The 115,343-nt window shown below is 40.4% G+C and carries 126 protein-coding genes, 2 pseudogenes and 2 other annotated features (1 of these 130 cut by a window edge); of the genes and pseudogenes, 100 read left to right on the top strand and 28 right to left on the bottom strand.

The window, feature by feature from the left end; all coding sequences use genetic code 11:
• Window positions 1-32 precede the first annotated feature (32 nt).
• The 8 genes from NST09_RS12520 (at window position 33) to NST09_RS12485 (ending at window position 6,851) form a co-directional block, all read left to right on the top strand.
• Window positions 33-452, top strand: a complete 420-nt coding sequence (locus NST09_RS12520) for an Rrf2 family transcriptional regulator (RefSeq protein WP_008342713.1) — start codon at window positions 33-35, stop codon at window positions 450-452.
• 18 nt (window positions 453-470) lie between these two features.
• On the top strand, window positions 471-1,613 hold the full coding sequence (locus tag NST09_RS12515) for a cysteine desulfurase family protein (RefSeq protein WP_008342711.1): 1,143 nt from the start codon (window positions 471-473) through the stop codon (window positions 1,611-1,613).
• A gap of 94 nt (window positions 1,614-1,707) precedes the next feature.
• Complete coding sequence (mnmA, locus tag NST09_RS12510; protein WP_008342709.1) at window positions 1,708-2,826, top strand: tRNA 2-thiouridine(34) synthase MnmA; 1,119 nt, start codon at window positions 1,708-1,710, stop codon at window positions 2,824-2,826.
• Window positions 2,827-2,887: 61 nt separating this feature from the next.
• Complete coding sequence (locus NST09_RS12505) at window positions 2,888-3,541, top strand: tetratricopeptide repeat protein (protein ID WP_045034108.1); 654 nt, start codon at window positions 2,888-2,890, stop codon at window positions 3,539-3,541.
• A gap of 19 nt (window positions 3,542-3,560) precedes the next feature.
• On the top strand, window positions 3,561-5,945 hold the full coding sequence (locus tag NST09_RS12500) for an ATP-dependent RecD-like DNA helicase (RefSeq protein WP_073413632.1): 2,385 nt from the start codon (window positions 3,561-3,563) through the stop codon (window positions 5,943-5,945).
• 90 nt (window positions 5,946-6,035) lie between these two features.
• Window positions 6,036-6,494, top strand: a complete 459-nt coding sequence (locus tag NST09_RS12495) for a PRC-barrel domain-containing protein (protein WP_008342703.1) — start codon at window positions 6,036-6,038, stop codon at window positions 6,492-6,494.
• 13 nt (window positions 6,495-6,507) lie between these two features.
• Window positions 6,508-6,699, top strand: a complete 192-nt coding sequence (locus NST09_RS12490; RefSeq protein ID WP_003216308.1) for a hypothetical protein — start codon at window positions 6,508-6,510, stop codon at window positions 6,697-6,699.
• Between the two features lie 20 nt (window positions 6,700-6,719).
• Window positions 6,720-6,851: a YrzQ family protein gene (locus tag NST09_RS12485; protein WP_008342695.1), complete on the top strand. Its 132-nt coding sequence runs from the start codon at window positions 6,720-6,722 to the stop codon at window positions 6,849-6,851.
• Window positions 6,852-6,889: 38 nt separating this feature from the next.
• On the opposite strand, the gene NST09_RS12480 is transcribed toward NST09_RS12485, so the two are convergent.
• From NST09_RS12480 to NST09_RS12465, 4 genes are all read right to left on the bottom strand, one after another.
• Window positions 6,890-7,540 (bottom strand): amino acid ABC transporter permease, encoded by a 651-nt coding sequence (locus NST09_RS12480; RefSeq protein ID WP_017367699.1) that lies wholly within the window; start codon window positions 7,538-7,540, stop codon window positions 6,890-6,892.
• A gap of 15 nt (window positions 7,541-7,555) precedes the next feature.
• The gene (locus tag NST09_RS12475; RefSeq protein ID WP_007501460.1) at window positions 7,556-8,209 is read right to left on the bottom strand and encodes an amino acid ABC transporter permease; all 654 of its coding nucleotides are present in this window, start codon (window positions 8,207-8,209) and stop codon (window positions 7,556-7,558) included.
• Window positions 8,210-8,289: 80 nt separating this feature from the next.
• Window positions 8,290-9,099 (bottom strand): transporter substrate-binding domain-containing protein, encoded by an 810-nt coding sequence (locus NST09_RS12470; protein ID WP_008342689.1) that lies wholly within the window; start codon window positions 9,097-9,099, stop codon window positions 8,290-8,292.
• Between the two features lie 14 nt (window positions 9,100-9,113).
• Complete coding sequence (locus NST09_RS12465) at window positions 9,114-9,842, bottom strand: amino acid ABC transporter ATP-binding protein (protein ID WP_007501456.1); 729 nt, start codon at window positions 9,840-9,842, stop codon at window positions 9,114-9,116.
• A 225-nt stretch (window positions 9,843-10,067) separates the two neighbouring features.
• On the opposite strand from NST09_RS12465, the gene NST09_RS12460 reads away from it, so the two are divergent.
• The 5 genes from NST09_RS12460 to NST09_RS12440 all read left to right on the top strand — a co-directional run bounded on the left by NST09_RS12460 (window position 10,068) and on the right by NST09_RS12440 (window position 15,174).
• The gene (locus NST09_RS12460) at window positions 10,068-11,132 is read left to right on the top strand and encodes an AI-2E family transporter (protein ID WP_048003312.1); all 1,065 of its coding nucleotides are present in this window, start codon (window positions 10,068-10,070) and stop codon (window positions 11,130-11,132) included.
• A 43-nt stretch (window positions 11,133-11,175) separates the two neighbouring features.
• Window positions 11,176-11,383, top strand: a binding site (T-box leader).
• A gap of 78 nt (window positions 11,384-11,461) precedes the next feature.
• Window positions 11,462-14,098 carry an alanine--tRNA ligase gene (alaS, locus tag NST09_RS12455; RefSeq protein WP_017367696.1) on the top strand — a complete coding sequence of 879 codons (2,637 nt, stop codon included), beginning with the start codon at window positions 11,462-11,464 and terminating at the stop codon, window positions 14,096-14,098.
• 89 nt (window positions 14,099-14,187) lie between these two features.
• Complete coding sequence (locus NST09_RS12450) at window positions 14,188-14,454, top strand: IreB family regulatory phosphoprotein (RefSeq protein WP_024718370.1); 267 nt, start codon at window positions 14,188-14,190, stop codon at window positions 14,452-14,454.
• Between the two features lie 3 nt (window positions 14,455-14,457).
• Entirely contained in the window at window positions 14,458-14,874 is a 417-nt protein-coding gene (gene ruvX, locus NST09_RS12445; RefSeq protein WP_003216519.1) for a Holliday junction resolvase RuvX, read from the top strand.
• A 15-nt stretch (window positions 14,875-14,889) separates the two neighbouring features.
• The gene (locus NST09_RS12440; protein ID WP_017358102.1) at window positions 14,890-15,174 is read left to right on the top strand and encodes a DUF1292 domain-containing protein; all 285 of its coding nucleotides are present in this window, start codon (window positions 14,890-14,892) and stop codon (window positions 15,172-15,174) included.
• 62 nt (window positions 15,175-15,236) lie between these two features.
• Here NST09_RS12440 and NST09_RS12435 read toward each other — a convergent pair whose 3' ends face one another.
• Window positions 15,237-16,325, bottom strand: coding sequence for a hypothetical protein (locus NST09_RS12435; RefSeq protein WP_116307223.1), 1,089 nt, complete (start codon window positions 16,323-16,325; stop codon window positions 15,237-15,239).
• Window positions 16,326-16,627: 302 nt separating this feature from the next.
• Here NST09_RS12435 and NST09_RS12430 point away from each other — a divergent pair, with 302 nt between their 5' ends.
• The 11 genes from NST09_RS12430 to NST09_RS12380 all read left to right on the top strand — a co-directional run bounded on the left by NST09_RS12430 (window position 16,628) and on the right by NST09_RS12380 (window position 28,465).
• On the top strand, window positions 16,628-17,194 hold the full coding sequence (locus tag NST09_RS12430; RefSeq protein WP_079920069.1) for a biotin transporter BioY: 567 nt from the start codon (window positions 16,628-16,630) through the stop codon (window positions 17,192-17,194).
• Window positions 17,194-18,651 carry an acyl-CoA synthetase gene (locus NST09_RS12425; protein WP_167764453.1) on the top strand — a complete coding sequence of 486 codons (1,458 nt, stop codon included), beginning with the start codon at window positions 17,194-17,196 and terminating at the stop codon, window positions 18,649-18,651. The genes NST09_RS12430 and NST09_RS12425 overlap by 1 nt, the downstream gene beginning before the upstream one ends.
• Window positions 18,639-19,727: an acetyl-CoA C-acyltransferase gene (locus NST09_RS12420; protein WP_210552101.1), complete on the top strand. Its 1,089-nt coding sequence runs from the start codon at window positions 18,639-18,641 to the stop codon at window positions 19,725-19,727. Before NST09_RS12425 ends, NST09_RS12420 begins: the two co-directional genes overlap by 13 nt.
• Before the next feature lie 73 nt (window positions 19,728-19,800).
• Window positions 19,801-20,883, top strand: coding sequence for an endolytic transglycosylase MltG (gene mltG / locus NST09_RS12415; protein ID WP_025207696.1), 1,083 nt, complete (start codon window positions 19,801-19,803; stop codon window positions 20,881-20,883).
• 213 nt (window positions 20,884-21,096) lie between these two features.
• Window positions 21,097-21,762, top strand: coding sequence for an O-methyltransferase (locus tag NST09_RS12410; protein WP_342493046.1), 666 nt, complete (start codon window positions 21,097-21,099; stop codon window positions 21,760-21,762).
• A complete protein-coding gene (locus NST09_RS12405) occupies window positions 21,759-22,688 on the top strand; it encodes a peptidase U32 family protein (protein WP_135226661.1) in 930 nt (309 codons plus the stop codon). The genes NST09_RS12410 and NST09_RS12405 overlap by 4 nt, the downstream gene beginning before the upstream one ends.
• 20 nt (window positions 22,689-22,708) lie before the next feature.
• A complete protein-coding gene (locus NST09_RS12400; RefSeq protein WP_017358097.1) occupies window positions 22,709-23,977 on the top strand; it encodes a U32 family peptidase in 1,269 nt (422 codons plus the stop codon).
• Window positions 23,978-23,984: 7 nt separating this feature from the next.
• Window positions 23,985-24,617, top strand: a complete 633-nt coding sequence (gene udk, locus NST09_RS12395) for a uridine kinase (protein WP_007501435.1) — start codon at window positions 23,985-23,987, stop codon at window positions 24,615-24,617.
• Window positions 24,618-25,465: 848 nt separating this feature from the next.
• Window positions 25,466-25,939, top strand: a complete 474-nt coding sequence (greA, locus tag NST09_RS12390; RefSeq protein ID WP_007501433.1) for a transcription elongation factor GreA — start codon at window positions 25,466-25,468, stop codon at window positions 25,937-25,939.
• A 50-nt stretch (window positions 25,940-25,989) separates the two neighbouring features.
• Entirely contained in the window at window positions 25,990-27,732 is a 1,743-nt protein-coding gene (locus NST09_RS12385) for a penicillin-binding protein 2 (protein WP_144716587.1), read from the top strand.
• 67 nt (window positions 27,733-27,799) lie between these two features.
• Window positions 27,800-28,465, top strand: coding sequence for a YrrS family protein (locus NST09_RS12380; RefSeq protein WP_017367687.1), 666 nt, complete (start codon window positions 27,800-27,802; stop codon window positions 28,463-28,465).
• 141 nt (window positions 28,466-28,606) lie between these two features.
• Here the strand turns inward: NST09_RS12380 and NST09_RS12375 are convergent, their stop codons facing one another.
• On the bottom strand, window positions 28,607-28,813 hold the full coding sequence (locus tag NST09_RS12375; protein WP_024718362.1) for a YrzA family protein: 207 nt from the start codon (window positions 28,811-28,813) through the stop codon (window positions 28,607-28,609).
• 187 nt (window positions 28,814-29,000) lie between these two features.
• Between NST09_RS12375 and NST09_RS12370 the strand changes: the two genes are divergently transcribed.
• The 7 genes from NST09_RS12370 (at window position 29,001) to NST09_RS12340 (ending at window position 33,675) form a co-directional block, all read left to right on the top strand.
• Entirely contained in the window at window positions 29,001-29,642 is a 642-nt protein-coding gene (locus tag NST09_RS12370; RefSeq protein ID WP_116307217.1) for a class I SAM-dependent methyltransferase, read from the top strand.
• A gap of 15 nt (window positions 29,643-29,657) precedes the next feature.
• A complete protein-coding gene (gene mtnN, locus NST09_RS12365; RefSeq protein WP_019743016.1) occupies window positions 29,658-30,353 on the top strand; it encodes a 5'-methylthioadenosine/S-adenosylhomocysteine nucleosidase in 696 nt (231 codons plus the stop codon).
• Window positions 30,354-30,399: 46 nt separating this feature from the next.
• Window positions 30,400-31,323, top strand: a complete 924-nt coding sequence (locus tag NST09_RS12360) for a cysteine synthase family protein (protein WP_052320849.1) — start codon at window positions 30,400-30,402, stop codon at window positions 31,321-31,323.
• A 1-nt stretch (window position 31,324) separates the two neighbouring features.
• The gene (locus tag NST09_RS12355) at window positions 31,325-32,473 is read left to right on the top strand and encodes a bifunctional cystathionine gamma-lyase/homocysteine desulfhydrase (RefSeq protein ID WP_281215541.1); all 1,149 of its coding nucleotides are present in this window, start codon (window positions 31,325-31,327) and stop codon (window positions 32,471-32,473) included.
• A gap of 72 nt (window positions 32,474-32,545) precedes the next feature.
• On the top strand, window positions 32,546-32,776 hold the full coding sequence (locus NST09_RS12350) for a YrhC family protein (protein WP_017358091.1): 231 nt from the start codon (window positions 32,546-32,548) through the stop codon (window positions 32,774-32,776).
• Between the two features lie 443 nt (window positions 32,777-33,219).
• The gene (locus NST09_RS12345) at window positions 33,220-33,354 is read left to right on the top strand and encodes a YrzI family small protein (RefSeq protein ID WP_008342648.1); all 135 of its coding nucleotides are present in this window, start codon (window positions 33,220-33,222) and stop codon (window positions 33,352-33,354) included.
• Between the two features lie 165 nt (window positions 33,355-33,519).
• Entirely contained in the window at window positions 33,520-33,675 is a 156-nt protein-coding gene (locus NST09_RS12340) for a hypothetical protein (RefSeq protein ID WP_223255651.1), read from the top strand.
• A gap of 43 nt (window positions 33,676-33,718) precedes the next feature.
• On the opposite strand, the pseudogene NST09_RS12335 reads toward NST09_RS12340, so the two are convergent.
• Window positions 33,719-33,793: pseudogene (locus tag NST09_RS12335) on the bottom strand (YjcZ family sporulation protein); the annotation flags it as partial.
• Between the two features lie 318 nt (window positions 33,794-34,111).
• Between NST09_RS12335 and NST09_RS12330 the strand changes: the two are divergent.
• Window positions 34,112-34,714: a methyltransferase domain-containing protein gene (locus tag NST09_RS12330; protein WP_017358090.1), complete on the top strand. Its 603-nt coding sequence runs from the start codon at window positions 34,112-34,114 to the stop codon at window positions 34,712-34,714.
• 428 nt (window positions 34,715-35,142) lie between these two features.
• The gene (gene fdhA / locus NST09_RS12325) at window positions 35,143-36,357 is read left to right on the top strand and encodes a formaldehyde dehydrogenase, glutathione-independent (protein WP_017358089.1); all 1,215 of its coding nucleotides are present in this window, start codon (window positions 35,143-35,145) and stop codon (window positions 36,355-36,357) included.
• A 98-nt stretch (window positions 36,358-36,455) separates the two neighbouring features.
• Here the strand turns inward: fdhA and NST09_RS12320 are convergent, their stop codons facing one another.
• Window positions 36,456-37,349, bottom strand: a complete 894-nt coding sequence (locus NST09_RS12320; protein ID WP_019743600.1) for a LysR family transcriptional regulator — start codon at window positions 37,347-37,349, stop codon at window positions 36,456-36,458.
• 130 nt (window positions 37,350-37,479) lie between these two features.
• Between NST09_RS12320 and NST09_RS12315 the strand changes: the two genes are divergently transcribed.
• The 5 genes from NST09_RS12315 to NST09_RS12295 all read left to right on the top strand — a co-directional run bounded on the left by NST09_RS12315 (window position 37,480) and on the right by NST09_RS12295 (window position 43,768).
• Complete coding sequence (locus NST09_RS12315) at window positions 37,480-38,922, top strand: alanine/glycine:cation symporter family protein (protein ID WP_056705387.1); 1,443 nt, start codon at window positions 37,480-37,482, stop codon at window positions 38,920-38,922.
• Window positions 38,919-40,076 (top strand): iron-containing alcohol dehydrogenase, encoded by a 1,158-nt coding sequence (locus NST09_RS12310; RefSeq protein WP_342493045.1) that lies wholly within the window; start codon window positions 38,919-38,921, stop codon window positions 40,074-40,076. Before NST09_RS12315 ends, NST09_RS12310 begins: the two co-directional genes overlap by 4 nt.
• 236 nt (window positions 40,077-40,312) lie before the next feature.
• Window positions 40,313-41,062 (top strand): glucose 1-dehydrogenase, encoded by a 750-nt coding sequence (locus NST09_RS12305; protein WP_017367675.1) that lies wholly within the window; start codon window positions 40,313-40,315, stop codon window positions 41,060-41,062.
• Between the two features lie 78 nt (window positions 41,063-41,140).
• Window positions 41,141-41,381: a binding site (T-box leader), on the top strand.
• A 55-nt stretch (window positions 41,382-41,436) separates the two neighbouring features.
• On the top strand, window positions 41,437-42,657 hold the full coding sequence (locus tag NST09_RS12300) for an MFS transporter (RefSeq protein ID WP_241511306.1): 1,221 nt from the start codon (window positions 41,437-41,439) through the stop codon (window positions 42,655-42,657).
• Window positions 42,658-42,727: 70 nt separating this feature from the next.
• The gene (locus NST09_RS12295; RefSeq protein WP_008342621.1) at window positions 42,728-43,768 is read left to right on the top strand and encodes a 2,3-butanediol dehydrogenase; all 1,041 of its coding nucleotides are present in this window, start codon (window positions 42,728-42,730) and stop codon (window positions 43,766-43,768) included.
• Window positions 43,769-43,807: 39 nt separating this feature from the next.
• Here NST09_RS12295 and NST09_RS12290 read toward each other — a convergent pair whose 3' ends face one another.
• Genes NST09_RS12290 through NST09_RS12275 form a run of 4 tightly spaced genes read right to left on the bottom strand, consistent with a single transcriptional unit; the run spans window position 43,808 to window position 46,874 of the window.
• Entirely contained in the window at window positions 43,808-44,521 is a 714-nt protein-coding gene (locus NST09_RS12290) for an amino acid ABC transporter permease (protein ID WP_098680689.1), read from the bottom strand.
• Between the two features lie 12 nt (window positions 44,522-44,533).
• On the bottom strand, window positions 44,534-45,232 hold the full coding sequence (locus tag NST09_RS12285; RefSeq protein WP_008342617.1) for an amino acid ABC transporter permease: 699 nt from the start codon (window positions 45,230-45,232) through the stop codon (window positions 44,534-44,536).
• Complete coding sequence (locus tag NST09_RS12280; protein WP_142155560.1) at window positions 45,229-46,089, bottom strand: amino acid ABC transporter substrate-binding protein; 861 nt, start codon at window positions 46,087-46,089, stop codon at window positions 45,229-45,231. The genes NST09_RS12285 and NST09_RS12280 overlap by 4 nt, the downstream gene beginning before the upstream one ends.
• Window positions 46,086-46,874 (bottom strand): amino acid ABC transporter ATP-binding protein, encoded by a 789-nt coding sequence (locus NST09_RS12275; protein WP_008342612.1) that lies wholly within the window; start codon window positions 46,872-46,874, stop codon window positions 46,086-46,088. Before NST09_RS12275 ends, NST09_RS12280 begins: the two co-directional genes overlap by 4 nt.
• 120 nt (window positions 46,875-46,994) lie before the next feature.
• Here NST09_RS12275 and NST09_RS12270 point away from each other — a divergent pair, with 120 nt between their 5' ends.
• From NST09_RS12270 to NST09_RS12170, 21 genes are all read left to right on the top strand, one after another.
• Window positions 46,995-48,164, top strand: a complete 1,170-nt coding sequence (locus NST09_RS12270; RefSeq protein WP_342493044.1) for an acyl-CoA dehydrogenase family protein — start codon at window positions 46,995-46,997, stop codon at window positions 48,162-48,164.
• Window positions 48,165-48,279: 115 nt separating this feature from the next.
• Window positions 48,280-49,068, top strand: coding sequence for a BPU family class D beta-lactamase (gene blaBPU / locus NST09_RS12265; protein ID WP_048003296.1), 789 nt, complete (start codon window positions 48,280-48,282; stop codon window positions 49,066-49,068).
• 170 nt (window positions 49,069-49,238) lie between these two features.
• On the top strand, window positions 49,239-56,243 hold the full coding sequence (locus tag NST09_RS12260; RefSeq protein WP_342493043.1) for a DNRLRE domain-containing protein: 7,005 nt from the start codon (window positions 49,239-49,241) through the stop codon (window positions 56,241-56,243).
• Between the two features lie 12 nt (window positions 56,244-56,255).
• Complete coding sequence (locus NST09_RS12255) at window positions 56,256-57,104, top strand: hypothetical protein (RefSeq protein ID WP_224558480.1); 849 nt, start codon at window positions 56,256-56,258, stop codon at window positions 57,102-57,104.
• Window positions 57,105-57,188: 84 nt separating this feature from the next.
• Window positions 57,189-57,647 (top strand): hypothetical protein, encoded by a 459-nt coding sequence (locus NST09_RS12250; RefSeq protein ID WP_342493042.1) that lies wholly within the window; start codon window positions 57,189-57,191, stop codon window positions 57,645-57,647.
• A gap of 156 nt (window positions 57,648-57,803) precedes the next feature.
• Window positions 57,804-58,529, top strand: coding sequence for a hypothetical protein (locus NST09_RS12245; protein WP_342493041.1), 726 nt, complete (start codon window positions 57,804-57,806; stop codon window positions 58,527-58,529).
• Window positions 58,504-59,262, top strand: coding sequence for an Imm26 family immunity protein (locus NST09_RS12240; RefSeq protein WP_342493040.1), 759 nt, complete (start codon window positions 58,504-58,506; stop codon window positions 59,260-59,262). The genes NST09_RS12245 and NST09_RS12240 overlap by 26 nt, the downstream gene beginning before the upstream one ends.
• 47 nt (window positions 59,263-59,309) lie before the next feature.
• On the top strand, window positions 59,310-59,552 hold the full coding sequence (locus NST09_RS12235) for a DNA-binding protein (RefSeq protein WP_035390920.1): 243 nt from the start codon (window positions 59,310-59,312) through the stop codon (window positions 59,550-59,552).
• Window positions 59,553-59,617: 65 nt separating this feature from the next.
• The gene (locus NST09_RS12230) at window positions 59,618-59,902 is read left to right on the top strand and encodes a DUF2750 domain-containing protein (protein ID WP_342493039.1); all 285 of its coding nucleotides are present in this window, start codon (window positions 59,618-59,620) and stop codon (window positions 59,900-59,902) included.
• A gap of 4 nt (window positions 59,903-59,906) precedes the next feature.
• Window positions 59,907-60,536, top strand: a complete 630-nt coding sequence (locus NST09_RS12225) for a hypothetical protein (RefSeq protein WP_342493038.1) — start codon at window positions 59,907-59,909, stop codon at window positions 60,534-60,536.
• A 56-nt stretch (window positions 60,537-60,592) separates the two neighbouring features.
• Window positions 60,593-61,210: a hypothetical protein gene (locus tag NST09_RS12220; protein ID WP_342493037.1), complete on the top strand. Its 618-nt coding sequence runs from the start codon at window positions 60,593-60,595 to the stop codon at window positions 61,208-61,210.
• A 1-nt stretch (window position 61,211) separates the two neighbouring features.
• Window positions 61,212-61,610 (top strand): hypothetical protein, encoded by a 399-nt coding sequence (locus tag NST09_RS12215; protein ID WP_342493036.1) that lies wholly within the window; start codon window positions 61,212-61,214, stop codon window positions 61,608-61,610.
• A gap of 59 nt (window positions 61,611-61,669) precedes the next feature.
• Window positions 61,670-62,017, top strand: a complete 348-nt coding sequence (locus NST09_RS12210) for a YxiJ family protein (protein WP_217815960.1) — start codon at window positions 61,670-61,672, stop codon at window positions 62,015-62,017.
• An 18-nt stretch (window positions 62,018-62,035) separates the two neighbouring features.
• A complete protein-coding gene (locus tag NST09_RS12205; RefSeq protein WP_217815959.1) occupies window positions 62,036-62,413 on the top strand; it encodes a hypothetical protein in 378 nt (125 codons plus the stop codon).
• Window positions 62,414-62,466: 53 nt separating this feature from the next.
• Window positions 62,467-63,336 carry an alpha/beta hydrolase gene (locus NST09_RS12200; RefSeq protein ID WP_342493035.1) on the top strand — a complete coding sequence of 290 codons (870 nt, stop codon included), beginning with the start codon at window positions 62,467-62,469 and terminating at the stop codon, window positions 63,334-63,336.
• 89 nt (window positions 63,337-63,425) lie between these two features.
• Window positions 63,426-63,764 (top strand): winged helix-turn-helix transcriptional regulator, encoded by a 339-nt coding sequence (locus tag NST09_RS12195; protein ID WP_034646559.1) that lies wholly within the window; start codon window positions 63,426-63,428, stop codon window positions 63,762-63,764.
• Between the two features lie 338 nt (window positions 63,765-64,102).
• Complete coding sequence (gene hxlA / locus NST09_RS12190; protein WP_017367666.1) at window positions 64,103-64,735, top strand: 3-hexulose-6-phosphate synthase; 633 nt, start codon at window positions 64,103-64,105, stop codon at window positions 64,733-64,735.
• The gene (gene hxlB / locus NST09_RS12185; protein WP_148780067.1) at window positions 64,732-65,289 is read left to right on the top strand and encodes a 6-phospho-3-hexuloisomerase; all 558 of its coding nucleotides are present in this window, start codon (window positions 64,732-64,734) and stop codon (window positions 65,287-65,289) included. Before hxlA ends, hxlB begins: the two co-directional genes overlap by 4 nt.
• Before the next feature lie 148 nt (window positions 65,290-65,437).
• Window positions 65,438-66,163: a DsbA family oxidoreductase gene (locus tag NST09_RS12180; protein WP_342493034.1), complete on the top strand. Its 726-nt coding sequence runs from the start codon at window positions 65,438-65,440 to the stop codon at window positions 66,161-66,163.
• Window positions 66,164-66,257: 94 nt separating this feature from the next.
• A complete protein-coding gene (locus tag NST09_RS12175) occupies window positions 66,258-66,713 on the top strand; it encodes a MarR family transcriptional regulator (RefSeq protein WP_202394234.1) in 456 nt (151 codons plus the stop codon).
• 10 nt (window positions 66,714-66,723) lie between these two features.
• Window positions 66,724-67,740, top strand: a complete 1,017-nt coding sequence (locus NST09_RS12170; protein ID WP_172793372.1) for a serine hydrolase — start codon at window positions 66,724-66,726, stop codon at window positions 67,738-67,740.
• Window positions 67,741-67,745: 5 nt separating this feature from the next.
• Here the strand turns inward: NST09_RS12170 and NST09_RS12165 are convergent, their stop codons facing one another.
• Window positions 67,746-68,858, bottom strand: coding sequence for a GntR family transcriptional regulator (locus NST09_RS12165; RefSeq protein WP_046344054.1), 1,113 nt, complete (start codon window positions 68,856-68,858; stop codon window positions 67,746-67,748).
• Between the two features lie 272 nt (window positions 68,859-69,130).
• Between NST09_RS12165 and NST09_RS12160 the strand changes: the two genes are divergently transcribed.
• The 4 genes from NST09_RS12160 (at window position 69,131) to NST09_RS12145 (ending at window position 74,317) form a co-directional block, all read left to right on the top strand.
• Window positions 69,131-70,756, top strand: a complete 1,626-nt coding sequence (locus NST09_RS12160) for an FGGY-family carbohydrate kinase (protein ID WP_060832454.1) — start codon at window positions 69,131-69,133, stop codon at window positions 70,754-70,756.
• Window positions 70,750-71,454: an L-ribulose-5-phosphate 4-epimerase gene (locus tag NST09_RS12155; RefSeq protein WP_017358058.1), complete on the top strand. Its 705-nt coding sequence runs from the start codon at window positions 70,750-70,752 to the stop codon at window positions 71,452-71,454. The genes NST09_RS12160 and NST09_RS12155 overlap by 7 nt, the downstream gene beginning before the upstream one ends.
• Before the next feature lie 17 nt (window positions 71,455-71,471).
• Entirely contained in the window at window positions 71,472-72,893 is a 1,422-nt protein-coding gene (gene araA, locus NST09_RS12150) for an L-arabinose isomerase (RefSeq protein WP_017367659.1), read from the top strand.
• Window positions 72,894-72,976: 83 nt separating this feature from the next.
• A complete protein-coding gene (locus NST09_RS12145) occupies window positions 72,977-74,317 on the top strand; it encodes a sugar porter family MFS transporter (protein WP_007501378.1) in 1,341 nt (446 codons plus the stop codon).
• Window positions 74,318-74,353: 36 nt separating this feature from the next.
• On the opposite strand, the gene NST09_RS12140 is transcribed toward NST09_RS12145, so the two are convergent.
• Complete coding sequence (locus tag NST09_RS12140) at window positions 74,354-74,575, bottom strand: hypothetical protein (protein WP_224558471.1); 222 nt, start codon at window positions 74,573-74,575, stop codon at window positions 74,354-74,356.
• A 27-nt stretch (window positions 74,576-74,602) separates the two neighbouring features.
• Entirely contained in the window at window positions 74,603-74,920 is a 318-nt protein-coding gene (locus NST09_RS12135) for a hypothetical protein (protein ID WP_048003119.1), read from the bottom strand.
• Window positions 74,921-75,106: 186 nt separating this feature from the next.
• Here NST09_RS12135 and NST09_RS12130 point away from each other — a divergent pair, with 186 nt between their 5' ends.
• Complete coding sequence (locus NST09_RS12130) at window positions 75,107-75,400, top strand: CotD family spore coat protein (protein ID WP_008342559.1); 294 nt, start codon at window positions 75,107-75,109, stop codon at window positions 75,398-75,400.
• A 52-nt stretch (window positions 75,401-75,452) separates the two neighbouring features.
• Here NST09_RS12130 and NST09_RS12125 read toward each other — a convergent pair whose 3' ends face one another.
• The 5 genes from NST09_RS12125 to NST09_RS12105 form a co-directional block, all read right to left on the bottom strand.
• Complete coding sequence (locus tag NST09_RS12125; RefSeq protein ID WP_060781212.1) at window positions 75,453-76,121, bottom strand: ABC transporter ATP-binding protein; 669 nt, start codon at window positions 76,119-76,121, stop codon at window positions 75,453-75,455.
• Window positions 76,114-76,659 (bottom strand): hypothetical protein, encoded by a 546-nt coding sequence (locus tag NST09_RS12120; protein ID WP_045034088.1) that lies wholly within the window; start codon window positions 76,657-76,659, stop codon window positions 76,114-76,116. The genes NST09_RS12125 and NST09_RS12120 overlap by 8 nt, the downstream gene beginning before the upstream one ends.
• A gap of 21 nt (window positions 76,660-76,680) precedes the next feature.
• Entirely contained in the window at window positions 76,681-77,181 is a 501-nt protein-coding gene (locus NST09_RS12115; protein ID WP_342493033.1) for a stage II sporulation protein M, read from the bottom strand.
• A gap of 1 nt (window position 77,182) precedes the next feature.
• Complete coding sequence (locus NST09_RS12110) at window positions 77,183-78,721, bottom strand: hypothetical protein (RefSeq protein WP_234915757.1); 1,539 nt, start codon at window positions 78,719-78,721, stop codon at window positions 77,183-77,185.
• Window positions 78,722-79,020: 299 nt separating this feature from the next.
• On the bottom strand, window positions 79,021-79,347 hold the full coding sequence (locus NST09_RS12105; RefSeq protein WP_017358050.1) for an uberolysin/carnocyclin family circular bacteriocin: 327 nt from the start codon (window positions 79,345-79,347) through the stop codon (window positions 79,021-79,023).
• Between the two features lie 336 nt (window positions 79,348-79,683).
• Between NST09_RS12105 and NST09_RS12100 the strand changes: the two genes are divergently transcribed.
• The 12 genes from NST09_RS12100 to NST09_RS12045 all read left to right on the top strand — a co-directional run bounded on the left by NST09_RS12100 (window position 79,684) and on the right by NST09_RS12045 (window position 88,646).
• Entirely contained in the window at window positions 79,684-80,238 is a 555-nt protein-coding gene (locus NST09_RS12100) for a GNAT family N-acetyltransferase (RefSeq protein WP_046344043.1), read from the top strand.
• On the top strand, window positions 80,192-80,746 hold the full coding sequence (locus tag NST09_RS12095) for a hypothetical protein (protein ID WP_025207660.1): 555 nt from the start codon (window positions 80,192-80,194) through the stop codon (window positions 80,744-80,746). The genes NST09_RS12100 and NST09_RS12095 overlap by 47 nt, the downstream gene beginning before the upstream one ends.
• Before the next feature lie 155 nt (window positions 80,747-80,901).
• On the top strand, window positions 80,902-82,314 hold the full coding sequence (locus NST09_RS12090; protein ID WP_342493032.1) for a polysaccharide deacetylase family protein: 1,413 nt from the start codon (window positions 80,902-80,904) through the stop codon (window positions 82,312-82,314).
• Window positions 82,315-82,416: 102 nt separating this feature from the next.
• Window positions 82,417-82,644 (top strand): hypothetical protein, encoded by a 228-nt coding sequence (locus tag NST09_RS12085; RefSeq protein ID WP_342493031.1) that lies wholly within the window; start codon window positions 82,417-82,419, stop codon window positions 82,642-82,644.
• Between the two features lie 227 nt (window positions 82,645-82,871).
• Entirely contained in the window at window positions 82,872-83,300 is a 429-nt protein-coding gene (locus tag NST09_RS12080; RefSeq protein WP_060832447.1) for an NUDIX hydrolase, read from the top strand.
• A gap of 20 nt (window positions 83,301-83,320) precedes the next feature.
• Window positions 83,321-83,731, top strand: a complete 411-nt coding sequence (locus NST09_RS12075; RefSeq protein ID WP_342493030.1) for an Imm1 family immunity protein — start codon at window positions 83,321-83,323, stop codon at window positions 83,729-83,731.
• A 30-nt stretch (window positions 83,732-83,761) separates the two neighbouring features.
• Complete coding sequence (locus NST09_RS12070) at window positions 83,762-84,034, top strand: DUF3986 family protein (protein WP_017358042.1); 273 nt, start codon at window positions 83,762-83,764, stop codon at window positions 84,032-84,034.
• 257 nt (window positions 84,035-84,291) lie between these two features.
• Window positions 84,292-85,128: a transketolase gene (locus NST09_RS12065; protein WP_017358041.1), complete on the top strand. Its 837-nt coding sequence runs from the start codon at window positions 84,292-84,294 to the stop codon at window positions 85,126-85,128.
• The gene (locus tag NST09_RS12060) at window positions 85,125-86,084 is read left to right on the top strand and encodes a transketolase C-terminal domain-containing protein (RefSeq protein ID WP_017358040.1); all 960 of its coding nucleotides are present in this window, start codon (window positions 85,125-85,127) and stop codon (window positions 86,082-86,084) included. Before NST09_RS12065 ends, NST09_RS12060 begins: the two co-directional genes overlap by 4 nt.
• Window positions 86,085-86,100: 16 nt before the next feature.
• A complete protein-coding gene (locus NST09_RS12055) occupies window positions 86,101-86,859 on the top strand; it encodes an SDR family NAD(P)-dependent oxidoreductase (protein WP_017358039.1) in 759 nt (252 codons plus the stop codon).
• A gap of 177 nt (window positions 86,860-87,036) precedes the next feature.
• Window positions 87,037-88,377: an MFS transporter gene (locus NST09_RS12050; RefSeq protein WP_056705293.1), complete on the top strand. Its 1,341-nt coding sequence runs from the start codon at window positions 87,037-87,039 to the stop codon at window positions 88,375-88,377.
• A gap of 128 nt (window positions 88,378-88,505) precedes the next feature.
• Entirely contained in the window at window positions 88,506-88,646 is a 141-nt protein-coding gene (locus NST09_RS12045) for a GapA-binding peptide SR1P (RefSeq protein ID WP_017358037.1), read from the top strand.
• Window positions 88,647-88,756: 110 nt separating this feature from the next.
• On the opposite strand, the gene NST09_RS12040 is transcribed toward NST09_RS12045, so the two are convergent.
• The 4 genes and pseudogenes from NST09_RS12040 to sigK all read right to left on the bottom strand — a co-directional run bounded on the left by NST09_RS12040 (window position 88,757) and on the right by sigK (window position 91,748).
• Window positions 88,757-89,458 carry a FadR/GntR family transcriptional regulator gene (locus NST09_RS12040; protein WP_135009315.1) on the bottom strand — a complete coding sequence of 234 codons (702 nt, stop codon included), beginning with the start codon at window positions 89,456-89,458 and terminating at the stop codon, window positions 88,757-88,759.
• Between the two features lie 230 nt (window positions 89,459-89,688).
• A pseudogene (locus tag NST09_RS12035) lies at window positions 89,689-89,842 on the bottom strand (RNA polymerase subunit sigma-70); the annotation flags it as partial.
• 27 nt (window positions 89,843-89,869) lie between these two features.
• Entirely contained in the window at window positions 89,870-90,529 is a 660-nt protein-coding gene (locus NST09_RS12030) for a hypothetical protein (protein WP_160757511.1), read from the bottom strand.
• Between the two features lie 490 nt (window positions 90,530-91,019).
• Window positions 91,020-91,748, bottom strand: a complete 729-nt coding sequence (gene sigK / locus NST09_RS12025) for an RNA polymerase sporulation sigma factor SigK (RefSeq protein WP_058014952.1) — start codon at window positions 91,746-91,748, stop codon at window positions 91,020-91,022.
• Window positions 91,749-91,979: 231 nt separating this feature from the next.
• Between sigK and NST09_RS12020 the strand changes: the two genes are divergently transcribed.
• The 4 genes from NST09_RS12020 to NST09_RS12005 all read left to right on the top strand — a co-directional run bounded on the left by NST09_RS12020 (window position 91,980) and on the right by NST09_RS12005 (window position 95,036).
• Window positions 91,980-93,101 carry a tetratricopeptide repeat protein gene (locus NST09_RS12020; RefSeq protein WP_144739914.1) on the top strand — a complete coding sequence of 374 codons (1,122 nt, stop codon included), beginning with the start codon at window positions 91,980-91,982 and terminating at the stop codon, window positions 93,099-93,101.
• Window positions 93,102-93,267: 166 nt separating this feature from the next.
• Window positions 93,268-94,008 (top strand): polysaccharide deacetylase family protein, encoded by a 741-nt coding sequence (locus NST09_RS12015; RefSeq protein ID WP_342493029.1) that lies wholly within the window; start codon window positions 93,268-93,270, stop codon window positions 94,006-94,008.
• A 71-nt stretch (window positions 94,009-94,079) separates the two neighbouring features.
• On the top strand, window positions 94,080-94,808 hold the full coding sequence (locus NST09_RS12010) for a GDSL-type esterase/lipase family protein (RefSeq protein WP_224558465.1): 729 nt from the start codon (window positions 94,080-94,082) through the stop codon (window positions 94,806-94,808).
• 78 nt (window positions 94,809-94,886) lie between these two features.
• Entirely contained in the window at window positions 94,887-95,036 is a 150-nt protein-coding gene (locus tag NST09_RS12005) for a hypothetical protein (RefSeq protein ID WP_003217499.1), read from the top strand.
• A 136-nt stretch (window positions 95,037-95,172) separates the two neighbouring features.
• Here NST09_RS12005 and NST09_RS12000 read toward each other — a convergent pair whose 3' ends face one another.
• A complete protein-coding gene (locus NST09_RS12000; protein WP_003217327.1) occupies window positions 95,173-95,313 on the bottom strand; it encodes a sporulation histidine kinase inhibitor Sda in 141 nt (46 codons plus the stop codon).
• Window positions 95,314-95,675: 362 nt separating this feature from the next.
• Between NST09_RS12000 and NST09_RS11995 the strand changes: the two genes are divergently transcribed.
• The 8 genes from NST09_RS11995 to NST09_RS11960 are packed head-to-tail and all read left to right on the top strand — an operon-like array spanning window position 95,676 to window position 100,693.
• The gene (locus tag NST09_RS11995) at window positions 95,676-96,197 is read left to right on the top strand and encodes a YqeG family HAD IIIA-type phosphatase (RefSeq protein WP_008356191.1); all 522 of its coding nucleotides are present in this window, start codon (window positions 95,676-95,678) and stop codon (window positions 96,195-96,197) included.
• Between the two features lie 2 nt (window positions 96,198-96,199).
• Window positions 96,200-97,300: a ribosome biogenesis GTPase YqeH gene (gene yqeH / locus NST09_RS11990; protein ID WP_007501357.1), complete on the top strand. Its 1,101-nt coding sequence runs from the start codon at window positions 96,200-96,202 to the stop codon at window positions 97,298-97,300.
• Window positions 97,301-97,321: 21 nt separating this feature from the next.
• Complete coding sequence (gene aroE / locus NST09_RS11985; protein ID WP_025207652.1) at window positions 97,322-98,164, top strand: shikimate dehydrogenase; 843 nt, start codon at window positions 97,322-97,324, stop codon at window positions 98,162-98,164.
• Complete coding sequence (yhbY, locus tag NST09_RS11980) at window positions 98,158-98,448, top strand: ribosome assembly RNA-binding protein YhbY (protein WP_008342507.1); 291 nt, start codon at window positions 98,158-98,160, stop codon at window positions 98,446-98,448. The genes aroE and yhbY overlap by 7 nt, the downstream gene beginning before the upstream one ends.
• 13 nt (window positions 98,449-98,461) lie before the next feature.
• On the top strand, window positions 98,462-99,031 hold the full coding sequence (locus NST09_RS11975) for a nicotinate-nucleotide adenylyltransferase (protein WP_025207651.1): 570 nt from the start codon (window positions 98,462-98,464) through the stop codon (window positions 99,029-99,031).
• Complete coding sequence (gene yqeK, locus NST09_RS11970; RefSeq protein ID WP_035702721.1) at window positions 99,021-99,584, top strand: bis(5'-nucleosyl)-tetraphosphatase (symmetrical) YqeK; 564 nt, start codon at window positions 99,021-99,023, stop codon at window positions 99,582-99,584. The genes NST09_RS11975 and yqeK overlap by 11 nt, the downstream gene beginning before the upstream one ends.
• Window positions 99,585-99,596: 12 nt before the next feature.
• Entirely contained in the window at window positions 99,597-99,953 is a 357-nt protein-coding gene (gene rsfS, locus NST09_RS11965) for a ribosome silencing factor (RefSeq protein ID WP_008342502.1), read from the top strand.
• Window positions 99,950-100,693 carry a class I SAM-dependent methyltransferase gene (locus NST09_RS11960; RefSeq protein ID WP_025207649.1) on the top strand — a complete coding sequence of 248 codons (744 nt, stop codon included), beginning with the start codon at window positions 99,950-99,952 and terminating at the stop codon, window positions 100,691-100,693. The genes rsfS and NST09_RS11960 overlap by 4 nt, the downstream gene beginning before the upstream one ends.
• Window positions 100,694-100,741: 48 nt before the next feature.
• On the opposite strand, the gene comER is transcribed toward NST09_RS11960, so the two are convergent.
• On the bottom strand, window positions 100,742-101,590 hold the full coding sequence (comER, locus tag NST09_RS11955; RefSeq protein WP_008342498.1) for a late competence protein ComER: 849 nt from the start codon (window positions 101,588-101,590) through the stop codon (window positions 100,742-100,744).
• Window positions 101,591-101,680: 90 nt separating this feature from the next.
• Between comER and NST09_RS11950 the strand changes: the two genes are divergently transcribed.
• The 3 genes from NST09_RS11950 (at window position 101,681) to NST09_RS11940 (ending at window position 105,265) form a co-directional block, all read left to right on the top strand.
• Entirely contained in the window at window positions 101,681-102,310 is a 630-nt protein-coding gene (locus tag NST09_RS11950; RefSeq protein WP_342493028.1) for a ComEA family DNA-binding protein, read from the top strand.
• A 65-nt stretch (window positions 102,311-102,375) separates the two neighbouring features.
• The gene (locus NST09_RS11945; RefSeq protein ID WP_050827436.1) at window positions 102,376-102,945 is read left to right on the top strand and encodes a ComE operon protein 2; all 570 of its coding nucleotides are present in this window, start codon (window positions 102,376-102,378) and stop codon (window positions 102,943-102,945) included.
• Window positions 102,938-105,265: a DNA internalization-related competence protein ComEC/Rec2 gene (locus tag NST09_RS11940; protein ID WP_342493552.1), complete on the top strand. Its 2,328-nt coding sequence runs from the start codon at window positions 102,938-102,940 to the stop codon at window positions 105,263-105,265. Before NST09_RS11945 ends, NST09_RS11940 begins: the two co-directional genes overlap by 8 nt.
• Before the next feature lie 39 nt (window positions 105,266-105,304).
• On the opposite strand, the gene NST09_RS11935 is transcribed toward NST09_RS11940, so the two are convergent.
• The gene (locus NST09_RS11935; RefSeq protein ID WP_008342491.1) at window positions 105,305-105,439 is read right to left on the bottom strand and encodes a YqzM family protein; all 135 of its coding nucleotides are present in this window, start codon (window positions 105,437-105,439) and stop codon (window positions 105,305-105,307) included.
• Window positions 105,440-105,677: 238 nt separating this feature from the next.
• On the opposite strand from NST09_RS11935, the gene holA reads away from it, so the two are divergent.
• Window positions 105,678-106,697, top strand: a complete 1,020-nt coding sequence (gene holA, locus NST09_RS11930) for a DNA polymerase III subunit delta (protein ID WP_017358025.1) — start codon at window positions 105,678-105,680, stop codon at window positions 106,695-106,697.
• 134 nt (window positions 106,698-106,831) lie between these two features.
• Here holA and rpsT read toward each other — a convergent pair whose 3' ends face one another.
• Complete coding sequence (rpsT, locus tag NST09_RS11925) at window positions 106,832-107,098, bottom strand: 30S ribosomal protein S20 (RefSeq protein ID WP_008342485.1); 267 nt, start codon at window positions 107,096-107,098, stop codon at window positions 106,832-106,834.
• Window positions 107,099-107,296: 198 nt separating this feature from the next.
• Between rpsT and gpr the strand changes: the two genes are divergently transcribed.
• The 8 genes from gpr to dnaK form a co-directional block, all read left to right on the top strand.
• The gene (gene gpr, locus NST09_RS11920; RefSeq protein WP_008342483.1) at window positions 107,297-108,412 is read left to right on the top strand and encodes a GPR endopeptidase; all 1,116 of its coding nucleotides are present in this window, start codon (window positions 107,297-107,299) and stop codon (window positions 108,410-108,412) included.
• Between the two features lie 66 nt (window positions 108,413-108,478).
• Window positions 108,479-109,687: a stage II sporulation protein P gene (locus NST09_RS11915; protein WP_008342481.1), complete on the top strand. Its 1,209-nt coding sequence runs from the start codon at window positions 108,479-108,481 to the stop codon at window positions 109,685-109,687.
• A gap of 13 nt (window positions 109,688-109,700) precedes the next feature.
• A complete protein-coding gene (locus tag NST09_RS11910; RefSeq protein ID WP_342493027.1) occupies window positions 109,701-110,033 on the top strand; it encodes a YqxA family protein in 333 nt (110 codons plus the stop codon).
• 165 nt (window positions 110,034-110,198) lie between these two features.
• Window positions 110,199-112,037 (top strand): translation elongation factor 4, encoded by a 1,839-nt coding sequence (lepA, locus tag NST09_RS11905; protein WP_008342476.1) that lies wholly within the window; start codon window positions 110,199-110,201, stop codon window positions 112,035-112,037.
• Between the two features lie 114 nt (window positions 112,038-112,151).
• On the top strand, window positions 112,152-113,291 hold the full coding sequence (gene hemW / locus NST09_RS11900) for a radical SAM family heme chaperone HemW (RefSeq protein WP_019743215.1): 1,140 nt from the start codon (window positions 112,152-112,154) through the stop codon (window positions 113,289-113,291).
• An 81-nt stretch (window positions 113,292-113,372) separates the two neighbouring features.
• Window positions 113,373-114,404, top strand: a complete 1,032-nt coding sequence (gene hrcA / locus NST09_RS11895) for a heat-inducible transcriptional repressor HrcA (RefSeq protein ID WP_008342473.1) — start codon at window positions 113,373-113,375, stop codon at window positions 114,402-114,404.
• Window positions 114,405-114,467: 63 nt separating this feature from the next.
• Window positions 114,468-115,025, top strand: coding sequence for a nucleotide exchange factor GrpE (gene grpE, locus NST09_RS11890; RefSeq protein ID WP_008342471.1), 558 nt, complete (start codon window positions 114,468-114,470; stop codon window positions 115,023-115,025).
• Between the two features lie 24 nt (window positions 115,026-115,049).
• On the top strand, window positions 115,050-115,343 hold the 5' portion of the coding sequence (dnaK, locus tag NST09_RS11885) for a molecular chaperone DnaK (protein WP_342493026.1). 1,545 nt of this gene lie beyond the right edge of the window; only the first 294 of its 1,839 coding nucleotides appear in the window; the start codon lies at window positions 115,050-115,052; the stop codon falls past the right edge of the window.

Below are 115,343 nucleotides of genomic sequence, written 5' to 3'. Positions count from 1 at the left end.
ACATAGAAATAGAAAACGCAGAGGTGTTTAACTTGAAAATTTCTACTAAAGGCAGATATGGTCTGACGATCATGATCGAATTAGCCAAAAAACATGGCGAAGGCCCTACATCATTAAAATCAATCGCTCAAAACAATGATTTGTCTGAGCATTATTTAGAGCAGCTTGTATCACCACTTCGCAATGCACGTCTTGTGAAAAGTATCCGTGGAGCGTATGGCGGCTATGTGCTTGCCCATGAGCCAAACGAGATTACAGCCGGTGATATTATTCGAGTATTAGAAGGACCTATTAGTCCTGTTGAAGTGATCGAAAACGAAGAGCCAGCAAAGCGTGCACTTTGGATTCGTATTCGTGATGCAGTAAAAGACGTACTAGACAATACAACTCTTGAAGACTTAGCAAGCTATAAAGATGATGAGGATCAAGAGGCGTATATGTTCTATATTTAGATCAGAGGTGTACCGGAAATGGAACGTATCTATTTAGATCATGCAGCCACAACGCCGATGGATCAGCGAATTGTGGACAAGATGATGCCTTACTTTACAGAGATATTTGGCAATCCCTCTAGTATTCATTCATATGGGCGCGAGGCAAGAAAGTGGCTCGATGAAGCAAGGGAAGTCATTGCAGGAGAATTACACTGTAAGCAGCAGGAGATCATCCTCACAAGCGGGGGAACAGAGGCAGACAACTTGGCCATTACAGGTGTTGCAATGGCAAGGCAGCATGAAGGAAAACATATCATCACAACAAAAACTGAGCATCATGCAGTGCTGCATACATGCGAACGCTTAGAGAAGCTTGGTTTTGATGTGACGTATTTAGATGTGGATCACACTGGATTGATTCATCTTGATCAATTAAAACAAGCACTAAGAGACGATACAATTCTGGTGACCATCATGTATGGCAATAACGAAACAGGTGTGATTCAGCCAATTAAAGAAATTGGTCAACTTTTACACGAACACACTGCTTATTTTCATACAGACGCTGTACAAGCATTTGGGACAATATCAATTGATGTCACAGAACTTCATATCGACCTCTTATCTGCGTCCGGTCATAAACTAAATGGCCCGATGGGAACAGGCTTTTTATACGTGAATGAGCGTGTAAAACTTTCTCCGCAGCTATTCGGAGGAGAACAAGAGAGAAAACGCCGTGCTGGTACTGAAAATGTGGCGGGAATCATTGGACTTGCAGAAGCAGTTCAATTAACAAAGCAAAATAGAAGAGAAAAAGCAGTGCATTATGGTAAGCTCAAAGAAGCGATGCTGCAAGTATTCGAAGAGGAATCACTCAATTTCTCTATCAATGGACATCCGAAAGAGACATTGCCGCATATTTTAAATGTCCACTTCCCGGGCGTTTCTATTGAATCGTTACTTGTGAACTTAGATATGGAAGGGATTGCTGTTTCAAGCGGGTCAGCATGTACGGCTGGATCTGTCCTTCCTTCGCACGTATTAAGCGCCATGTATGGTGAAGAAGCAAAAGAGCTGACATCCTCAGTCAGAATAAGCTTCGGTCTTGGAAATGAAGAGGAACATGTGAAGCAGGCGGCGCATAAGATAGCGGCTGTCGTGAAACGCCTAGCCAAATAAATGCTCCCTTTTGTTCGTGTGTGAAAAATGAAACAGCTAGGCACCTGAAGAACGAAACGCGCACGTTGTTTCATTGAAATTGGAGTTGATGAAGATGACAAAAAGACCTGAAGACACAAGAGTTGTGGTCGGTATGTCCGGAGGCGTCGATTCATCAGTTGCTGCGCTCATGTTAAAGGAGCAAGGCTATGATGTGATCGGCATATTTATGAAAAACTGGGATGACACAGATGAAAATGGTGTATGTACAGCAACGGAGGACTATGAGGATGTCATTCGTGTTTGTAACCAGATTGGAATCCCATATTATGCAGTGAATTTCGAGAAACAGTATTGGGACAAAGTGTTTCAATATTTTCTTGATGAATATAAAGCAGGCAGAACGCCGAATCCAGATGTCATGTGTAATAAAGAAATTAAGTTCAAAGCATTTCTTGAGCATGCATTGTCGCTTGGAGCGGATTATTTGGCAACAGGCCACTATGCCCGTGTCGACAGAACCGGCGATGAAGTGAAAATGCTAAGAGGTCTTGATACAAACAAAGACCAAACTTATTTCTTGAATCAGCTGACTCAAGAACAACTTGATAAAGTGTTGTTCCCAATCGGCGATTTAGAGAAAAAAAGAGTGCGTGAATTAGCGAAAGAAGCAGAGCTCGCAACAGCAACGAAAAAAGATTCTACGGGCATCTGCTTTATTGGGGAAAGAAACTTTAAAACGTTCCTTAGCCAATATTTGCCTGCACAGCCCGGTGTGATGCAGACAATGGACGGAGAAGTAAAAGGTGAACATGATGGACTCATGTATTACACGATCGGTCAACGCCAAGGACTTGGCATTGGCGGAAGCGGTGATCCGTGGTTCGTTGTTGGGAAGGACTTAGAGAAAAATATCTTATTTGTTGAACAAGGCTTCCACAATCCGCTTTTATACTCTGAAAGTATTTCAGCTGTTAACATCAGCTGGACTCGTCCTCATATTGTCGGCGAAAACGGTGAACTCACATGCACAGCAAAATTCCGATACCGTCAAGAAGACCATCATGTAAAAGTCAAAATGACAGGTGAGCAGGAAGCAATGGTGATCTTTGATGAACCCGTTCGTGCTGTCACTCCAGGACAAGCTGTTGTTTTTTATGATGGCGAAGAATGTCTTGGCGGCGGAACCATTGACGATGTCTTTAAAGATGGCCAAAAGCTGTCGTATGTGTAACATGTGTTAAAAACCTCAACGTCGCTGTTGAGGTTTTTTAATGAAAGGATGAAGAGAGCGAATGAATCATAACGAAATCGGTATTGAAGCTTTAAATCAAGGGAACATCGAACAGGCAGCTGAAGCTTTTACGAAAGCCATTGAAGAAAGCCCAAAGGACCCGGTTCCATATATTAACTTTGCGAATTTACTTTCAAGTGTTCATGAATTTGAACGTGCTTTGAACTTCTTTCAAAAAGCCATTGAACTTGATCATACAGCAGCTGCAGCCTATTACGGAGCAGGAAATGTCTATACGATGAAAGAAGACTTTATGAAAGCGAAAGACTATTTTGAGCAAGCGCTACAAGCTGGAATGGAAAACAGTGATTTGTTTTATATGTTAGGGCAGACACTGATGAAATTAGAGCAGCCGAAGCTTGCGATGCCTTATCTTCAGCGTGCAGTTGAGCTAAACGAAGAAGATAACGAAGCAAGATTTCAATTTGGTATGTGCTTAGCGAATGAACATCTGCTGGAGGAAGCGGTCGCAGTCTTTACTGAAGTGATTACGCGAGATTCGCAGCATGCAGACGCCTTTTATAATGCAGGCGTTGCGTATGCGTATTTAGAGAAAAAGGACGAAGCGCTTGAAATGCTAGGAAAAGCCATTGACGTGCAGCCTGATCATATGCTTGCATTGCATGCGCAAAAGCTAATTCAAGAGGCAGAATAACCGGAAGGAGGGAAGACCTGTGCAGGAACATCCAGATCAAATGAAGCTTGAAGACGAACCGTTTTTAAAAGGGACGGTTCAAGCCGTTATTTTCCATAATGAAAGTAATTTATACTCGGTGTTAAAAGTAAAAGTCATTGAAACATCAGAGAATTTAGAGGAAAAAACAGCATCTGTCACAGGCTACTTCCCAGCGCTTCATGAGGAGGAAACCTACACCTTCTATGGCAAGGTCACAAGTCATCCGAAGTTTGGCGAGCAGTTTCAAGCCACTCATTTTCAAAAGGAAGTCCCTACAACAAAACAAGGCATTATTCATTATCTTTCTAGTGACTTGTTTGAAGGGATTGGGAAAAAGACGGCGGAAGAAATCGTCGGCAAGCTTGGCAATCAGACGCTTCATCAAATTATGCGTGATCCGTCTGTTTTGTATGACGTCCCTCGCCTGTCAAAAAAGAAGGCAGATAAGCTGGCTGCCGCACTTCAGGAGCATCAAGGGCTTGAGCAAATCATGATCAGCCTGAATCAATATGGCTTTGGTCCTCAGCTTAGCATGAAAATTTACCAAGCGTACGAGAGTGAAACGTTGCAGAAAATTGAAGAAAACCCTTATCAGCTCGTCAAAGACGTAGAGGGGATTGGATTTATTAAAGCTGATGAACTCGGCGCTAGAACAGGGATATCTGGAAATGATCCAGAACGCATTCGTGCAGCCCTTTTGTATACCGTTGAGACAGCAAGCCTGCAGGACGGTCATACGTACATACAAACGAAAGATCTGATCGTCGAAACCCGTAAACTGCTGAATCAAACCGGCAATGACTACAAAGTGACTGAAATGGACGTTGCCAATCAGATCATTGCACTTGGTGAAGGGAAAGACATGATTATTGAAGATGAGCGCTGTTATCATCCGTCGCTCTTTTATGCGGAGCAAAGTGTGGCAAAACGCATTCAAAAAATTGTCGCTCAAACGGAATATGCAGATCAATTTCCTGAATCAGAATTTCTGCTTGCACTCGGTGAACTGGAGGAACGGCTTGGTGTCCAGTATGCACCAACCCAAAAAGAAGCCATTCAAAAGGCACTCATGTCTCCAATGCTGCTTTTAACAGGCGGACCGGGTACAGGGAAAACGACGGTCATTAAAGGGATTGTCGAGCTTTATAGCGATCTTCACGGCGTATCTCTTGACCCGGGTGATTATAAAAAAGATGAAGCATTTCCGTTCGTGCTTGCCGCACCAACTGGACGTGCTGCGAAACGAATGACAGAATCCACTGGGCTCCCTGCTGTGACCATTCACCGGCTGCTAGGCTGGAATGGATCAGAAGGCTTCTCACATGATGAAGACCAGCCGATTGAAGGAAAGCTTGTCATCATTGATGAATCGAGTATGCTGGATATTTGGCTGGCGAACCATTTGTTTAAGGCGATCCCAGATCATATTCAAGTCATTATGGTTGGAGACGAACATCAACTTCCATCTGTCGGGCCTGGTCAAGTGTTAAGAGACCTGCTTGCGTCACAAGCTATACCGGCAGTTACACTAACTGATATTTACCGGCAGGCAGACGGTTCAACAATTGTTGAGCTTGCGCATGATATGAAAAATGGTGTTTTGCCAAAGGATATTACTGCACGCTCGAAGGATCGATCCTTTATTCAATGCTCTAGTGACCAAATGAAAGAAGTCATCGAGAAAGTGGTCAGCAATGCTGCGCAAAAGGGTTATTCAGCAAAGGACATTCAAGTGCTTGCCCCGATGTATAAAGGAAAAGCAGGCATTAATGAACTGAATAAAATGCTTCAGCAAATTTTGAATCCTAAAAAGCCAAAAGGAAGAGAAATTCCTTTTGGTGATGTTGTCTACCGGACAGGTGATAAGGTACTTCAGCTTGTCAATCAGCCCGAGAATAACATTTTTAATGGAGATATTGGCGAAATTGTCTCGATCTTTTATGCGAAAGAAAACACGGAAAAAGAAGATATGGCGGTCATCTCCTTTGATGGAAATGAAATCACGTTTACGAAAAAAGATTTTCATCAATTTACACACGCTTATTGTTGCTCGATTCATAAATCCCAGGGCAGTGAATTCCCAATCGTGGTGCTGCCAGTCGTAAGAAGTTATTATCGAATGCTTCGAAGAAATTTGCTTTACACGGCCATTACACGAAGTAAAAAGTTTTTAATTTTGTGCGGTGAGGAATCAGCATTAGAGTGGGGCGTGAAAAATAATGAAGACTCCCTCAGACAAACGTCTTTAACCATGCGTCTTACTGAAACGGAAGAAATCATGGACGCTGAGCTAGCAGCCCTCCAAAAAGAACTTCCTTTCAGCGTACACGATGCCAATATTGGCATGGAGGGAATCACTCCGTTTGATTTTATGCAAGAGTAAATGGCTTCCTTCATGGAAGCCATTTCTTCGTATGAGTCATAGAGGAAACGCACACGATAAGACTGTTCCGAAAAGGTGGTTGATCACATTTTGAGAACATGTCGAGAGCTTGAAGGATTGACGATCTATACAGACGAGCTGTCTTATTCACTTGGGGCGATCAAAGATATTTGCTTTTTAGCCGGCGGCAGCTGCGGGGGATATGTTTTAGATGGGAAAAAGAAAGACTGTGCTTTCATTCCATTCTCAGCTGGCGACAAACTGACAGACAAAGGTCTATATGTGAGCTGCCAGAAGGGCATCGAGATAGATACCACCGCCCCATCCTTTTTCTTTTCGAAATTAAAAAAGAAAATGATCCGTACGCCAGATGGTGAAACATTAGGTGTTTTGGAAGATGTATACTTTTGCATGAATTCGGGCACAATCGTAGCATATGAACTCTCGGACGGCTTCTTTACAGAGCTATCAGGGATTCGAAAGCAGCTGCATGCTGCCGGAACCTTGATGGATGTTCAAAAGGAAGCACTTGTTCTAAACCGAACGTAAAGAGGTGCTGAATATGCTCATTTGCCCAAATTGCAAATGTAAAGACATCGGAAAAATTGGGGTCAATCAATATTATTGCTGGGGCTGTTTTATTGAATTGACACTGTCAAAAGGCAAAATATCTACTCACCAAGTGGAGGAAGACGGTACACTAAGCAGTTTAGACGACCTGTTTAGTGACGATGAACGTTCAATTCAACTATAAGTGTTAAGGGGGAATTTCGAATGGGCAAAATGACTTCTTCACTATTAACGCTTGGTGCAGGTGCACTCGCATATCACTTTGCAAGTCGATATGATATGCCATCTAAGCGGGATATGAAAAAGATGAGAAAACGAGTTATGCGAATGCTTTAAACAAAAAGGGACATCCACCATGAGCGGATGTCCTGTTTTTATGCCTGCCTGTACTCTAATCTCCGTGCAAGTAAGGACAAGCTGAAGTTAACAACAAAATACATCATGGCCGCCAAGAGGAAAATAGGAAGTAAATAAGATTGGCTTTGACCATTTAAAATCTGCGCGTGATGCAATAACTCTGGAAGGGCAATTACAACGGCAAGCGATGTATCTTTTAAAAGAGAAATAAATTGACTGACAATCGGCGGTACCATTCGGCGTAACGCCTGTGGCATGATAATCATTTTTAATGTTTGAATATACGTTAAACCAGAGGATCTGGCCGCCTCGATTTGTCCTTTATCAATTGATTTTAATCCGCTGCGAATGATTTCTGACAGCATAGCGGATTCAAACACGGTTAAAGCCGCAATGGCAGAGGCCGTGATGCTCAGCTTAATACCAATTTCAGGCAGGGCGAAATACGTAAAAAAGATGATCAGCAAAAGCGGTAGGTTCCGAACAGTTTCAACAATGACCGCAAGCACCTTTGATAAAATAGGGATTTGTGCGAACCTCAATGTGCCAACGACTAATCCGATGATAAAGCTTAAAATGATGGAGATAAAAGCCACTTTTAAGGTGACAGCAAATCCTTCAAGTAAAAAGGCGAGATGATCGGGCTGGTAGGCACCTATAAAATCCATTGTGTTTCCTCCTTTCTAGTGGCTTCGGGCTAATCTTTTTTCTAAATAACCAACGCCTAGACTAAGCGGAATGGTCAATAGAAGATAGAACATGGCAACAAAAATGTATACATCAAATGTCACAAACGTTCTCGAAGCGATAAGGTCTCCTTGGTACATCAGATCAAACCCTGCAATGACACCTAAAATAGACGAGTTTTTCACAAGGTTGATAAATTGATTCCCAAGTGGTGGAATGACAATTTTGATGGCCTGCGGCAGAATAATATATCGCATCGTTCCGCCATAGGACAGACCAGAAGCTCTAGCTGCCTCCATTTGTCCAAGCGGTACAGCTTGTATACCTGCACGAATGGCTTCAGCGATAAAAGCAGACGTATAAATGGAGAGGGCAATGGTTCCTGCTGTAAAGCCATCTGCCACAATGCCAAGTACCGGTAAACCAAAAAAGAACACAAAGGTGATCAATAATAACGGAATATTCCGAATAAATTCCACGTAAGCCGTCCCTAACCAGTTGAGCGGCCTTAGTGGCGCAATTCTCATAATGGCAATGAGTGTACCGATGAAAAAGCTTCCAATCAACGCAATGACACTTGCACCAATCGTATATTTAAACCCTTCTAAATAAAGATGGAAGTTCTCAGTTAAAATGGAAAACCGCAGCAATCAGTTCACTTCCTTCCTAATCAACAGAGGAGCCGGCAAGCGGCTCTCCTGAGGGTGTTGAGGTTGATCGAGTCAATTGATTATTCTTTGATCCATTTTTTATGAATCTTGTCATACTCTCCATTGTCTTTTAATGCCTTTAACGCTTTATTAATGGCTTCTGTCAATTCTTCATCGCCTTTTTTCACAGCGATGCCATAAGGCTCATCGGTAAATGTTCCACCAACGACTTCATAATTTGAATCTTCGTCTGCCATGCCAAATAAAATTGCATTATCAGTTGTCAGAACTTGCCCTTGATTTGATTTTAAGGCTGTAAAGGCTTCTTGGTAATTTTCAAATTCTAAAACGGATGCTTCTGGTGCCTTTTCGCGAATGTTTTGAGAAGAAGTGGACCCTTTCACTGCAAGCACCTTCGTACCTTTTTTAAGATCATCAATCGATTGAATGTCGCTGCCTTTTTTCACAAGCAGTGATTGTCCTGCTTCAAAGTATACGTCTGAGAAATTGACCTCTTTTTTACGCTCTTCTGTGATCGTCATTGTGGCAACAATGGCATGAATATCTCCTTTTTGCAGTAAAGGAATTCTTGTTTTAGATGTCACTTCTTTAAATTCTGCTTTTCCTTCATCACCGAGCATTTCTTTAGTGATCGCTTTTGCGATATCGATATCAAACCCTTCAATATCCCCGCTACTAGGATTTTTTAGACCAAATAAACGAGTATCGTTTTTCACACCGAAAACGATTTTTTTGTCTTTCTTAATGGCTTCTAATGAGCTGCCTTGTTTTGCATCGGTTGAGCCTTTCTCGGCAGAGCCGCAGGCAGCGAGAGCGATCATACAGCAAGTCATCAACAGTAATAGGCCAAAGCGTTTCATTTTTTTCATCAAATTCATTCCCCCTAGTGATTTAAAATACGGCTTAAAAAGAGCTGAGCGCGTTTCTCGCGCGGTTTTTCATAAAAGGCAGCTGGTGTAGATTCTTCAAGAATTCTTCCTTCATCAATAAACACAATACGGTCTGCGACTTCACGGGCAAAACCCATCTCGTGCGTGACAACGACCATTGTCATCCCTTCCCTAGCCAGCTGTTTCATCACATCTAGCACCTCACCGATCATCTCTGGATCAAGAGCTGATGTTGGTTCATCGAAAAGCATGACCTCAGGCTTCATTGCAAGTCCCCTTGCGATTGCCACACGCTGCTGTTGTCCTCCTGAGAGTCTAGAAGGGTAGGTGTCTGCTTTTTCAGGAATGCCAACTTTATTTAAATAAAATTCAGCTGTTTCCTTTGCTTCTTCTTTGCTCACTTTTTTAACCTTCATCGGCGCAAGCATAATGTTTTCAAGCACCGTCTTATGCGGATAAAGATGGAAGTGCTGAAACACCATCCCGATATTTTGCCTGATGAGATTGATGTTGGTTTTCGGATGCTGAACAGACACTTGATTGACAAGGACTTTTCCTTCATCAATGCTTTCAAGACGATTGATACACCTGAGCATCGTGCTTTTTCCAGATCCTGAAGGACCGATGATCACAACAACCTCACCTTTTTGAATATGTAGGTTAATGTCCTTAAGTACATGGAACTGGCCGTAATGCTTGTTGACTTCTTCGAATGTGATCATGAAGAACCTCCTCTTCTAATGATTGAGCTAAAGCGGATTCTAGCATAAATGAGGCGAAAATAAGAAAATAATGGAATATTTTCTAACGAGATTTTTACAGCAAACAGTGACTTTGGATGGAGCCGTATGTTTCATGTGTATTCATTTTTAACAAAGTTAGGACAAATTTTATTTACATGGATAATTGCAGAAGTTGGTTAAACAATAAGAAGAGAGGTGAAAAAGGTGAAGAAACGTCCGATCGAGTTTCTAATATATGCTGCAGGTGTACTGCTTGTCCTTGCGTCTTTACTCATTTTGGTTCAGCTCGACGAGTTATGGATGCCTATTTTTTTATTGCTCAAAGCGATTTTGATCCCGCTTCTTATCGCTATTTTTATTTCTTATCTTCTTTATCCAATTGTTGAAAGACTACATAAGCGAGGTTTGCCAAGGACGGTCAGTCTCTTATTGATATATGTGCTGTTTTTTGGCGGCATTGGTTTGGCTGTGTATAAAGGGGCACCGGTTTTAATCGCTCAGTTAAATGAATTGTCGGAGCAAATTCCCATGCTTGCCGAAACGTATAATGGTGCTTTATCACATGTTCATCGTCATACAAGCCACTGGCCTGATGGACTGCATGAACGGCTGGATCGTTTTATTGTCCAATCTGAGACGTATGCCGCAAATGGGGCAGAGCGGATGATTCTTAGCTGTAAAGTATTGCTTGATTACGCCTTAGTTGCTGCACTTATTCCTTTTCTTGTCTTTTATATGGTGAAAGATATGAACACGATGAAGCGGGCAGCATGGTATTTAACCCCGCCAAGCTTTCGAAAAAGGGGACATGCCTTTGTGAAAGCAGTGGATGACTCACTTGGGGATTATATTAGAGGGCAATTGCTTGTCTGTTCTTTAATTGGAGGTGCTGCTGCCATTGTTCTTTGGCTGTTTCATATTCCATATCCGCTTGTACTAGGTATGTTAATCGGTGCAACGAATGTCATTCCGTATTTTGGCCCGATTATTGGAGCGATCCCAGCTGTCTTTATCGCTTTTACCATCTCAGTGAAGTCAGTGATCATTGTGCTAATTACAGTAGCCGTGCTTCAATTTTTAGAAAGCAATGTACTGAGTCCGATCATTGTCGGGAGAAGCCTGCATATGCATCCTGTCGTGATCATGCTGGTGTTACTCGCTGGAGGGGAGCTGTTTGGCTTGATTGGAATGATTTTAGCCGTACCGTCCGCAGCCATTATGAGGGTCATTATTGTGCAATATATTCACATGAGACGAAGCGTTCATTGACAAGACGAGCCGAGTTGTCTATAATAATTTCGATTCATACATATTGAATTCAATGACGGACCCGAGTACGTTAAAAAGCTGTTGCAGAGAGAGGCTTTGTTTGCTGAGAAAAGCCTTATCAGACCTTTAACGGAAGCTAGTCCCGAGTGCAGATAAACACTGCCGCTCTCTTCCGGCGTTATCGGATGTGAAGGTGATAGACGCATATGTCTATAATCAGGGTGGTACCGCGAGAGCATCTCGTCCCTGTGTAAGTAGTTTTTTGCTTGCATAGGGCGGGATGTTTTTTCGTTTGTGTGAAGATTGAGAATAAAAAGGGAGGATTTATGATGAAAACTTTAACTTCAGCTCAAGTACGTCAAATGTTTTTAGATTTTTTTAAAGAAAAAGGACATGCTGTCGAACCGAGTGCGTCCCTCGTACCGCATGACGATCCAACACTTTTATGGATTAACAGCGGGGTGGCAACATTAAAGAAATACTTCGATGGCCGCGTCGTGCCTGAGAATCCACGTATTTGCAACGCACAAAAATCAATTCGTACAAATGACATTGAAAATGTAGGGAAAACAGCACGCCATCATACGTTTTTTGAAATGCTGGGCAACTTCTCTATTGGAGACTATTTCAAAGAAGAGGCAATCGAATGGGCTTGGGAATTCCTCACAAGTGACGAGTGGATTGGCTTTGATCCGAATCTGTTATCTGTAACGGTACATCCAGAGGATGAAGAAGCATATGTTCTTTGGAGAGATAAAATGGGTGTCCCTGAGGAACGAATTATTCGTCTAGAGGGCAACTTCTGGGATATTGGCGAGGGGCCAAGTGGTCCGAATACAGAAATTTTCTATGATCGCGGCGAAGCATATGGCAACGACATGAACGACCCTGAATTATATCCAGGCGGAGAAAATGAACGTTATCTAGAAGTATGGAATCTTGTTTTTTCTGAATTTAACCATAATCCAGATGGTACATATACACCGCTTCCGAAGAAAAACATTGATACAGGAATGGGTCTTGAGCGTATGGTCTCTGTGATTCAAAACGTACCGACGAACTTTGATACAGACCTGTTCATGCCGATTATTCGTGCAGTAGAAACGATTTCTGGAGAAAGCTATGGGGAGTCAAAAGAAAAAGACACAGCATTTAAAGTCATTGCTGACCATATTCGTACTGTTGCCTTTGCCGTCAGTGACGGAGCGCTTCCTTCTAATGAAGGCCGAGGTTATGTGTTAAGACGTTTGCTGCGCCGTGCTGTGCGTTATGCAAAAACGATCCATATCCACCGTCCATTCATGTATGATCTAGTTCCAGTTGTTGCGGAGATCATGAAGGATTTCTATCCAGATGTTCAAGCAAAAGAAGAATTTATTGCAAAAGTGATCAAAAATGAAGAAGAGCGTTTCCATGAGACACTGAATGAAGGGTTAGCCATTTTATCAGAAGTGATCAAAAAAGAACGAGACAATGGCAGCTCACAAATTTCCGGTAAAGATGTGTTTAAGCTTTATGACACATATGGATTCCCGGTCGAACTCACAGAAGAATATGCTGAAGATGAGAACATGACAGTCGATCGTGAAGGCTTCCAGCTAGAAATGGAGAAGCAGCGTGAACGTGCAAGAAATGCCAGACAAGATGTGGGCAGTATGCAGGTTCAAGGCGGGGCTTTAGGCGATATAAAAGCAGAAAGTACGTTTGTTGGCTACGAAAATTTAACTGCAGATGCTCGTATTATCGAATTGCTTCAAAACGGTGAAATTGTCACAGAAGCACACGAAGGGGAAACGGTGCAAATTTTATTAGATGAAACACCTTTCTATGCGGAAAGCGGCGGACAAGTGGCGGATAAAGGAACGTTAAAAAGTGCCGAAGCGATCATTGATATCAAAGATGTGAAAAAGGCGCCAAACGGCCAGCATGTCCACGAAGGAGTCGTCGTAAGTGGTACGGTTCAAAAAGGCATTGAAGTCACTGCAGAAGTCGAATCAGCGCTTCGAAAAGGCATTGTGAAAAATCACACAGCGACACATCTTTTGCACCAAGCGCTAAAAGATGTATTGGGCAGCCACGTTAACCAAGCGGGTTCACTTGTGAATGAAAACAGACTTCGCTTTGACTTTTCTCACTTTGGACAAGTAACAAAAGAAGAATTGTCACAAATTGAAAAAATCGTCAACGAAAAGATTTGGGAAGGCATTTCGGTTGCCATTGACCTGAAACCAATTGCTGAAGCAAAAGAAATGGGCGCAATGGCGCTGTTTGGCGAGAAGTATGGCGATATTGTCCGTGTTGTGCAAGTGGGTGATTACAGCATCGAGTTATGCGGAGGCTGTCACGTTCAAAACACTGCGGAGATCGGATTGTTTAAAATTGCATCTGAATCGGGTATTGGTGCTGGAACACGCCGTATTGAGGCTGTAACAGGTAAAGGTGCTTATGAAGAATTAAATGATCAGCTTGCGATTTTAGAAAAGGCAGCTAATGAACTGAAATCAAATACAAAAGATGTACCAAAACGCATCGCTTCCTTGCAGGCTGATTTAAAAGAAGTTCAAAGAGAAAACGAATCACTTCTTGCGAAATTAAGTCAAGCAGAAGCTGGCTCTATTTTGGAAAAAGTTATCGAAGTTGGCGGAGTGAACGTGTTAACTGAAAAAGTAAACGCCAAAGACATGAACCATTTAAGAACGATGGTTGATGAATTAAAAGCGAAATTAGGTTCAGCTGTCATCGTACTTGGTGCCGTTCAAAATGGAAAAGTCAACATTTCAGCCGGTGTGACAAAAGATGTCATTGAAAAAGGTCTTCATGCAGGAAAACTTGTGAAGCAGGCAGCTGAAATTTGCGGCGGAGGCGGAGGCGGACGCCCAGATATGGCACAAGCAGGCGGGAAACAGCCAGAAAAGCTTGAAGAAGCACTGGCAACTGTCGAAGAATCTGTCAAATCCGTTTTATAATCAGTCAATGTAGTGTAGAATAATGGTATTAGATGAGCGGTTAGAAAAAAGCTTGCTAGTAGAATGTTGGAAGAGAGGTGCAAGAAGCAGTGAGTTCATTTGATAAGACAATGAAGTTTAACTTCTCTGATGATTCAGCTGAAACCAATGTGAATGAAGTGCTCATAACAGTTTATGACGCACTCCAAGAAAAAGGATACAACCCGATCAATCAAATTGTCGGATACTTGCTGTCAGGCGACCCTGCTTATATTCCAAGACATCAGGATGCACGCAACCTAATTCGTAAACTAGAACGAGACGAATTAATTGAGGAATTGGTTAAATCGTACTTAGAGACACATAAAGAGGCGTAAAACATGAGAATTTTAGGCTTAGATTTAGGCACGAAAACCCTTGGTGTGGCAATCAGTGATGAAATGGGATGGACAGCTCAAGGGATTGAAACCATTAAAATTGATGAAGCAGGCGGAGACTTTGGTCTCAGCCGCCTGTCTGAGATCGTCTCGCAATATGGAACGGATAAAATTGTCCTTGGTTTTCCAAAAAATATGAACGGTACGGTCGGTCCAAGAGGCGAGGCCAGCCAATCATTTGCGAAAGTGTTAGAAAACACGTACAATGTTCCTGTTGTGCTTTGGGACGAGCGTCTGTCAACGATGGCAGCAGAAAAAATGCTCATCTCTGCAGATGTGAGCAGACAAAAGCGTAAAAAAGTCATTGATAAAATGGCGGCTGTTATGATCCTTCAAGGGTATTTAGACAGCTTAAATTAAAATGAGGTGAATCAAATGGAACACGGAGAAAAGCAAATTACAATCGTTGATGATAATGGAAATGAGCAGCTTTGCGAAGTACTATTTACTTTTGAAAGCGACCATTTTAACAAATCATATGTTCTTTACTACCCAATTTCTGAACAAGATAACGAAGAAATTGAAATTCATGCATCAAGCTTCACACCAAACGAAGACGGTGAAGATGGCGAATTAGAGCCAATTGAAACGGATGAAGAGTGGGACATGATTGAAGAAACGTTAAATACGTTCTTAGATCAAGAAGACGAAGAAGAATAGAACGAATAAAAGGCCTGTGAAGCAGATGAGAGTTATCTGCATGATCACAGGCCTTTTATTATTTATGGAAGCTTTGAAGTGATGGTTAACTTTTGATTATTTCGTTGTGCATTTTGAAAGTTAAGTAAATAAAGACCATGATCAAATGTTAAATGAAAATGATTTTCTTTCTTTAGTGAACCAATTTTTTTGATGGAATCGTTCTTCTTTTTAAGTATCGTGTAACCACTCTTTTTAGGTTCATCTGTTTCGACGAAAAATCGATTATGATCATCAATCACGATCGATCCGATATCCGAGTCAGTGTTCTTAATTAGTTTAGATTGTTTTGTGTTTATGTCATAAAAGATTAATTGGTTTTTATTGATTGTTCCTTCCGAGTCAGTAAAAGCCTTCTCGTAAACAAATTGATGATCGTTAATGAGTTGACTATTATTGATTAAACTTTGATTTAATGGGATTTTTTTAAGCGACTCAGTAGTCAGATTGTAAATGTATGCTTGCTGCTTTCCATTGTCTTTATTAAAAAAGAGAAGCTTATCATTGTGAACAGAGAGATGGGCGTTATTCATTGAGTCTAGTTTAAAGAGCTTTTTTGTCTGCTTTTTTTTGAGATCTTTCATATAAATATGAGTAGCATCCTTTTCTTCATCATGAGATATCCACACTGCACGATGACCTGTTAATTCAAGAGTGTCACTTAATGTCTCCGAAGTGTTATTCTTTTTGATCGACTCTATCTCTTGTGTGCTCAAATTCATGACGTAATAATTCATCTGTCCGCCTAATTCATCACTGTCAATCCAAACGACCCAGTCTTTATTAGCTTTTAAACCTTGAATGGAAGAACGCTCGAAAGTGGTTGTAAATAGTATGTTGCTTTTCTGTGTCTTTCTATTAAATTCAACTACTTTATTTGCCATCTTTGAAGGACTATGGTCATCTACACTTAAAAATAAACGATCTCCAATGGCTGAAACAGAGTTTGTCACAAGATAGTTGAGCATAGTTGTATGACCAAATTCTTTGTCCTCAATTTTAAACTCTATTTTATGATCTTCTGAAACGGTCTTTTTTTGACTACATCCGCCTAGATATAAAAGAGTTACTGAACCAATTAGTATCATTAAAATATAAAAGATTTTACGCAAAATGTGTTTCCTCCAGTATGTACTTTCACTAAGATATAGGTATTAATGAAATATATCCTTATCAAGAAAATAATAGCATTTAGTTAATCAGGAAATAAATAGATCTACAGTTAATTTAAGTTTAATTTAAAGACATGATGTTAATGCCGACATTCAATTTCAAGCCTAGAGGAATTAAAGTTTTATATTAAGTTAATTCTTTTTTACGTTCATTATGTCAACTTTAAATTATTTTAAGTTGACATAATGAACTGTACCTTATACTCTATTTTTAACAATGAATCGAGTGAGGGGTATGAAAATTGAAAATTCACGATATGATGCAAATGGCATTAATGACAGCAGTTATTGGGATGTTAGGATTGATTCCGCCTATTTTTCTTGCGTTTACACCTGTACCAATCACCTTACAAACCGCAGGTCTTTTGCTTGCTGGAGGGCTGTTAAAACCAAAGCAAGCGCTGATTAGTTTACTTCTGTTTCTTCTAATAGTGGCAGCAGGCGCACCTCTTTTATCTGGAGGGAGAGGCGGAATAGGGGTCTTTTTTGGGCCAAGCGGTGGTTTTTTACTTGCTTATCCAGTGGCTGCCTTTATGATCAGCCTGTGGCTGAACCGGCTGAAGAAAGTGACGGCCTTACGACTATTTTTGATCTATGCGGTATGCAGTATCGGGATATTATATATAAGCGGAATTCCCTTTCAAGCTGTGATGATGCATATAAAGATCACGCAAGCAGCTCTGTTCAGCGTCATTTATTTACCGGGTGATCTGATCAAAGCAGGGATATGTGCCGTCTTCACGGTGAAAATCATTCAAGCGATGTCATATCGAAAAAGGGACTTACATAGAGGGAGGCGAGCAGTTTGATGAGAATGACGGAAAGCTATGCAGCTCATGCAAAAGTGAAGCCAGGTCAGATGGCGATCATAGATGAAAAAGAGAAGATCACTTATGAAGATTGGCATGAGCGTGTGCAGTCATCTGCACAATGGTTAAAAGAAACGCCTCATCAGCAAAAAAGAGTCGCTTTTTTAGTATCAAATGGTGTTCCGTTTCTCCAACTATTTGCTGGCGCAGCTTCTGCAGGATGGACAGCGGTGCCTCTTGATCCGCGGTGGAGTGACAAGGAATGCGCAGAAAAGCTCTTATTAAGCGACGCGGACCTTGTCATTGTGGAAGATCGATATATCAAAAGGATTGAAAAGTACAAGCTGGACATGCCAGTGCTCTCTTTATCTGAATGGAAAGAAAGAATCAGCCTCAGCATAAACGTTCAATCGAACAAAGGTGAACCGGAGGAAGATCCTGCTTTTTATATGGGATTTACTTCAGGATCAACGGGATCGCCAAAAGCCTTTATAAGACGCCAGCAGTCATGGATCGAGAGCTTTCAAATGACAACATCCGTCTTTGGGATCACACATCAAGATCATGTACTGATTTTGGGCACACTTTTATCCTCTCATTTTTTATACGGCGCGATCAGCACACTTTATTTCGGGGGCACCGTGACATTGTTAGAAAAATTTGTGCCAGAGAAAGCAAAAAACATCTTAGAAAGAGGAGACATCACGGCTATTTATACGGTTCCGACCATGACAGAATCGTTACTGCAAATGGATGCTTTCGGAAAGAATCCGCTTCTTGTCCTGTCTTCTGGTGCAGATTGGGGAAACTCTTCAAAAAAACAGCTCGTCAACCGCTATCCTCACATCACATTTTTTGATTTTTATGGAACATCAGAATTGAGTTTTGTTTCCTATTTATCTTCTGATGACTTTCTGCAAAAACCTACTTCTGTCGGAAAACCTTTTCCTTCTATTCAGGTTGAAGTCAGGAGGGCAGATCAAACCGTTTGCAAGTCAAATGAAATAGGGAGAATTTATGTGAAAAGCCCAATGTCTTTTTCAGGCTATTTACAAGATGAAAAGCCGCCCGAAGAGTGGCTGACCGTATATGACATGGGGTGGCTCGACGAAGATGGTTACTTGTATATGAGCGGCCGAGAGAATGGCATGATTGTCTATGGGGGACTGAATATTTTTCCAGAGGAAATTGAGCGTGTGCTGAATGAACAGCCAGAGGTGAATCGGTCAATCGTGATTGGACTTCCTGATCCATATTGGGGCGAAATCCCTGTTGCCATTATTGAGAATGTACAGCAAACAAAAACCATTCGGCAAGCTGTAAAAGAAACATTAGCGGCATACAAAGTACCAAAAAAATGGCTCGTCACGGACAAAATGATCGAAACATCAGGAGGGAAAATCGCTCGTGCCAGTATGAAAAAGTGGGCGGAGGAACAATTATCATGCAAGCCGTGATCGTACAAGCGAAGCGGACGCCCTTCGGTGAGAAAAATGGAATGTTGAAGGATTACCAGCCAGAGCATCTAGCCGCGCCCTTGATCCAGCATTTTTCAAACGTGACCAAGCCAGATGACATCATTTTAGGCAATGTCGTCGGGGGTGGTGGCAACATTGCCCGTCTGTCCTCGTTAGAAGCAGGGCTTTCATTACATATTCCGGGTATGACCATTGATAGGCAGTGTGCTTCCGGTCTTGAAGCCATTAGAACGGCGTGCATCATGATTCAGTCGGGGGAGGGATCAATGTATATCGCTGGTGGAACGGAAAGCATTTCTCGGTCACCAATGAAAGAAAGGGCCCGCTTTTCTCCAGAGTGGATAGGGGACCCTCATATGGGGGAAGCGGCAGAGCTGACGGCGTCGAGATTTTCAGTTGCGAGACAAGAGCAAGATGACTATGCACTTTTAAGCTGGGAACGAAGTATAACCGCATTCAAGCAAGGAACGTATTCAGAAGAAATTGTTCCGATTAGCGGGATGAGTACAGATGAAGCGGCAGCTAAAATAAGACCGATTGCAAGCTTGATAAAGCGGGCAAAACCTGTCTTTTTACCAGGCAAAGGTACTGTGACTGTGACCAATAGCTGTAAAGAAGCAGATGGTGCAGCTGCCGTCGTTGTGATGGAAAGAGCGGAAGCGGAGGCAAAAGGCTTCAGCCCTATGCTGCGGTATATCGGGAGTGCCGTGACCGCTATAGACCCGCATTATCCTGCTGCTTCACCAATTGATGCAATCAAGAAACTTTTACATAAAGAACAGGTGAAGATAGAAGATGTTGCACTTTTTGAAATCAATGAAGCGTTTGCGCTCAAAGTAGTGCTCATTGCCCGGACACTAGGTATTCCTTATGACCGTATCAATAAAAGAGGCGGTGCGCTTTGTCTTGGGCATCCATATAGCGCCTCGGGAGCTGCTATGATGGTGAGACTGTTTTACGAAGCCCGCGCCCTACCGAATGGAAGCTATGTCATGGCTGCAATTGGAAGTGGAGGCGGTGTCGGTTTAGCCACACTATGGCAAGTTCTGTCATGACATGCATGAGCAAGTAATTGCCGAACTCCGTCGAATCATGTACTATAAAAGCTAGATGTGAGGAGGGCCATGCATGTTTTCAGAACAAAAGAAACGACCATTTTTTAAACGAAAAATGGGGATCGTCCTGTTATCTGTACTTGCTGTGATCATCATTGCAGCATTATCAGGTTTTTTATATGTAAAATCAGCACTCGGGCCGGTCGATCAAAAAAGCAAACAAACCATTAATATTCATATTCCAAATGGGACATCTGTCAGTGGAATTGCGAGCATTTTAAAAGAAAATGAGCTGATTTCAAATGACACGATTTTCACTTACTATGCAAAGTACAAAAAAGCATCAGGCTTTAAAGCGGGCTATTTTCATCTCAAACAAACAATGGATGCGGATCAGCTGATTCAAAAGCTGACATCTGGCGGGACAGATTACGCATTTCAGCTTGTGATACCTGAAGGGAAACAGTTGTCTGATATTGCAGCTATTATCGCAAACCAGACGAATTTTTCAGCGAAGGAAGTTGAAGCGAAGCTGGATGATCCAGCCTTTATTAAAAAATTGATGAAAAAATACCCGAAAACGGTGACATCACAAGTGAACGGGAAACAGGTCAAGCATCCGTTAGAGGGATATTTATTCCCGGCGACGTATCCGTTTTATCGTGAGGATGAATCACTTGAAACCATCATTGACACAATGATTAAACAAACAGATCAATATGTAAAAACGTATGAAAAGGACATGAAAAAGAGAAAGATGTCCATCCATGATGTCCTAACGATGGCATCCCTGATAGAAATGGAAGCAACTGAAAAAACAGACCGGTCAAAAATATCAAGTGTGTTTTATAACCGGTTGAAAAAGGATATGCCGCTTCAAACAGATCCAACCGTTCTTTATGCGCTTGGCGAGCATAAATCCCGTGTTTATTACAAAGATTTAAAAGTAAAATCACCATATAATACGTATACAAACAAAGGGCTGCCGCCTGGACCTATTGCCAATGCTGGAGAATCTTCTTGGAAAGCAGCACTCCATCCAGAGAAAACAGATTTTGTTTACTTCCTAGCAAAGAAAAATGGCGAAGTCGTCTTTACGAAAACGTTAAATGAGCACAACAAAGCGAAAGCGAAATACATCACAGGCAGCAACTAACGCCCATGTGAGAGGAAAAAGACTGTAGACAATGGTGAAATTGCCTGCAGTTTTTTTTCGTTGTTATATCCATTTTATAGGTTCGCAATTACCACATCTTTGTGGTAAAATATATCGGGTTGTTTTTACTTAGATGAACGAAAGATTGACGAGAAAGAGAGCTGCAGCAGGCAGGACTCTTCTTTTTCAGGTCATGAAGGAGCTAGACATATAATGACAATCGAAGATGATCAAATAAATGATTATATTGAAGATTTAATTGAGCCGAGTCCTGATGCCATCGCTCAATTAGAGGAGTATGCGAAAGAGCATCATGTGCCAATCATGGAAAAGGTGAGCATTGAACTGTTATTGCAGCTGCTTTCTTTGAAAAAACCGAAGAAGATTCTTGAGGTTGGGACAGCGATTGGCTATTCAGCGATTCGAATGGCAGAAGCTCTGCCAGATGCTGAAATCTATACGATTGAGCGAAATGCAAAACGTTATGAGGAAGCGACACGGAATATTGAAGAATTACATTTCAAAGATAGAATTCACGTGTTTTTTGGCGATGCGATCGAATCAGCTAAAACGGTTCAGACGATGGCGTCCTATGATGTGATCTTCATTGATGCGGCAAAAGGCCAGTATCAACGCTTTTTTGAGCTGTTTGAACCGATGCTGTCCGATGACGGAATGATTATTACAGACAACGTATTATTTAAAGGCTTAGTTGCGACAAATTATGAAGAAGAAATTGAAGATAAACGAAAAAAACAATTAATAGGCAAAATTGATCGATACAATCAATGGCTGATGTCAAATCCTGACTACCAAACGTGTATCATTCCGGTTGGAGATGGGATCGCTATTAGTACAAAAAGAGGTGACCAATCATGAAAAAACCAGAATTGCTTGTGACGCCAAGCAAGGTGTCGGATGTACTGCCGCTCATTGAAGCGGGTGCTGACGCATTTTTAATAGGTGAACAAACATATGGAATCCGTCTTGCAGGTGAGTTTTCAAGAGAAGATGTGAAACAAACGGTTCAACTCGCACATGCACATCACAAAAAAGTATATGTCGCCATGAATGCGATTTTTCATAATGACCGTGTGGCACTGCTTGGAGATTATTTAACCTTTCTCGATGGGTTAAACGTGGATGGTGTCGTTTTTGGAGATCCGGCAGTGATCATGGCCGCAAAAGAAACAGGTGTCAACCTGAATCTGCACTGGAGTACAGAAACAACTGGGACAAACTATTACACTTGTAACTACTGGGGCAGAAAAGGCGCAACACGTGCTGTTCTTGCCAAAGAACTCAATATGGATAGCGTGATTGATATCAAAGAAAACGCTGAAGTGGAGATTGAAATTCAAGTCCACGGCATGACCTGTATGTTCCAATCGAAACGGACACTTGTTGGCAACTATTTTGAATATCAAGGCAAACAAATGGACGTGGAAGGAAGAAATATGGAAGAAGGTCTATTCCTTCACGACCAGGAGCGTCAAAACAAATATCCTATTTTTGAGGATGAAAATGGCACTCACATTATGAGTCCAAATGATGTATGTATGATTGATGAATTAGAAGAATTTGTCGACGCAGGCATTGACTCATTTAAAATTGACGGAATTTTAAAGTCACTTTCTTATATGACAGAGGTGACATCCCTCTATCGAAAAGCCATTGATTTACTAGTGACTGATAAGGAAGCCTATGAAGATCAGAAAGATGAATGGCTGGAGCGTATTGAACAGATCCAGCCTGTCAACCGCTCAATCGATACAGGATTCTTCTTTAAAGAAACGGTTTATTAAGATAAAAGGAGGCAGAGGAAATGGCACTTTTAAAAGATGGAATTTCTGAAGTGATCGATGGAAAACGTGTCATTACAAAAAAACCAGAACTGCTAGCGCCAGCAGGTAACTTAGAAAAACTAAAAATTGCTGTGCATTATGGAGCGGACGCTGTTTTTATTGGCGGGAAAGAATTTGGACTTCGTTCAAATGCAGATAACTTTTCAATCGAAGAAATGGCAGAAGGTGTCGCATTTGCGAACAAATACGGTGCTCGCATTTATGTGACAACGAATATTTTCGCCCACAACGAAAACATGGACGGGCTGGAAGAATATCTTCAAGGGATTGAAGGAGCGGGTGTAGCGGGAATTATTGTCGCTGATCCACTCATCATCGAAACATGCAAACGAGTAGCTCCAAAACTTGAAGTTCACTTGAGCACACAGCAATCTCTTTCAAATTGGAAAGCTGTGCAGTTTTGGAAGGAAGAAGGGCTTGAGCGTGTGGTCCTTGCACGTGAAACAAGCGCCCTAGAGATTAAAGAAATGAAAGAAAAAGTGGATATTGAAATCGAAACGTTCATTCACGGGGCGATGTGTATTGCTTATTCTGGCCGCTGCGTGCTCAGTAACCATATGACAGCGAGAGATTCAAACCGCGGAGGCTGCTGCCAATCTTGCCGCTGGGATTATGATCTTTATAAACTAGAAGGCTCTGAGGAAGCGCCTTTATTCGGTGAAGAAGATGCACCATTTGCGATGAGTCCAAAAGATTTAAAACTCATCGAATCCATACCGCAAATGATCGAAATGGGAATTGACAGCTTAAAGATTGAAGGACGAATGAAGTCCATTCATTATGTAGCAACAGTTGTCAGTGTCTATCGTAAAGTCATTGATGCTTACTGTGCGGATCCAGACAATTTCGTCATTCAACAAGAATGGCTCGATGAATTAGACAAATGTGCCAACCGTGACACGGCTCCTGCCTTTTTTGAAGGTGTACCAGGAACGGATGAACAAATGTTTGGCATTCACGGAAAGAAAACGACCTTTGATTTCGTCGGACTTGTACTTCATTATGATGAACAAGAACAAATTGTCACATTACAGCAGCGTAATTTCTTTAAAGCTGGCGACGAAGTTGAATTTTTCGGTCCAGAAATCGAAAATTTCACATGCAAGATTGAGACGATTTGGGACGAAAAAGGGAACGAACTCGATGCCGCTCGTCATCCACTGCAAATTGTGAAATTTAAGCTTGATCAAAAAGTATACCCTAGCAACATGATGAGAAAGGGGAAATAACCGGCACATGGGGAAAAAACCAGTGGTGATTGGAATCGCTGGCGGCTCGGGTTCAGGTAAAACGAGCGTCACCAATTCCATTTACGAAAAATTTAAAGGACATTCAATCCTCATGCTTCAGCAAGATTTATATTACAAAAATCAAAGTCATATGCCATTTGAAGAGCGCCTGCTGACCAATTATGATCATCCGCTTGCATTTGACAATGACCTGATGATTGAGCATGTAGAAGCGCTGCTAAAGTACGAGTCCATTGAAAAACCGATTTATGATTTTAAACTAAACACACGTTCAGAAGAGACGGTACATGTTGAACCCAAAGATGTCATCATCGTTGAAGGAATCTTTGCTCTTGAAAACGAACGTCTAAGAAACTTAATGGATATTAAACTGTATGTGGATACTGATGCAGATCTTCGGATCATTCGCCGTATTTTACGTGATACGAAAGAAAGAGGCAGATCGATTGATTCCGTGATTGAACAATATGTATCTGTCGTCAGACCGATGCACAATCAATTCATTGAACCGTCAAAACGATACGCGGATATCATCATCCCAGAAGGCGGTCAAAATCATGTGGCCATTGATCTCATGGTGACAAAAATTCAAACGATTCTTCAAAACCGCGGAGAGTAAATGGTGGAGAAGAACAAAGACCTTTACGATGTAAAGGTCTCAGCGTGTAGACAAACCCTCGCATTCTTTGTCAGTCCTGCGTGCTGGTGCTCACGAATGACAAATTCGCTCCGCGCCAGTACTCGTCCTTCCTAGACTGCAAAGGTTTTCTATCACGCTGAAAAAAGAAGACAAAGGGCTAAAATAAAGTTCATTTTAGCCCTTTGTCAACAATCTGAGACCTTTACGACGTAAAGGTCTTTTCAACATCATGCTCTTGTAGTCAATACTTTAGTAATGGCTAGTCCGAAATCATTGGTGAGCAATGTAAGAAGCAGCCCCCTGAATAAAAGATTTGATATGATAGGAAAACAATGCTGCGAAATGGAGACAGGAAAATCACGATGGGATGCTGAAAGTTTCAGTTATTCCTGCTTTGTAAAAGTATATTAAAAAAACGACAAACAAATCATCACAAATTTTCAAACAATTCTTGATCAAAATGCAATTTTGTAATAATATAGCATAGACATATCGTACACTGACCATATTATGTATTGGAAGATGGAGAATGGATAAGCTATTCTTCTACATATGATCGAAATGGCCGAACGAGGTACAGGAGCTTCCTGTGCCTTTCCACAGTTTGTGCGATGAAGATAATACATCATCATGAGACCGCTGCTGTTCCTGCCTAATAAAAAGGCATAATAGTTGCATCTAAAAGGGACGCCATGTAAGATGGACTTTTACGAATATGGGACAGAAGGAATGAGGGCCGGAATATGTCCTCATTCTTGTATATTTCAGTCGTCACTCACATGCAGAAAGCTTGTATGATGAGGATTAATAGAAGGAGTGAATGATTCATGGCACAAGAGAAAGTATTTCCAATGACAGAAGAAGGAAAGCGCAAATTAGAAGAAGAGCTTGAATATTTGAAAACGGTTAAACGTAAAGAGGTTGTAGAGCGTATTAAAATCGCTAGAAGTTTTGGAGACCTCTCTGAAAACTCGGAATATGATTCTGCTAAAGAAGAGCAAGCGTTTGTAGAAGGTCGTATTACAACGCTTGATAATATGATTCGTAATGCCAAAATTATTGAAGATGAAGGTAACTCAAATATTGTTTCACTCGGTAAAACGGTGACATTCGTTGAATTACCGGACGGTGAAGAAGAGTCTTATACGATTGTAGGAAGTGCAGAAGCTGATCCGTTTGAAGGCAAAATTTCAAACGATTCACCAATTGCAAAAAGTCTTTTAGGCAAACAAGTAGACGACAAAGTCACGGTTCAAACACCTGGCGGAGAAATGTTCGTCCAAATTGTAAAAATTTCATAATTACGTTTATACGATGAACACCTCGTCAACAATAGGGACGAGGTGTTTTTATGCTGAAAACAAGAAGAATCCAATGGACAGGTGCCATTATTTTTATATTATTGCTCGGTCTCCTATTTAGATTAGCGGAAATTCAGTTGTTTTTCACAGAATCTTTTTCAAAGCTTGATATTAATTTGATCCAAGAAAGTGTCAGGCAGCGGACAGAAGAAGTAGTCATTTCAGACGGACGCGGCGAATTTTTAGATCGAAACGGCGAGGCACTTCTCACAAAGGAAGAGCCAGCGGTCATCATATTTCCATTCCTGCAATATGACCTCCCTCACTTAAAGCAAACCGCTTCTATACTTGAGATGAAAGAAGATGAACTGAAAAGCCAGTTGACAGAAACGAAGAAACCACTCATTTTAAAAGATGATATGACGAAAAAAAAGCTGAAAGACATCAATGATATGAAATATTCAGGTGTTTACGGCGTATATATGAAAGAGAAGGACAAAAAAAGACTTGCCCTCCACACATTAGGCTTCACAAGTGAGAATCCAGAACTCTTGAGAAAGCGTTATCCGGACAAAAAAGAACTTTCAATCCGCACTGAGATCGGTACATTCGGTTTGGAAAGTACATTTGACGAATTTCTATTACCAGAGCAAGACACAAAATTGTTATATCATGTGGACGGAAGGGGAAACCCTTTGTTTGGGATGGACGTCAAATATACAGCAGAAGCTCATTCGTTTTATCCGCTGCAAGTGCAGACAACTATGGACGAAGACATGCAGAGGGAAATGGAGAATGCTCTCAAAGCGCAAGGGGTTGAAAAAGGCGGAGCGGTTCTGCTCGACATTCAAAATAGCAGTGTGCTGGCGATGGCGAGTGTTCCAAATGTGACCAGCAAAAACCGGCATGAGGCAAGAAATTACATGCTGACCGCAATGGCTCCCGGTTCTGTATTTAAAACGGTCGTACTTGCCGCAGCGATTGAAAAAAATTTGAACCAGCCACAAACGATGTATGATTGTCGAAAGAATTTATATGGAGAGCCAGAAGGAAAGCAGGAAGTACTGAATCTGTCTGAAAGCTTTGCGCAAAGCTGTAATTATACATTTGCGACACTCGCTGAGCAGCTCATCCAAACAGATGATCAAATCCTTGAAAAGACAGCTTCAAAGCTTGGGCTTGTGGATCGAGCCGGCTGGGAAGGGGATGTATACCATAAGCAACAATTCAAACAGTTTGATCGTGAAGAAACAGGCAGTGTGTGGGGAGATAAAAGAGACAAGCATGTCAAAAAAGCCATTGCGCAAACGGCAATTGGTCAAAAAAATGTCAAAATAACCCCCTTACAAATTGCCAATATGATGGCAACGATTGCAAGGGGCGGAGAACGAAAAGAAGTGAGGATTGCAGATAAAGTGATGTATCAAAACGGAACAACGATGCTATCCTTTCAAAACAAACGACCTGATGGTGACAGTATTGACCGCTATACAGCTCAAACCTTGCAAAAGTACTTAAGGCAGGTGGTGACCTCTGACAAAGGAACAGGAAGAAGATTTCAAGACCTGCCGTTCCATATAGCAGGGAAATCAGGCACTGCCCAAACCGGCAGCAAAGATAAACAGGGGAATCCACTTTATCACAAGTGGTTTGCCGGATATTTTCCGGCAGAAAAACCAAAATACGCTCTCGTCGTTGTTCACCTTGATGAGGCAAGTGGCCGGGCTAAGACAAATGAAGCGTTTTATGATATTGTAAAAAAGGTCAATGAAATTGAAAAGAAACAGACATAGAACATCCCTTCATGTCATGTTAGAATAGTAACGACTTAGGGAACAGAGGCAAAGGAGTGCAGAGATTTTGAGTAGAAATTCTCGATTTGAACATCGTGATAAGCGCAGAAAGGCGAATATGGTGCTTAACATATTAATTGGTATCGTTGTGGTGCTTATTTTGGTTGTCGCATCGAGTTTGTTAATTTTTAATAAACCGAAAGATACAAATGTAGCAGACGAACCATCCAAAACAGCACCTGCATCGAGTGAAAATAAACAAAACTCAGAAGAAGATGTGAAAGATCAAAAGAAAGATACATCCGATGATGCGGATGCAAAAAAAGACGATTCATCTGACAAAAAAGACGATACAAAGAAAACAGATGATGAAGAAGAGCCAAACAAAGATGCGTTAAAAGATGCCACAGAAACAGATGGCGGTAAAACAAGTGACGTAGACAAAACATATGAAAACGATAACTGGGAGCCTGTAGGAACAGAGCAATCGGGATCACATACAGCAACCTATGATGCTAACTCAAAAGACTGGAAAGAAATGATCAAAGCCATGTCCTATGCGACAGGAATCTCAGAAGACCAAATGACTGTTATTTGGTTAGGAAATAACGGAGGACCTCAAGATGCAAAAGGAACCATCCGTGATAAATCAACAGGTGAACGCTACCGTGTAGAAATTACGTGGGTGGACGAAAAAGGCTGGAAACCTGTGAAGGTTGAAAAATTAAAATAAAATAAAAAAGATGCATGCAAAAAGGCTAAAATGAACTTCATTTTAGCCTTTTTATTCTTTTCAGCGTGATAGAAAACCTTTGCAGTCTAGGAAGGACTAGCACCGGCGCACAGACCTGACTGCCTACACGCTGATCTTTTTTTATGAGACATTCGCTTTAAAATGAACAACTGCTGTATACAAAATCTTATCATCAATGACAGTCGTTTGATGACTCACAGAATGAACAGTCAGCAAGATCGCCTGATTATGTTCAATTTGTTTTTGGATCTTTTGTTCAAGTTCTTTTAAAGACGTTGCTTCAAAAAATTCAATTTTGTCCTTTAAAAAATCCAGTTGAAAATCCATTTCATTCATCCCTCCATGCTCTAGATTCATCATAATCTCTCACATTCAAAAGGGCAAATATTTTTCTACCCCACCCAGTATTTTTTAGTAGGAAAGAATCAGAAGATGTGGTAGGATAAGAACTGTTCGACGGAATAAAACATACTATACGGATAGGAATAAATAGATAAAGTGGAGGGAAAGAAAAATGGGACGTGAGTTTCTTTCTTTATTTGATCATTGGGCTGAATCTTATGATGACACTGTAAGTGGTCATGACGAGCAGTATAAAGAAGTGTTTCGCCGGTATCCGGCCATTCTAAAAGAGATTACTCGCCGTGCAGGTCAACATGTCATTGAGTTTGGAAGCGGCACAGGAAACCTAACAGCGGCACTGCTTCAAGCAGATAAGAAAGTGTTTGGCGTTGAACCTTCAGAGGCCATGAAGAAAGCGGCTCTTCAAAAAGGAATACCAAATGTATTTCATGACGGGGATTTTTTATCGTTTCCATCTCCACCTTTTGAGCCAGATACGATCGTCAGTTCATATGCTTTCCATCATTTAACGGACGACGAAAAAAAACAAGCCATCCACACCTATGGCAACATCCTTCCCTCAGGTGGTAAAATAGTCTTTGCTGATACAATGTTTCAAAATCAAGCAGCACATCAAGCTGAAATAAACAAAGCGAAAGCCGCTGGATTCGATCAGCTTGCAGAGGATTTAGAAACGGAATACTATCCATCCATAGGTGTGTTAAAGCAAATCTTTGAAGAAGAAGGTTTTAGCACATCTTTTCATCAAATGAATGATTTTGTGTGGATCGTAGAAGCGAAGAAAAGGGAATGAAAGGATGTTTTTAATTTGAAAATCGCAGTGATAGGTGCAATGGAAGAAGAAGTGACGATTTTAAGAGATCAACTAAAGAATGCCACACAAGAAAACATCGCTGGCTGTGAATTTACAACAGGTGTTTATGAAGATAAAGAAGTGATTTTATTAAAATCAGGGATTGGAAAAGTGAATGCAGCGGTCAGCACAACACTTCTGCTTGACCGCTTTCAGCCAGATTATGTGATCAATACAGGATCAGCTGGCGGTTTCCATCACTCATTAAATGTAGGTGATATTGTCATCTCTACTGATGTTAGACATCATGATGTGGACGTGACGATCTTTAATTACGAATATGGACAAGTGCCAGGATTACCAGCTGCTTTCATCGCAGATGATCAGCTTGTGAAGCTGGCAGAGGAATCTGCTTCAGAAATCGATCATATTCAAGTGGCAAAAGGAACGATTGCAACAGGAGATTCATTTATGGATGATCCTGGTCGTGTCGCGTTTGTGAGAGAGAAATTTCCAGAGCTGTATGCAGTGGAAATGGAGGCAGCTGCAGTTGCGCAAGTTTGCCATCTATTTGAAACGCCATTTGTGGTCGTTCGAGCGTTGTCAGATATTGCTGGGAAAGAATCCAATATCTCTTTTGATCAATTTCTAGAGCAAGCAGCGATTCACTCAACAGACCTTGTCCTGCGTATGATAAAGCAAACACAATAAAAGAAGGGGTTTCCCCCTTCTTTTCCATACAAAGGAAGGGATTTATATGGCTGTCATACATGATATTACGGAATTAATTGGCCACACACCGCTTTTAAAACTGTCAGGGATGGGTGTGCCGGCAGGTGTTGATGTTTATGCAAAACTTGAAATGATGAACCCAGGCGGAAGTATTAAGGATCGCTTAGGTGATATGCTGATTAAAGAAGCGCTGGCATCGGGCAAACTGCGCCCAGGCGGAACCATTATTGAAGCAACTGCAGGAAACACAGGCATCGGGCTTGCGCTAAGTGCAAGAAAACATCAATTGCATCCGATCTTCTGTGTACCAGAACATTTTAGTCAAGAGAAACAACAGCTCATGAAGGCGCTTGGTGCAGAGATTATTCATACACCAAGAAAAGATGGGATGAAGGGTGCGATTGATCGGGCCCTTGAACTAGAGGCAAGCCTTGTCAATGCGTATTGTGTCTTACAATTTAAAAACCAAGTAAATCCATTGACTTACTATAAAACGCTCGGGCCAGAAATATGGTCTGACCTCCAGGGTAACATAGACGTGTTTGTAGCAGGAGCGGGCTCTGGCGGAACGTTTCAAGGCTGTGCTGCCTATTTAAAAGAGCAAAAAGAAGCGCTAAAAACAGTGATCGTGGAACCAGAAGGATCTATTTTAAATGGCGGAAAGCCGGGGCCGCATAGAACGGAAGGAATTGGCCTTGAATTTATTCCAGATTATATGGAATCGACTTTATTTGACGAGATTTATACCGTCAGTGACGATGATGCATTCCGAATGGTGAAAGAAGCAGCTGAAAAGGAAGGTGTTCTGATCGGAAGCTCGTCTGGAGCCGCTCTATTTGCCGCTTTAGAGGAAGCGAAAAAGGCATCACCTGGGACAGTGATCGTCACCATTTTTCCTGATAGCAGTGAGCGTTATCTAAGTAAAGGTATTTATGAGGGAGGAAAATAAAATGAAGCCAAAAACAATGATGATTCATAGTGGAATCACTGGTGATGAAAAAACAGGAGCCGTGTCTGTTCCTATTTACCAAGTCAGCACCTATAAGCAGCCTAAAGCAGGCGAGCACACTGGATATGAATATTCCAGAACTGCGAATCCAACAAGAACAGCACTGGAAACAGTCGTTCGTGATCTTGAAGGCGGGGCAAACGGCTATGCATTCGGTTCAGGAATGGCTGCAATTACAGCCGTGATGATGCTGTTTAACAGCGGAGATCATATCGTACTGACTGACGACGTGTACGGCGGAACCTATCGTGTGATGACAAAGGTGCTCAACCGGATTGGCATTAAAGCCACATTTGTAGACACAAGTGATCCTGAAGCGGTGAAAAAAGCAATTTTACCAGAAACAAAAGCCGTCTATATTGAATCACCAACCAATCCATTGCTGAAAATGACCGATCTACAAGCCATAAGCCGGATCACAAAAGAAGCTGGCATCTTGATGATTGTCGATAATACGTTTTTTACCCCATATTTTCAAAAGCCGATTTCATATGGGGCTGACATTGTCTTGCACAGTGCCACAAAATATTTAGGCGGCCATAGTGATGTGGTGGGCGGACTTGTCGTGACAGCTACTGAAGAGCTTGGTGAAGAACTGCACTTTGTTCAAAACTCTACAGGCGGTATTCTTGGACCGCAAGATGCGTGGCTTCTAATGCGAGGGATGAAAACGCTCGGACTAAGAATGGAAGCACATCAACAAAACGCGCAGAAAATCGCTGAGTTTTTAGAACAGCATCCTGCGATTACACGTGTCTATTACCCAGGTTTAAGCGCTCACCCAGGGCATGAGCTTGCAAAAACTCAAGCAACAGGCTTTGGCGGTATGATTTCTTTTGATATTGGAAAAGAAGAAAATGTCGACGTGTTTTTAAGCCAATTAAAATTGTTTACAATCGCAGAAAGCCTAGGGGCGGTTGAAAGTTTAATCTCTGTTCCTGCTCGCATGACCCATGCATCTATTCCAAAAGAGCGTAGAGAAGAGCTTGGCATCACAGATGGTTTAATCCGTATTTCTGTCGGTATTGAGGATATTGATGACTTATTACATGATATTGAACAAGGGCTCGACGCAGTAACGAATGGATAGATTTACATGTCCCTCGCTTTCTCTCACTATGGTAAGCTATCAATAGACATTGATAGCGGGAAGGTGAAACAAGTGAAGAAAAAGTGGGATGGTTTAGTGACAGATTACAAGCAATACGCTTTTATTTTGCTTGCTGTCAGCACCTTTTTATATATTGGTACGATTTTACCAAATCAGCACATAGAAGCATCACCAAAAATGCTGATGCTGGCAGTTGATTGTGTTTTCCTATTGGCTGCTTTCCTTTGCGTGAAACGTGCGATCTTTTTTCAAAAAAAGCTACAAGAACTAGATGAAGATTAAGCAAAAAGTCTCCTCATATGATGAGGAGACTTTTTTGATTACACTGGATAATCGGACAAGAATTACTGTAGAAATTTAGTCAAACACACAAAAATCATCTAATTTACTAAAAACAGGTTTACAAAATGGTGCTTGCTGGATATACTTACAAAGTAATAAAAAACGTAAAGGAGGCTGAAGAATATGTTATTCGTATCTACTTGTGATCAATTCAACAACCAATTTCATCATGTCATCAGCCTGTGGAAGAGCTCGTGTCCTTCCTTTACCTTTTACGGTTCACGCTACAAAACTGTTTAAGTAAACGAGGATTTCACGTATCATCCATCGCAGGTTAGAAGACACTGTCTTTTGATCTGCATTTTTGTGTGCCCGCAGGTCAACTGATAAAGAAGATCTGCGGGCTATTTCGCGTGCTGCGAACTGAAGGGAGGTGAGCGTATATGACAATCCATTTATTTTTTATTACTTTGACGATCCAACGTAAATACAAAGACATTGAAACCGTTCTTTATGAACAACAAGTCGAAACGTTTTATGAAGAAATGAAGCAGAAACAACTAAAGTACATGAACTAAAAAGGACAATAAAAACATGAAAAGGAGGAGATTGACATGTTTATGATGCTTGCAATGCTTGATTGTTATACAAGGGAGAAGGACCAGGTTTAGACACGCTCCACATTGATCACCTGCACATATGATAACCGTAAAAGGAGATTGTGAGGTGATCAATGAATGTCGATGTCACCATATATGAGGTTTCCATCAGTGGGGCACGGATATGCGTCTATTCCGCATTCTTTAAAGCACGGATACGGCAATCCATACAGAATGCAAAGAGAGCAAGAAGAAATGCTCAGACGCTATATGTACAATTATCCAACCTATTGGTATTAAAGAAAAGGAGCAGGAAACGTTATCGTTTCCTGCTCCTTTTACATTAGCAAATCCAGCTTGCACCGATGATGATTAACAAAATGAACAGTACAACAAGCAATGCGAATCCGCCTGCAAAACCGCCACCGTAGCCACCGCAGTAGCCTCCAGAATAACCGCCAAAGCCCATAATCTAGCACCACCTTTATCTAATCAAGATACATTCATAAAATATGCAGCTCATGCGGAAAACGAAATCAATCTGAGCACAATTAATGAAAATGCCTATTTGTTTAAATATTTTTCATGACGTGCGAAACATTTTCAGAAAAGTTGCCGTCTAATAAAAGACAAAGAAATTAGGACTAGGTCTTAACTTTTGTTAGGCGAGAGCCGATATGAAAAGTAAGAAAATTCGTAAATAGTTTTATTTACTGGTGTAAAGCAGGTGTTGACATTGATTCAAAGCTGGATTGGAAAACAAATGAGGGAACCAAAGGGCTTGTTCTCAAAATGGGTTGCCCGCTATATGGAAAAAAATCATCATAATATCAATCAATGGACGATTCAACTCTTAAATATACAAGAAAACGACCGGATTTTAGAAATTGGTACTGGAAGAGGTATGACATTATCTAAAGTAGCGGAAAAACTTGATCGAGGAAAAGTATATGGAATCGATGCTTCGCGTCATATGGTAAAATACGCGAAAAGAAAACATAAGAGGCTTGTCGAGCAGGAAAAAGCCGTTATCACACTTGGAAGAGCTGAGCAATTACCTTTTGAAGACAGATCATTCAATAAATTGTTCACAGTGCAGACCATCTATTACTTGCCAGATATCGAACAAGTTATGAAAGAGGTATATCGTGTTCTTCAAGTGGATGGAGAAGTATTCTTATCTTTTCAAAAGCAGGAACTAATGAAGGAACAAAAACGCTCACAGTCTCTTTCAACGTACAGTGAAGAAGACATCAGCTGTCTTTTTTCAGCGTATCACTTTAGAGACGTCTCTGTTTACCATTATGATACATACATCTGTATCAAAGCCTTAAAATGATGATGAAAATATTTCCCAGGTAATGAACAAGCAATTAAAAAAGGCTCTTCGTCAGAGGAGCCTTTTTGCATGCGATGAAATGGACCATTCGTCAATAAAAAAGACTCTTCACAAGAAGAGTCTTTTGCATTCATTTCATATGTAGGGGCCAGCCAGGTGTGTAAGGAATGATAGTATATATAAGGAATTTGTTTGTCGATTAAGGATACCTGTCTGGCTTATTCCTTATATCGACAATGTTCTGCAAATGTTTAGCTTTTTTTTCAATATTTTCTTTTTTATTTGACTGGAAAGTACATTTTTCTCTCCTAGATAGACATTTGTCACTTACTTTTTGAGTCAATGTGCGGTTAAAAGAAGGAAAAAGCCCGAGAAAGAGAGAATTTTGGGGAGACTTCATTTTTAAACAAAAAGGGAGGAATGAAAACATGTCGGGAAACAAAGGTGTCGTTTACAAAGGAGCAGGAAATGTAGCAGTTGAGGATATTGGATACCCTGATTTGGTTTTAAGAGATGGCCCTGGTGTACCTAAAGCCAATGTTGGACGTAAGTGTGAGCATGGCGTCATTTTAAAAGTGGTGACAACAAACATTTGCGGGAGCGACCAGCACATGGTAAGAGGGCGTACAACTGCGCCTGAAGGACTTGTCCTTGGTCATGAAATTACTGGTGAAGTCGTTGAAGTTGGACGAGATGTAGAGTTTATCCAAAAGGGTGATCTCGTATCAGTTCCATTTAATATTGCCTGTGGTCGCTGCGTCATGTGTAAAGAACAAAAAACCCATGTGTGTTTAAATGTGAACCCCGATCGACCTGGCTCAGCTTATGGATATGTAGATATGGGCGGATGGGTTGGCGGCCAATCGGAGTACGTCATGGTGCCATATGCTGATTTCCAGCTACTCAAATTTCCGGACAAAGATCAGGCGATGGAAAAAATACTTGATTTGACGATGCTTTCTGATATATTCCCGACAGGTTTTCATGGTGCTTATACGGCTGGCGTAAAGCCGGGCTCTACCGTCTATATTGCTGGTGCAGGGCCAGTAGGTCTTGCAGCAGCGCATTCCGCTCAGCTCCTTGGCGCTTCTGCTGTCATCGTCGGCGATCTTAATGAACAAAGGCTCGAGCAGGCGAGAAGCTTTGGCTGCGAAACGATTAACTTACGAAAACATGATCGAATCGGTGAACAAATGACAAACATCCTTGGAGAGCCAGAAGTCGACTGTGCGGTCGATTGTGTCGGCTTTGAAGCTTCAGGTCATGGAGATCAAGGAGAAGCACCAGCCACTGTTTTAAATACAATTATGGATATTACCAAAGTTGGCGGTAAACTTGGAATTCCAGGACTTTACGTCACAGAAGATCCAGGTGCTGTGGATGAAGATGCAAAAGTTGGATCTCTGAAAGTGCGAATTGGACTTGGCTGGGCCAAAGCCCATACCTTTGTGACAGGCCAAACCCCTGTCATGCAATATCACCGCAGCTTGATGAAATCTATTTTAAGCGGAAGAGCACAAATCGCCAAAGCCGTTAATGCAACCGTCATTTCCCTAGATCAAGCCCCTAAAGGATATAGCGATTTTGATTCGGGTGTGGCGAAGAAATTTGTGATTGACCCGCATGGCATGATTTCTAAATAATGATCCATCGAAAAAAACTTACAGGATTTTTCCTGTAAGTTTTTTTGTTTGTTACATATAAAAAGATGAAGCTTTTCTGCTACATTCCATGTCAATTGTTAGTCGTGCCTGAGTATATAATCCTCTGTTAAATCAACAAACGCCTTCAAAGCAGGAGACATCCATTTATTTTTATGCCAGAATAGTTGGATTTTCGTTGTGAGACAGGGTCCCATCCAATTGATTTTAATCATATGGCCTTCTGTTATTTCTCTTTTTATAGAAATTTCGGGAAGTACAGCAATTCCTAGACCAGCCATTACACATTTTTTTATGGCTTCTACATCTGCTAGTTCTAGTTTACTTCTCGGTTTTGCTCCTGCCTGTGTCAAAGAGTGTTCGAAGGCATAACGATAATCGCAGTCTTCGGTTAACAACAATCTTTGCTCGTCTAAATCGATAGGATATACTTTTTGTTTTTTGCTCAATGGATTTGTTGGACAGCATACAATCGCCATCGGTTCATCTTTTAATTCTTTTACAATTAAATGTGAGGATACGACAGGATTCATCGATAATAGGGCGACATCAATTTGTCCTTCCAGTAATAGATTTAAAACATCCTTTTCAGCTATTCCGGGACGAAAAATCAGTTCTACTTTAGGATACGTTGTTTGAAAGTCCGTTAAAATATGAGGAAGTCGATAGGTACATTGTGTTTCAGATGCACATATTCTCAAAATGCCGCTTGGCTCACTCATCCCACCAACAGCCTCTAATGCTTCTCCTGTTAAACCTAAAATCTTATCCGTATAATCTTGAAACTTCATGCCAGCTTCTGTTAAAATGACCCTTTTTCCAAGCCTTTCAAATAGAGGGGTTCCTAGCTCTTCTTCTAATGCAGCGATATTTGCTGTGATACTAGATTGAGCATAGCCAAGTATTTGTGCTGTTTTTGTAAAGTTTAATACTTTTGATGCTGTTTGGAACATCATCAGTTGCTTTATTTCCAACGTCAATCCCTCCTAAATCGGATGAGCCGATTGATGCAATCAGAAAACTTCTATAGATAGATCATAACATTTTTACTATGATAAAAGTAGGCGCTTTCATTATTTAGAATGTTCAGATTTTACAGGGGGGATGGCTTTGTTTGAAACGATTGTCAATTCAATAAATGACTTTTTATGGACATATATTTTAGTCGTTATGTTAATAGGGATTGGAATCTACTTTACGGTGAGAATGAAGTTTATGCAAATTGTCTTACTAAAAGAGATCTTCCGTTCTATTTTTGAAAAAGCCCCAAAAATAAAAGGGAGTCAAGACATTTCTTCAATGCAAGCTTTCTTTATCGGAGCAGCGACGAGGATTGGAACTGGAAATATGGCAGGTGTTGCTATTGCCATCACAGTTGGTGGTCCTGGAGCTATTTTTTGGATGTGGTTTGCAGCAGTTTTAGGGGGAGCTTCTGCATTTGTCGAAAGCACACTCGCTCAAATATATAAAGTGAGAACAAGTGATGGTTTTAAAGGGGGGCCAGGCTATTATATACAAAAGCAATTTGGACTGAAATGGCCAAGTAGGATCTTTGCCTTTTCTGTTATTCTTAGTTTTGGCTTGATTTTTAATGCAGTACAAACGAACACCATCACAAATGCCTTTCGATATTCATTTGGTATCAGTCCAATTGGTATGGGGGTATTCGTAACCATTCTTACGGCTCTCATCATTTTTGGTGGTGTAAAGAGAATTGCCCGCTTTACCCAAATCATTGTGCCAATCATGTCCTCGTTTTATATTATCTTAGCACTTTATGTGATAGTGACAAATATCGCTGATGTACCCGCAGCATTAGCAAGTATTATGAAAAGTGCGTTTGGATTAGAGCAAATGGTTGGAGGCGGAATCGGCGCTGCAATAATGAACGGTGTCAAACGCGGTTTATTTTCCAATGAAGCAGGAATGGGAAGTGCGCCAAATGCAGCAGCTGCTGCCCATGTTTCACACCCAGTAAAACAAGGGTTTGTTCAATTATTAGGCGTATTTTTTGATACATTAGTTGTTTGTAGTTGTACAGCATTTATTATTATGCTATCAACAGTAGAAACAGCAGGTGATTTGTCAGGTATTGAAATCACTCAAGCTGCAATGGCGCAGCATTTCGGTTCTTGGGCTAGTATTTTCTTAGCATTTGCGATCTTTACTTTTGCATTTAGCTCCATTGTAGGTGGCTACTATTACGGTGAAGCCAATATCGGTTTTATTCATCACAGTGTAACCGCGCTATTCGTGTATCGAATCACTGTTTTAATGATGATTATGTTTGGTGCTCTCGCCAACTTACAAATCGTTTGGACGTTAGCGGACTTGTCGATGGCGATTATGGCCATTGTTAACTTGGTTGCCATTGCGATTTTAGGCAAATTTGCTTTTGCGGCTCTAAATGATTACATGGGACAAAGAAAGGTAGGAAAGAACCCTGTTTTTTACGCTTCTACCATTCCAGGTTTAAAAGGAATAGAATGGTGGGGAGCAGAAAAACAAGCGATTAAATCAACAAATGAAGGGGTAGAAAATCAATGATAAATTTTGAATATGATTGTCATACGAAAATGATCATGGGGACTGGAAAATCTAAAGATATTGCCTCTATTGTAGAGGACATTGTATTGCCTAGTGCTACAATTATGATTGTAACTGACCCTGGTGTAAAAAGCGCAGGATTGGTGACGCCTATTGAAGCCTATTTGCAAGAAGCTGGTTATTCCGTTGTCGTCTTTGATCAAGTATCTCCAAATCCTAGAGATCATGAATGTCTAACGGGTGCAGAGCTCTTTAGAAAAGTACAAGCATCAGCGGTTATTGCGATTGGTGGAGGAAGCCCAATGGATACGGCAAAAGCCATTACTTTATTAGGTCCAAATGGCGGTAATCCTGAAGAGTATATAGCAGGCAAGAAAGCGTACACAAATGTATCACCCTTAATTTGTATTCCAACCACGGCTGGAACTGGCTCTGAGGTGACCCGTTCATCTGTGATTACGTTAGCTGCTTCACATAAAAAAATCACCTTAAAACATGCCTTGCTTCGACCAACTATTGCGATTTTGGATCCTGCTCTTACTTCTACGGTGCCAAAAAGTATAACAGCGGCAACAGGTGTTGATGCACTGGTACATGCGATTGAAGGCTATACATGTAAAGAAACAAACCCTATTTCTAAGGCGATGGGGGCAAGCGCAATGAAAACCATTGTGACCTATTTACCGAAGGCGTATGAAGACGGATCTGATTTAGAAGCAAGATACAAAATGCAGGAAGGCAGTTTACTCGCTGGCTTATGCTTCGGTTCCGCTGATGTAGCAGCTGTGCATTGTTTAGCCGAAGCGCTCGGAAGTCTTTATGATACACCTCATGGTATCGCAAATGCTGTATTTTTACCTTATGTCATACAATTTAATGCAGCTGAAAACAAATCATTGCACATAGAGCTTGCAAACATCATGGGCTTTGCAGATAAGACGGATGCAGATGATGTGGCGATTCAAAAATTAATGGATGGTATATATACATTCACAAAGAATTTAGGTATTCCATCACTAAAAGAATTATCTTATGTAAAAGTAGAAGATTTTGAAAAAATGGCTGAACTAGCAGAACAAAACAACTCTACAAAAAGCAATGTTCGTGCCGTTACGAAAGCGGACTACTTAGATATACTAAAGGCTGCTTTTTAATATAATCATACAGAAAAAGAGCCGAATAGAATGACTGAATGATAAACACAAACTTTCCTAGACTTTACACAAGAAGCAAACGACTATGTCGTCAATATGGAGAATTACAAATATACCACCCTCCTAATGTATGATTTAGGTGGTGGTTTTTCTATGTCCCATTTGACTAGGTATCATGTATACATGAGTGGTATGATAGACGACAACATCTCATGAGAGAAAGGATAGGATAAACGATGAATTTTCACAATAAAACAGTCGTTATCACTGGCGCAGCCAATGGAATTGGTGAATCGATCGCGTATGGCTATGCGAAAGAAGGGGCGCGTGTCGTGCTTGCGGATATTGACGAAGAGAAGGGCAAGCGCTTGGAAGATCAGCTGAAAAAGGAGTCCTTTGAGGCTTTTTTTAAAAAAACGGATGTGAAACAAGAGAAGGATATTCAAGACATCATGTCGGCTGCTGTGGCTCGTTATCAAACGATCGATATTCTCATCAATAATGCAGGGGTTATGTGTACAAAATCGCCTTATGAGCTAACGGTTGATGAGTTTGATCATGTGCTGCATACAAACCTACGAGGTGCTTTTTTATGTGCAAGGGAAGCGGCACGTTATATAAAAGAGAATCAATCAGGCGGTTCTATCGTTAATATCTCATCCACTCGCGCGACCATGTCAGAACCAGATACAGAAGCGTATGCTGCATCAAAAGGCGGGATATCAGCACTTACTCATGCGCTGGCTGTTTCCTTTAGTCAGGATCATATAACAGTAAACAGCATTTCCCCTGGGTGGATTGAAACGAAGGATGAGAAAAATTTGCGAGAAATTGACCATCAGCAGCATCTTTCCAATCGAGTAGGAACGCCAAAGGATATTGTCAAAGCTTGTTTTTATTTAACAGATGAAGACAATCAATTTGTGACAGGAACAGATTTGGTTGTTGATGGCGGCATGACTAGGAAAATGATTTATGCGGATTAACATGAAAAAAACATTGACGCCTTGACGGAGGCGCAGTACAATATGTAACAATTCAGCTGAAGATCGTGATGAAAAAAAGATAAAGCGCAAATAGAGAAGAGTATGTAATGGCTGCCTCACACAGAGAACTCCGTAAAGCTGAGAAGGAGCTGGGAAGCGTTACAGAACCAAGCCTCTTAGCTTTGCACCGGATTCATTGTGATGGTGGTGCAGCGGCATTCTCCCGTTATAGAGAAGGGTTAGCGATAACCTGCTGAGGTTCATCTGGTAACAGGTGAATGAACTGAGGTGGCAACGCGGAGTCAATCCCGTCCTCAAGACAGAAATGTCTTGGGGGCGGGATTTTTTTTGATGAAAAAAAGGAGGGCACTACGATGAAAAAACATTGGCGGGATATGAGCATGTTACTTGGAGCGATTGGTATTGCGAACATAGGAGAATGGATTTATATGATTGCTCTCCACCTGCTGATTTTTCAGGAAACGGGCTCCGTTCTTGCTGTAACAGCCGTCTATATGTTAAGACCTGTCTCGGCTCTTTTAACAAATAGCTGGTCTGGTAGTTTAATAGATAGACTGAATCAGCGGAATGTCATGATCAGTCTAGATTTATGCCGGGCCATTCTGATTGCTTGTTTACCCTTTGCCTTATTTTCAGGCCACTTATTGATCGTATATGTGATGCTATTTCTCATTCATATGGCACAAGCCATGTTTCATCCAGCTTCGATGGTGTATATGACAGCACTAATCCCGGCGGATAAACGAAAACGGTTTAATGCCATTCGATCTTTGCTTCAGTCTGGTGGATTTTTACTCGGACCCGCCGTAGCAGGGTTGCTTTTTCTCATTGGTACACCAGTCCTTTCAATTTATGTAAATGCAATCTGCCTTTTGATATCTGCTGTTTTGACGATGTGTTTACCGATTTTGTCAAAAGCAGCCGGGGCACAAAAGGGCTTTTCTCTCTCGGTATTAAAGGAAGATGCAAAACTTGTATTTCGTTTCAGTCTCACATCCAGGCAAGTGATGGCCGTGTATTTATTATTTAGTGCCGCCATCACAGTGCTGCCGACTGCCATTGACTCACTTGAAGCAGCTTTTGCAAAGGAAGTGCTGATGTTGACCAATACCGAATATGGGTTTCTTGTCAGTGTAGCTGGAGCAGGGATTATCGCAGGGGCATGTCTCAATACGGTCATTGTCGAAAGGCTGCCTATTTCAGTGATGCTTGGTGCGGGTAGTTTGTTTGTGGCTTTTGGATACTTGATCTATGCTTTTTCGAACACATTGACTATCGCAGCAGCTGGCTTTTTTGTTCTCGCTTTCTTTTTAGCATTTGCAAACACCGGTTTTATGACTTTTTATCAAACGAATATCCCGGTAGAGGTCATGGGGAGAGTGGCAAGTTTTTATGCGTTATGTGAAGCAGTTCTGACGATGATCATGACAGGAATATGCGGCGCATTGGCGCATGTGTTATCGATACGTACTTCTGTCATAATTGGCTGCCTATGTATGCTTCTTATTTGTCTGTTGCTATGTTTTGTCATTTTTCGTCCATTGACTGTCAAAAAAATAGTGCATCTTACTTAGAAAATTAAAAAAATTATGTTATCATTATTTAAGTAAGTTAATTAAATTGATGAGAAAAGGAGTCTTACAAATGAAAGCACTACGCTGGCACGATCAAAAGGACATTCGACTAGAGGAAATTGACGAACCAACAGTTGCTCCAGGAAAAGTGAAACTGAAAGTAAAATGGTGCGGCATTTGCGGTAGTGATTTACATGAATATTTAGGCGGACCGATCTTCATTCCTGTGAACGAACCTCATCCACTTACAAAAGAAAAAGCACCCATTACATTGGGACACGAGTTCTCTGGTGAAATTGTAGAAGTTGGAGAAGGCGTGAGTAATTACAAAGTAGGCGATCGAGTGGTTGTTGAACCTATTTTTGCAACTCACGGGCACCAAGGTGCTTACAACTTAGATGAAAACATGGGCTTCTTAGGACTTGCTGGTGGCGGTGGAGGATTCTCTGAATATGTATCTGTCGATGAAGAATTACTTCATTTGTTACCAGACGAAATTTCATATGAGCAAGGTGCACTTGTTGAACCTTCTGCAGTTGCTTTATATGCCGTTCGTTCTAGTAAAGTACAAGCTGGGGATACAGCAGCTGTGTTTGGCTGTGGACCAATCGGTTTACTTGTCATTGAAGCATTAAAAGCAGCTGGTGCTACTGACATTTATGCAGTGGAATTATCAAAAGAGCGCCAAGAAAAAGCAAAAGAACTTGGAGCGATCATTGTAGATCCTTCTCAGTATGAAGATGTTGTTCAAGAAATCGCACGCCGTACAAATGGTGGAGTCGATGTTTCTTTTGAAGTGACTGGTGTACCTGTTGTATTGAAGCAAGCAATCCAATCAACTAGAATTTCAGGTGAAACAGTCATTGTAAGCATTTGGGAAAAAGGCGCAGAAATTATGCCGAATGACATTGTCATTAAAGAACGTACAGTCAAAGGAATCATCGGCTACAGAGATGTTTTCCCATCTGTATTAAACTTAATGAGAAAAGGCTATTTCTCTGCAGACACACTCGTCACGAAGAAAATCAAGTTGGACGATGTGATCGAAGATGGCTTCCATGCATTAATCAATGAAAAAGATCAAGTGAAAATTTTAGTCAGTGCTGAATAAGTAGGACGATAAAGAGAATGGCAGATGCCGTTCTCTTTTTTAACGTCCAAGAGATTTTCCGTACACGCTGACTCGTTTCTCTAACAAAGCAAAAGCGAGTTCAAAGAAAATACTAAGCATCCAATAGATCAAAGCAGAGACGAGATACGTTTCTAAAAACTTGTAGCCGTCATTTGCAATGATGCGAGAGATTCCCATGATTTCCAGTACACCAATTGTAAACGAAAGGGACGTGGCTTTTAACAGCTGAATGAGCTGATTCCCTAGGTTTGGCAGGGCAACCACAAACGCTTGCGGTAAAATAATGCGAATCATCGCCTGTCTGGTGGTCATGCCAACGATTTTCGCCGCTTCAAGCTGCCCTCTATCTACCGCAAGGAGTGCGCTGCGGACCACTTCTGTTAAATGTGCGGCTGAATGCAGGCTGAAGGTGATAAGGGCAACGGTAAGCGGGGAGACCATATCCGGGTGAAAGGTCAACCCAAAAGTGCTGTTCATTTTGGTCAGAACAAATGGAATGCCATAAAAGAAAGCAAACAACTGAACAATGAGAGGTGTTCCTCTAAAAAATGAGACATAGAGTGTGACCATCTGGCGGAGCACAGGGATACGAAAGAGGCGAATGAAAGCAAAAACAGATCCAATCAAAAGGCTCACAGCCATAGAAACAAGTGCAATCAATAAGGTAAAGGGAACGCCTTTTAGAATATGTGGTATTTGGTCAATCGCAAATGATATATCAATGGTTTGCATCAAATCGCCTCCTTAGCGTGACAGGCTGGTACGGCCTTTCACAAATTTTCTTTCCAGTAGCATCGTGATCAGTTCTATACTGATGCAAATCAGCCAATACACAATTGCAATGATAACGTACACTTCAAACATCCCTATCCCGTAGTTATTGCCTAGGATGATTTTGACCTGTCCCATCATATCAATGAGTCCGATTGTAAATGCAATGGCGGTATCTTTCACGAGATCAATGGTGTAATTTCCGAGGTTCGGAAGTGCAATGAGAAAGGCTTGCGGAATAATGATCCTCATTAATGCCTGCGTATCTGTCATCCCAACAATGTAAGCTGCTTCAAGCTGATCTTTCCCAACAGAGGAATATGCACTGCGAAAGACTTCAGATAAATAAGCGCCCGTATGTAACGAGAATGTGATCATCACAAATAACACACGATCCCAATGATTGATTTGAATTCCCGCCATGAGTAAAAGCTGAGGCAGGCCAAAATAAATCAGAAATAACTGAACAATGAGCGGTGTACTTCGTGTAAATGACAAATAAATGACCGCCAATTGTTTCAGCACTGGAATTTGTTTGATTCGAATGCAAGCAAACAGCAATCCGATGATGATGGCAAAAAACAATGACACCACAATCATAAGAAATGTGAGTGGCAGGCGATCAACCACCTGTAAAAAGATTCTTAGCCAATCTCCAGCTGTAAACGTCATGGCGCTTCCTTCCTTTCTTCATATTGATAGCCTTGCTCTGATATATAGTCAATATCTTGAAAGAAATCAACGCCAAACCATTTCTTCGCAAGATCAGGTAATGTTCCGTCTTCTATCATCTCTTGTGTCACTCGGTCCAATTCTGATGCTAGTTTCTTTTGACTAGGCTGTAAGACAAGATAAATAGGTTCCTTTGAGACAATGCCGCCCACTTTGACTTTCAGGTGAAGATGTTTTTGAATCGTATCAAAGGTCGAAATATTCATAAAAGCCGCATCGGACCTTCCACTTTCGACTCGTTTTAAATTGAGTTCGTTTGAAGGGCTTTCAATGGTCGTGAGCGGAATTTTCCGATCATTTTCTTCATTATATTGATTTAATATGGAACGAAGGCCGCCGCTAGGACTGACGGGAGCGAGCTTTTTTGATGTCATATCGTCTAGAGATTGAATATCTTGCTCTGATTCATTCACAATTAAACCTGTCATCGAATAGCCGTATGGAACCTTAGGATAAAGAAAGCGTTTTTCACGTTCAGGATTACTAAAAAACCAATTAGCCGCCATTTCAAATTTCCCAGCGCCGATCCCAATTAAATTGGATTCTTCCTCGCCAAAGATATAATCAAAATGTATGTGTGGCAAACGTTTCTCGACTTCATTTAAATAATCGATGTTATAGCCAATCGGTTCGTTGCGGTCATTTGTGGCTAAAAAAGGCGGATTGACTTCTGCGCTTAGTGCGACTTTGACAATTTGTCTGCCATCATCTGTTGTTGTTTTCACACTGCTACAGCCAATGAGAGAGAGGAGAAACAGAAGGATACTAGCGGCAGTGAATAAAGTCTTGCGCTTCATCTGTCTTCCTCCAATCCTTGCCACATCCCGCGATGAATTCTTGATAAAAATTGTTTCGTCCGTTCATGCTGAGGCTTCATCAGGACGTCTTCTGGTGAGCCTTTTTCAACGATTTCCCCATCTGCCATAAAGATCACTGTATCCGCTACATCCTTTGCAAACGAGATTTCATGCGTCACAATGACCATCGTCATGCCTTGACTCGCAATATCTTTCATCATTTCAAGGATTTCTCCGACCATCTCTGGGTCCAGTGCGGACGTTGGTTCATCAAACAAAAGCACCGCAGGATTCATGGCAAGCGCACGGGCAATTCCGATACGCTGCTGTTGACCTCCGGATAATTCACTTGGAAACGCATCTTTTTTATGAAGCAGCCCAATTCGCGTTAACAATTGCTCTCCGATTTTTTCCGCCTCTTTTTTAGACATGTTTTGAGACACAATCAATCCTTCTGTGATGTTTTCAAGTGCTCGTTTATTTTGAAACAAGTGATAATGCTGAAACACCATAGACGATTGCTGTCTGAGTTTTAAAAGATCTTTTTTTCGATATTGTTCAAATTGAATCGTGGCTTCTCCAACTGTCAGCGTTCCTTTGTCTGGGATATCAAGGCTGTTTAAACTGCGGAGAAGTGTTGTTTTTCCTGATCCGCTCGGTCCAATAATGGCGACCACTTCACCTTCTTGTACGGTGAAATCAATTCCTTTTAACACATGAGTTGACCCATAGGATTTATGTAGATTAGTAGCAGAAATCATAAAAGCATCACGTTCCTTTGACATATGTACTTAATATTGATAAAATTTAACACATTAAATCCTATAAGTAAAGTGTGTTTTAATAATACCTATTGGATAAATCGGATATGATAGATTGCGAGAAACAGAGGAGTTGGATACGTTTTGTCTAAAGCATTATTTGTCGATACAGATTTTCAAAAAAATTGGCTAAATCAACTAGAATCCCTTCGTGAAACGATCGAACATTCTGCAAAAGAACATGATGAGGGTGCCTATTTTCCTAAACAGAATATCGAATCATTAGTAGAACTGGGCTATACAACGTTGTCTCTGCCTGTTGAGTACGGGGGCGGGGGTCAATCTGTAAAGGATATGGTCCTTTTTCAAGAAACACTAGGAAGTATGGATGGAGCAACTGCCTTATCGATCGGCTGGCACCAAGGAGTTGTTGGTGAAATTTATGAAAAGAAACTATGGAATGAGAAGCAGCTGCAATTTTTTGCTAAAGAAATCAAGAATGGGGCTCTTGTGAACCGGGCCGTCAGTGAGGCGCAAACAGGGAGTCCAACAAGAGGAGGCAAACCTGGAACAACTGCAACGAGATCAGGAGATCATTGGGTGATCAGTGGCAGGAAAACATTCACAACGATGTCACCAGCACTCACATATTTTCTCGTCGGTGTATGGATCGAAGAAAAAGAAGCGATGGGCTTCTTCTTAATTCACCGTGATACAAAAGGTGTTTCTATAGAAGAAACGTGGGATGTTGTTGGCATGAGAGGAACAGAGAGCCATGATTTAATTCTAGATCATGTGGAAGTTCCAGATGACATGTTGGTTGAAGTGCAAAAAGGACCTCGGGGCGGTACGTTAAACCCTTGGATCGCACATATTCCTTCCTGCTATTTAGGGATTGCACAAGCGGCAAGAGACTATGCTGTTCAGTATGCCATCACCCATTCACCGAACAGTATTAGCGGAACGATTAGCGAACTGCCAAATGTCCAAACACTGATTGGAGAAATTGATTTACTACTAAAGCAAGCACGCCATGTCATCTATTCAACGACAACATTGTATGAGCAGCCAGAGAAAAGAGAGCTGTTAATCAATGAATTCGGTGCTGTGAAGCATACAGTCGTCAATTATAGTCTGCAAGTGGTCGATAAAGCCATGCGTTTAGTCGGTGCAAAAAGCTTAAGCCTTAGCTGTCCGCTTCAACGTTACTATCGAGACATTCGTGCTGGCCTTCATAACCCACCAATGGACGATATGACCATTTCGAAAATTGCAAAGCAAGCGATTGAAGAGAAAAAATGGAACGTACAATAAACAGAAAGCCGGATAAAACCGGCTTTTTTTATTGAAAAAAAGGACGACCGGCTCTTATTTCTGATCAGTCATCATGCTACAATCGATTGCAATCATGAGCAAAGAGGGTGATTGTTTGCAAAAAAAGAAGATGAAATGGCTGATTGCTGGCGTGATGCTTGCAGCACTTTGTATGAGCAAGCCTGCATCAAGTGAAGGAACATCTCCAAAATGGTCCGTCGATGAATTCATGAAAGAGCGGGAAGGCACATTTGTGATTCAAGAAGTAAAAGAAAAATCACCATGGGTGTATAACAAAAAAAGAGCGAACAAGCGCTTTGCACCTCAATCAACATTTAAAATAGCAAATGCCTTAATCGGACTTCAAACTGGTGCAGTTAAAGATGAATACGACATCAAATATTGGGACGGAGTAAAAAGAGAGATTGATAACTGGAATAAGGACCATACACTGGGCTCTGGCATGAGAGATTCAGTCGTCTGGTATTATCAAGCCATGGCACGTGACATCGGGGAAGAACGCATGGGCCATTGGATAAAAGCCATTCATTATGGGAATCAAGACATATCTGGCGGAATTGATCAGTTTTGGCTAAGCAGTACGTTGCGCATTTCTCCAGTAGAACAAGTCCATTTCCTTAAGCAGCTATATGAAGAAAGTCTCCCATTTGACCTATCGGTTATGAGAACCGTCAAACGAATGATGATACAAGAAGAAGAGAAACACGCCACGCTATACGGAAAAACAGGCTCCGGATCAGGAATCGGCTGGTACGCAGGCTTCATCAAACATGAAAACAAAACCTACATCTTCGCCACAAATATAGAAGGCACCGGACTAGAAGCAAAAGAAATCACCTATCGTATTTTGAAAAAATATCATTTGGTAGAAGCATCCGTTTAGGGTGCTTTTTTTTATGAGTGAATTTGGGGATATATTGATAAAAAGATGATACTTGGGTTAGTTTGAAAGGATGATATATTTTTAGAAAAATATTGAAACGTTATCTTAAATATATTATGATATATGACGTATTGTTACAAATGTTACAAATATATGATAAGGAGATTAATATGAACCTAAAAAGAAAAGTAAATTGGAGAAGAAATATTGCAGCGCTTCTGGCCTTTGTGATGCTTATATCAATGTTACCTTCTGACATTTTTGCAGAAGAACATGTAGAAAATACAAAATCAAGTCATAACAGCATGCCAGAAACAGACGATTCAAAAACCCTTGAAATAGCAGGGATTGATGAAGCTGAAATTGGTAAAGACGGAGAAGTTCTTTCGGAAAGAACAGCCAATAGCAAACTTTTCTATGAAGGAGAGGGAGTATTTACGCAAGAAGTATATCCTGACCCCATTCATATAAAAGAGTCACCAGATGCTGAGTGGGAGGACATCTCTCCAGAGTTAAAAGCAACTTCGAAAAAAGAAATAGAAACGGAAAATGCAAGGTTAGATTCAACCTTTCAAAAACAAATGAAGCAAGGGCTTTATGCTACATTCGAACACAAGAAGCATCAAATTGAATTTTCAATTTTAAAAGCTTCAGGAACAAACAAATCAGAAATTCGTTCCAAAGATACCTCTGCACAATTTAAAGAAAACACCAACGAACTTACATACGAAGAGGTATTTCCACATATTGATTTACGATCATTTACTTTTAATGAAAATATCAAAGAAGATATTGTACTCAAACGATATGATGGCTACAATTCTTTTACATTTAAAATAAAGACAGATCTAACTGGAGAAATTGAGGAAGATGGTTCTATTAGATTCTTTGATCAGAAAAAACAGACCATTTTTCAAGTTCCAAAACCGTTTATGACCGATTCAAATCTAGATGAAAAGTCAGGCGAAGTGGCTCGATCAGAAGATGTGAGCTTTGAATTGCAAAAAGAAGATGATGGCTATTTACTTCGTGTAACTGCTGATGAGAAATGGCTTAAGGATCCTGAACGAGTTTATCCTGTGTCTATCGATCCATCGACTTCTTTATCTGTTTCATCAGACACATTCATTATGAGTGCATACCCAACAACAAACTATTCAACATCTACGCAAAAATGGGATGCTAATCTGAAAAGTTATGTCCTGAAAACCGGTTATTATGATAAAACAACTGGTACAAACTACGCGTTCATGAAGTTTAATTCATTCAAACCGATTCAAAATATGAATGTAACAAAAGCGACGCTCAAAACGTATGTTGCTCATTCATATTACGGGACGAAAGCAACTGGTCTTTGGCTTGATACAGTGAATGCCAACTATGATCATACAAAGCTAACATGGAACAATAAACCAAGTTCTAAAAACATCGGTAAGGCCAACGTATATAAAGGACAATGGGCGAGTTATGATGTGACATCGACCATCAAAGCTTGGAATAGCGGAACAGCTAACTATGGCTTTAAATTACATGCTAATGGAAATGGACAAGACCATTGGAAAAAAATAATCTCATCAACAAACTCTACCAATAAACCAGTCATTGAAGTCACGTATACGATTCCACAAGCAAATGCACCAACTGTAAAAGGTTTTAGTAATGGAAATGGGACAGGTTACTTAAACTTAAGTTGGAAAAAGGTGTCTGGCGCAAAAGGTTACAAAGTGTGGCTATACAACGGAAAAGAATATGAAGCCATTTCAGTTGGAAATGTAGCATCATGGAGTACAAAAGGAAAGAATATTTGGCCGACAGCAAGTGAGATTGCAGCTAAGAAATATAAACTTCATTTAGATGGAAAAGGGGGGACAGAATTAGCAGTTGATCCTTCCCCGGTTTACAAAACCTCAGGTGGTAATTATGCGACAAGCAAAAATTATTGGGTAGCTGTAAGTGCGATTTTTGACCAAGGTGAAGGCGCAATGTCAGCAAAAGTAAAACCTGTCGTGCCGAATGTGGCTAGAGCGAAAGCACCTAGTACAAAAGGATTTAATAATAATAACGCAACAGGTTACTTTGATCTTTCTTGGACTTCAGTTTCCGGTGCGACCGGTTATAAAATACAAATGTTTAATGGGAAAAGCTATGAGACATTGGATCTCGGTAATCAAACATCATGGTCAACAAAAGGAAAAAAAGTATGGCCAACAGCTGCTGAAATTAAAGCAGGTAAATTTGCATTGCACCTCCAAGATGGAAAAGGGGCTGAGCTTCCAATTCATCCTGGTGCGACTTATAAAAATGCTGGAGGAGATGCGGCTCAAAAACATTATTCCTTCAGAGTGATTGCCTACAATAAAGATGGAGAAGCTATTGCTTCACCGCCATCTGGACCAACTTTACCTGATCTATCTAGACCAAAAGCTTTATCTGGATATGCTTATACGAATACGAAAGAGAGCCAAACAGGTTATATCAATTTACATTGGGACAAAGTAAAAAATGCAAAAGGATATAAAATTAACATCTATAATGGTAAGGCATATCAATCATTTGATGTTGGTGATGTCGATCATTGGACAACACAAAATAAGAATATTTGGCCGACTCCTACTGAAGTTACAAGTGGGAAATATGTGCTTCATACAGATGGTAAGGGCGGGGAATTAGCGCTAGACCCTTCACCAGTATATGAAAATGCGAATGGAAATTATAAAGGACGCAAGAACTACTCCTTTACTCTTTCCGCCTACGATGCAAATGGAGAAACCATTCCGACACCTGCCTTTAACCCGACATTCCATGAAGGTGCCGAATTCCTTGGGACAGAGGATTACTGGTCGATTATTGATATACCAGACGGCCAGCTGAATGGTGCAACTGGTAATGTGATTGTCAGTGAACAAGAAATGTCGATTGATGGAAGAGGACCAGGACTTGGAATTGGTCGAACTTACAACAGTTTAGATGCTGCTGACCACCTGTTTGGACAAGGGTGGTACGCAGATGTAGAAACTAGTATCACGCCAACAAAAGAAGGTGCCATCTATCTTGATGAGGATGCCACAACTCATATTTTTACAAAAAAAGCAGATGGTACGTATCAACCACCAACAGGTATTTTCCTTGAATTAACGGAATCAAAAGATGAATACATGTTAAAAACGAAGGATCAAACCTTTGCGCACTTTAGTAAAAACGGTGGGAAAATCACCAAGATTGTAGATGGACATAAAAATACAACGACATACAAATATAACGAAAACAATCAGCTCATATCAATGGAAGATGCATCTGGCCGAAAAATAACGATGGAATATGATGAAGATGGTCATATCACCTCGGTTCAAGGACCAAAAGGGAAAAAACTTTCATTTGAGTATGATGCAGGCTTACTAGTAAAAGTCATTGATTCAGATGGAACGAGTATCTCATATGAATACGACAAAGAAGGAAAATTGATTAAACAATTCTCTCAAAACAGCACAGAAGATCAGCCTGTTTTTACAGAATACCAATATGAAAATCACCGTTTAGTCAAAGCGATCAATGCAAAAAAAGAAACCTTTGAGTATGCATATGATATGTCTAAAAAGACACTCATGCTGACGCAGCCAAATGGTCGAAAAATACAGTATACGTATAACGAAGCAGCCAATCCAATTCAAGTTGTAGATGATGCGGAAGGTTTGAAGATTACGACCAAAACCAAATATGAAGGAAATCAAATCGTTGAAGAAGCGGATCCGAATGATGTAGAAAAAGGAAAAGCTACAGAAAGCTATTCGTATGACAAAAATGGCAACGTCATTCTGGCGAAAGATGCTTACGGGACAGAAACCTACGAGTATAACAAAAACAATGATGTTACTAAAGTGAAAGATACAGAAGGAGATATTACAGATATCGCCTACGATGGATTAGATGCTGTATCTGAAACGGATCAAAGTGGAAATATGTCTTCAGCCAGCATTTATGACTCGTACGGGAATTTGGTACAAACGAGTAAAGAACTTGCTGCAGGTGCGAGTATATTGAAAAATGGCAGTTTTGAAGATACGCTAACTGGCTGGAAGCTTACAGCATCTAAGGATGAAGGGAAATTAGCGCAAACAGCTGGGAAAAGTGGTCCGTTATCTGGCGGCAGAGTATTAGAGGTCAGTTCACAGTCGACCACTGAAGGAACTGAACTTGGCTATTCTTCTGCTACTCAAGAAGTGACACTAGAGCCAAATACGACGTATACACTTAGTGGGAAAATAAAGACAGAGCTAACAAAAGCAAGAGCATTTTTTAACATCGATTTAAGAGATACAAACAACAAACGAATTCAATGGATCAGCAACGGTTACAGCACATTATCAGGCAAAAACGATTGGACAAAACGCCAAGTCACGTTTACGACGCCATCTCATGCAGGTAAAGCTGTGATCTATATGGAAGTGGATCATCGAGATAAGGCTGGAAAAGGAAAAGCCTGGTTCGATGAGATTCAGCTGGAAAAAGGCGAAGTTTCATCAAGTTATAATCCAGTCAAAAATAATTCCTTTACGGATAAAACAACAAGCTGGAGTGGGTCAGGTGGTTCATTAGATAATGAAGAAGGCTTTAACGATGACGTTTCGTTAAAAATGACCAGAACATCTTCATCTCAAGCGAATGTCATCTATAAACAATCTGTCCCGATTGAACAAAGTGCGAATGATCAATCTGTGTATGTCACCTTGACTGGGATGTCTAAGTCTGAAGATGTCAAAGCCTCAAATGAAAATGATTACTCACTTCAAGCGTCCGTCACGTATACAGACGGCACAACAGGAACGTTTAATGCAAAATTCCCAACCGGTACACAAGAATGGAACCGAGCGGCGGTTGTCATACCAAAAACAAAACCATTGAAAAAAGTCGACGTTCAGATTGTTTTCCAAAAAAGCGCGATTGGAACGGTTTGGTTTGATGATATCCGTCTAGTAGAAGGTAGTCTGTTAACGAAAACTACTTACGACGAGAAAGGGAACTATGCTGTTAAAGAAGAGGATGAGCTTGGTTACTCATCTCAATCTGCCTACGACGAAACGGGCAAAAAGCTTTCAGAAACAGATGCGAAAGGCGAAAAAACAACATTCGAATACGACCAGGCAGACCAGCTGAAGAAAATCACTTTATCTAACGGGACATCCATTGTGAGAACCTACGATAAAGAGGGCAATGAACGGTCGAAAACCATTCGTGCTGATTCAGATCAGACGTATCAATTTGAATATGACCTGATGGGCAAATTGACGAAAACCATTGATCCTTTAGGAAATGTGTTAAAAAGTGAATATGATGCGAATAGCAACTTAATCAAAACCATTTCTGCTAATGGACATGAAGTGTCTCTCACGTATGATGGAACAGACCGAGTGAAATCAAAATCATACAATGGGACAGAAAAATATCACTTTAGCTATGATAAAAACGGAAACGAAACAACGGTTGTTAACAAAGAACAAAACACAACCAAAAACAGAACGTTCGACCAACAAAACCGCATCACAAAGTTAACAGAGCGTGGCAGCAGCCAAACTTGGACGTATCCAGCCAATTCAGATAAACTGAAATCCTTTGAGTGGACACACGGAAATCAAAAAGGAACGAACCAATTCAGTTACAATAAGCTTGATCAAATGACGCAGATGAAGGATTCGAGTTCTACGTATTCGTTTGATTATGATGAAAATGGAAATGTTCAGTCCTTTATTACAGGTAACGGCAGTGGTGCTAGTTTTGCTTATGATGAGCGCAATTTAATTAATGATTTGCACATTGGAACAAGCCAAGGGGCAACGATCCTAAACGAAGCTTACGAATATGATCAAAGTGGAAACAGAATAACGGTTGATCAAGGAAGCAACGAAAAGATTCGTTATGAATATGGAAAATTAGATCAATTGATAAAAGAAACTTATCCAGATGGCACGGTCATTGGATACACATATGACGGGTTTGGAAACAGAAAAACCGTCACGACTGAAAAAAATGGCACTAAAAAAACAATCAACGCATCATTCAACATCATGAACCAACTGACAAAAGTAAATGATGAGACTTTAACTTATGACAAAAATGGCAACCGAACGTCTGACGGACAATTCCTTTATGAATGGGATGCAGAAGATAACATAACGGCCATCAAGAAAAAAGGCGAAGACAAGCCATTTGTCACTTACAAATATGATGAGCGTGGATATAGAATTCAAAAAACAGTGAATGGAAAAGTCACCAATTACTTTTATGACGGCGACAGCCTGAATGTTTTATACGAAACAGATGGAGACAACGAAGTCACAAAAGCATACACATACGGTGAGAGTGGACAACTCCTTGCATTCACGCAAAATGGAAACAAATATTTCTATCACTACAATGCACACGGTGATGTCATGGCCATCACAAATAGTGCAGGAAAAATCGTTGCTGAGTACGAATACGATACATGGGGCGTTCCAACAAAGGTAAAAGAAGATGAAGAAGTAAAAGGAAACCCATATCGCTATGCTGGTTACCGCTTCGACGAAGAAACAGGACTTTACTATTTAATCGCCCGCTACTATGAACCGAGAAACGGCGTATTCCTATCACTTGACCCAGACCCAGGAAGCGATGGAGATGCACTAGATCAAAACGGATATACCTATGGAAACAACAACCCAGTCATGAATGTAGACCCAGACGGCCATTGGGTATGGTTTGTTGTCAATGCAGGATTTGCGGTATATGATGGATACAAAGCACATAAATCAGGGAAAGATTGGAAAGGTGTAGCGGCTGCAACCGTATCAGGATTTTTGGGTGGTGGAAAATTAAAGGGAGCGAAAAGGGCTTATAATTTTGCGAAAAGCAGTGGGAAACGAAAAGTAAAGAGTGTTGATTGGGACCATATCAAATCAGGTCACTCTGCAAAATCTAAAAAGAAAAATAAGGGGAAATTTAGAAGTAATAAAACATTAAAAAGAACTACACGGGATACCTTGAAGACGGGAAAGGCTAGAGCTGGGAATAAACCTGGCTCAACAGTTTATGAGAAAACTTATAAAAAATATGTTGGTGTCAATGGGAAAGGAAAAAAAACAAAGAGAGTTAGAGTGGTAGTCCAAAAAGATGGTACTTTAAGAACAAGCTTTCCATATTAGGAGTTGAGATTATTGATAAGTAAAATAACTACAGAGAAAGTAATTGATTTTCCAAAAGAAGATCTAATTTATTTTAATGTTGGAAGAGATGAGAAAATATATAAGGTATTTCTTATTGATGATCAACTAATACTTCAAGTAGTCAAGGATCATATTATTATAATGAATAAATCATTAAATGAACTTGATTCTGATAGCTATATTTATTTAATACAAGAAATAAACGATACCATTGTCATTGTGTTTGAACAAGATTATATATGTAAAATAAATTTTTTAGATTTAAAACAAAATAATATGGTAGAAATATGTTCATTTTTACTAGGTGTTAATACATTTCATCTGGATGAAAACGGATTATTATGGATTGGTATGTCAGAAGAGGGGATATTTGATGAATTAAATCCTAAGGGTAAAGGAATTTACTGTATTAACTTAATTATAGGAGAAATGTTATTTGAGGAAGAATTTAAAGGGATAATGTATGAATGCTCTTCAATACAAACTCTAGGTTCAGAACTATACACTAGCTATGAAGAAGAGCAAACAATTGTTATTTCAGCTTTTTCTTACGATTTAAACCCTGAAAATCAGTCATGTCAAAAAAAGAAAATGTACCACCTAGATAGAAAAGAATACAGGTACTGTGACCAACTATATGTTTCTGAGAGTCAAATCTTGTTATTTAATAATATGGAAAATAAACAGTATGCTTTTAAAATAGTTGACGATGAAACGTTTATTATGAAATTATTTTTAGATGGAATTGATCCCTCACAGTGTGATCCTACTTACAAAGTAGTTGGAGAATATCTCTATATTTTGGTAGGAAATAAGCTTTATAGAAGTAAATTAATGTAGCAGCAAGAATGTCATGAATTACTTTTAGTATTAAATTTAAAACCCTCTCTAGGAATTAGGGAGGGTTTTATACTGGAGGAAAAGTTGAAGAAAGTTAAATTAAACACGATGACCAAAGAATCTATCGCAGATATCGAAAAAGAAATAACAAATATCGCACTGAATCTAGTGAAAGAAAAACACGCAAAATTTAAAGATTTAGGTTTAACGATCAATGCTGAATTTGGACGATTCGTATATGGAAAAAAATATAGAGGGAGAGAAATTCAAGTCTCAGATTGTTTTACAGCAGGATATCATTCATCCATATATTTTTCAGTAGATTATCTAAATGGCGAAGAGTTTCATGATGGTGAAGAAGGTGATCAAGGCTATTGTATAGACCATCTTGATATTTGGATTTGTGTATCGAATAATCTCGTGAGCAAAAAAGGATATTTAATAGCATTTGAAAATGAATCAGATTTGCGGGGAATGATTATACCATTAATTGATGAATTGTATAAAGAAGCAACAGAAATTCTTCAAATCCTACGCAGCTAGGATTTTTTCAACCGGTCTAAAAGGGAGAGAAAAGGTGCTTTGATGGGAACAAGATAAAGTAGAGCATTTGTAGTAAAGAAAGCAAGTAAAGGAAAAAGAATGAGCAAACCATTCAAAGCCATGATGAATAAAATCTTATTAGGAGGCTTATAAGGAGTGCATTTCAAAAATATACAATTAATGTCAGATGAAGATCGTGGGAACTTAGCCAGCCAATCCCTTTGTATGACTGAAATGTTTTTATACGAATTAGAAAAGAAATTTCAAACGAAAGATTGTGAGGCTATTGTTTTGATATGTGGGCCTTTTAAAGACTACAAATTAATTAGTACTTCAAAAGATGAACCAGACATCTTATTTATAAAAAATACGTACGAGCTGGAAGTACCCTTCCGTTACAGTGAATTTGAAAATGCAACAAATAAGAAAAAGATCTTAGCAGATACTTTGGAAAAAGCGATACTCTATCTTTGTGAACTGAAGAATTGGGACAGTCAGCTAGTCAAAGCAACATTTAAGAAAATGAAGGAGAAGGAATATAAAGCGGAGATTAAAGGGAGAACAAAACTAAGTCCCGATAAAAAAAGAAAAGCTTACCCACTTATCGAATTAGATTTAAAACAGTTTACTCTTTATCTTGTAGTTGAAGACAATAAAAGAAATATCTTAGATAAAAAATTAATTGCTAAAACCGATACTTACTTAGAAGAAATTTCCTATCATATGAGAGAGCTTAAGTGGTTAACGGATCATGAAGTGGCACTTTTCAAACGTGCAAATAAAACAGTTTATACAAGTATACGTTTATCGTGTGAGAATAACCTAAAGAACACAATATATAAAGGGGGTATTCTAAATGGGCTTTTGGGAAGAAGTACATAAGAAAAAGAACATCATAATTGGTGATGATGGATTAGATATTTTTGAAGAAGCGATTGAACAATTCTATGAAATGACTGAGGAACATTTGAAGAGAAAGCCAACGATTGATGAGATGCTTTTGACAATTATGATGGCTTTAAACAATGGAGGTAGTCACTATTTTGATGATTTAAACGACAAAGAAGTAACGGATATTAAAATAACAACTAAAAAAGTAAAAACTTTAAGTAAAGTAGAACCAGGAGCTATATTTGAACTCCCATTAAAAGAAGTTGGGAAATTGAGCTATGCTTTGATCATTTCGGGTGAGGGGAAAAATCAATATGATGATATTTTAATCCAATACTATGATTTGTTTGTTGATGAAAGAATAGAAAAAAATGAGTTAAAACAATTGATGAAAAAAGAGAATGGACTATTTGTTGCAAATACAGGTCTGACAGGCTTTTTAGATGGTTCATGGAAAGTCATCACAAAAATAAATCAAGATTTTATAAAAGAAGAGGATCTTCAAAATCTGAAATTCGTGGAATACCGAGATGGAAATTATTACGTAAGCAAGGGGAAAGAAGGTCACAATGCACCTGTTATGGACTTAGAGGTTGCTGACCCCAAAACGGCTAAAATGATATTTAACCCGATTGGTATGCTTGGCGAATACACTATTATAAGCATTCTTTCATTATATTTTAAAGGTATGTCAATGGAGGATATTATTAAATATGAAATATAGGCAGTTTACAGCGTAAAATGAGTTTTGAGAAAGGAATGGTGTAATAAATGGCTGAACCCAAAATGCTAGACTGTTTAAATAAAATCCGAAATGTCTTAAAGGGGACGATCACAAGAGAACAAGTGTCTGATTGGGCTGAAATTTACGTTTCTGCAGACGATCCAGAAATAGACGATGATCAAGTTTGGGATATGCTGATTCTTTTAAGTGGCATTGATTTGAAAGATTCACCTAATTCTTACTTACATCCTGTAGAGGATTTGAATGACTGGTTAGAAGAATACAAATAGTTCCTATATATGAGCTTGCTAAATTCTTATGATTAAGCCCATTTATAAATAAAAGGAGTGACGCAATGTCCATGCATCCGAAAGAATTAGAAACCACCGTCCAATTACCTGCGAAAAAGCGTTATGACTATTTCATCAAAAAGATTGTTGATTTTGAAGAGGTTTGGTCATTAAGAAACGAGAAGGGGTGGGTGATGTCAGAGGATGAACATCGTGTACCGCAGCTTCATTTTTGGCCGACAGAGGAACATGCCGCTTATTGTGCGATCGACCAATGGGAAAAAACAGTCATTAAAAGAAGATATAGAGGAAGAATTAAAAAACTACTAGTTCGACAAGAGTGGAGGTAGTTGTTTGAAACGGCTTGAAGACTTATTTATTCGTTCAGAAAAAGAATTCAAATTCTATCAGAATTTAGTAGATCATGTGTTTGACACAAATAAAGAGCTGCCACAACAAGTTTTTCGTAAGACATTTGATTGTTTTTTGTTTCAAGAGTTTGATTGGGCATTGAGTGATGATATTTTACCAACCATAAAAGAGTTATCAACTGTTACACAAGATAGAGAATTTTTGACTGCAGTCCTTCAACCAGATCCAATTGATTATTATTTGAAGGAATTTGGTTATTATCATTGGCTGAAAGCGAGTGTGAACATTTCAGGTGAGGATTATGTAAATGCACTATGGATGCACCCAAAAGGTTCCATAGCGGATAATATAATCACGAATTCGAATATAGTTGTCTGGTTAGCTCATTCTTTGCAGTGGGCGATTTGGGCAGATAGAGATATGGAAATTTGTATCATAGGAATGGTATCAACAAAAGATTCTGTGAAAAATAGGTTATTAAAAGAAGGGTGGAAACCAATGGATCACCCTGTTTTAGCAAATTGGTTTGAAGGATTATTGAAGGATCAAAAAACATTCAATGATTATTACACTCAAATGCTCTCTCATTATGCGTCATGTTACAAGCGGTGAAATGGATTATTAATGACTGATGATAGACTTACCCGAAGATATGAAAGGAGCATAAAGTGAAACATTTGTTTATATCCGATCCAAAAGAATTTGAACATGTTCTATCGTTTGTTCATTCGCTCATTCACAGTACGAAGACATTCCCTGATCAAGTGTTGAAAACGAAAACCCCTCATTATTTATTCGAAGAATTCCATTGGTTGTTATCAGATGATGGTTGGGAAATGTTAAAAGGTTTAGCTTTGAATCATCATGATGACTATATACTCATGGCTGTATTAGATGAGCAGAAGAGCATGGATGATTATTATCATGATTTTGGTTATTATCCTTGGGTGAAAGTACCGTTAAACCTTACTCCAAGTGATTACCTCGATCTCTTAACGGATTATCCGATAGAGAGTGTAAATAATAGCATAATGGATATTGCTTCACGTGTGATATGGGTTTCCCCTTCTGCAAAATGGATCATTTATGGCGATAGAGGTTATGAGATAGGAGTACTAGCGATTCTTCAATTAGAACAAATGAATAAACAATTGTTAAAAACGTGGAGAATTTTAGATGAGATTGTATTAGGCTGGATTTCAGTTGTATTTCCGAATCAAAAACTTCCTGATGATTTTAGAAAAGAACTGATTCGAAATTATACTAATTTTTTGGGGAGTGAATGAGATGTTTAGCAGTATTGAGAAATGGATCGATTATTTAGATGGTGTCTGTGAGGTACTGGCATTCTCATTTGATTTTTTTCGTAAAGAACTAGTCATAAACATTAGTATAAGTGAAATAAATGATGCTCGGTATCATGAATTGCGATTTATGAATGTGGCGAGTCTTTATTATAATGGGGGTGAAGGTAATGATAGATTTGAAGAATTGATACAAGAAGAGATGAATTGGCAAATTTTTGAATGTAGTTACCATCCTAATGGGATAGGGAACCTTAAAAATGTACTTCTTGAAGAATTTGATTCAAATGCAAATTTTCTATTTAACATCAATGGGATGTTACCCGCAATAGAATCGAAAAACATATGTTTCGATTCACAAGAATTTATTTGCAGTGTATAGGAAGATCTCATTAGCGTCTAAATAAGAATTAAAAACAATGAGAGATTGGGGAAAAATCCATGAGAATCAGCCGTGATAAACAAGGTTTATTCGATGATGTAAAACAACGTTATCAATACTTATTAGATTCTGCTTATCCAGATGAAATCATCTCTTTTGAAGAAGAAACCGGTATGTACTCAGATGATTTTTATATGTTTTTTTCACTTGTTGCAGGCAGCTTAAGTTATGTGGTCGATCATAAACGAATACCGAAAAAACAGTTAAACGTGCTGCGTCAGTCATTTGAAGAGCAATACCCTCAAATCAAATCGTTTCAACACATCCTTGAATCGTATCCTTTATTACATTCCTATATCCAGTACCATGAAGAAACAAGAAAACGAATCATTGCATTTATACAATAACCTCTTGGAGGACAAACGATGACATGGTTTTTAAATGAAAAAATCCAGAAACAAATCCCTGATTTCGATATCAACCATCTAAAGCAAATCAATGAATTTCACTACTTTAAAGAGTATAATGAACATTACGACTTGATCAACTGTATTCATCTACACATCCCATACGAATCTGCAACCCATAAAGCAGACATTCATCTGAAATTTACCAACGTCTCTTCTGTTCAAATCAAAGATTTGGAGTTAACAAACGATTCCTCTCTTTTTTTGAACATTCAACTTTTGGATAGAGGCTGGGAATATTTGAATTACTTTGTCGAAGATTATGAAGAACAGTATTTTTCTTTTTATTGTGAAACGATTCAAGTCATACAAGTCGTTTCAAATGAATCGGGCTAGTCTCTCTACATATGTGCGAATGATGCTTTTCCATCCCAACATAGAAAGGTGCAATGACATTGAATCGAATGATGAAGTGGCTTTTATTTGCGGCAGTCATCGCTGGCTTATTGGTATGCGCATTCTTTGTGTTCCGTTTCAACCAGCCTAAGCCGACGACGAACATCCATTATGCAGACACACAAAACAAACAGCAAACACTCGATATGTATATGCCAAATGGAAAAGATGAAGACAAAAAGAAGAAGCATCCAGTTATGATTTATCTCCATGGCGGCGGCTGGACGGGCGGCGATAAGAATAGAGTCGCTTCAAAGGCTGATTATTTTACCGGTCAAGGGTATGTGTTTGTTTCAATGAATTACAGGCTTCACCCTGATGCCAACTACGAGCAGATGGCAGATGATACGGCGAATTCTATTAAGTGGGTGAAGGATCATGCAGATGAATATCAAATCGATTCGTCAAAAATCAATGTCATGGGTCACTCAGCGGGCGGTCATTTGACGGCGCTGGTTGCCACAGATTCGACCTACTTGAAACGTGTGGGGCTGTCGCCAAAAACGATCAATTCCATTGTTGTTCTAGACGGACCGTTAAACCTCAATCAATTTATACAAGCTATCCCATCGTACAAAAAAGTCTTTGGCAAACAAGAGGAGAATTGGACAAAGGCATCACCGGTCACTTATATGAATCAAACGAATGTACCGCCTGTTTATTTGGTCACAGGATGGGAAAATCCTGAGGTGTACCGATTTGCAGAAAAACTGAATCATGATAAAGGTTCTAAGTTTGTCTTTCGGGTTCATTCGCTGAGCCACAGTGATTTAAATAAATGGTTTGGATCTGACAGAGCGCCAAAAGAAGCGCAAGAGATGACAAAGGCTGTGATGGCTTTCGTCAAAAAACAAAATCAATAACAAAGACTGTATGCTAGGGCAATCCATTTTGCCGCAGTATATGATAAAGTGGTTTGAGATCAAAGGAGTGTATGTCGTTGTCATCACGTATGGAAAATAAAGTGTTCAATTGCGAAAAAGAGCTGACGCTGAATATTATCGGCGGGAAGTGGAAAATGTTGATCTTATGGCACCTTGGCAGAGAAGGGACAAAACGGTTTGGTGAGTTAAAGTCGTTAATGCCTGGGATTACGCAAAGAATGCTTGTCAATCAGCTAAGAGAATTAGAGGAAGATCACATTGTGCACCGGGAGGTTTATCCCGTCGTTCCGCCAAAGGTTGAGTATTCTCTCACGGAACTCGGAGAAAGCTTAATGCCGATTTTAGAGGCGATGTATGATTGGGGCAAACAATATCTCGACAGCAATTTTTTAAAGGATGATAAATAGAAAGACGATAGATGTAGACAAAGAGCTAAAATCATTTTATTTTAGCTCTTTGTTTTCTTTTCAGCGTGACTTGAAAACCTTTGCAGTTTAGGAAGGACGAGTACTGGAGTGGCATCACAACACAGACTTGACACCGAATGCGAGGATTTGTCAGTACGTTTAGATACTGGTCGAAAAGACAGTGTCTTTTTTGTAACCATATGCGAAAAAGTATAGTATGTAAAAAAAAAGTGCGTACTTGGATTGCTTCCATCCTGTTGTTATACTCATTTCATCGTTCAAGAAGCCCTATTCACAGAGCTCTTGAAGATGAGATGAAAAAACGGGAGTGAACGTTCATGAAATTACAATTAGCATTAGATTTAGTGAATATACCAGAAGCGATTGAGCTGATCAAAGAAGTAGAAGGATCGATCGATGTAGTCGAAATTGGAACACCTGTTGTGATCAACGAAGGGCTTCGTGCTGTAAAAGAAGTCAAACAGGCGTTTCCGAATTTACGTGTACTGGCGGATCTTAAAATTATGGATGCTGCCGGTTATGAAGTGCAGCAGGCATCTGAAGCTGGAGCGGATATCGTCACCATTCTTGCGGCGGCAGAAGATATGTCCATTCAAGGAGCGGTAAAAGAAGCAAAAGCAAGAGGGAAACAAATTTTAGTCGATATGATTGGGATCAAAGATATCGCCGGCCGTGCGAAAGAGCTGGATGAGCTTGGGGTAGATTATATTTGCGTGCACACAGGCTATGACCTGCAAGCGGTTGGTCAAAACTCATTTGCGGACCTCATGACCATTAAACAAGTGGTCAAACAGGCGAAAACAGCGATTGCAGGTGGTATTAAGCTTGATACATTGCCTGAAGTCGTCAAATTAAATCCAGATTTGATTATTGTCGGCGGCGGCATTGCGGCTCAAGACAATAAAGCAGAAGTGGCTGCGCAAATGAAGCAGTTGATTGCACAATCATGAAAACAAGTGACTATGTGAGAGCGATTCTAAGCGAGCTTTCTGAGCACTCGCCCGCGATTCAAGACGAACAAGGAGAGCAGCTTGTCAAAAGCATTTTAGCGGCTCGAAAGGTCTTCGTCGCAGGGGCTGGCAGGTCTGGTTTGATGGGAAAATCGTTTGCGATGAGACTCACGCATATTGGTCTCGAAGCTTATGTGATCGGTGAAACGAATACGCCTGCTTTTACATCTGAGGATTTATTGATTGTAGGGAGTGGTTCTGGCCGAACAGAGACGCTGCTTGTGCTCGCGAAAAAGGCAAGGGCGATTGGCGGAAGCGTGGCGTCGTTCACACTTTCAGCTGAGTCACCTATAGCTGATCTATCGGATGAAGTCATCTTACTGTCAGGTGCGCCAAAGGATCAACATGAAGGAAACCATCATACGATTCAGCCGATGGGCTCATTATTTGAGCAAACTTTGCTTCTTATGTACGATGCGGTCATCTTGAGATTGATGGAATTGAAAGAGCTCGACACCCATAAAATGTACGGTCACCATGCGAACTTAGAATAGCCGTGATGAAAACCTTTCCTTTTTTGAAGGAAAGGTTTTTTTAATACATGAAACTTAAAAAGAAGGACCACTTGACATAAAGGAATGGATGTAACTATAATAGTTACATCTTGAAAGAAAAAACGTAAGCAGTGGAAGGAAGATGAAGATGAAAGTGCAAATTTGGTCAGATATCGCCTGTCCTTTTTGTTATATAGGAAAAAAACAGTTGGAAACAGCGCTTGAGCAATTCCCTCATAAAGAACAGGTAGAAGTAGAGTTTAAAAGCTTTGAGCTTGATCCGAATGCACCTGTTGCAGTGGATTATGATGTGCATGATATGCTTGTCAAAAAATATGGCATGAGCCGCAGCCGGGCCATCGCGATGAATGAACAGGTGAAACAGGCGGGCAAGGAGAAAGGAATCGATTTTCAATTCAATCAACTCGTTTTAACAAACACCTTTGATGCCCACCAGCTCGCTCAATATGCTGGAAAAATGGGAAAAGGCGATCTCGTCATTGGAGAGCTGTTTCAAGCGTATTTTACAGATGGAAAGCATGTTGGTGATCGTCAAACCCTTTTAGATATCGCAGAAAAAGCAGGCCTTGATCAGAACGAAGTACAAAAGGTTCTAGACGGGCAAGAATTTGCAGACGATGTGCGAGAAGACGAAAAAGAAGCAAGACAGCTCGGGATTTCTGCTGTGCCTTTTTTCTTGATCAATGATCAATATTCGGTTGCTGGTGCACAGCCAGCAGATACGTTCCTTCGTGCACTTGAAACGGCTTGGACAGAAGAGGCAGCGCAAACGGAGAAAGCGGCTGATGCTTCATTTGAAGAAGCATGTGCAGATGGCGTATGTGCAGTGCCCTCGCCAAAAGAAGAATTATAATCGGCATTTTCCCTATCTTTGATAAAAGATAGGGATTTTTGTTGATTAATAATTAATACACCTTTATACTTAAGTTATCTTAATTATGAAGGTGATGACAGTGACATCCAAAACAACGATGATTCAAGAATTAAACCAAATCGAAGCGCGCATCCATCAAAAGCTCCGATTAGAGTTTGAAGAGTTATTTGTAGATGAGTTAACTGATAAGCAGCACATTGTCCTTGATTTCGTAGAGCGAAAAGGGGGAAGCTCACCTATTCAAATTGCTCAGCAACTAGGCATCACCCAAAGCGCTGTGAGCCAGTTGTTAAACACGCTTGAAAAAAAAGAATGGGTTCGCCGCAGCATCAACCCGCAAAATCGTCGGGAATTGCACGTTGAACTTTCTGAAAAGGCAAAGACGTACTTGGAGAATATGAGAAAGATAGAACTTGCGATCATTGAAAAATACTATTCAAAATTAAGCCTCGAAGAGATCAACACATTGACATCCATTTATACAAAGCTTGATCAATTGATTGTAGATCAAAATGAAGGGGAAGGATGATGATCCATTGATGATGCTCAAACAAGAAGTACAGCGAATTGCCTCTTCTTATACAGAGAAAAAGAAACAGGCACTGCTTGTGATCGGACTGATTCATCAAGGAGAAAGACACGTTTTTCATTTCGGAGATCACCCCATACGGCAGCGCGTCCAGCCTGAGGAGGTCATTTTTGAAATCGGCTCTATTTCAAAAGTCTTTACGACAAGTATATTGGCAAGCATGATTCAAAAAGGGCAGATGAAGCTAGACGATTCCATTTCACTGTATTGTCCTGAAATAAGAAAGAATCACCCCATTCAAATAGAACAGCTGGCAATCCATACGTCTGGACTTCCTTCATATCGTTTTCTCAGAGATTTACAACTAAGGTTCCTTCCAAAAGTGAGAAGAGATATGTACTGTCAATACTCCCTTGATGAATTAATGAAACTGTTACACTCGAAAAAATGGAATGAGCGAAAAGAATACCCATCTCGTTACTCCAATGTAGGGATGGGACTCCTCGGGTTGATCATGGGATGGTCTCTTCACAAAACATATGAAGAGTTGCTGACTGAATATATCGTGGATGAGCTGAAACTATCGAACACCTTTATTACGATCAAGGAGGACGTCAAAGAGAAGATGATCCTCGGTCATCAAGAGAATGGAAAAGAGGTTCCTCCGCTTCAGATGCTAGACTACCAAGGGGCTGGTGCGATTCGGTCGACGATCACTGATTTGCTTTCATTTCTCTCTGCACACATGAGTGCAGACGCCGCTTCTCCATGGAAAATGACCCACGAACCAAAGGTAAAGATAGGGAAAAACATGTCAATGGGACTCGGGTGGGTCATAGATGATACGGGGTTGATTTGCCATAATGGGGCAACTTCTGGTTTCTCCAGCTTCATGGGCTTCCGCCCGCATTCAAAAACAGGAGTAGTCGTCTTGTCTAACTATCGCAATCGTATCACGCAAGATTCTCCCGACCGAATTGCCTATGATGTGATGAATATGCTTGAACAAGAGCCTAAAGTCAAATGAGCCTTCTATGAAGAGGGCTCATTTTTTCTTGCGTTCAGCGCTTTAATCGTTTCACCAGGAACGAGTTCAGGCTCATAAAATGTTTGATCAGGGAGATTCTTTTTCCCTTGTACTTTTTTAATCATCCAGTCTGCCGCATCTCGTCCCATTTGCTCTTGAGGGTGTGTCAGCGTTGTCAGTTTCACATGGGCATTTTTTTGGGCAATATACGAGTTATCCTGTCCAATAATGGAAAGATCATCTGGAATAGATAAACCTATTTCACTACATACATTTGCTACTTCTAACCCGACTTCATCGTTATAGCAAACAAGGGCGGTTAGCTCATGCTGGTGCGCTTGTAAAAAGGTTTTGATATGATCCCCTAAATACTGCTTCGATTCTGTATCGAAAAAAAGGACATGTTCTGGTAGGAAATTGAGCTTCGCTTCACCGAGTGCCTGAATATAGCCTTTCATTCGATATTTTCCTTGTAAATCATCTGTTTTTGAAATCAGTCCAATGTGCTGATGTCCAGAGGTGATCAGCTCCTTTGTCGCTAAATAGCTGGACTTTACATCATCCAAACAAAGGAAGGGAACTTCTAACTGCTCATAGTAGGCATTGATCATAATAAGCGGGACATCCTGCTCTTTAAAGGATAGGTAGTACGAAATGTTTGGATTATATAAGTTGCTTTTTGTCGGTTCGACAATTAATCCGTCCACACCAAAGGACAGCATCATTTCAAGCGCTTTTTTCTCTTGCTCCACATCGTTATTTGTACTCGCCAGTAACAAAGAATAGTTCTCTTCATTTAATCGGCTTTCGATGCCCCGAATGATCGACGGGAAAATGTAATCGGATATGTATGTGGTGATGACGCCAATCGTTTTCATATGAGCATGTCCAGCAGGTTTTGTTTGATATTGATTGGTGACAAATGTGCCTGAGCCTTTTTCGCTTCGTAAAAAACCTTCACTCGATAATTCCAAGATGGCTTTTCGCACCGTATGCCGGCTTACTTGATACATCTCTTGTAAGCTTGATTCGGTTGGAATACGCTCCCCGATCCGGTAATCCCCTGTCAGTATTTTGCTTTTTATATCATCCATAATGATCTGGTACTTCTTTTTCATCGTTTCACTTCTTTCACAGTTGATCCTCTACTCGGGTTGAGAAGAACTTGTATGGACATATTCTAACATGGTTGCTTAATCAAAAACAGGCGCTTACAGTGTCTATCGTCTGTTCCTTAGAGAATATGAAAGTTTTTGTCTAATTGTGTATGCACAACTATATTTATTATTGACATATGTACGTACAAATATTATATTGTTTTTGTGCACAGGTAAAGATGAATCAAATGAAAAAGATATTTGAAACCGCTATCATCTTGGAGGTGAACAAAATGAATCGTGAAAAGACGGCCAAAGCCATTAGAGAAGGACGGACATCTTTGGGCATTGAATTTGGTTCCACACGAATTAAAGCGATTTTAATAGATGAAGAGTTTCAGCCAATTGCGCAAGGTGCATTTGAATGGGAAAGTTCTCTTCAAGAAGGAATATGGACGTACAATTTAATTGAGATCATTACAGGTCTTCAAGTGGCGTACCGTCAGATGAAAGAACAGGCAGCGCAATTGTATGGGGTGACGATTCAAACCATTGGCTCCATCGGGATATCTGCGATGATGCATGGCTATGTCGCCTGTCATCATACAGGAGAACTCCTCGTCCCGTTTCGAACGTGGCGGAATGGAACAACGACCGAGGCGAGTCAAAAGCTAACAGATGTATTCCAATTTCATATTCCAGAAAGATGGAGCATCGCTCACTTATATCAAGCGATATTAGGAGAGGAAAAACATCTGTCCCGGTTAGAGTATGTGACCACTTTGTCAGGCTACATTCACTGGCTGTTAACAGGGAAGCAGGCCATCGGAATTGGCGATGCGTCGGGAATGTTCCCCATTGATGAAAAAACGAAGGATTACAACGAAGTGATGCTTCATCAATTTGAAGCATTGATTGCAGAAAAAGGCTATCCGTGGAAGCTTCGTCATCTTTTGCCGCGCATCTATTTAGCAGGCGAAGAAGCTGGTGTGTTAACAGCAGCTGGAGCAGCGATTTTAGACCAAGGTAAACAGTTGCAGCCAGGTATCCCTTTTTGCCCGCCAGAGGGTGATGCAGGAACAGGAATGGTCGCAACAAACAGTGTGGAAAAGAGGACAGGGAATATTTCAGTTGGGACATCTGTGTTTGCCATGATTGTGTTAGAGCATCATCTAAAAGGTGTGTACCCAGAGGTGGACCTTGTCACGACACCAGATGGCCTGCCAGTCGCGATGGTTCATGCCAACAATTGTACAAGTGACCTCAACGCTTGGATGAATCTATTCAGAGAAGCGTTTGAAGCAATGGGTCAGCCAGTTGAAACAGAAAGATTGTACGAAACCCTATTAAATCAAGCTTTAGAAGCAGATCATGATGGGGGCGGGCTTTTAAGCTATGGCTATTATTCTGGTGAAAATATTACGAGACTAAAAGAAGGAAGACCCCTTTTTGTTAGATCTCCTCAAAGCCGGTTTACCCTTGCTAATTTCATTCGGACGCATCTCTTCTCTGCATTTGGCGCAATGAAAATTGGGATGGATCGTTTAAAAGCACATGAACAAGTCAAGATTGATCGCTTACTAGGACATGGCGGTTTATTTAAAACACCAATAGTTGGGCAAAAAATGGTCGCTGCTGCACTTGGGACACCTGTATCCGTCGTATCAACGGCGGGAGAAGGCGGTGCGTTTGGGATGGCGGTCCTTGCTTCGTATATGCTCAATCACCAGCAGCAAACACTGAGCCATTTTCTCAAGCATCAAGTGTTTGCCCATACATTAGAAGAGCTTATTGATCCTGATCCACTGGATGTTAAAGGTTTTGAGGCATTTATAAAGCGCTATCAAGAAGGACTCCCGATAGAAAAAGTAGCAGTAGAACATTTGACGCCACAGAAAGGAGCGGCACCTGTATGTTAGAGCGGTTAAAAGAAGAAGTGTTTCAAGCGAATCTAGATCTGCCAAAGTACGGACTTGTGAAATTTACATGGGGCAATGTCAGTGCGTGCGATCGTGACAGTGGACTATTTGTCATTAAGCCGAGCGGCATAGCGTATGACAAATTATCAGCAAAAGACATGGTCGTGGTCGATTTTGACGGTCAAGTGGTCGAGGGAGAATTTAATCCTTCTTCCGATACTGCCACACATGCTGTTCTTTACAAACACTTTGAGGAAATTGGCGGCATTTCACATAGCCATTCAATGTGGGCAACGGTATGGGCGCAAGCTGGACTTGATTTACCAGCAATGGGCACAACACATGCAGATACATTTTACGGACCTGTTCCGTGCGCTCGATTTCTCACAGAAGAAGAGGTGAATCGCGGGTATGAGGTGGAAACAGGACACCTGATCATTGAAACGTTTGAGAAAAGACAGATAGATATCATGGCGGTTCCTGGTATTTTGCTGCAAGGTCATGGTCCCTTTACGTGGGGAAAAGATGCAAAAAGTGCGGTAACGAACAGTGTCATTTTAGATGAAGTAGCGAAAATGAACCTGTTTGCAAAGCAATTGAACGAATATGCAGAGCCTCTTCCGCAGGTGATTTTAGATAAACATTATTTGAGAAAACATGGAACACATGCGTATTACGGACAAAAACCTTCAAGATAAAGAAAAGAGGGATTTCTATGTTAACAAGTCAGAAGAAAGAATGTTGGTTTGTCGTCGGGTCACAGCACTTATATGGGGACGAGGCACTGAAGCAAGTGAAGGCAGATGCGCAAAAGATAACAGATGCCTTAAATGAGAGCGGTTTGCTGCCTTATCCTATTATTCTGCAGGAACTGGCGGTTAGTGCGGATCAAATCACAGAGCTGATGAAAGAGGTCAACTATCGTGATGAGGTCATCGGTGTGATGACTTGGATGCATACGTTTTCTCCAGCAAAAATGTGGATACGTGGTACGTCTCTTTTGCAAAAGCCTCTTTTGCATCTCGTCACGCAATACTATGAAAACATTCCGTGGGACACGATTGATATGGACTATATGAATCTCCATCAATCGGCACATGGAGACAGAGAGTACGGCTATATCAATGCACGTTTAAATAAGCAAAACCAAATCGTTGCAGGTCATTGGTCGAAGCAGGAGGTGAAGCAGCAAATCGCTGATTGGATGGACGTTGCGGCTGCCTATCATGAGAGCTTCCACATCAAAGTGGCTCGGTTTGGTGACAATATGCGCCACGTTGCGGTGACAGAAGGAGATAAAATTGAAGCGCAGATCCAGCTGGGCTGGACCGTTGATTACTTTGGAATAGGCGACCTTGTGAACTATGTAAATGCCGTGGAAGAAGCAGAAGTTGATGCTCTGTTTGCTGAGTACTTAACGTTATATGACGTGGATTATGGGAGTTATTCGGCGGAAGAATGGGAACAAAGTGTAAAAGTGCAAGCACGATATGAAATTGCCATTAAACGTTTCTTAGATGAAGGCGGCTACAATGCCTTTACGACAAACTTTGAAGATCTACATGGCATGAAGCAGCTTCCGGGTTTAGCCGTTCAGCGGCTGATGGCAAAGGGATATGGCTTTGCGGGTGAAGGGGATTGGAAAACCGCCGCACTGGATCGTTTATTAAAGGTGATGAGCCATCATCAATCCACAGGTTTTATGGAAGATTACACATATGAAATGACCTCTGGTCAGGAAGCAGTGCTGCAATCTCATATGTTAGAAGTAGATCCAGCGCTTGCACATACAAAACCTGTCATTGTCGTGTCTCCGCTAGGCATTGGAAACCGGGAAGACCCAGCACGTCTTGTGTTTGATGGAAAAGCAGGCGAGGGCGTTGTTGTCTCCATTGCTGATTTTGGAACACATTTCAAATGGCTGATTCAAGAAGTGGAAGCCTTTGAGCCGCAGGAAGCAGCACCACATTTACCGGTGGCACGAGTCCTCTGGAAAATCAAACCGAACTTTCAAGATGGCGTCAAAGCATGGATTAAGCACGGCGGAGGTCATCATACAGTCGTATCTCTCAATTTAACGGTTGATCAAATTGTTCATTTTGCAAAGCTTGTGAATGCAGAATATGTGGTTTTATAAAGAAGGGTGAAATGCATTCTACTGTGAACGGTAGAATGGCAGGCAGAAATGAAAGCGGTTTATTAAGTGAGGGGGTCATCCACTTGGAGAAAAAAGTATCAAGTAAATTTATCTTCTTTTTCGGGTCCTTTGCAGGTATCTTATTTGGATATGATATTGGCATTATCGCAGGAGCAGAAGGGCACATTCAGGAAGAATTTCAGCTCAGCCCGTTATGGCTTGGCATCGTCGTTTCTTCATTAATGGGCGGGGCGATCATTGGTTCCATTTTAAGCGGTCTGATGGGGGATAAGTTTGGCCGCAGAAAGCTCATTTTGGTGTCATCGATTATCTTTTTTGTCGGTGCGCTTGGCTCAGCCATTGCACCAGAAGAAATCTCATTAACCATTGCCCGGATTTTCTTAGGAACAGCTGTAGGGACAGCCTCATCGCTCGTGCCTGCTTACATGTCTGAAATCGCTCCAGCTAAAATCCGCGGGAAATTGTCCGGCCTGAATCAGCTGATGATTGTGAGTGGATTATTGCTTAGCTATATCGTCGCATTTGTGTTTGAACCAATTCCAGACAGCTGGCGCTGGATGCTGGGAAGTGCTGCTTTATTTGCAATCGTGCTTTATATTGGCATGCTGAAACTTCCTGAATCTCCAAGATATTTAATTAAACACGGAATGGCTCATAAGGCACGTGAAGTATTAGGATCACTTCGTTCATCACGTGAAGAGATTGAAGCAGAAATGCAAGAAATTTTAGAAGTAGCAAAAGAAGAACGCTCAGGCATTCGTGAATTATTTCAAAAGAAATTCCGTATGGCTCTCTTTATTGGGGTCGGAATGGCGACACTCCAGCAAATACAGGGGGCGAACTCCATTGTGTATTATGCAACGAGTATCGCAAGAAATGTAGGTCTTGCTCCGCAAGTTGCCGCAGGTTTTACCGTCATTGTTGGAGTCATATTTGTTGTGACGACCGTGATCTTTTTACAATTCGTCGACCGGTTCGACCGCCGAACGATTCTCACAGTTGGGGGAACGGGGATGGCCCTGTCTTTCTTTGCACCAGCGGCATTAGGTGCGCTCGGAGTGAGTGAAGGCATATTAAACTGGGTCACATTGATTTCACTTTGCTGCTTTATTTTGTGCTATGCCTTCTCATGGGCACCGATCACATGGATTATCATTGGTGAAATTTTCCCGCTTTCTGTAAGAGGCATTGGAGCAGGTATTTCCTCTGCCTTTAACTGGACGGGATCATTAGCAGTTGGCCTTGTGTTCCCTATCTTAGCTGACCAATTCAGCTTTGGCGTGATTTTCTCCTCATTTGGGGTCATCTGCTTAATTGGCCTGTTGTTCACGCGCTTTGTATTAGTCGAAACAAAAGGAAGAAGCTTAGAACAAATCGAAACCGATATGGCTGCACGTGTCTAAAGAAAACCATCTATCCTGTGTGGATAGATGGCTTTTTTAATCAAGTATTTGTTTCAGTTCATCTGGCAGTAAATCCATTAATTGATCAGATGAGGATACGTCCAGTACTTCAAGAAGCGCATAATATTTCGCATAAATTTCACTCAGCTGATCAGGATGATTTGCTTCATATCGATTCAAGTGCAATTGCGTCAGTTCAAGTGCAATGTCCAGTTTGTTTCGTTCGATGGTTTGTGTTGTGTTGATCAAATCGTTCACCTCTAATTTTAAAGTTATTGAAAAATGTTATGGTGCAGTTCCGCAGCTGACTTTATATTCATGGTCTTCTACCTTTTTTGAATAACAGACGGAAGGCGTCATTCCCGTCTCACTTTTCCAAGCCTGCCAATACACATCATACAGCTGACCATATTGAGGGTCTACATCGTCCTTTTTTTGCAAAATAGCAAAATAGCTTTGGTAAGGGTAGCCTTCTTGATAAATGGCATGCCGTATCGCTCCTCTTTCAGTCGCATTTGTAAAAACCATAGGCGACAGCAAGGGAAGGGTGATAACTACGACGAGCAGGATGAAAAATGAAAAAAGTTTATGTCTTGTCTTCATCAATGAATGTCCTTTCCTTCACAAGAGATCATTTGTATAATATGTTAAAATTGTCCTATTGTAAAGGGTGATGAGACTACTAGATCACCAGCGGATTTTATCAAAAATAGACAAGCATCTAATCACTAATCGCGCCTCTTACATACGATAGAGTGTAAGTGAAAGACAACTTGAAGGGGTGTTGAGATGAGCCGGAATCGATTAGACAATTTTTTCTTTGGGCCTCGCAGAGGGAATCATGGAGAAGTTGAAACGGTTGTATCCCCTACACGTCAAATTGTCAACACGACAACAAATGAACAAACGATCAGAAAGATTCATCCAACTCATATCACAAACGTCAATAAAAACATCAAAAGAATTGAAAACTACTACCCTGTAACGCAATCTACTCGAAATGAGTATATTGTGGAAGAATATGACTGTGGCAGTGATATCAAGAATCCTTGCTGCCGCCCGGTCAAACGCTGTAAGTGGTAGTTTAATGGTAAAAAGAAGTGAGGCATCCTGTGATGGGATGCCTTTTGTACGTTTAACGCTCTATTTCATTTAGTTGTCCATGATCAAGCCCGAAAAAACGATTTCCTAATTCTGAATAAAGGTAGTGCTGATGGCTTGTAAATAAAACACATTGATCAGAGAATTCTTCTTTTAATAAAGAAATAGACTGCATTTGAGATGCCTCATCAAGAGATGTAAAAGGTTCATCAAGAATGATTAGTTCTGGTGATCTGGCCGCCATACAATTAAAGAAAAGCTTATATCTCATACCTAGTGAATATTGTTTGACAGGCATCTTAAGTGCATGAGTTAAATCAAATGCATCACAAAGCGAGAGAAAGGTCTTTTTGTATACCTCTTTTTCTGACTGATTCATTTTCCATAGCGACTGTATAAGATTCATATGCTCGATACCAGTCAGCGCATCATAAACCAAAGGCTTATCTGGGATGTACGCGACCAACCCTTTATAAAGAGCTGACCCAGGATGATGCTGTTCGTTGAGTAAAACCGTTTCGGATACTGAAGGAAGCAGACCTGCGATGATCTTTAAAAGTGTCGATTTACCGCTGCCGTTTTTCCCGATAATACAAGCACGATCACCTTCTTTCAGATGAAGAGATACTTGATCAAGGAGGGGTGAGCTTTCTTCAGTTGTTTCATAACGAAAAGATAGCTGAGACACTTGCAAACTAGCCATTGATAAATCCTCCAATAACAAAAACAGTGGTCACCAGCATATACAAGATGACGGTCGCAAGGGCGGCTTTTTTTGATCCTTTAGCATAATAAATGATCCCGTCATATAGGATGCGTAAAAGGTACAAGTTGATCAAAAACGAAACCGCTTGGATGAAGATAAAATAATGATCTAAATCGAGTACCATCACACAATAGATTGCTGCGCTATTCACTAATAGAAGAAACGCATTATAAAGCAAGATGACAAAATACATTTTGCGCAAAATAAACGTTTTATGAAAAAAGTACATATAAATTGAAGTCACGACAGTACCGAGAAAATTCAATATGAAATAAAGTGGGATTGTCAGTAAAAAGATAAATACAATGCTGGCTAATTGTTTTCCCGCAGATAATGGTTCCTCTACTAACAAATCAATGATGAAAAATGTTAAAAAAACAGTTGAAACAAATAAAGATAGTAAGACTAAGCCTATAACAGTTTTGGTCGATTGATGTTGGTTGAAAAATTGTTTAGGGCGTAGAAGTAGCTCCATAGAACCACATTCTCCTTTCTTCTAAGATAGATGTACATGGCTGACATATTCCTCTAAAAGAGAGGCAATCAACAAGAGCACTACAGCGGCAAAGATTAACTGAATCACAGTCCGAGTCAGCTTTCTTACATCAATGGCCTTACCTTTCATAAACCGGTAAAGATAAATAAATGGAAAAGCACTGACGATTGAAAAGAGGATCAAACCAAGAATCTCAACAAAAGCATGCGGCATGAGGCCAGTGAATAACTGCGGCACTTCATGATGGGCTATCAGAAACTGAATGAGTTTTCCGATGATATAGCCATTATAAAAAAGAATGCCAGCAGACATAATGCCGCCAGTAAAAGCCCCGATACCTAGAATGGCAAGTCCAACCTGTAAATTGTTTGAAAAAATAGAGAGAAAAAACATGTCTTTATCCTTTTTTAAATAAGGAATCTGATCATAAGGAAGGAGGCATCCAATGAGCAAAGCTGCAATAAATACACTGGCGTAAAGATAGCCGAGGCGTAGAATCAATCTATTCTCCGATAGAAAATATCTTATTTTTTTCAACATACTCAATTCCTTTATAAATGGTCTTGCGGCATAATATCCAGCAAATCACTGAAACGATCACAAAATATATAGCGAACAGCACGTTTACGAGCCCTGAGGATTGCTGCAATATAGGGAGAAAAGAGGTCAAAATCAAATAGTACATAAAAGGCAGAACAAGAAAGTTTCTGGCAAATGCCTGACCTTTATCGATGATCTCTAATTCCTCATTTGTTGTCCCTATTTCATGCTCATGAATAAAATTGAATTTCGTTGTGAATGGAAACAAGTACAGTTGGATTAAAGGAAAAATGAAAAAGCCAATCCCTAATGCCACCAGTTGAATGAGCATCTGAACATGAAACAGTTGATACACAGTCATAATAGATAGATTAATGAATAGTAAACAGAGTGCTGGTATGGAAAATAAACAATAAAATAACTGGATTTTTGATAAGAAAAACTGCAATAGAGATATTTGAGAAAGCTCGTAAAGCCAAATGTTCTTTTTTTCAGCACTTAAAGCAAAAATAGAAGGTGTCAGCATTCTCATCTCATAAGATTGATTCGCTAGTATCATAATATTGAGTGTGAATAGCAGCTGAATTTGCAAGGCTTGATGATCGATGATCGAGATCAATCCGGTAAAAACACCAATATAAAAGAAGGCTTCATATGACATGAACATATAATTAAACAATTCTTTAGATAGAAGCCACCTTTTTTCTTTCAACAGCTTGATGTCTTTTTGAATCAACACATTTTGTCTAAACAACAAACCCTGAATTTTATGCAGTACTTGAAAGTACCAATAAAATAAATCCCGAAAATGCTTTGAGCTTTGGTCTTGATCTTTTTCCGTTGGAATCCATCGAACAGGACTTCTCATGACAAGCGCACTACCTAGTATCACAACAATCAATGTAATAGGTGAATTAAAAAGGGCTTGAAATTGTAGAAAAACAGAGCCATCTGAAAATAAAGCATGATGCATTTGCTGAAGATCATGTTGATATAAAGAGATCAGCTTGTTTGAAAGAGTGATCCAAAACGAATCCTCTGCAAGCGATGAGATCGATTGAAATAGTTGCTGGAAGGTGTGATAAAAAGGGAAAATGATGTTTAATATGAGAACCCTTCCGAATAAGAAAAAAAGCAAAGCGATGCTTGCAAAAAAGAGGACACGAATGGCCCCGATTTTTTTTACGACGATGTTATAAATATAAGCACCGAATATCTTATTGCTGATGATAAATAGGAAGATACTTGTCAGCATCACATTGACATGTTTTAACCAGAATGCCAGATCGTGTGTTTGAACAATATCATATTGAAACAAAAAATAGATCAAATAAGTGCTCAAACTCGTAAACACAAGCCAAATCAATTCTGAAAACAGAAGCGTTTGAAAAAGTTGTCTAGAGGAAACAGGTGCTAGCTGTATCAATTCTTTAAAAGGAAGAAGATGAGTTCTTCTATAAGATTCAATTCCTTTGACGATAGAAAATAAAAATAAAAACATCACAAAAGCACTTTCCCATTCTATTTGATAGACGGGGGAGTAAAGAAATGAAGATATAACGAATACAATCATGCATCCGAATATGATATCAAGAATACAAGAAAAAAATATGTACTGTTTTGAAGAAAACGACTTGAGAAATGGAATTTTTCGTATAACGTACTGAGCGATATTAGAATACTGCTGCTCCAGTCTAATGGATAGAAGTAGTGATAATAAAGGATATAACATCTTCTCACCTGCACAAAAATTTAAATAGAAGGAGAACAGAGTCTCCTTCTATTGAGTCGTTAAATAAATTACCAAGCGATAACGGCTTTACGGCCTTTTTTCTTAATTTCGTTTTTAAGGTATTGACGAATTGTCTCTTTACCAGCCGCAGCAATAAGAGAAAGACCGCCTGAACCTACAGCAGTTAAAATGGAGACAATTGTAGTGACAGCTCCACCCGCTTCAACCACATTAAGAACCACAGCGGCAACACTGCCTGGAATACCAAATTCTTTTGCTAGATCAGCAACTGGCAGTACTTGTAGCGAGAAGGAAAAAAGAGCTAGCATAAGGAATCCTACTGCTAAAGCACCAAAAAGAACATGTAGTTTGATTTCATTTCTTGTTTCTGTCATATCAAATTCCTCCCTTTTTTGTCTTTTTATTACTATTCTATCTTATGATATGTTTTTGTTCATATCAATCCTTTTTTTTCTTTTTTTTCATGAATTAGTTATAGGTTAATATAAAATAAGTGAAAAGATAAGTGAGAAAAGAATCGTTTTGGATAGGAAATATCGAGTGAACATGATCAAAATGACCTTGTTTTCACAAAAACGAAAGAGAGCCTAAAAGTCTATAAGAAATGTGCTATATGTAAATGAACCAATATTCTTTGATCAAAAGCGCCTTTCAAGATAAAATTGGAAGTATCAATTCATTCTGATGGAGGCGATTTTCTGAATATTCGATTGTTAACACCAGAAGATGCTCAGGAATATGCGAACTTGAGATTAGAAGCACTCCGATTAAATCCAGAGAGTTTTGCTATGAGTTACGAGGAAGAGAAGCTAGATACGAAGAATAAATATAAGGCTCGTTTTGCCTCTACACAATCTATGTGGACATTCGGCGCCTTTCATCAAGGTCAGCTGGTCGGTTCGGTTACACTCATACAAGAAACCTTGCAGAAATTAAAGCACCGTGCCAATGTGGCAGCGATGTATGTAACGACCGGTGGACGCGGAAAAGGAATGGGGAAGGCACTTCTGACAAAAGTACTTTTTTTTGCACGCGAAAAAAAAGACATCGAACAAATATATTTAACAGTGGTCACAACAAACGACCCAGCCAAACATCTTTACAAGTCTGTTGGATTTAAGTCGTATGCGGTAGAGGAAAAAGCACTAAAAATAAATGGTGCTTATGTAGATGAGGAAAAAATGGTGCTATGTTTATCATCGTTTGGAGGGGATATAAATGAGCCAGCCAGTCATGCGCATCACGTTGATAGCCGGACCAAATAGTGAGCTGGAATCCTTTGCGCTTCGTGCAGCACTTGAAAACTTTGGCGCAAAAGTCGATATGCATTGGATAGGCAGACCGAATGACCTGATTAATGTTTTATCCGGGAGGAATAGAGGCGAAACGGATTTCATTCTTTTATCCTTTCACGGAGAAGAAGGAGCGTTTCTCATGCCGGAGTTAGGAGAAGATGTATACGAAGAGGGTGAGCCGAGAGGTGCTGCTTTTGGTGCGGATGACATAAAGCGGTATGCTTCGTTAAATGGAGTCCACATTATATGTACAGGCTGTACACTAGGCGAAAAAAAGTTGGCAGAAGCTTTTTTAGAAACAGGGGCGATATCCTATACAGCGCCCGATGACTACATTGATGGAAATGCGTCATTTATTTTTGTTCTCACCATGCTGTATGAGCTGGTGAACAACTCAAAGACAGTCAGAGCAGCTTTTGACCAGGCACGCTCTATTGATGAAGAAACAAAGTTATTCCAACTGTATATGCAAAAATAAGGGCTGAGCGATCAAGCCCTTTTTATATGTCTCTCGTAAAATATGTCGAAAATGTGACAAATGTGTTTTTTTGCAAACTAAAAAGGGGCTGTGAAAAGTCTATCCTACAAACACACGTCATCCAGACAGGACGGCATCACGAGAGGAGAATCATTGTGTCAACGAAAGGGAAGATCAGTCTCGTCCTATGTGTACTTGCGGTCGTCATCGGTATCGCTGCGTTTTATCATAATCAGCAAGCAAGCGGGACAGAGAGGAAAAAAGTAGAACAAGATGCGAGCTACAAACAAGTTGAAATAGTCACACTTGTGAATGACGGGAAATTCATGAGATATGCTGTCAACTATCCGCTGTTTCATCAAGAAAAACTAGATCAGGAGATCAAAAGATTTGCAGAGACAGCGTTAGAAAAGTTTAAAACATCATTTAGTCAAGCGAGTGATGTCAATGAAGAAAAACGATACGAATTAAACATCGATTATGAGATCATTCATTATGCCAAGCAAACCGTCGCAATCAAATTCAATACATATGAAGTGAAGGGCGGAAAGCAAGGCGTCAATCAAACGAAGGTGATGAACTTTGATTTCAAGAAACAGACATTTTTATCAATCAACGATATCTTTCTATCAAAGAAGGACAATCTTCAAAAATTATCTCATATGACTTTTGAGGAATTAAAAAAAGATCGAACGCTAGCTGAAAATCAGCCGCTGCTCAAACAGGGAACGTCTCCTGCGGCGAAGAACTATCAGTATTTTGCCATCAAGGATCGCTATATCGAATTCTACTTTCCAAGAGGACAAATCGCTCCAAATCATCAAGGCCCTCAAGTGTTAGCGATTAAGAAAACACTACTGAAAGGAATATTAAAACCTGAATATATGAAGAAAGAAATGAACAAAAACGAGAAAAAAGAACCGATTCCAACAAGAAAGATTGTGAAACTGCCGAAAACATCCACATTTCATCCGAATCAAAAAGCCATTGCACTCACATTTGATGATGGGCCCAATCCATCAACGACCTCAAAAATTTTAACAGCATTAAAAGAGAACAAAGGACATGCCACATTTTTTGTATTAGGCAGCAGGGTTCAGTATTATCCCGATATGCTAGGTGAAATTAGAAAGGGTGGAAATGAAATTGGAAACCATTCCTATAACCACCCTTTGCTCACAAGACTTCCTTTAAAACAAGCGGTCAAACAAGTAGAAGACACGCAGCAAATCATTGAAAAAGCGAGCGGGTTCACACCGACTCATTTTAGACCACCATATGGCGGGACAAACGGGCAAATCAACGAAGCTCTTCACATGAAAGTGACCCTTTGGGATGTGGATCCTGAAGACTGGAAATATCGAAACAGCCAATACGTCGCGGACTACATTCTAACTCATGCATCTAGCGGTGAAACGGTCTTAATGCACGACATCTATGACACCTCAGCCAACGCAGCCGTCACGATTATCAAAGAACTCACCAAACAAGGATATCAATTATTGACGGTATCTGAGCTTGAGCAGTGGAAGGAAGCGCGTGAGAAGAGAAATGAGCCGAATAGGTAATACCCCTTTTGGTGTGAATCTTAGTGGATTCGCATCTTTTTTTAAGCATGTCATGAAAATAAAGGGAAAATCTGTTAAGGTGAATATGAAGGGGGACTTCAAGTGGTATTGATAAGGTTTATTAGCCTCATTATGCTGACAGTAGTTAGTTTGGCTTTTGTCATAAACAATGTACCTGGTTTGATGCTGCCTATCTATATTCTCGCGATGATCGGGCTTATGTTCTGTCTCGGTCATATTGCGCTCCATTATCTACAGCGGATCAGATATATGTTATGTGATGAGAAACAATTGAAAGAGAATCAAATAAACAAACCTCCCGCTAAATGAAGGAGGTTTTTTACTTGTCGTTTTTCAATGATTTTCTCGTTTGACTCCTTGAATTGTCTCAAAAGAGAGACGATGTTCCTCGTAAATCTGATTTGGACAATCAGCAAGAGCATAATGATCCACGAGCTAAGCCTTCCAATCTTTCGTAACAAGGATACAGTATAATGAGAAAAGATTGATATGAACAGCTCGTTTTATATTTTCGACAATGGGTGAGGAGGATTCAGTTGAAGAGAGTAGACGTGGTGTCAGCTTTGATTTATGACATGGATGAACATATTCTCATGGTGAAAAATGTGAAAGGTTATTGGGAGTTTCCCGGTGGTGCAGTGGAAAAAGGAGAACATCTGCAGCCAGCTGTGATCCGTGAGGTGAGAGAAGAAACAGGATATGTGATTAAAGTAAATGAACTTCATTCTGTTAGAGAAATACTTTTTCAAGATAACATGCATCATGCACTTATTTTTACGTTTTTTGCGGAAATCATCGGGGGAGAGATGAATATTCTAGATCCTGATCATGATATTGAAGAAGTAAAATGGGTAAGCACCCAAGATGCTGAAAAATTAAATCCACAGTTATTCAGCATGTTAAAATTAAATAAACAGACGCGTGCATTTTACACATTTGAAGGAAAGAGAACAAGGGATCAATAAATGAACAAGGAGAGAATGGAATGTTTTTGTATTATGGACCAACCGGTGCTCCAGTGGAAAATCCGGGAGAAGAATGGATGAAAGAAATCTTCTTCCATAAGGATGAAGACTATTGGAAACAAGGGAATGGAGAATCTTCTATTGAAGTGGATGAAGATTGGGAAACGGAAAGTCTTGTTTTCTTTTATCATGAACCTTATGGCTTTTTTCTTATGAGATATCCAGATTTTTTGGTTCCTTTTAAAAAAGTAGAGAAGATAGAAACAATCAAGCATGTCGTTGCAGGCGCACCATTGTATGTACCTTCATGCAGCTACGTCGATCGACATCAAGCTTATGAAATCGTTCAACATTTTCTAAAAACAAAATCGATACCTGATAGTGTTGAATGGGTGGAGTTGAGGACGATTGAATTTCAGCAAGATCTATAAATTCTTACGGGGAACGAGAAGGAGAATAAAATGTGTCGTTTAGATGATACCATGCATGTACATGTTGGCTATTACGAACAGGGTCTTGATGTTGAAGGAGTGTTTTTTAAGAGTTTAGAAACAGGAAAGTGGCAATTATTCTTTGATCATACATGGTATGGGATAACGCTTTTAAAGCATTATGAAAAATATGAAGATTTAGGGCTGTTGATTGGCGAGTATTCTATTGAAGATGACAAAATTGAAGGTGAAGGAAATCAGCTGTTTGAGCGTTTTTTAAAAGAAAACGGGGTAGTGAGATAAATACAGAATGTGAAACATCACTCAATGAAAATGACGAGTGATGTTTTTTATGTTGGATACTGATTTTATAAAATTTTGCTCTATGTAATCTAAAGAGCATCTAATACAAATCTGCATTGATTGTTTAAAAATTCAAAAAATAGATAGACAAATGCTTGCAAGAATTGTATAGTGTTCTCATAAATCACTTGTCATACAAGTGAACAAGTAACTAAGAATATAAGATTGGATTTCAAATAATAAAATGAGGTGATCCAGTGAAAGATGTAAGTTTGGCGAATTTAAAAGCAAAAGCGATTGAACTTAGACAAACGGCGATTACGATGATTTATGAAGCGCAATCGGGGCATCCTGGCGGCTCTTTATCAGCTGCTGATATCATCACGGCCCTTTATTTCAAAGAGATGAATATCGATCCCCAAAATCCTAACTGGGAAGATCGAGATCGTTTTGTTTTATCGAAAGGCCATGTTGCACCTATTCAATATGCTGCCTTAGCGCTAAAAGGTTATGTCCCTTTTGAAAACGTATACAAATTGAGACAGTACGGTTCACCGTTCCAAGGTCATCCTGATATGAAGAAATGCCCTGGAATTGATATTTCAACAGGTTCATTAGGCCAAGGACTTTCTTGTGGGGTTGGTATGGCGCTTGCGGGTAAACGGGATGAAAAAGATTATCGGGTATTTGCGATGGTAGGCGATGGCGAATGTCAAGAAGGACAAATTTGGGAAGCGGTTCAAACCGCAGTCAAATATCGTCTTGATAATTTAATTGTTTTTGTTGACAATAACCGTCTGCAAATTGATGGTTTCTGCGAGGAAATCATGCCGCTGCAAGACATAGAAATGAAGTTTGAAGTATTCGGGTTTGAAACAAAGCGAATTGACGGACATTCGATGGAAGAGATAGTCGAAACATTGAATCAAGTGAAAAACATGAAAAATGGAAAGCCGAAATGTATTGTAGCAGACACGATTAAAGGCAAAGGCGTTTCCTACATGGAAAATATCTGCTCATGGCACGGTGTTGCGCCAAATGAGAAAGAGTATGAACAGGCATTAGAAGAATTAGCAGGAGGTTTGAGATCATGAGCCAAACTGAAAAAGCGGTCATTAAGAAAAAAGCGACACGTGAAGCCTTCGGTGATGAAATTGTTAAGTTAGGAAAAGAGAATCAACATATTTACGTGATTGATATTGATATCGGCAAATCATGCAAAACAGGAGAATTCATTAAGCAGCTTCCCAATCAGCATGTGAACGTTGGAATTGCCGAACAAAATGGTGCCGGGCTGGCAGCTGGTCTTGCGACAACTGGAAAAATTCCATTTGTAAGCACTTACGCAGTTTTTGGCTCGCTGCGCATGGCAGAGCAAATCCGTCAAGAAATATGCTATCCGAATTTGAATGTAAAGATTGCCTGCTCGCACGGAGGATTGACACCGGGAAATGACGGTGGAAGTCATCAAGCGATAGAAGATATGGGCGTTTTAAGAACATTTCCCAACATGACGGTCATCATGGGCTCTGATTACTATTCGACGAGAAAATTGATCAAAGAGGCAGCGAATACGTATGGCCCTATGTATTTGCGCTTTACCCGAGATGCTGTGCCGATGATTTATGATGAACATGAGGAGTTTGTGATTGGAAAAGCCAAAAAATTAAGGTCTGGCAAAGATATTGCGATCATTGCAAATGGTGATACAGTATACCTTGCTTTGGAAGCGGTTAAAAAACTAGAAGAACAAGGGATTGAAGCATCACTTTTAGATATGCATACGATCAAACCTCTAGATCGAGAGGCGGTTGTGGAGTGTCTCGATATTGGACGTATGATCACTGTAGAGGATCATAACATTTTGAACGGATTAGGCAGTGCTGTATGTGAAGTAGCAGCAGAAGAAGGTCGAGGAAAAGTCAAACGGATCGGAGTGCAAGACCGTTTTGGAGAATCTGCACCTTACGAAAAACTTTTAGAAATAAATGGAATAACAATCGAAAACATCATAAATACAGCAAAAGACATGCTGAACAATCACATTTGAAAGTAGGTTATTTACAATGTTTACATTAAACAATCAAGTAGCTATTGTAACAGGGAGCGGTTCTGAAAAAGGAATTGGCCGAACAATCGCTCTAACACTTGCTAAACAGGGTGCTGCTGTCGTGGTAGCAGATATCAATGAAGAAGGGATTCGCTTCACAGTAGAAGCCATTCAAAAAGCCGGAGGAAAAGCGTTAGGTGTAGTAGTAAATGTAACAAATAAGGAATCAATTGATCAAATGGTGGCTGTAACGCTTGAGGCGTTTGGCCGCATTGACATATTGGTGAATAATGCAGGTATTTCTCAAAAAGTAACCGTTCAGAACATGACACTTGAAGATATGACAAGAGTATTTAATGTAAATATGTTTGGTTTGTTCTTGTGTACACAAGCCGTGCTAGAACCAATGATCAAGCAGCAATATGGGCGTATTATCAACCTGTCTTCTGTATCGGCTAAAAGGGGAGGAGGCGTATTTGGAGGAGCACATTACTCAGCTTCCAAAGCAGCAGTATTAGGTTTTTCTAAAAACCTTGCCCGTGAAGTAGGGAAAGATGGTATCACAGTGAATTGTGTGACACCAGGCCTTGTGAATACGGATATTTGGAAGTCACTTCCTATCGATGAAGCCGAAAAAGTAATTGATAATATACCACTTGGCCGACCAGGTGAAACGAAAGAAATCGCAGCCGCTATTACATTTTTGGCTACTAAAGAAGCATCCTACATTACAGGAGAAGAAATCGATATCAATGGTGGTTCACATATGGACTAGTAGAAAGAAATGGAGCAGGCACATGAACATGCCTGACTCTATTTTAAATAAAAAGGAAGTAGAGTCACAGTCAAAATGATCGATGAAATGATATTTTGTAAGCGCTTAATAAAAATGTGTCATGCCATTTAGATATCTTCACGCAGTTGGACAAAGCAACTTGAAGGGGGAATCATGTTGAATCAACAAGCATTAGAAAAGTCGACGACTCGTAAAGTTACACTTCGCCTTATCCCATTTTTATCCTTATGTTTTGTTATCGCTATTTTAGATCGTGTGAATATTGGATTTGCTGCTCTTCAAATGAATGAAGATTTGGGATTTTCAAATGCTGTATTTGGACTTGGGGCTGGAATATTCTTTTTAGGGTATTTTTTATTAGAAGTTCCGGGAAGTGCCATTATGGCAAAGATCGGTGCGAGTAAATGGATCAGCCGAATTATGGTGACATGGGCAATTATTGCGATTTTCATGGCTTTTGTTCAAGAACCATGGCAGTTTTATACAGCACGTTTCTTATTGGGTGCGGCAGAAGCTAGCTTTTATCCATGTATGGTGTTTTATTTGAGCGGTTTTTATCAAACCAAACATCATGCCAAAGCCATTGCTGGATTTATGCTGGCGATTCCGGGAGCGAATGCCCTAGGTGCACCACTTTCTACATTTCTATTAGGTGTTGATTGGCTGGATATGTCTGGATGGCAGTGGCTGTTTATTTTAGAAGCGATTCCAGCACTCATTCTTGGAGTAATTGCATTCTTTTATTTGGATGACAAACTTGAAGATGTAAAATGGCTGAATCAAGATGAAAAAGAGTGGCTAATTCATGTCACAACAAAAGAAAAGCTTGAAAAAGAACAGGTCAAGCGATATACATTCACTCAAGCTTTAAAAGATCGAGATGTACTCATTTTATCGGCAGGCTATTTCTGCTGGATGGTTGGGTTTTACGGCATCAATATGTTTTTGCCGACAATCTCTAAAGGATTATCTGACACCATTTCCTTAAGTACGCAGGGAATGGGCTGGCTGTTAGGTTTCATGTATACCGTCGCTATCATTGTAATGGTGCTGGTCGGGAATCATTCTGACAAGAAAAACGAGAGGCGATGGCATGTATCTGCCTGCTTAACTGTCAGTGCGATGGCCATGATCATTAGCAGTTATATAGCAAATTCCAGTGTGATCTTATCCTTTGTGTTTTTAACCATTGCCTTGTGCGGAGCCTTTGGTGCTTATTCTCCATTTTGGGCCATTCCCCCTTCTTTTCTAACAGGAGCAGCCGCCGGTGGAGCGATCGCACTAATCAACAGTATTGGCAATCTTGGCGGTTTCTTTGGGCCATATATAGTCGGGTACATTAAGGATGTCACAGGTTCTTTTCACATCAGTATGATTTTTTTAGGTATTAGTATGATACTGGCTTCTTTTATTATTGTGTTTTTAGTTAAACAGTCAGGAAAAGCACTAGTTGTAAAAGCAAGTACAGAAAAATCCAGTATAGAAAAGTCTATTTAAACGAGGGTCATAAAAAAACTATGATGGAAGTAGTAAGGGGAAATATTGTGGTGATTTAGCTGTCAGGAGAAGTTCTGAAAGAAAACGAGACAATACATGAGGATAAAACGATTGGAGCTGAAATTTTCATGGAAAAAGAGACAAATGTACCACAAAATACGATCGTTTGCCGGGAATGTGGAGAAATCATTGACATCGCTTATGGCTCTGAAGGGGTTAAAGTCTTATACGGAATATGCGAAGGGTGCCGAGCATCGGAAAATAAATGAACTTAAAAAGACAAAGACGCATAACAGCAAGGCTTCTACTTGTTGTATGCGTCTTATTTTTCGATTAAATAAAAAGAAGCTTCTCATATCGTATTTGGAAGTGGAAGATCCTAGCTTTTCCAATATCGATCATATAGGTTTTGCATGTGGGCAGTCATACGTTTCACAGCTTCTGTTGCGTTCCGTTCTTCGAGTGCTTCTATAATCAGTTTATGCTCCTGAAAGTTGACCTCACGATAGTCAGAACGGGTAACGGTTCGATCACGTATAAACCTCCACATTTCCTGCTGCTTCATAGCGTTCGTAATGGAAGACATAAAGGTAATGAATAAATCATTATGTGACGCTTTTGCAATTCCCATATGTAGCTGCTCGTCAGTTGCCGGGACGTATACACCTGAATGTGTTTCTTCTTCCATCTTTTTGATGGTTTGTTTCAGTTCTAAAATATCTTCGTCAGTCGCTCTCAAAGCCGCAAAATGAATAATTAAAGGCTCGATATGCATTCTAGCTTCCACGATATCCTCAGGTGATGCTGATTTCATAGAGATAGACCCTTCATTGTGTATGGTCGTACTCTTAACGAAAACACCTTCTCCTTGACGTGAATAAATAATGCCATTCATTTCCAGTGCACTGAGGGCTTGTCTAACAGGTGCGCGGCTGACACCAAATTGTTCGCATAATTCCCTTTCTGAAGGAAGTTTATCTCCTATTTGAAAAGAGCCTAACTGTATTTCAGAAAGGATCTGATTATAAATTTGTATGTATAATTTTTTATTGGAAACAGGATTGAATGTAATAGAAATCACCCCTCTTTATTTGTCATACAAGTATATTAATTATATACTTTTCAGATTTGAAGGGCAAAAAAATATACAAAAACCATATTTAAAATTAAAAGATAATCCATAAATGGTAAGAGCCTAAACAAATAAAAACAGACCTTATAAGGCCTGTTCTGTTGCAAAATGTTTTCTATTAAAATTCCCTGCTCATTTCGCCTTCTCTTTCTTTAACTTCAAACCGGACCGGTCATGTAGAGCTGAATGGTATCAGTCACATCTTCATTTTCAGATGTTAAGAAGGCAATTAATGAAATTTCGTTGCCTTCTTTATCCTGACCGATGGGGTCATGCAGAGAGACGTCTTTTTTTGTTTTTTTTAAGTGAGCGTAAATGCATGAGGATTTCATTATTAAAGTCAAAAGGGGGGTGCAGAATTTAAAAATCGAATTTCACTTTTGCCCCATCATGCAATAATTCAGGTTCGTCATTTAGAAATACATCTCCTAAGTGAAGTGTGATTGAGCTCAAATCTGAAACATCATCTACAAGTAAAGGAACTACAACCATACCTTCATTTTCGACTTTACCATAAAAAGAACCAACACCTTTATCCGTATACAAATTAGACTCATTGACTTCAATTTGTTTTTTTGTATTAGTGGTAATAACTTTAACACCAGAAAACAAAACATCTTTATCGGAAGTGTTTTCAGTCGTGTAAGTGATTTGTATTCTATGATATTTATCTTTTTCATATTGATTATCAGAAAGAAGCTCTTTATCGTCTTCACCTAAATTACTGTATTCAAAAACTTTAATATCTTGTATTTTCATCTTAATAGGACTTAAATCTATTTCTTTTTGTTTGTTGTTTATCTTTTTTAAAGTCAGTGTTGACCCATTTTTATCTTTCTTCCACTCCCCAATCTTTGATAAGCGTCCTGACGTTGGTTTATCCTCTTTTTGTGCTGATTCTTTTGAAGCCTCTTTGCTCGTTTCTTCTTTTTTTGCTGGATCAGTTGAACTGTTAGTGTTACCGCAAGCAGTTAGAACTGCCATAAAGCATAAGAATAAAATTAGTTTAGCTTTTTTCATTAGTCTGCACCCTTCTATATACACATTTTAGTAATACAGGAAACATTATAATATAAAAAATATTAAATTGATGATTTTCGACAAAATAAGACAAAATAATTCATGACTTATAGCATGGGTTTAAAGTCACGAAACGTTCGGTGGTGAATTCGTATGTAACATTAAAAAGTGCTGATATTTCATTTGTGAAATTATTATAAGTCTGAATAGCTATTATTTTTCTAAACATAAAAGTTGAAATACAAAACTTATATGCAATCCGTTTGTCCTTCATTTTCCACAATTCTCTAAACAGTGGGGTGTAATCAGTTGATTTCCTTCATGTCTAAGTGCATGACCCAAAATTCATCACCAAAATCTTGCCATTGTTCTTGAGGGCTAAGGCGGCAGCTATTATCAAAAGAAATGCAGCGAGACAGTAGCTTAGTGCCGAAATAAAAAACAGACCTAATAAGGTCTGTTTTTGTTAGAAGTTAGGGGAAGTTCATTTTCACTTCCCCTTCTCCCGCTTCCGTTTCTCCTTCTCCGCCCGGTAAAACTCATGAAACATCTTCATCAGCGCGCGTTTCTCTATCCGAGATACATAACTCCTTGATATGCCGAGCTCCTTGGCTATTTCCCGCTGCGTTTTCTCTTTCTTTAAGTCCAAACCGAATCGGCCGACGATGACTTCTTTTTCCCGGCCGTCGAGAATGTCGATATATTCTTTTACTTTTTCAAGCTCCATGTTGAGCTGAATGGTATCGATCACGTCTTCATTTTCTGATTTTAAGACGTCAATTAATGAAATTTCATTTCCTTCTTTATCCTGACCGATGGGGTCATGCAAAGAGACGTCCTTTTTTGTTTTTTTGAGTGCGCGTAAATGCATAAGGATTTCGTTCTCGATACACCGCGCCGCATAAGTTGCCAGCTTTGTTCCTTTTCCAGAGGAATAGCTTTCGATGGCTTTAATGAGTCCGATCGTCCCGATGGAGATGAGGTCTTCAGCGTCTTCCCCGGTATTTTCAAATTTCTTGACAATATGGGCGACGAGCCGAAGGTTATGTTCAATCAGCATGTTTCTTGCGTGTTCATCGCCCTCTGCCATGAGGGCTAAGTATTTTTTCTCATCATCTCCCGAAAGGGGTTGTGGAAAGGCATTGTTTTTGACATAGGACACTAAAAACACCAATTCTTTGACCATCAATCCCATCGCTGTAAATACTCCTGCCACGATTTTCACCTCCACCATGTTTAGGCCGCTGCCTATATCCTCAAATGTATGTGAAGGAAGGATTGTCTGTGTCTGTACGATGAAAAAATCATCTTATTTGAAAGAAACGTGCTTCTGTGCGTATGTTTTTGCTGCACCTCTCATATGTTTGCGGTTTCTTTGCGGTGCTTGGCGGTCTAGAAGCGTGCTAAAATATGTAATATTAGACCGAAAAGGAAGGGGTTTTTTCGGAACATGGGGAAGGTTCTTTCTTCACATGTCGGTATGAAAATTAATGAATGGTATCGAATGATACGGCAGTTCAGTGTTCCAGATGCGGAAATCTTGAAAGCAGAAGTAGAAGCGGAAATTGAACGTATGGAAGAGGACCAGCATTTACTGATTTATTATCAGCTCATGTGTTTTCGGCACCAAATTATGCTCGACTATATACACCCTTCAAAATATCAACCTTTCTCAGTATCTAACCTTGTCGATAAAATCGAAAATTCCAATCATGAGTTATCTGATATGCTGCATTATTACCATGCATTTTTTCGTGGCATGCATGAGTTTAGTCAAAAAGAATATTTGGAGGCCGTCAAATATTATCGCATGGCAGAAAAACAGCTGTCTATGGTATTTGATGATATTGAGCAGGCCGAGTTTCATTTTAAAGTAGCAGAAGCCTACTATATAATGAAACAAACGCATGTCTCCATGCACCATATTTTAAAAGCGCTTGAAATATACGATCAGCATGATGCGTATTCCATTCGCATTATTCAGTGCCTCTTTGTCATCTCGGGAAATTATCAAGATTTAAAACGTAAAGATCGAGCACTGCCTCACTTGAAAAAGGCGAAACAACTCGCATCCGAAATTGATCACCCGCGCATTTATAGCTCAGCACTCTATAATTTAGGGAAATGTTACGGGGAGTTAGGTTATCGAGAAGAAGCAGAACGATATTTAACCAAATCGGCTGACCTCGCCAAAAAAGAGCTGCTTCCCACGCTGCCTCATACACTTTATACACTGGCCAAGCTGCTTTTTAGACAAAATGAGCAGACTGAAGCAAGGCGCATATTAGAGGATGGGAAATTGGCCGCAAAGAAGCATGAAGACCAGCTGTTCTGTCATATGTTTGAGTATCTGGATGCTTTATATGTTCAGGAAATCAATGAAGAACAACTGCAAAAAACCATTGATTATTTGGAAAAACTTAGCCTATACTCTTATATAGAGGATATCTCACTAGAAATTGCGACAGCCTTAGAAACCTCTCAACAATACCAGAAATCCAACCAGTATTATCAAAAATTGCTATGGGCTCAAAATCAAATCCAAGAAGGAGAGTGTCTGTATGAATTCTAAGCAACGTTCGACAGTTGAAGAGAGAAACCAAACGTGAGACAAAAAGCGGGCCTAATGGGCCGGCTTTTTTTATGTGAAAAAGAAGCGTAGACGATCACGAAACTTGAATGAATTCATCAGAAAGCGGGCAATTTAATGTGTAATGATGTTCTGTGGAGGCGGTCTGATGAAAGGGTTGCATATCTTGTTATGTATATTGGTATTATGCGTTTTTGTTCCTGATAACATAGAGGCGCGTACATTAAAAAGAATCGACCTAGAAAAAACGGGACGAGCCTTTTGGGACATGAGAGAGGAACGAAAAAAGATTGCGTTAACCTTTGATGATGGGCCTCATCCGGTATACACAAATCAAATACTAGATGTACTGAGAGAGCATGAAGTGAATGCCAGTTTTTTTGTCATCGGGAGCCGTATTCATGCATATCCCCTGCTCGCAGAGCGGATTGTGAGCGAAGGAAATGAGCTTGGCAATCATACGATGAACCATACGTATTTTGACCTTTTGTCATCGAAAGAAATCAAGCAAGAATTAAAAGAATCAGCGGCTCATATCGCTTCTCTCCAGCCTGGCGGACCCTTATTATTTCGTCCCCCGGGCGGGCGCTTGACGATGAAGTCATTCCGCATTCTTTCTAAGCAAGGATACGATGTCGTGATGTGGTCCTTTACGCAAGATCCGAAGGACTGGTCAAGGCCAGGTGCTCACAAAATTGCCAGCCGTATTATTGAGAATATTCAGGGCGGTGATATCATCCTTTTACATGATGGCGGAGGAAATCGTAAGCAGACAGTAGAAGCGCTGAAACAAGTCGTACCTGAACTAAAGAAAATGGGCTATGAGTTTGTGAAAGTGAGCGAACTACTGCACCATGACAGAGATTATCTGCCGGTTCAATTACATTAAGAAACAGTCATTCATTGAAACCAAAAGTCTTGTCGTTTACTATATGAAGAGGGCTTTTGGAGGTGAATGTTGTGAAGAAATTTGTTTTCCTTTTCATCCTGATATGTGTTGCGGCTGGGTGCTCGAAGCAGGCGCAGGAAAGTGTCATTGCATTTGGTGACAGTAACACAAGAGGATCGAACTGGGATTTTCGAGATTATCCCACATCTGAAAAATGGGTGAATCTCATGAAAAACGTCGAGCGCGGCCAAATCAAGGTACACAATGCCGGGATTGGCGGGCAGACAACAGAAGATGCGAAGCTGCGCTTTGAGCAGGATATTTTAAAACAAAAACCAACTTACGTCCTCATCATGTTCGGTACAAATGATGCGGCGATTCTAGACGGGAAACATCCCCGTGTGACCAAAAAACGATTTAAGGAAAACTTATCCTACTTCATTTCTGAAAGTAGGAAAGAGGGAATTACCCCGATCCTCATGACGTGCGTGCCTGTGGTGGAAGGAGGCAAAAAGGGCTTGTATTATTATTCTAGATATAAGTCATCTTATTTTGCTGAGAGAGGCGGGGCGAGAGCTTGGCAAAACTCATACAATGACATCACAAGACAAGTAGCTGAAAAACAGCAGGTGCCGCTTGTCGACAATTGGAAAGCGTTCATCCGAGAAGCAGGTGAAGATAGTGACAACGCCTTGATTCAGTCTGGCCTCATTGACCCTTCTGGCAATCATATGACACCAAAAGGGGCAAGAATCATTTATAACGAAATCAAAGAGCGTGATGTCATTAAACATTTTTAAAAGCAGGCCATCTGCCTAAACAAGACGATCCATCCAGCATAGTCTAACAGTATATCTTCCTAGAAGGAGGTAACTGATATGTGGGGATGTCCTTATCCTTACCCTGCGTGTTCGCCTTATCCAGCTCAAGGAGCAGGAATCGGTTACGCTTTTCTTGTTGTGTTCCTTGTCGTCATTTTGGTCGTAGGTGGAGGGTTATGGTTTTGGAATGAACAGCCTTGCAAATAAGACACCTCTTCTTTGATCAGAAGGGGTGTTTTTTACGGAAAATAGTAGTAAGCCTATAGCGCAAGTGATATAATATCAGTCACCTGAGTTTAAAAAAGGAGAGTGCTCGGGAGGCATGGTTCCTGGATATATGGAATTAAGAGGAAACAGAGAGCATATGCCCGAGCGAACGTCTTTTCATTTCTGTCTCAATTAATTCAATGAAGTCGCGATTTAAGTTCATTTCATTTGCTTTATAATACGATTCTATAAGTAAATCATCTGACAGCTTTTTCATACTAGAAACCCATATGATGGGAAAAACACCTCCCCTGAAAAAGTTGGCATAAAACTTGAGGAAAAGACATATCATCATAGGTTGATCGAATGTCTTTGAAGTACCTTTAATCTACCATGAATGGGAAACAAGAACAATCGTTCTGTTATCCACATGGTTAAGTGGATAACTTGTGGGTAGAGTGTTTATAATTGAATGAAAGCGTGATGAAATATAGGTGGATAATGTGTGTAAAATTATCCACACCTGTTGAAGGTCCTCATCATATGTCGAAAACTTTTTCGTTGTATTCGATAGACAGACAAATTGTGATTTGATTCGACACAATCGCTGAAAAACCAATGGAAGAAAGGGTGCAAATTGTGCTAAAGAAGTATTTCTTACCGGATGAATTTGTGAAAAGTATTTTCCACATTTCACCGCAAAAACTAAAAGAACGAAATGTAAAAGGAATTATTACAGATTTAGATAACACACTAGTAGAATGGGATCGTCCAAGTGCGACCCCGCGTTTAATTGAATGGTTTCAAGAGATGAAAGATCACGGGATACAGGTGACGATTGTATCGAACAATAATGAAAAAAGGGTCAAGCTTTTTTCTGAGCCGGTTCATATCCCGTTTATTTATAAAGCGAGAAAACCGATGGGAAGAGCCTTTAATAAGGCCGTCGCTGATATGCAATTGAAGAAAGAAGATGTGGTTGTCATTGGCGATCAGCTTATGACAGATGTGCTTGGCGGAAACAGACATGGCTTCCATACCATTTTGGTTGTACCTGTTGCGGCATCGGACGGATTTTTCACGAAGTTTAACAGGCAGATTGAACGCAGAATTTTAGGAGCCTTAAAGCGTAAGGGCCACATTCAGTGGGAGGAAGAGTAATAATGGAAAAGGTTGTTTGTATTGGCTGCGGTGTAGCCATTCAGACGGAAGATAAAGATCAATTAGGATATGCGCCGGCAGCATCTCTATTGAAAGAAGATGTGATCTGTCAGCGCTGTTTTAGGTTAAAGAACTACAATGAAATTCAGGATGTGTCTTTAACAGAAGACGACTTTTTAAATATTTTACACAGCATTGGCGAGACTGATTCTCTGATCGTCAAGGTCGTTGATATTTTTGACTTTAACGGAAGCTGGATTAATGGACTGAGCCGTATTGTTGGTGGTAATCCCATTTTACTTGTCGGCAACAAGGTAGATATTTTACCGAAATCCGTGAAAAAAGACCGTCTTGTTCAATGGATGAAGCGGGAAGCAAAAGAAAATGGGCTCAATCCGATCGATGTGTTTTTAATCAGTGCGAGCAGAGGACAAGGTGTGCCTGAGGTCATGGAGGCAATTGATCATTACCGTGAGGGCAGAAATGTCTATGTTGTCGGCTGTACAAATGTTGGGAAATCAACATTTATTAATCGCATTATCAAAGAGGTGTCTGGAGAAGAGAATGTGATCACCACATCCCAATACCCAGGGACAACACTTGATGCGATTGAAATCCCGCTTGATGACGGGTCTGCTTTATTCGATACACCGGGTATCATCAACCGCCATCAAATGGCGCACTATGTCGGCAAAAATGACTTAAAGATTTTAACGCCGAAAAAAGAATTGAAACCGAGAACGTTCCAGTTAAATGAAGCTCAAACGCTTTACTTTGGCGGACTGGCACGATTTGATTATGTAAAAGGCGGCAGAACATCCTTTGTCTGCTACATGCCAAATGAACTCAACATTCACAGAACGAAGATGGAGAATGCAGATGACTTATATGAAAAGCATGCAGGTGAGCTGCTTTCACCGCCATCAAAAGAGGGGATGGAAGATTTCCCGCCGCTCGTTCCGCACACTTTCACCATAGATCAGCCAAAAATGGACATTGTCTTTTCAGGATTGGGCTGGGTGACTGCGAATGATGCTGGAAAACAAATCAAAGTGTATGCGCCAAAAGGCGTGCACGTGTTTATGAGACGTTCGTTAATTTAAATGTTCAGAGGGGGAGAGACCTTGAAACCTTTATACGGAGTAATCGGTAACCCTGTTGGCCACTCAATGTCTCCGGATATTCATAATGCAGCATTAAAGGATGCTGGAATTGATGGACATTATCATGGCTTTCAAGTAGAAAATGATGACCTGAAAGATGCGATTAGCGGCATGAAAGCGTTAGGAATCAGCGGCATTAACGTCACTGTTCCGCACAAGGTAGAAATCATGAAGTACCTCGACAAAATTGATGTGACAGCTGAACGCCTTGGTGCCGTCAATACGGTGCGGCTCGAAGGAGATCAGCTCGTTGGGTACAATACAGATGGAGAAGGCTTTCTTCATTCATTGCTTGAAGCGTTGGATCAGCCGTTATCAGAGCTGTCATTTCTCCTGCTTGGTGCTGGTGGAGCAGCAAGAGCGATTTACACGACAATTGCTGAGTATGCACCGAAACACTTTGATATCGCCAACCGCACCATTGAAAAAGCTGAAGCTTTAATTGAAAGTGCCGATGGGAAAATCACATCTCGTGCCATTGCATTAAATACAGCAGAAGAGCGGCTTGGGGAATATGATGTCATCATCCATACGACCTCGATTGGTATGTATCCGAATGTTGAAGAAACCCCAATTTCTTTAGCGAACGCAAAAAAAACAGCGGTCGTTTGTGATATTGTGTATAATCCAATAGAAACAAAGCTGCTAAGCGAAGCAGCCGGGTTAGGTTTGAAAACGGTCGATGGCGTCGGCATGTTTGTTGGTCAGGCGGTAAGAGCCTTTGAACTGTGGACGGGCATTACACCTGACGCCCGAAAAATGAAGTCAATTGTCATAGAGAAATTAGGAGGAACACCATGTTAAAAGGTAAGCAAAAACGTTTTTTACGTGCGCAAGCACATCATTTATCACCTATTTTTCAAGTTGGAAAAGGCGGGGTAAATGACAATATGGTCAAGCAAATTTCCGAGGCGCTTGAAGCAAGAGAACTTTTGAAAGTCAGCGTATTGCAAAACTGCGACGAGGACAAAACAGAGGTTGCAAAAGCACTTGTAAAAGGTGCAAAAGCTGAACTCGTTCAAACGATCGGAAATGTGATTGTCCTTTATAAGGAATCAAAGGAAAATAAACAAATTAAGCTGCCGTAAAGGTGGATATGATATGAAAAAAATAGGGTTGTTCGGCGGTACGTTTGATCCCCCGCATAATGGGCATTTGCTGATGGCAAGTGAGGTGCGTTTACAAGTAGGGCTTGATGAAATTTGGTTTATCCCAAATCACAAGCCCCCTCATAAAACGGGCCGAAAACGAGCAGAGAGTCATCACCGCGTAAAAATGGTGGAAAAAGCGATTCAGTCAAATCCTCATTTTCGAGTTGAGCTTATTGAAATGGAGCGGGAGGGCCCATCTTATACAGTAGATACAGTTGAGCTGTTGAAGAAGCGCCATCCTGAAGATGAGTTCTTTTTTATGATTGGAGCGGACATGGTCGAGTATTTGCCGAAATGGCACAGAATCGATGATTTGCTTCAGATGATCACCTTTATTGGGATGAAAAGACCAGGTTATGAAGGAAGTACGGCGTATCCTCTTTTGTTTGCAGATGTTCCGGCTTTTGATGTATCATCGACATTGATTAGGCAGCGAATGAAGCAGGGGAAACCTGTTGATTATTTGATTCCGAAAGCTGTTGAGTGTTATATAAAGGAGCATCATTTATATGAATCGTGAAGAAGCGTTAAACTGTGTCAAACAGCAGTTAACAGAGCATAGATATACACATACAATTGGGGTCATGGAGACGGCCATTTCATTAGCTGAACGTTTTGGTGCAGATGTGAAAAAAGCAGAGGTTGCGGCTATTTTCCACGATTATGCCAAATTTAGACCGAAAGAAGAAATGAAGGGCATCATCCAGCAAGAACAGATGAACCCTCTATTGCTTAAATATTCACCTGAGCTTTGGCATGCCCCAGTTGGTGCCTATTTGGTCAAAAAAGAAGTTGGAATTGACGACCGAGATATTTTAACAGCCATTGAATTCCATACATCCGGCAGACCGAACATGACATTGCTTGAAAAAGTTATTTATGTCGCCGACTATATAGAGCCAGGACGCCATTTTCCTGGTGTAGAGGAAGTAAGGGAGTTAGCAGAGCAGGATTTGGACCTTGCCTTGATTCAATCTTTAAAAAACACCGTCAGCTTTTTAATGAAAAAGAATCAGCCAGTTTTCCCAGATACACTTGCTACTTATAACTCACTTGTGCAAAAGAACAACTAAGGAGGAATTTTGATGGATGCATCATCAATTTTAAACATCGCAGCTGGAGCGTGCGATGATAAACGGGCAGAGGATATTATTGCCCTGAATATGCAAGGGATCTCACTTGTTGCAGATTATTTTCTCATTTGTCACGGGAATTCTGACAAACAAGTACAGGCCATTGCAAGAGAAGTGAAACACCTTGCAGAAGAAGGCGGCATCGAAGTTAAAAAGATGGAGGGCTTTGACGAAGCAAGATGGGTCTTGATTGATCTAGGAGATGTCATTGCTCATGTGTTCCACAAAGAGGAAAGAGGATACTATAACTTAGAGAAGCTTTGGGGAGATGCGCCGAGAGAAACGCTTTCGCTTGGCATTAACTCATGATTTATCAAGGGTTTGCAGGTGTGTATGATGAGCTCATGACACATGCCCCTTATGATGAATGGGTTCAGTGGATACAGCGGTATATCAAGCCAAATAGTGCGATTATCGATGTAGGTTGTGGAACTGGAGAGATCTCTCTTCGGTTAGCTGCAAAAGGCCACATGGTCACAGGAATTGACCTAAGTGAAGAGATGCTGGCATTTGCGCAGCAAAAAGCACAGGCTCATAAGCAGTCTATTCAATTTTTACATCAAGATATGAGAGAGCTTGAGGGGTTTGAACAAACTTTTCAAGCAGCGGTTATTTGCTGTGATTCTTTGAATTATCTAAAAAACGAAAATGACGTCAAAAAAACCTTTAAAAACATGTTTCAGCTTTTAGAGGCAGGTGGGGTTTTATTGTTTGATGTTCATACCCCTTATAAAATGGAAGAGGTATTTCCTGGCTCTACTTATGCCGATCAAGATGAAGAGATCAGCTATATTTGGCAGAGTGATCAAGGAGATCATCCATATTCGGTCATTCATGATTTAAGCTTTTTTGTAAAAGACGGAGACGTGTATGAGCGTTATGATGAAACGCACGAACAGCGTACGTTTCCTTTTGAGACATATGCAGCGTTCCTTGAGTCCGCTGGCTTTGAACAGATTGAAGTGACCGGTGATTTTACAAATGAAGCACCTCAAGAATGTGCAGAAAGATATTTTATTTCAGCGAAGAAACCAAAAACCATCGTTTAATGGAACGATGGTTTTTTAAAACCCTTTTTTCGCTTGTTGCGAAGATGTTTAATTTCTGAGATCATCAGTAAACACACTCGGTGGGTATTGATGCGCAACCGCTTCTACATCCTCATCGAACTTGTCATGAGTGTTCTGAAAAAGCTGATGGAACATATCTTGAACACCTGCTTCAAGTGCTTTAATGCCCTCGCCGGTGACGCCGCCTTTTACACACACCTTCTCTTGCAGTGTAGGCAGGGTATACACCCTTTTTTCAATCAAACGGCCAAGTCCTACAAGCATATCTTCTGATAGGGTGGTGGCTTCTTCTTTTGAAATATCTGTTTCTTCAACAGCGGCTTCAATCATTTTCTGAACAAGAAAGCTAATAAAGGCAGGACCGCAGCTGACAATATCTGAGGCTGCCCGTGTGATTGAATGATGAATTTCGATTGGTGTTGAAATGCGGGAAGCGAGTTGTCTGAGCGCTGCTTTTGTCGTGACATTGCATGATGAACCAAATGTTAAAAGTGATGCGCCTGATAATGCGCGGTTGGTGATGCTTGGGATCAGTCTGGCTGTTTGACAAGGAACAATGTCTTGAAGCTGTTCAGGATGAACCGGACTTGTAATGATGACAATGGTTTGCTGTTCTTTTAAAAGTGGGCTCAGCTCTTTTAAAAGCGGATAAATATCAAGTGGTTTGACACAAACAAAGATGAAATCTTTATCCGTTACAGCTCCTGAAAGCTGTTTCGTCACTTCGACCTCTGGGTGATTCTTTTTTATATTGAACGCTTTTTCGATGGTCCGATTTGTAATGGTGATGGATGAGGGATTGACTGCTTTTGATTCAATAAATGCCTCAGTAAGTATGGTACCCATGTTTCCTGTACCGATTAACCCTATATTCAAACGTTCTCCCTCCTTAGACGCATAGGATCTGTTATCTTCTAAACAGTATGTGAAGCAGCGTGAAAATATGATTGAAAGAAGCGTGAACAAGTGAAGCAGCTCATGTCATTGAAAAAATACAGTCTTTATCTGATAGCTGGTATCATCATCCTCGTCATCATCTGTTTCTTCTTTTTAGCAGGAAAAGAGAAAGGTGGCACAGGGCCAAGTGTATTGAAAGAACAACATGAAACGCAAGTCACCTTAGAAGAAAAACAAGAGAGTGCAGAAAAAGAGCCAACATCTATCGTAGTAGAGGTCAAAGGAGCTGTACGGAAGCCGGGCGTTTATGCATTTATGGCTGAGGACAGAGTTGAAGAAGCCATTAAAAGAGCAGGTGGTTTTACGAGCAAGGCAGATACAGTTGACATCAATCAAGCAGCAAAATTAGAGGACAGTATGATGATTTATGTACGAAAGAAGGGGGAAGGTGACAAGCAGGGACAAACAGCAGCGGTTGATACGCCGCCGGGAAATGAACAGAGTCAAGGGGTGAATGTCAATCAAGCTGATGCAGCGGAATTGCAGACCATTAACGGAATAGGCCCAGCCAAAGCGGAAGCCATCATTGCGTATAGAGAAGAACATGGAGAATTTCAGCAAATTGAAGATTTGGGGAATATTTCGGGTTTTGGAGAGAAGACCATTGAACGGCTGAAAAATCAACTGACGGTCAAGTAGAATTGACGGTATAGAAGCAAGGCATGTACACTTAATATCAACCATCATTCTGGAGGGATCAGCTCGTGGAGAGAATTTCATGGAATCAATATTTTATGGCTCAAAGCCATTTGCTTGCCTTGCGAAGCACCTGTGAGCGGCTAGCTGTTGGGGCAACGATCGTAAGAGACAAGCGCATCATCGCAGGTGGATATAATGGATCCATTGCCGGCGACGTGCATTGTGCAGATGTAGGGTGCTATGTCATAGATCATCACTGCGTTCGTACAATCCATGCGGAGATGAACGCTATTTTACAATGTGCCAAATTTGGTGCACCAACGGCTGATGCTGAAATATATGTGACGCATTTTCCTTGCTTGCAGTGCTGTAAAGCGATTATTCAAGCAGGTATTCGAACAGTGTATTATGCGAAGGATTATAAAAATCATCCATATGCTGTTGATTTATTTGAACAGGCCGGAGTTCAAACAGAACAGGTTGAACTAGATGAGATGATTATTGACTTAAAAAACCAAGAAAAATTAGCCTTTGTTGCGGATTTAATAGGCAAACTAAGTGAATCAGGACATAGCGAAACAGAAATTCGTCAAATGCATGAAAAGGCGAATCAATTATTTACTTCCTATGTTTAAGTATTTGCCGTTCGGGGCGATTTCAGCAGCTGTTGGAATTGCTCTGGCCGCATATCATCTTCATTTGTATTTTCTCCTTTTTCTTCTTGTATGTCTTCTTTTCAGTTTGCTGAAAAAAACACCCCAGCTCTTTCTAATGGTCAGTTTGTGTGGAACGATCTATATGCTCATTTTTATGGTGCATCAGTCTTTTGAAACGGATCATCCCGTACAAGAAAAATCATTTTCTCATTCGGTTGTGATTGAAACGATTCCGAAAATAGATGGCAATCGCTTTTCAGCGACTGTTTCATCAGAGAATCGTCGACTAGCGGCATTTTATACGATTCAAACGGAGCGTGAAAAAGAAGCGCTAAAAGATGTTGGGCCAGGTATGAGCTGTCATATGACAGGTGAGATGCGGTTGCCCAAACATGCAACCATACCGAATGGCTTTCAATATGATCAATTTCTAAAAACAAAAGGCATTGATGCTATTTTCCTAACGCAGTCTATGAAAAGCTGCACGAAACATGACAGCCCTTCACATTACCTTTCATCTATTAGGCAGAAGGGGTTGAAATTTCTAGAAGATCACGTTCCGAAGAGTTCTGTTGGGATTGTGCAGGCACTTATTTTTGGCGATCGTGATTTAATAGACCCTGATACATTAAGAGATTATCAAATGCTTGGCATCATTCATTTATTAGCCATTTCAGGACTTCATGTTCAAACATTGCTCGCTTGTCTATTTTGGTGTCTACTCCGCGCTGGCGTGACAAGAGAGACAGCGCGTATTCTTTTATTATCCTTTTTGCCGGTTTATGCTTGTTTAACAGGTGCTGCACCATCTGTGTTAAGAGCCTGTCTCATGGCTGGAATTTATTTAGTCATCACAAGCCTGCCAAAAGAAATGAAACAGCCTTCTGCGGTCGTGTTAAGTGCAGCGTTCTTGGTTTTATTAGCTATTCAACCACTTTATATATTTGATGTCGGTTTTCAGCTGTCATTTGTAGTGACATTATTTATTTTGCTATCCACTAGTATTTTATCAAAAGCAAAAAGTTCGGTAATGCAGTTATTCCTCATTTCCTTGATTGCACAGCTTGCTTCGCTTCCTGTTCTTTTATATTATTTTCAGCAATTTTCCTTGCTGAGTGTTCCTTTAAATATGATGTTTGTTCCTTTTTATACAATGGTTGTCATGCCTCTGTCCTTATTCTTTTTTCTTTTATCTATCATTTATCTTCCGCTTGGACAAACACTGTTTCAGCTGCTTGATTGGGTGATCCAGTTTAGTCATCAATTGTCAGCACATATGGCTGCTTACGATGGTCTTACTCTGATTTTTATGAAATCGACATGGTGGCATGTTCTCCTAGAGGTTTCCTCCATTGTTTTTCTATTCATTGTGATGGAATGTAAAACTTCTATCAAATCTTATTTTGTGCCGATTTTGATTCTCATTTGTGTGCTGGCTGTACACTATTTCACGCCGAATTTTCTTCAAAAAGGAGAGGTCACGATGTTAGATATAGGACAAGGGGATAGTTTGTTTATTCAGCTACCTTATCGAACCGGGCATATATTAGTCGATACAGGAGGCAGACTTTCTTTTGAAGAAGAGCCATGGAAAAAAAGACGTAAAGTATTTACAATTGGGGATCAAACGCTTATTCCATTTCTGCATTCTAAAGGCATAGCAAAACTTGATGTCCTCATCCTTACCCATGCAGATCAAGATCATATGGGAGAAGCGATGCGGTTAATAAAGCGAAATAAAGTCAAACGTCTTGCAATCCCAAAAGGCTTTGCTCGAAATCCAGAGGATGCGCAGCTTTTAAAGGAAGCGGCTGATCAAAGGATTCCTATAGATGAGTTAGAAAGAGGGGATCAGCTGAGAATTGGAGGACAAAAATTTGACGTTCTGCATCCCGCACGTGACCAGGTGACGAGTAAAAATAATGATTCACTGGTCCTCACCTTTATGCTTGGCGGCAAGCGTTTTATGCTGACTGGGGATCTTGAACAAGAAGGGGAGCGAGACATCATTCAAGCTTACCCCAAGCTGAGAGCGGATGTCTTGAAGGTTGGGCATCACGGGAGTAAAGGATCAACAAGTGAAGAATGGCTTCAGCATTTAAACCCGTCATATGCACTGATTTCAGCAGGTGAACGAAATCGGTATCACCATCCTCATCAAGAAGTTTTGAAAAAATTAAATGATCATCAAACAAAGGTGTATCGTACAGATATCGATGGAAGTGTGACCTATGAATTTCTTGAAGAGGATGGAACATTTTACGCTCATCCTCCATATGATATCTTACAAAATCAATAAAAAAACTGCCAAAACGGCAGTCATCTTGCATTCATGTAGTTAAGATCCAACGAGGTGTATCACTGTTGCCAAAATAAACATTGAGGCGAAAAATCCGAATGTGACGATAAAACCAACAGCTGAGTCGGTCACATCATTCCGCTTGCTTTGAACATTCTTTTCAAATTCATTCATTTTCATCCCTCCTGGCTATTTTTAGTATACTTGAACTCATTTGGAATTGCTAGAAGGTAAAGTAACCGTTTTCCATTTTCATGATCATTTTGTGAATATCGTCTGACTGTAAGCTGACCCGGGAGCTTACGTGAGACGTTTACTATAAATGAGGAGGCGGCACTTTCAGCTTCCTCTTTACTAATGTCTCTACACACTTTAGGATAGAGGAGGAAGTGAAAGAGAGGGATTTAAGCGAATGGTCTTTGAAGTATGGAACAATTTAAAAAAAGGGGATATCCATCCCGTTTATTGCTTATATGGAAAAGAAACGTATTTACTTCAAGAGACAGCTGCAAAATTGAGACAAGCTGTCGTCGACGAAGAAACAAAGGATTTTAATTACTCTGTCTTCGATATGGAAGAGGTGCCGCTTGAGCAGGCTGTGACGGACGCAGAAACATTTCCGTTTATGGGAGAGCGGCGTCTCGTTGTGATCAAGAACCCTTATTTCCTCACTGCAGAAAAGAAAAAAGAAAAGATCGAGCATCAGCTTTCTGTGTTAGAAGCTTATTTAGAAAAGCCAGCACCCTATACGATTCTCGTGTTATTAGCGCCATATGAGAAACTGGACGAACGTAAGAAAATCACCAAATTGTTAAAAAAGAAAGCGGCTGTGGTTGAGGCGAAAGAGTTAAATCCGAAAGAAACAACGGATTTCACCATCACATTAGTGAAAACAGAAGGAAAAACAATCTCTGCTGAAGCGGCAGAACAGCTTGTCATGTTATGTGGCGGGAGCCTGTCCTCACTTTTTCAAGAGGTTCGAAAGCTAAGTACATATATTGGGCAGCGAGAGGAAATTGAGCTGGCGGATGTCAATCAGCTCGTTGCACGAAGTTTGGAGCAGAATATTTTCGAATTGATTAACCAAATCGTGAACAGGCGCCGGTCTGAAGCGATGCAAATGTTTTATGACCTCCTAAAGCAAAATGAGGAACCCATTAAAATATTGGCACTCATTTCAAATCAATTTCGGTTGATATTGCAGACAAAGTACTTTGCTCAGCAGGGATACGGGCAAAAACAAATTGCGTCAAACCTGAAAGTCCACCCATTCCGGGTCAAACTCGCGATGGATCAGGCAAGACTGTTTTCAGAAGAAGAGCTAAAGTACATCGTCAAAGAGCTCTCCACGATTGATTATGAAATGAAAACGGGTAAAAAGGACAAGCAGCTATTATTAGAATTGTTCCTGCTTCGGCTATTAGGGGCTTGAACATAAAAAAACGACCTTCTCAAAAGAGGGTCGTTTTTGTTTAGATGTATAATTGCCAGTCTGTCCTTATGGCTGAGCCGTTCAGGACGGACGTACAGTTAAACAGGTGCCTCATCACTGAGGCGTTGCAAACATTATGCAGAAAGTCCGTTTACTTGTTTCGCAAGTCTTGATTTGTAACGCGCAGCTGCGTTTTTGTGTACAAGACCAGTTTTAACGGCTTTGTCAATGCGTTTTGCAGCAGAAGAAAGAGCAGCTTTTGCTTGCTCAGCATCGTTGTTAGCTACAGAAACTTCAACTTGTTTAATCGCAGTACGCATCGCAGACTTGATTGTTGCGTTGTGTGCACGGCGTTCGTTATTCGTTTTTGTACGTTTGATCGCTGATTTAATATTTGGCATGTGTTTCACCTCCTAAGATACAACCTAAACACAATTGTCTTAAGGTTAAATCTTCACAATAGAACAAATTGTATTCTATCAAACACACCTTTAGAATGCAATATAAATGTAAAGTATTTTTCATTGATGAAGCGCTCGAATGTTTCTTGAACGAGATGGAAAGACTACTGTTAATTACTTGATGGAAGGAGCCTTTTCATGAAGAAACAGAAACTCGATTTAAGCGCTTATCAAATCCGGACCGATTTGGCCGTTGAAACAAAAGAGATACTAGAACAAGAGAACGATCCGAATGTGGTCAAAAAGGACGGTATTCAAGGAATTGTTGAGAAGGAGAAGGAAGAGCATGGCATCCGCATCCGCACTGTGGAGATTACGACAGAAGGAGAAGAACTGACCGGAAAAAAGGCGGGGACATACTTGACGCTTGAGGCGCAAGGAATTCGGGAGAAAGACTCTGAGATGCAAGAAAAAGTGGTTGAAGTTTTTGCCCATCATTTTGCTCAGTTTTTAAAAGATCACGGCATTCAGGCAGATGCGAGCTGTCTTGTCGTAGGACTCGGAAACTGGAATGTCACGCCTGATGCTTTAGGGCCGCTTACAGTTGAAAATTTACTGGTGACACGCCATTTATTTGAATTACAGCCTGAGAATGTGCAGGAAGGCTATCGCCCAGTGTCTTCATTATCGCCTGGGGTCATGGGGCTGACTGGTATAGAAACAAGTGACATTATACAAGGTGTCATTGAACGATCTAAACCAGATTTTGTGATCGCCATCGATGCACTGGCTGCACGTGCAGTAGAACGGGTGAATACGACGATTCAAATTTCTGATACAGGTATACATCCAGGATCGGGTGTCGGAAATAAACGAAAAGAATTAAGCAAAGAGACCTTGGGGATTCCAGTCATTGCCATTGGTGTACCGACAGTGGTCGATGCAGTGACGATCGCAAGTGACACGATTGATTACGTGTTAAAGCATTTTGGTAGAGAACTGAAAGATGATAGACCTTCCCGATCTTTAGTACCAGCGGGTCTGACATTTGGGAAGAAAAAAGTGCTGAATGAAGAAGATTTGCCAGATGATGAAACGCGTCAATCCTTTTTAGGAATCGTCGGAACGCTTCCTGAAGAAGAAAAAAGACAGTTGATCCATGAAGTGCTTGCGCCGCTGGGACAAAATCTAATGGTCACACCGAAGGAAGTGGATACATTCATTGATGACATGGCGAACGTACTCGCCAATGGGTTAAATACAGCACTTCATCAAAAAATCTCTCAAGACAACATGGGTTCTTATAATCATTAAACAGTTCTACTTTCTCTAGCTCGCTCATAGTGTAATTACTAGAAAGCGTGCTGGAGGGAGTAAATCATGAAAAAAAGACCTCGCCGTCCTCGACAGTTGGTCGTTGCGATTAATGGAACAAAAGTAGTGAAGAGTATTTTTTTGTTTATTGTCTCTCTGGTGGTTGTGTTTGTCATGTCAGGGGCTTTGACGTCTTTAAAACCTGAGCTTAGGCCTCAAGCATCATTATATGGTGTGGCAGATGAGCTGTCAGGGGCATTCTTTGCAACTCTAATGGGGATGGAAAATCAATATTTTTCCTCAGCAGTCCCTGAAGATCAAAAAGGATTTCATTTCTCCGGGCTGTCACTCAAACTTGCCACAAGTATCAATTTAGAAGACCCCCGCAGTTTTCTAGGAAGAGAGCTGCCAGGCTTTGAACATTTTGATACAAAAATCATCCTAGCAGGTGAAGGTACAGACTATACGAATATGCCAATGGAATCGCCGCCTCCAAGTGAAGTCATCAAAGATGAAAAAGAAGCAAATCTAGCTGAGCTGGACAAGCTTGATGAAGATGAACCGAAAACGCCTGCAAAAGAGCCGAACCAGTCGACAGGAAAACGAAAAGCTGTATACATTTATCACACACATAATACGGAATCATATTTACCATTTTTAAAAGGAGAAACAAACCCAAACAATGCGCGCCACTCAAAAGTGAACGTCACCCTTGTCGGGGAGATGTTTGGTAAAGCGCTCGATCAGCAAGGAATCGGCAACACAGTGGATAAAACAGAAATTGAAAAAAGACTGCTGAAAAAAGGATTGAAGTATCCTCAATCATATAATGAATCCAGATTGGTTGTAAAAGAAGCTCTCGCTAAAAATGATGACCTAGATTACTTAATCGATATTCATCGGGATTCAAGAAGAAAGAAAGATACGACAGTAGAAATCAAAGGCAAGAAATATGCGAGAATCGCTTTTGTTGTAGGGAAGAAAAATCAAAGCTATGAGAAAAACTTAAAGCTGGCGACAGAGTTCCACCATTTGATGGAGAAAAAATATAAAGGACTTAGTGTCGGTGTGTTTGCCAAAGGAGAAATTGGTGATAATGGAATCTATAATCAAGATTTATCTGACAAAGCCCTCCTATTAGAATTTGGCGGTGTGGATAATAATATGGAAGAACTGAAAAACGCATCCAATGCAGCAGCTGATGTGTTCAGTGAAATTTTCTGGGACGCAGAAAAGGTAGACGGCAAAGCAAAGGATGAGAAAAAACGGTCTTAAGGTGGTGGAGGACATGGGCTCATTTATCGGAAAAACCATTATTTTATCGCTCGTATTGCTATTCGGTGTCTTTTTAGGAATGCAGCAAGCCAATAATGGCATGCTGCAAATGAAAGGGTATCATGATCCGCAATTAAAAGGGGTCTTCACTGTGCAAACGAATGATGATCAAGAAAAAGAAGCTTCTATCCTCGGAACAGCTGTCACACAAAAAGACTTAGCAGAAAAACAAAAGCAGCTAGAAGAAATGGAGAGCTTTAATGCCTTCTCTAAGGCCGGAAAAGCATTATCAGATGGTATGACGCATGCAGCCCGTACACTTTATGATTGGGTGAATGGTAAATAAACTGTTGTAAGCATCATGTTGGATGTTATTTCATAAGATATCACACCTTTTCGCAAAAGCCGCTAACCGATGAGCGGCTTTTCTTGATTTCGATTGAATCTTTACAGCCCTATTGATATAATCTAACCTAGCGCAACCCGCGTTTTATAGTAGGAGTGATAGATTGTGACAGATAAAGAAAAACGATTAGAACGGCAATCAAGAATTCGAAATTTCTCCATTATCGCCCATATTGACCATGGGAAATCCACATTGGCTGACCGTATTTTAGAAAAAACAGCGGCGATTACGCAACGAGAAATGAAAGAACAATTACTTGATTCCATGGACTTAGAGCGTGAACGCGGCATTACGATCAAATTAAACTCTGTCCAGCTGAAATATCAGGCGAAGGATGGAGAAGAATATATTATGCACCTGATTGATACACCAGGGCATGTCGACTTCACCTATGAGGTATCTCGAAGCCTAGCTGCCTGTGAAGGTGCAATTCTTGTGGTGGATGCAGCACAAGGCATTGAGGCACAGACACTTGCGAACGTTTATTTAGCTCTTGATAACAACTTAGAAATCCTGCCGATCATTAACAAAATTGATCTGCCGAGTGCAGAGCCTGAACGTGTAAGACAAGAAATTGAAGATGTCATCGGGTTGGATGCATCTGAAGCTGTTCTCACCTCTGCTAAGGCGGGCATCGGGATCGAGGATATTTTAGAACAAATCGTCGAAAAGGTGCCGGCACCAGCTGGAGATCCAGAAGCACCACTTCAAGCCCTCATTTTTGATTCTCTCTACGATGCGTATCGTGGCGTCATTGCTTACATACGAATTGTCGAAGGAACCGTAAAACCGGGTCAAAAAATTAAGATGATGGCGACAGGCAAAGAATTTGAAGTGCTTGAAGTTGGCGTATTTACACCGAAAGCAATGCCAACAGACGAACTCACTGTTGGAGATGTTGGCTATTTAACAGCTGCCATTAAAAACGTTGGTGATACACGAGTAGGGGATACGATCACAAGTGCGGTAAACCCTGCGAAAGAAGCTCTGCCTGGATATAGAAAGCTGAACCCAATGGTGTACTGCGGCCTTTATCCAATTGACACAGCGAAATATAACGACTTGCGTGAAGCGTTAGAAAAGCTTGAATTAAATGATTCTTCACTTCAATATGAGGCAGAGACATCCCAAGCACTTGGCTTCGGCTTCCGCTGCGGCTTCCTTGGCATGCTTCATATGGAAATCATCCAAGAACGGATTGAACGTGAATTTAAAATCGACCTCATTACGACAGCGCCAAGTGTTATTTACGATGTGTATATGACAGACGGAGAAAAAATTGTTGTAGATAACCCATCCAATTTGCCTGATCCGCAAAAGATTGAGCGAATTGAAGAGCCATACGTGAAGGCAACAATGATGGTGCCAAATGATTATGTTGGTTCTGTGATGGAGCTTTGCCAAGGAAAGCGCGGCAATTTCATTGATATGCAATATCTTGATGCAAACCGCGTGAGCATTGTGTACGAAATTCCTCTGGCAGAGATCGTATACGAATTCTTTGATCAATTAAAGTCCAATACAAAAGGGTATGCATCCTTTGATTACGAGCTGATCGGCTATCGCCCATCCACTCTAGTGAAAATGGATATCATGCTCAATGGCGAAAAAATCGATGCACTTTCCTTTATTGTTCACCGTGACTATGCGTATGAACGCGGAAAGATCATTGTAGAAAAGCTGAAAGAACTGATTCCGCGCCAGCACTTTGAAGTACCAGTTCAGGCAGCGATCGGTCAAAAGATTGTTGCTCGGTCTACCATTAAAGCAATGCGCAAGAACGTACTAGCGAAGTGTTATGGTGGAGATATTTCCCGGAAAAGAAAGCTTCTTGAGAAGCAAAAAGAAGGGAAAAAGCGCATGAAGCAAGTGGGTTCTGTAGAAGTCCCGCAAGAAGCATTTATGGCCGTGCTGAAAATGGACGACAGCACACCGAAAAAATAACATCCTCAAGGCAACCTGCTTTACAATGCTCGCCTTGACGTTTATAGTCGAAAACAAACGAAGAGGCCGCAGCGATAAACTGCGGCTCTTTACCTGTAAAGAAGGTGTCAATAATTGAAAGCAGCATACATTCACATTCCATTTTGTGAGCACATTTGTCACTATTGTGATTTCAATAAATTTTTCATTAAAACCCAACCTGTCGATGAATACTTAGCCGCACTTGAAAAAGAAATGCAGCACACGATCGATCAAAAAGGAGAGCAAGAACTAAAGACGATCTTTATTGGTGGGGGAACCCCGACATCACTGACAACCAGCCAGTTAGATCAGCTTATGGACAGCATTCACCGCGTATTAAAACCAACCAAAAACTTAAGCGAGTTTGCAGTAGAAGCAAACCCCGACGAACTATCGCTTGAGAAATTGAATGTCTTAAAATCAGCAGGCGTTAATCGGCTCAGCTTTGGTGTTCAAACATTTGAAGATGACCTGCTCAAAAAAATCGGACGGGTTCATCAAAAGAAAGATGTTCTCACATCTTTCGAGCGAGCAAGAGCAGTTGGGTTTGACAACATTAGTCTTGATCTGATGTTTGGTTTGCCTCATCAAGAGAAGCATCATGTCATGCATTCACTAGAGACCGCTTTTTCATTAGGTGCAGAACATTATTCGGTTTATTCGCTGATTGTCGAGCCGAAGACGGTTTTTTACAATTTAATGCAAAAAGGGAAACTGCATTTACCACCGCAAGAACGTGAGGCTGAAATGTATGAGCTCGTCATGGATGAAATGGAGCGGCATGGACTCAAACAATATGAGATTAGCAATTACGCCAAACCAGGTTTTGAAAGCCAGCATAACCTCACCTATTGGAGCAACGAAGATTACTTTGGTTTTGGCGCAGGAGCGCACGGGTATGTAGATGGCGTCCGTAATGTGAACGCTGGACCAGTGAAGCATTACTTAGAGCTAATTGATCAAACAGGGTTTCCATATAAGGAAACGCATCAGGTGACAAAAGCAGAACAGATCGAAGAAGAAATGTTCTTAGGTTTGCGGAAAATTGAAGGCGTGAAAAGTGCTCACTTTCAGGCGAAATTTGGAGCATCACCAGAAGCACTCTTTCCCGTCGTTCTTGAAGAATTAGCAGAAAAAGGTCTCATTGAACAGGATGAGATTGGCATTCGCTTGACAAGAAAAGGAAAATTGTTAGGGAATGAAGTATTTCAAGCGTTTCTCGGTGAGTTATAATTGACATTTTAATTTGAGTTTGGTAATTTTGTTTATACAATTAGCACTCGTTGAAAGAGAGTGCTAACAGGGGTGATGATGATGTTAACAAATCGTCAGCTTTTGATTCTACAAGTCATTATTAATGACTTTATTCGTTCGGCGCAGCCAGTTGGATCAAGGACTCTTTCCAAAAAAGAAGACATTACATTCAGCTCTGCGACGATTAGAAACGAAATGGCTGATTTGGAGGAACTCGGTTTTATTGAAAAGACCCATTCTTCATCAGGAAGAATTCCTTCCGAAAAAGGATATCGTTATTATGTAGATCATTTGCTCTCTCCGCGAAAACTGTCATCTAAAGAGCTTGTGCTCATCCAGTCAGTATTTCAGGAGAAAATTTTTGAGCTGGAAAAAACAGTTCAAAAATCGGCGGAAATTTTATCAGATCTCACAAACTACACATCGATTGTCCTTGGTCCAAAGCTAAGTGAAAATCGCTTGAAGCAAATTCAGCTTGTCCCTGTCCAGCCTAATAAAGCAGTAGCGATTATGATTACAGACAGCGGGCATGTTGAAAACAAAACCATTACCTTCTCTGAGCATCTTGATGTCTCCGATATTGAGAAGCTAATGAATATTTTAAACAGCCGCTTAGCCGGAGTCCCGATGGATCAGCTGAAGGACAGGATGTATAAAGAAGTAGTGATGCTCCTTCGCACGCATTTAAAAGACTATGATCATATTTTAGATGCGCTTGGTAACACATTCACTTCAACACAAAATGAATCAAAACTTTTCTTTGGCGGGAAGATTAATATGTTGAACCAGCCAGAGTTTCATGACATTGACCGCATTCGTTCACTCATGATGCTGATTGAACAAAAGAACGATGTCATGCAGCTGTTTCATCCAAATCAGCAAGGAATCACCATTAAAATCGGTTCAGAAAACAATTTGGAAGCAATGGAGAACTGCAGTTTAATCACAGCAACTTATGCGATTGATCAAAAATCACTCGGCTCCATCGCTGTCATTGGTCCAACCCGTATGGATTACGGGCGAGTCGTTAGTCTTTTGCATCATGTATCAAAAGACTTGTCAAACGCACTTTCCAATTTGTATGATGAGTAGGGTGATAAAAGGTGGGGGCATAGCCCCTTCGTATAATTGAATCTTTTGAGGGAGGTGAACACAATGTCAGAAGAAAAACAGACACCTGAGCAAGCAGCAGAGGTTGAAGCACAAGAAGAAGCAGTTCAAGCAGAAACTGAGGAAGTAAAGCACGATGAACAGTCTGCCTTCCAAGAGAAGATTGATGAATTGCAGCAGCTTCTAGATGAAAAAGAAAACAAAATTCTGCGTGTTCAAGCAGATTTTGAAAACTATAAACGCCGTGCTCGAACTGAAGTGGAGACCGTGCAAAAATATCGTTCTCAACATGTTGTCAGCGACCTTCTCCCAGCTCTCGACAACTTTGAAAGAGCGCTTGGAATCGATCCAGACAATGAGCAGACGAAAAGTTTGTTAGAAGGTATGCAAATGGTTTACCGCCAGCTGGTAGAAGCGTTGAAAAATGAAGGCGTTGAACCAATTGAAGCTGTCGGCAAAGAGTTCGATCCAAACCTTCATCAAGCCGTCATGCAAGTTGAAGATGAAAACTACGATTCAAACATCGTTGTAGAAGAATTGCAAAAGGGCTATAAACTCAAAGACCGAGTTATTCGTCCATCAATGGTAAAAGTAAATCAATAACTACATAATGGGAGGTCATCGAATATGAGTAAAATCATTGGTATTGACTTAGGAACAACAAACTCATGCGTTGCAGTACTCGAAGGCGGCGAGCCAAAAGTTATTGCAAACGCTGAAGGAGCACGTACAACACCATCTGTTGTCGCTTTTAAAAATGGAGAGCGCCAAGTAGGTGAAGTAGCGAAACGTCAATCAATTACAAACCCAAACACCATCATGTCTGTTAAAAGACATATGGGTACAGATTATAAAGTAGAAGTTGAGGGCAAGAACTACACGCCGCAGGAAATCTCTGCAATCATCCTTCAACACCTTAAA

This window comes from Bacillus sp. FSL W7-1346 (assembly GCF_038593335.1).
Lineage (GTDB): Bacteria > Bacillota > Bacilli > Bacillales > Bacillaceae > Bacillus > Bacillus altitudinis.
The sequence above is the reverse complement of the archived record's forward strand: the minus strand, read 5'-3'. Positions and strand labels throughout refer to the sequence as shown.

Coding starts and splice junctions, on each gene's coding strand:
- NST09_RS12515 (WP_008342711.1), top strand. CDS start 471: ATGGAACGTATCTATTTAGATCATGCAGCCACAACGCCGATGGATCAG.
- mnmA (WP_008342709.1), top strand. CDS start 1,708: ATGACAAAAAGACCTGAAGACACAAGAGTTGTGGTCGGTATGTCCGGA.
- NST09_RS12505 (WP_045034108.1), top strand. CDS start 2,888: ATGAATCATAACGAAATCGGTATTGAAGCTTTAAATCAAGGGAACATC.
- NST09_RS12490 (WP_003216308.1), top strand. CDS start 6,508: ATGCTCATTTGCCCAAATTGCAAATGTAAAGACATCGGAAAAATTGGG.
- NST09_RS12485 (WP_008342695.1), top strand. CDS start 6,720: ATGGGCAAAATGACTTCTTCACTATTAACGCTTGGTGCAGGTGCACTC.
- NST09_RS12480 (WP_017367699.1), bottom strand. CDS start 7,540: ATGGATTTTATAGGTGCCTACCAGCCCGATCATCTCGCCTTTTTACTT.
- NST09_RS12470 (WP_008342689.1), bottom strand. CDS start 9,099: ATGAAAAAAATGAAACGCTTTGGCCTATTACTGTTGATGACTTGCTGT.
- NST09_RS12465 (WP_007501456.1), bottom strand. CDS start 9,842: ATGATCACATTCGAAGAAGTCAACAAGCATTACGGCCAGTTCCATGTA.
- alaS (WP_017367696.1), top strand. CDS start 11,462: ATGAAAACTTTAACTTCAGCTCAAGTACGTCAAATGTTTTTAGATTTT.
- ruvX (WP_003216519.1), top strand. CDS start 14,458: ATGAGAATTTTAGGCTTAGATTTAGGCACGAAAACCCTTGGTGTGGCA.
- NST09_RS12440 (WP_017358102.1), top strand. CDS start 14,890: ATGGAACACGGAGAAAAGCAAATTACAATCGTTGATGATAATGGAAAT.
- NST09_RS12425 (WP_167764453.1), top strand. CDS start 17,194: ATGAGAATGACGGAAAGCTATGCAGCTCATGCAAAAGTGAAGCCAGGT.
- NST09_RS12420 (WP_210552101.1), top strand. CDS start 18,639: ATGCAAGCCGTGATCGTACAAGCGAAGCGGACGCCCTTCGGTGAGAAA.
- mltG (WP_025207696.1), top strand. CDS start 19,801: ATGTTTTCAGAACAAAAGAAACGACCATTTTTTAAACGAAAAATGGGG.
- NST09_RS12410 (WP_342493046.1), top strand. CDS start 21,097: ATGACAATCGAAGATGATCAAATAAATGATTATATTGAAGATTTAATT.
- NST09_RS12405 (WP_135226661.1), top strand. CDS start 21,759: ATGAAAAAACCAGAATTGCTTGTGACGCCAAGCAAGGTGTCGGATGTA.
- NST09_RS12400 (WP_017358097.1), top strand. CDS start 22,709: ATGGCACTTTTAAAAGATGGAATTTCTGAAGTGATCGATGGAAAACGT.
- udk (WP_007501435.1), top strand. CDS start 23,985: ATGGGGAAAAAACCAGTGGTGATTGGAATCGCTGGCGGCTCGGGTTCA.
- greA (WP_007501433.1), top strand. CDS start 25,466: ATGGCACAAGAGAAAGTATTTCCAATGACAGAAGAAGGAAAGCGCAAA.
- NST09_RS12385 (WP_144716587.1), top strand. CDS start 25,990: ATGCTGAAAACAAGAAGAATCCAATGGACAGGTGCCATTATTTTTATA.
- NST09_RS12375 (WP_024718362.1), bottom strand. CDS start 28,813: ATGGATTTTCAACTGGATTTTTTAAAGGACAAAATTGAATTTTTTGAA.
- NST09_RS12370 (WP_116307217.1), top strand. CDS start 29,001: ATGGGACGTGAGTTTCTTTCTTTATTTGATCATTGGGCTGAATCTTAT.
- NST09_RS12360 (WP_052320849.1), top strand. CDS start 30,400: ATGGCTGTCATACATGATATTACGGAATTAATTGGCCACACACCGCTT.
- NST09_RS12355 (WP_281215541.1), top strand. CDS start 31,325: ATGAAGCCAAAAACAATGATGATTCATAGTGGAATCACTGGTGATGAA.
- NST09_RS12345 (WP_008342648.1), top strand. CDS start 33,220: ATGACAATCCATTTATTTTTTATTACTTTGACGATCCAACGTAAATAC.
- NST09_RS12340 (WP_223255651.1), top strand. CDS start 33,520: ATGTCACCATATATGAGGTTTCCATCAGTGGGGCACGGATATGCGTCT.
- fdhA (WP_017358089.1), top strand. CDS start 35,143: ATGTCGGGAAACAAAGGTGTCGTTTACAAAGGAGCAGGAAATGTAGCA.
- NST09_RS12315 (WP_056705387.1), top strand. CDS start 37,480: ATGGCTTTGTTTGAAACGATTGTCAATTCAATAAATGACTTTTTATGG.
- NST09_RS12310 (WP_342493045.1), top strand. CDS start 38,919: ATGATAAATTTTGAATATGATTGTCATACGAAAATGATCATGGGGACT.
- NST09_RS12305 (WP_017367675.1), top strand. CDS start 40,313: ATGAATTTTCACAATAAAACAGTCGTTATCACTGGCGCAGCCAATGGA.
- NST09_RS12300 (WP_241511306.1), top strand. CDS start 41,437: ATGAAAAAACATTGGCGGGATATGAGCATGTTACTTGGAGCGATTGGT.
- NST09_RS12295 (WP_008342621.1), top strand. CDS start 42,728: ATGAAAGCACTACGCTGGCACGATCAAAAGGACATTCGACTAGAGGAA.
- NST09_RS12290 (WP_098680689.1), bottom strand. CDS start 44,521: ATGCAAACCATTGATATATCATTTGCGATTGACCAAATACCACATATT.
- NST09_RS12285 (WP_008342617.1), bottom strand. CDS start 45,232: ATGACGTTTACAGCTGGAGATTGGCTAAGAATCTTTTTACAGGTGGTT.
- NST09_RS12280 (WP_142155560.1), bottom strand. CDS start 46,089: ATGAAGCGCAAGACTTTATTCACTGCCGCTAGTATCCTTCTGTTTCTC.
- NST09_RS12275 (WP_008342612.1), bottom strand. CDS start 46,874: ATGTCAAAGGAACGTGATGCTTTTATGATTTCTGCTACTAATCTACAT.
- NST09_RS12260 (WP_342493043.1), top strand. CDS start 49,239: ATGAACCTAAAAAGAAAAGTAAATTGGAGAAGAAATATTGCAGCGCTT.
- NST09_RS12240 (WP_342493040.1), top strand. CDS start 58,504: ATGGGCTTTTGGGAAGAAGTACATAAGAAAAAGAACATCATAATTGGT.
- NST09_RS12235 (WP_035390920.1), top strand. CDS start 59,310: ATGGCTGAACCCAAAATGCTAGACTGTTTAAATAAAATCCGAAATGTC.
- NST09_RS12230 (WP_342493039.1), top strand. CDS start 59,618: ATGTCCATGCATCCGAAAGAATTAGAAACCACCGTCCAATTACCTGCG.
- NST09_RS12215 (WP_342493036.1), top strand. CDS start 61,212: ATGTTTAGCAGTATTGAGAAATGGATCGATTATTTAGATGGTGTCTGT.
- NST09_RS12210 (WP_217815960.1), top strand. CDS start 61,670: ATGAGAATCAGCCGTGATAAACAAGGTTTATTCGATGATGTAAAACAA.
- NST09_RS12205 (WP_217815959.1), top strand. CDS start 62,036: ATGACATGGTTTTTAAATGAAAAAATCCAGAAACAAATCCCTGATTTC.
- NST09_RS12200 (WP_342493035.1), top strand. CDS start 62,467: ATGACATTGAATCGAATGATGAAGTGGCTTTTATTTGCGGCAGTCATC.
- NST09_RS12195 (WP_034646559.1), top strand. CDS start 63,426: ATGGAAAATAAAGTGTTCAATTGCGAAAAAGAGCTGACGCTGAATATT.
- hxlA (WP_017367666.1), top strand. CDS start 64,103: ATGAAATTACAATTAGCATTAGATTTAGTGAATATACCAGAAGCGATT.
- hxlB (WP_148780067.1), top strand. CDS start 64,732: ATGAAAACAAGTGACTATGTGAGAGCGATTCTAAGCGAGCTTTCTGAG.
- NST09_RS12180 (WP_342493034.1), top strand. CDS start 65,438: ATGAAAGTGCAAATTTGGTCAGATATCGCCTGTCCTTTTTGTTATATA.
- NST09_RS12175 (WP_202394234.1), top strand. CDS start 66,258: ATGACAGTGACATCCAAAACAACGATGATTCAAGAATTAAACCAAATC.
- NST09_RS12170 (WP_172793372.1), top strand. CDS start 66,724: ATGATGCTCAAACAAGAAGTACAGCGAATTGCCTCTTCTTATACAGAG.
- NST09_RS12165 (WP_046344054.1), bottom strand. CDS start 68,858: ATGAAAAAGAAGTACCAGATCATTATGGATGATATAAAAAGCAAAATA.
- NST09_RS12160 (WP_060832454.1), top strand. CDS start 69,131: ATGAATCGTGAAAAGACGGCCAAAGCCATTAGAGAAGGACGGACATCT.
- NST09_RS12155 (WP_017358058.1), top strand. CDS start 70,750: ATGTTAGAGCGGTTAAAAGAAGAAGTGTTTCAAGCGAATCTAGATCTG.
- araA (WP_017367659.1), top strand. CDS start 71,472: ATGTTAACAAGTCAGAAGAAAGAATGTTGGTTTGTCGTCGGGTCACAG.
- NST09_RS12135 (WP_048003119.1), bottom strand. CDS start 74,920: ATGAAGACAAGACATAAACTTTTTTCATTTTTCATCCTGCTCGTCGTA.
- NST09_RS12130 (WP_008342559.1), top strand. CDS start 75,107: ATGAGCCGGAATCGATTAGACAATTTTTTCTTTGGGCCTCGCAGAGGG.
- NST09_RS12125 (WP_060781212.1), bottom strand. CDS start 76,121: ATGGCTAGTTTGCAAGTGTCTCAGCTATCTTTTCGTTATGAAACAACT.
- NST09_RS12120 (WP_045034088.1), bottom strand. CDS start 76,659: ATGGAGCTACTTCTACGCCCTAAACAATTTTTCAACCAACATCAATCG.
- NST09_RS12110 (WP_234915757.1), bottom strand. CDS start 78,721: ATGTTTTTATTTTTATTTTCTATCGTCAAAGGAATTGAATCTTATAGA.
- NST09_RS12105 (WP_017358050.1), bottom strand. CDS start 79,347: ATGACAGAAACAAGAAATGAAATCAAACTACATGTTCTTTTTGGTGCT.
- NST09_RS12095 (WP_025207660.1), top strand. CDS start 80,192: ATGAGCCAGCCAGTCATGCGCATCACGTTGATAGCCGGACCAAATAGT.
- NST09_RS12075 (WP_342493030.1), top strand. CDS start 83,321: ATGTTTTTGTATTATGGACCAACCGGTGCTCCAGTGGAAAATCCGGGA.
- NST09_RS12070 (WP_017358042.1), top strand. CDS start 83,762: ATGTGTCGTTTAGATGATACCATGCATGTACATGTTGGCTATTACGAA.
- NST09_RS12060 (WP_017358040.1), top strand. CDS start 85,125: ATGAGCCAAACTGAAAAAGCGGTCATTAAGAAAAAAGCGACACGTGAA.
- NST09_RS12055 (WP_017358039.1), top strand. CDS start 86,101: ATGTTTACATTAAACAATCAAGTAGCTATTGTAACAGGGAGCGGTTCT.
- NST09_RS12045 (WP_017358037.1), top strand. CDS start 88,506: ATGGAAAAAGAGACAAATGTACCACAAAATACGATCGTTTGCCGGGAA.
- NST09_RS12030 (WP_160757511.1), bottom strand. CDS start 90,529: ATGAAAAAAGCTAAACTAATTTTATTCTTATGCTTTATGGCAGTTCTA.
- NST09_RS12020 (WP_144739914.1), top strand. CDS start 91,980: ATGGGGAAGGTTCTTTCTTCACATGTCGGTATGAAAATTAATGAATGG.
- NST09_RS12015 (WP_342493029.1), top strand. CDS start 93,268: ATGAAAGGGTTGCATATCTTGTTATGTATATTGGTATTATGCGTTTTT.
- NST09_RS12005 (WP_003217499.1), top strand. CDS start 94,887: ATGTGGGGATGTCCTTATCCTTACCCTGCGTGTTCGCCTTATCCAGCT.
- NST09_RS12000 (WP_003217327.1), bottom strand. CDS start 95,313: ATGAAAAAGCTGTCAGATGATTTACTTATAGAATCGTATTATAAAGCA.
- yqeH (WP_007501357.1), top strand. CDS start 96,200: ATGGAAAAGGTTGTTTGTATTGGCTGCGGTGTAGCCATTCAGACGGAA.
- yhbY (WP_008342507.1), top strand. CDS start 98,158: ATGTTAAAAGGTAAGCAAAAACGTTTTTTACGTGCGCAAGCACATCAT.
- NST09_RS11975 (WP_025207651.1), top strand. CDS start 98,462: ATGAAAAAAATAGGGTTGTTCGGCGGTACGTTTGATCCCCCGCATAAT.
- yqeK (WP_035702721.1), top strand. CDS start 99,021: ATGAATCGTGAAGAAGCGTTAAACTGTGTCAAACAGCAGTTAACAGAG.
- rsfS (WP_008342502.1), top strand. CDS start 99,597: ATGGATGCATCATCAATTTTAAACATCGCAGCTGGAGCGTGCGATGAT.
- NST09_RS11960 (WP_025207649.1), top strand. CDS start 99,950: ATGATTTATCAAGGGTTTGCAGGTGTGTATGATGAGCTCATGACACAT.
- NST09_RS11940 (WP_342493552.1), top strand. CDS start 102,938: ATGTTTAAGTATTTGCCGTTCGGGGCGATTTCAGCAGCTGTTGGAATT.
- NST09_RS11935 (WP_008342491.1), bottom strand. CDS start 105,439: ATGAATGAATTTGAAAAGAATGTTCAAAGCAAGCGGAATGATGTGACC.
- holA (WP_017358025.1), top strand. CDS start 105,678: ATGGTCTTTGAAGTATGGAACAATTTAAAAAAAGGGGATATCCATCCC.
- rpsT (WP_008342485.1), bottom strand. CDS start 107,098: ATGCCAAATATTAAATCAGCGATCAAACGTACAAAAACGAATAACGAA.
- gpr (WP_008342483.1), top strand. CDS start 107,297: ATGAAGAAACAGAAACTCGATTTAAGCGCTTATCAAATCCGGACCGAT.
- NST09_RS11915 (WP_008342481.1), top strand. CDS start 108,479: ATGAAAAAAAGACCTCGCCGTCCTCGACAGTTGGTCGTTGCGATTAAT.
- NST09_RS11910 (WP_342493027.1), top strand. CDS start 109,701: ATGGGCTCATTTATCGGAAAAACCATTATTTTATCGCTCGTATTGCTA.
- hrcA (WP_008342473.1), top strand. CDS start 113,373: ATGTTAACAAATCGTCAGCTTTTGATTCTACAAGTCATTATTAATGAC.
- grpE (WP_008342471.1), top strand. CDS start 114,468: ATGTCAGAAGAAAAACAGACACCTGAGCAAGCAGCAGAGGTTGAAGCA.